This window comes from Virgibacillus oceani (assembly GCF_014638995.1).
In the GTDB taxonomy this organism is placed as follows: Bacteria; Bacillota; Bacilli; order Bacillales; family Amphibacillaceae; genus Virgibacillus_E; species Virgibacillus_E oceani.
Window position 1 is genome coordinate 1 of record NZ_BMFR01000003.1, and the last position, 115343, is coordinate 115343.

119 protein-coding genes (1 of these 119 running past the window's edge) are annotated in these 115343 nt (G+C 37.2%); 2 read left to right on the forward strand and 117 right to left on the reverse strand.

The features are described from left to right. Positions 1 to 382 precede the first annotated feature (382 nt). The 108 genes from spoVS to smc form a co-directional block, all read right to left on the reverse strand. Entirely contained in the window at positions 383 to 643 is a 261-nt protein-coding gene (gene spoVS / locus IEV74_RS05265) for a stage V sporulation protein SpoVS (protein WP_099158171.1), read from the reverse strand. Positions 644 to 817: 174 nt separating this feature from the next. Continuing rightward, positions 818 to 1615 carry a 2',3'-cyclic-nucleotide 2'-phosphodiesterase gene (gene ymdB / locus IEV74_RS05270; protein WP_188454319.1) on the reverse strand — a complete coding sequence of 266 codons (798 nt, stop codon included), beginning with the start codon at positions 1613 to 1615 and terminating at the stop codon, positions 818 to 820. A gap of 102 nt (positions 1616 to 1717) precedes the next feature. Beyond that, positions 1718 to 3277 carry a ribonuclease Y gene (gene rny, locus IEV74_RS05275; RefSeq protein ID WP_188454320.1) on the reverse strand — a complete coding sequence of 520 codons (1560 nt, stop codon included), beginning with the start codon at positions 3275 to 3277 and terminating at the stop codon, positions 1718 to 1720. A 318-nt stretch (positions 3278 to 3595) separates the two neighbouring features. Further along, positions 3596 to 4630, reverse strand: a complete 1035-nt coding sequence (gene recA, locus IEV74_RS05280; RefSeq protein WP_188454321.1) for a recombinase RecA — start codon at positions 4628 to 4630, stop codon at positions 3596 to 3598. Positions 4631 to 4806: 176 nt separating this feature from the next. Continuing rightward, positions 4807 to 6051 carry a competence/damage-inducible protein A gene (locus IEV74_RS05285; RefSeq protein ID WP_188454322.1) on the reverse strand — a complete coding sequence of 415 codons (1245 nt, stop codon included), beginning with the start codon at positions 6049 to 6051 and terminating at the stop codon, positions 4807 to 4809. Beyond that, the gene (pgsA, locus tag IEV74_RS05290; RefSeq protein WP_188454323.1) at positions 6051 to 6629 is read right to left on the reverse strand and encodes a CDP-diacylglycerol--glycerol-3-phosphate 3-phosphatidyltransferase; all 579 of its coding nucleotides are present in this window, start codon (positions 6627 to 6629) and stop codon (positions 6051 to 6053) included. Before pgsA ends, IEV74_RS05285 begins: the two co-directional genes overlap by 1 nt. 75 nt (positions 6630 to 6704) lie before the next feature. Beyond that, positions 6705 to 7625, reverse strand: a complete 921-nt coding sequence (locus IEV74_RS05295; protein WP_188454324.1) for a helix-turn-helix domain-containing protein — start codon at positions 7623 to 7625, stop codon at positions 6705 to 6707. Positions 7626 to 7642: 17 nt separating this feature from the next. Further along, positions 7643 to 8434, reverse strand: coding sequence for a DUF3388 domain-containing protein (locus IEV74_RS05300; RefSeq protein WP_188454325.1), 792 nt, complete (start codon positions 8432 to 8434; stop codon positions 7643 to 7645). 290 nt (positions 8435 to 8724) lie between these two features. Continuing rightward, positions 8725 to 8979 carry a DUF3243 domain-containing protein gene (locus IEV74_RS05305; protein WP_188454326.1) on the reverse strand — a complete coding sequence of 85 codons (255 nt, stop codon included), beginning with the start codon at positions 8977 to 8979 and terminating at the stop codon, positions 8725 to 8727. Positions 8980 to 9054: 75 nt separating this feature from the next. Beyond that, positions 9055 to 9771: an elongation factor P 5-aminopentanone reductase gene (gene ymfI / locus IEV74_RS05310; RefSeq protein WP_188454327.1), complete on the reverse strand. Its 717-nt coding sequence runs from the start codon at positions 9769 to 9771 to the stop codon at positions 9055 to 9057. A 9-nt stretch (positions 9772 to 9780) separates the two neighbouring features. Beyond that, entirely contained in the window at positions 9781 to 11064 is a 1284-nt protein-coding gene (gene yfmH, locus IEV74_RS05315; protein WP_188454328.1) for an EF-P 5-aminopentanol modification-associated protein YfmH, read from the reverse strand. Then, positions 11057 to 12346, reverse strand: a complete 1290-nt coding sequence (gene yfmF / locus IEV74_RS05320) for an EF-P 5-aminopentanol modification-associated protein YfmF (RefSeq protein WP_188454329.1) — start codon at positions 12344 to 12346, stop codon at positions 11057 to 11059. The genes yfmH and yfmF overlap by 8 nt, the downstream gene beginning before the upstream one ends. Positions 12347 to 12496: 150 nt before the next feature. Then, a complete protein-coding gene (locus tag IEV74_RS05325) occupies positions 12497 to 13450 on the reverse strand; it encodes an ABC transporter permease (protein WP_188454330.1) in 954 nt (317 codons plus the stop codon). Then, positions 13451 to 14497, reverse strand: a complete 1047-nt coding sequence (locus tag IEV74_RS05330; RefSeq protein ID WP_188454331.1) for an ABC transporter permease — start codon at positions 14495 to 14497, stop codon at positions 13451 to 13453. It abuts the gene before it with no gap. Further along, positions 14484 to 16025, reverse strand: coding sequence for an ABC transporter ATP-binding protein (nupO, locus tag IEV74_RS05335; protein WP_188454332.1), 1542 nt, complete (start codon positions 16023 to 16025; stop codon positions 14484 to 14486). The genes IEV74_RS05330 and nupO overlap by 14 nt, the downstream gene beginning before the upstream one ends. A gap of 144 nt (positions 16026 to 16169) precedes the next feature. Further along, complete coding sequence (locus IEV74_RS05340; RefSeq protein WP_308418975.1) at positions 16170 to 17282, reverse strand: BMP family lipoprotein; 1113 nt, start codon at positions 17280 to 17282, stop codon at positions 16170 to 16172. 143 nt (positions 17283 to 17425) lie between these two features. Then, positions 17426 to 18151 (reverse strand): GntR family transcriptional regulator, encoded by a 726-nt coding sequence (locus IEV74_RS05345; RefSeq protein WP_188454333.1) that lies wholly within the window; start codon positions 18149 to 18151, stop codon positions 17426 to 17428. Between the two features lie 281 nt (positions 18152 to 18432). Beyond that, on the reverse strand, positions 18433 to 20694 hold the full coding sequence (locus IEV74_RS05350) for an FtsK/SpoIIIE family DNA translocase (protein WP_188454334.1): 2262 nt from the start codon (positions 20692 to 20694) through the stop codon (positions 18433 to 18435). Between the two features lie 164 nt (positions 20695 to 20858). Then, positions 20859 to 21065, reverse strand: a complete 207-nt coding sequence (locus IEV74_RS05355) for a YlzJ-like family protein (protein WP_188454335.1) — start codon at positions 21063 to 21065, stop codon at positions 20859 to 20861. Then, positions 21062 to 21796 carry a ClpP family protease gene (locus IEV74_RS05360; protein WP_188454336.1) on the reverse strand — a complete coding sequence of 245 codons (735 nt, stop codon included), beginning with the start codon at positions 21794 to 21796 and terminating at the stop codon, positions 21062 to 21064. The genes IEV74_RS05355 and IEV74_RS05360 overlap by 4 nt, the downstream gene beginning before the upstream one ends. Before the next feature lie 359 nt (positions 21797 to 22155). Further along, a complete protein-coding gene (dapA, locus tag IEV74_RS05365) occupies positions 22156 to 23022 on the reverse strand; it encodes a 4-hydroxy-tetrahydrodipicolinate synthase (protein ID WP_188454337.1) in 867 nt (288 codons plus the stop codon). Between the two features lie 36 nt (positions 23023 to 23058). Next, entirely contained in the window at positions 23059 to 24282 is a 1224-nt protein-coding gene (gene dapG / locus IEV74_RS05370) for an aspartate kinase (RefSeq protein WP_188454338.1), read from the reverse strand. 36 nt (positions 24283 to 24318) lie between these two features. Next, a complete protein-coding gene (gene asd, locus IEV74_RS05375; RefSeq protein WP_188454339.1) occupies positions 24319 to 25365 on the reverse strand; it encodes an aspartate-semialdehyde dehydrogenase in 1047 nt (348 codons plus the stop codon). Positions 25366 to 25426: 61 nt separating this feature from the next. Next, positions 25427 to 26017 (reverse strand): dipicolinate synthase subunit B, encoded by a 591-nt coding sequence (gene dpaB / locus IEV74_RS05380; RefSeq protein WP_188454340.1) that lies wholly within the window; start codon positions 26015 to 26017, stop codon positions 25427 to 25429. Continuing rightward, positions 26014 to 26901, reverse strand: coding sequence for a dipicolinic acid synthetase subunit A (dpaA, locus tag IEV74_RS05385; RefSeq protein ID WP_188454341.1), 888 nt, complete (start codon positions 26899 to 26901; stop codon positions 26014 to 26016). Before dpaA ends, dpaB begins: the two co-directional genes overlap by 4 nt. A gap of 170 nt (positions 26902 to 27071) precedes the next feature. Next, complete coding sequence (locus IEV74_RS05390; protein ID WP_188454342.1) at positions 27072 to 27305, reverse strand: YlmC/YmxH family sporulation protein; 234 nt, start codon at positions 27303 to 27305, stop codon at positions 27072 to 27074. A gap of 443 nt (positions 27306 to 27748) precedes the next feature. Then, complete coding sequence (locus IEV74_RS05395; protein ID WP_188454343.1) at positions 27749 to 28972, reverse strand: M16 family metallopeptidase; 1224 nt, start codon at positions 28970 to 28972, stop codon at positions 27749 to 27751. 76 nt (positions 28973 to 29048) lie between these two features. Beyond that, positions 29049 to 30002 carry a polysaccharide deacetylase family protein gene (locus IEV74_RS05400; RefSeq protein ID WP_188454344.1) on the reverse strand — a complete coding sequence of 318 codons (954 nt, stop codon included), beginning with the start codon at positions 30000 to 30002 and terminating at the stop codon, positions 29049 to 29051. 181 nt (positions 30003 to 30183) lie between these two features. Further along, the gene (pnp, locus tag IEV74_RS05405; RefSeq protein ID WP_188454345.1) at positions 30184 to 32301 is read right to left on the reverse strand and encodes a polyribonucleotide nucleotidyltransferase; all 2118 of its coding nucleotides are present in this window, start codon (positions 32299 to 32301) and stop codon (positions 30184 to 30186) included. A gap of 263 nt (positions 32302 to 32564) precedes the next feature. Next, entirely contained in the window at positions 32565 to 32834 is a 270-nt protein-coding gene (gene rpsO / locus IEV74_RS05410) for a 30S ribosomal protein S15 (protein ID WP_099158143.1), read from the reverse strand. A gap of 165 nt (positions 32835 to 32999) precedes the next feature. After that, entirely contained in the window at positions 33000 to 33938 is a 939-nt protein-coding gene (gene ribF, locus IEV74_RS05415; protein WP_188454346.1) for a riboflavin biosynthesis protein RibF, read from the reverse strand. Positions 33939 to 33948: 10 nt separating this feature from the next. Continuing rightward, complete coding sequence (truB, locus tag IEV74_RS05420) at positions 33949 to 34854, reverse strand: tRNA pseudouridine(55) synthase TruB (protein WP_188454347.1); 906 nt, start codon at positions 34852 to 34854, stop codon at positions 33949 to 33951. A 214-nt stretch (positions 34855 to 35068) separates the two neighbouring features. Next, the gene (gene rbfA, locus IEV74_RS05425; protein WP_188454348.1) at positions 35069 to 35413 is read right to left on the reverse strand and encodes a 30S ribosome-binding factor RbfA; all 345 of its coding nucleotides are present in this window, start codon (positions 35411 to 35413) and stop codon (positions 35069 to 35071) included. A 138-nt stretch (positions 35414 to 35551) separates the two neighbouring features. Further along, positions 35552 to 35830 carry a DUF503 domain-containing protein gene (locus IEV74_RS05430; protein WP_188454349.1) on the reverse strand — a complete coding sequence of 93 codons (279 nt, stop codon included), beginning with the start codon at positions 35828 to 35830 and terminating at the stop codon, positions 35552 to 35554. After that, a complete protein-coding gene (infB, locus tag IEV74_RS05435) occupies positions 35827 to 37992 on the reverse strand; it encodes a translation initiation factor IF-2 (protein ID WP_188454350.1) in 2166 nt (721 codons plus the stop codon). Before infB ends, IEV74_RS05430 begins: the two co-directional genes overlap by 4 nt. A gap of 20 nt (positions 37993 to 38012) precedes the next feature. Further along, positions 38013 to 38315 (reverse strand): L7Ae/L30e/S12e/Gadd45 family ribosomal protein, encoded by a 303-nt coding sequence (locus IEV74_RS05440; protein WP_188454625.1) that lies wholly within the window; start codon positions 38313 to 38315, stop codon positions 38013 to 38015. 1 nt (position 38316) lies between these two features. Continuing rightward, positions 38317 to 38586, reverse strand: coding sequence for an RNase P modulator RnpM (rnpM, locus tag IEV74_RS05445; protein ID WP_188454351.1), 270 nt, complete (start codon positions 38584 to 38586; stop codon positions 38317 to 38319). A gap of 12 nt (positions 38587 to 38598) precedes the next feature. After that, the gene (gene nusA / locus IEV74_RS05450; protein ID WP_188454352.1) at positions 38599 to 39708 is read right to left on the reverse strand and encodes a transcription termination factor NusA; all 1110 of its coding nucleotides are present in this window, start codon (positions 39706 to 39708) and stop codon (positions 38599 to 38601) included. 15 nt (positions 39709 to 39723) lie between these two features. Next, entirely contained in the window at positions 39724 to 40194 is a 471-nt protein-coding gene (rimP, locus tag IEV74_RS05455; RefSeq protein WP_188454353.1) for a ribosome maturation factor RimP, read from the reverse strand. A 367-nt stretch (positions 40195 to 40561) separates the two neighbouring features. Further along, positions 40562 to 44851 carry a PolC-type DNA polymerase III gene (locus IEV74_RS05460; RefSeq protein ID WP_188454354.1) on the reverse strand — a complete coding sequence of 1430 codons (4290 nt, stop codon included), beginning with the start codon at positions 44849 to 44851 and terminating at the stop codon, positions 40562 to 40564. Between the two features lie 102 nt (positions 44852 to 44953). Next, entirely contained in the window at positions 44954 to 46213 is a 1260-nt protein-coding gene (gene rseP, locus IEV74_RS05465) for an RIP metalloprotease RseP (protein WP_188454355.1), read from the reverse strand. 84 nt (positions 46214 to 46297) lie between these two features. Next, entirely contained in the window at positions 46298 to 47089 is a 792-nt protein-coding gene (locus IEV74_RS05470; protein ID WP_188454356.1) for a phosphatidate cytidylyltransferase, read from the reverse strand. A gap of 15 nt (positions 47090 to 47104) precedes the next feature. Continuing rightward, a complete protein-coding gene (gene uppS, locus IEV74_RS05475; RefSeq protein WP_188454357.1) occupies positions 47105 to 47872 on the reverse strand; it encodes an undecaprenyl pyrophosphate synthase in 768 nt (255 codons plus the stop codon). 289 nt (positions 47873 to 48161) lie between these two features. Beyond that, positions 48162 to 48719 (reverse strand): ribosome recycling factor, encoded by a 558-nt coding sequence (frr, locus tag IEV74_RS05480; protein ID WP_188454358.1) that lies wholly within the window; start codon positions 48717 to 48719, stop codon positions 48162 to 48164. Positions 48720 to 48721: 2 nt separating this feature from the next. Beyond that, on the reverse strand, positions 48722 to 49444 hold the full coding sequence (gene pyrH / locus IEV74_RS05485) for a UMP kinase (RefSeq protein WP_188454359.1): 723 nt from the start codon (positions 49442 to 49444) through the stop codon (positions 48722 to 48724). A gap of 110 nt (positions 49445 to 49554) precedes the next feature. Continuing rightward, positions 49555 to 50439 carry a translation elongation factor Ts gene (gene tsf / locus IEV74_RS05490; RefSeq protein WP_188454360.1) on the reverse strand — a complete coding sequence of 295 codons (885 nt, stop codon included), beginning with the start codon at positions 50437 to 50439 and terminating at the stop codon, positions 49555 to 49557. Positions 50440 to 50534: 95 nt separating this feature from the next. Continuing rightward, entirely contained in the window at positions 50535 to 51284 is a 750-nt protein-coding gene (gene rpsB / locus IEV74_RS05495) for a 30S ribosomal protein S2 (protein WP_188454361.1), read from the reverse strand. A 211-nt stretch (positions 51285 to 51495) separates the two neighbouring features. Beyond that, on the reverse strand, positions 51496 to 51954 hold the full coding sequence (locus IEV74_RS05500; protein WP_188454362.1) for a helix-turn-helix domain-containing protein: 459 nt from the start codon (positions 51952 to 51954) through the stop codon (positions 51496 to 51498). Positions 51955 to 51964: 10 nt separating this feature from the next. After that, complete coding sequence (locus IEV74_RS05505; RefSeq protein WP_188454363.1) at positions 51965 to 52267, reverse strand: hypothetical protein; 303 nt, start codon at positions 52265 to 52267, stop codon at positions 51965 to 51967. Positions 52268 to 52297: 30 nt separating this feature from the next. After that, positions 52298 to 53665, reverse strand: coding sequence for a flagellar assembly protein A (locus IEV74_RS05510; RefSeq protein ID WP_188454364.1), 1368 nt, complete (start codon positions 53663 to 53665; stop codon positions 52298 to 52300). A gap of 32 nt (positions 53666 to 53697) precedes the next feature. Next, the gene (locus IEV74_RS05515) at positions 53698 to 54480 is read right to left on the reverse strand and encodes a FliA/WhiG family RNA polymerase sigma factor (protein ID WP_188454365.1); all 783 of its coding nucleotides are present in this window, start codon (positions 54478 to 54480) and stop codon (positions 53698 to 53700) included. A gap of 116 nt (positions 54481 to 54596) precedes the next feature. Beyond that, positions 54597 to 55091: a chemotaxis protein CheD gene (locus IEV74_RS05520; RefSeq protein ID WP_188454366.1), complete on the reverse strand. Its 495-nt coding sequence runs from the start codon at positions 55089 to 55091 to the stop codon at positions 54597 to 54599. Further along, the gene (locus IEV74_RS05525; protein WP_188454367.1) at positions 55084 to 55722 is read right to left on the reverse strand and encodes a chemotaxis protein CheC; all 639 of its coding nucleotides are present in this window, start codon (positions 55720 to 55722) and stop codon (positions 55084 to 55086) included. Before IEV74_RS05525 ends, IEV74_RS05520 begins: the two co-directional genes overlap by 8 nt. Before the next feature lie 9 nt (positions 55723 to 55731). Next, entirely contained in the window at positions 55732 to 56202 is a 471-nt protein-coding gene (locus IEV74_RS05530; protein ID WP_188454368.1) for a chemotaxis protein CheW, read from the reverse strand. 20 nt (positions 56203 to 56222) lie between these two features. Next, positions 56223 to 58250 (reverse strand): chemotaxis protein CheA, encoded by a 2028-nt coding sequence (locus IEV74_RS05535; RefSeq protein ID WP_188454369.1) that lies wholly within the window; start codon positions 58248 to 58250, stop codon positions 56223 to 56225. 12 nt (positions 58251 to 58262) lie between these two features. Further along, positions 58263 to 59318 (reverse strand): protein-glutamate methylesterase/protein-glutamine glutaminase, encoded by a 1056-nt coding sequence (locus tag IEV74_RS05540; RefSeq protein WP_188454370.1) that lies wholly within the window; start codon positions 59316 to 59318, stop codon positions 58263 to 58265. A 7-nt stretch (positions 59319 to 59325) separates the two neighbouring features. Continuing rightward, positions 59326 to 60192: a MinD/ParA family protein gene (locus IEV74_RS05545; protein ID WP_188454371.1), complete on the reverse strand. Its 867-nt coding sequence runs from the start codon at positions 60190 to 60192 to the stop codon at positions 59326 to 59328. Beyond that, positions 60182 to 61300: a flagellar biosynthesis GTPase FlhF gene (flhF, locus tag IEV74_RS05550; RefSeq protein ID WP_188454372.1), complete on the reverse strand. Its 1119-nt coding sequence runs from the start codon at positions 61298 to 61300 to the stop codon at positions 60182 to 60184. Before flhF ends, IEV74_RS05545 begins: the two co-directional genes overlap by 11 nt. After that, positions 61297 to 63330, reverse strand: coding sequence for a flagellar biosynthesis protein FlhA (flhA, locus tag IEV74_RS05555; RefSeq protein ID WP_188454373.1), 2034 nt, complete (start codon positions 63328 to 63330; stop codon positions 61297 to 61299). Before flhA ends, flhF begins: the two co-directional genes overlap by 4 nt. 19 nt (positions 63331 to 63349) lie before the next feature. Then, entirely contained in the window at positions 63350 to 64429 is a 1080-nt protein-coding gene (gene flhB / locus IEV74_RS05560) for a flagellar biosynthesis protein FlhB (protein WP_188454374.1), read from the reverse strand. 1 nt (position 64430) lies between these two features. Further along, a complete protein-coding gene (fliR, locus tag IEV74_RS05565) occupies positions 64431 to 65210 on the reverse strand; it encodes a flagellar biosynthetic protein FliR (RefSeq protein WP_188454375.1) in 780 nt (259 codons plus the stop codon). Between the two features lie 3 nt (positions 65211 to 65213). After that, a complete protein-coding gene (gene fliQ / locus IEV74_RS05570) occupies positions 65214 to 65483 on the reverse strand; it encodes a flagellar biosynthesis protein FliQ (RefSeq protein WP_188454376.1) in 270 nt (89 codons plus the stop codon). 18 nt (positions 65484 to 65501) lie between these two features. Beyond that, complete coding sequence (gene fliP, locus IEV74_RS05575) at positions 65502 to 66167, reverse strand: flagellar type III secretion system pore protein FliP (protein ID WP_188454377.1); 666 nt, start codon at positions 66165 to 66167, stop codon at positions 65502 to 65504. After that, entirely contained in the window at positions 66160 to 66834 is a 675-nt protein-coding gene (fliO, locus tag IEV74_RS05580; RefSeq protein ID WP_188454378.1) for a flagellar biosynthetic protein FliO, read from the reverse strand. The genes fliP and fliO overlap by 8 nt, the downstream gene beginning before the upstream one ends. 7 nt (positions 66835 to 66841) lie before the next feature. Next, a complete protein-coding gene (locus tag IEV74_RS05585) occupies positions 66842 to 67204 on the reverse strand; it encodes a response regulator (RefSeq protein ID WP_188454379.1) in 363 nt (120 codons plus the stop codon). A 21-nt stretch (positions 67205 to 67225) separates the two neighbouring features. Next, positions 67226 to 68392: a flagellar motor switch phosphatase FliY gene (gene fliY, locus IEV74_RS05590; protein ID WP_188454380.1), complete on the reverse strand. Its 1167-nt coding sequence runs from the start codon at positions 68390 to 68392 to the stop codon at positions 67226 to 67228. Continuing rightward, on the reverse strand, positions 68385 to 69383 hold the full coding sequence (gene fliM / locus IEV74_RS05595; RefSeq protein ID WP_188454381.1) for a flagellar motor switch protein FliM: 999 nt from the start codon (positions 69381 to 69383) through the stop codon (positions 68385 to 68387). Before fliM ends, fliY begins: the two co-directional genes overlap by 8 nt. Before the next feature lie 38 nt (positions 69384 to 69421). Beyond that, positions 69422 to 69844 carry a flagellar basal body-associated protein FliL gene (gene fliL, locus IEV74_RS05600; RefSeq protein WP_188454382.1) on the reverse strand — a complete coding sequence of 141 codons (423 nt, stop codon included), beginning with the start codon at positions 69842 to 69844 and terminating at the stop codon, positions 69422 to 69424. Continuing rightward, positions 69837 to 70055: a flagellar FlbD family protein gene (locus IEV74_RS05605; RefSeq protein WP_188454383.1), complete on the reverse strand. Its 219-nt coding sequence runs from the start codon at positions 70053 to 70055 to the stop codon at positions 69837 to 69839. The genes fliL and IEV74_RS05605 overlap by 8 nt, the downstream gene beginning before the upstream one ends. 46 nt (positions 70056 to 70101) lie before the next feature. After that, on the reverse strand, positions 70102 to 71214 hold the full coding sequence (locus IEV74_RS05610) for a flagellar hook-basal body complex protein (RefSeq protein ID WP_188454384.1): 1113 nt from the start codon (positions 71212 to 71214) through the stop codon (positions 70102 to 70104). Between the two features lie 90 nt (positions 71215 to 71304). Further along, positions 71305 to 71673, reverse strand: a complete 369-nt coding sequence (locus tag IEV74_RS05615) for a TIGR02530 family flagellar biosynthesis protein (protein ID WP_188454385.1) — start codon at positions 71671 to 71673, stop codon at positions 71305 to 71307. 2 nt (positions 71674 to 71675) lie between these two features. Then, positions 71676 to 72152 (reverse strand): flagellar hook assembly protein FlgD, encoded by a 477-nt coding sequence (gene flgD, locus IEV74_RS05620; protein WP_188454626.1) that lies wholly within the window; start codon positions 72150 to 72152, stop codon positions 71676 to 71678. A gap of 9 nt (positions 72153 to 72161) precedes the next feature. After that, positions 72162 to 73445 carry a flagellar hook-length control protein FliK gene (locus IEV74_RS05625; RefSeq protein WP_188454386.1) on the reverse strand — a complete coding sequence of 428 codons (1284 nt, stop codon included), beginning with the start codon at positions 73443 to 73445 and terminating at the stop codon, positions 72162 to 72164. 32 nt (positions 73446 to 73477) lie between these two features. Next, the gene (locus tag IEV74_RS05630; protein WP_188454387.1) at positions 73478 to 74086 is read right to left on the reverse strand and encodes a MotE family protein; all 609 of its coding nucleotides are present in this window, start codon (positions 74084 to 74086) and stop codon (positions 73478 to 73480) included. Between the two features lie 5 nt (positions 74087 to 74091). Further along, positions 74092 to 74538 (reverse strand): flagellar export protein FliJ, encoded by a 447-nt coding sequence (gene fliJ / locus IEV74_RS05635; RefSeq protein ID WP_188454388.1) that lies wholly within the window; start codon positions 74536 to 74538, stop codon positions 74092 to 74094. Then, positions 74538 to 75857, reverse strand: a complete 1320-nt coding sequence (gene fliI, locus IEV74_RS05640; RefSeq protein WP_188454389.1) for a flagellar protein export ATPase FliI — start codon at positions 75855 to 75857, stop codon at positions 74538 to 74540. Before fliI ends, fliJ begins: the two co-directional genes overlap by 1 nt. 3 nt (positions 75858 to 75860) lie before the next feature. Next, on the reverse strand, positions 75861 to 76616 hold the full coding sequence (fliH, locus tag IEV74_RS05645) for a flagellar assembly protein FliH (RefSeq protein ID WP_188454390.1): 756 nt from the start codon (positions 76614 to 76616) through the stop codon (positions 75861 to 75863). Beyond that, positions 76609 to 77619 (reverse strand): flagellar motor switch protein FliG, encoded by a 1011-nt coding sequence (fliG, locus tag IEV74_RS05650; RefSeq protein ID WP_188454391.1) that lies wholly within the window; start codon positions 77617 to 77619, stop codon positions 76609 to 76611. Before fliG ends, fliH begins: the two co-directional genes overlap by 8 nt. A 12-nt stretch (positions 77620 to 77631) precedes the next feature. Beyond that, entirely contained in the window at positions 77632 to 79230 is a 1599-nt protein-coding gene (gene fliF / locus IEV74_RS05655; protein ID WP_188454392.1) for a flagellar basal-body MS-ring/collar protein FliF, read from the reverse strand. A 128-nt stretch (positions 79231 to 79358) separates the two neighbouring features. Beyond that, positions 79359 to 79664, reverse strand: coding sequence for a flagellar hook-basal body complex protein FliE (gene fliE, locus IEV74_RS05660; RefSeq protein WP_188454393.1), 306 nt, complete (start codon positions 79662 to 79664; stop codon positions 79359 to 79361). A 17-nt stretch (positions 79665 to 79681) separates the two neighbouring features. After that, positions 79682 to 80137 (reverse strand): flagellar basal body rod protein FlgC, encoded by a 456-nt coding sequence (gene flgC, locus IEV74_RS05665; protein WP_188454394.1) that lies wholly within the window; start codon positions 80135 to 80137, stop codon positions 79682 to 79684. Between the two features lie 2 nt (positions 80138 to 80139). Next, positions 80140 to 80538 (reverse strand): flagellar basal body rod protein FlgB, encoded by a 399-nt coding sequence (gene flgB / locus IEV74_RS05670; RefSeq protein ID WP_188454395.1) that lies wholly within the window; start codon positions 80536 to 80538, stop codon positions 80140 to 80142. Between the two features lie 311 nt (positions 80539 to 80849). Next, positions 80850 to 81629, reverse strand: coding sequence for a GTP-sensing pleiotropic transcriptional regulator CodY (gene codY, locus IEV74_RS05675; RefSeq protein WP_188454396.1), 780 nt, complete (start codon positions 81627 to 81629; stop codon positions 80850 to 80852). A 28-nt stretch (positions 81630 to 81657) separates the two neighbouring features. Beyond that, positions 81658 to 83052: an ATP-dependent protease ATPase subunit HslU gene (gene hslU, locus IEV74_RS05680; RefSeq protein ID WP_188454397.1), complete on the reverse strand. Its 1395-nt coding sequence runs from the start codon at positions 83050 to 83052 to the stop codon at positions 81658 to 81660. A gap of 18 nt (positions 83053 to 83070) precedes the next feature. Next, positions 83071 to 83616 carry an ATP-dependent protease subunit HslV gene (hslV, locus tag IEV74_RS05685; RefSeq protein ID WP_308418976.1) on the reverse strand — a complete coding sequence of 182 codons (546 nt, stop codon included), beginning with the start codon at positions 83614 to 83616 and terminating at the stop codon, positions 83071 to 83073. Continuing rightward, on the reverse strand, positions 83609 to 84547 hold the full coding sequence (gene xerC, locus IEV74_RS05690; protein WP_188454398.1) for a tyrosine recombinase XerC: 939 nt from the start codon (positions 84545 to 84547) through the stop codon (positions 83609 to 83611). The genes hslV and xerC overlap by 8 nt, the downstream gene beginning before the upstream one ends. 262 nt (positions 84548 to 84809) lie before the next feature. Continuing rightward, positions 84810 to 85121 carry a hypothetical protein gene (locus IEV74_RS05695; RefSeq protein ID WP_188454399.1) on the reverse strand — a complete coding sequence of 104 codons (312 nt, stop codon included), beginning with the start codon at positions 85119 to 85121 and terminating at the stop codon, positions 84810 to 84812. Between the two features lie 141 nt (positions 85122 to 85262). Then, complete coding sequence (topA, locus tag IEV74_RS05700) at positions 85263 to 87341, reverse strand: type I DNA topoisomerase (RefSeq protein WP_188454400.1); 2079 nt, start codon at positions 87339 to 87341, stop codon at positions 85263 to 85265. 138 nt (positions 87342 to 87479) lie between these two features. Continuing rightward, entirely contained in the window at positions 87480 to 88304 is an 825-nt protein-coding gene (gene dprA / locus IEV74_RS05705) for a DNA-processing protein DprA (RefSeq protein ID WP_308418977.1), read from the reverse strand. 162 nt (positions 88305 to 88466) lie between these two features. Next, entirely contained in the window at positions 88467 to 89369 is a 903-nt protein-coding gene (gene sucD / locus IEV74_RS05710; protein WP_188454402.1) for a succinate--CoA ligase subunit alpha, read from the reverse strand. A 65-nt stretch (positions 89370 to 89434) separates the two neighbouring features. Continuing rightward, on the reverse strand, positions 89435 to 90595 hold the full coding sequence (gene sucC, locus IEV74_RS05715; RefSeq protein ID WP_188454403.1) for an ADP-forming succinate--CoA ligase subunit beta: 1161 nt from the start codon (positions 90593 to 90595) through the stop codon (positions 89435 to 89437). A 112-nt stretch (positions 90596 to 90707) separates the two neighbouring features. Further along, positions 90708 to 90974 carry an EscU/YscU/HrcU family type III secretion system export apparatus switch protein gene (locus IEV74_RS05720; protein ID WP_188454404.1) on the reverse strand — a complete coding sequence of 89 codons (267 nt, stop codon included), beginning with the start codon at positions 90972 to 90974 and terminating at the stop codon, positions 90708 to 90710. Next, positions 90971 to 92809 carry a TP0910 N-terminal domain-containing protein gene (locus IEV74_RS05725; protein ID WP_506016881.1) on the reverse strand — a complete coding sequence of 613 codons (1839 nt, stop codon included), beginning with the start codon at positions 92807 to 92809 and terminating at the stop codon, positions 90971 to 90973. The genes IEV74_RS05720 and IEV74_RS05725 overlap by 4 nt, the downstream gene beginning before the upstream one ends. After that, entirely contained in the window at positions 92764 to 93534 is a 771-nt protein-coding gene (rnhB, locus tag IEV74_RS05730) for a ribonuclease HII (protein WP_188454406.1), read from the reverse strand. Before rnhB ends, IEV74_RS05725 begins: the two co-directional genes overlap by 46 nt. A 214-nt stretch (positions 93535 to 93748) precedes the next feature. Beyond that, positions 93749 to 94597, reverse strand: a complete 849-nt coding sequence (gene ylqF / locus IEV74_RS05735) for a ribosome biogenesis GTPase YlqF (RefSeq protein ID WP_188454407.1) — start codon at positions 94595 to 94597, stop codon at positions 93749 to 93751. Between the two features lie 9 nt (positions 94598 to 94606). Beyond that, positions 94607 to 95170: a signal peptidase I gene (lepB, locus tag IEV74_RS05740; protein WP_188454408.1), complete on the reverse strand. Its 564-nt coding sequence runs from the start codon at positions 95168 to 95170 to the stop codon at positions 94607 to 94609. Positions 95171 to 95324: 154 nt separating this feature from the next. Beyond that, positions 95325 to 95672, reverse strand: a complete 348-nt coding sequence (rplS, locus tag IEV74_RS05745; RefSeq protein ID WP_188454409.1) for a 50S ribosomal protein L19 — start codon at positions 95670 to 95672, stop codon at positions 95325 to 95327. 165 nt (positions 95673 to 95837) lie between these two features. After that, on the reverse strand, positions 95838 to 96044 hold the full coding sequence (locus IEV74_RS05750) for a hypothetical protein (RefSeq protein ID WP_188454410.1): 207 nt from the start codon (positions 96042 to 96044) through the stop codon (positions 95838 to 95840). Positions 96045 to 96066: 22 nt separating this feature from the next. Continuing rightward, complete coding sequence (locus tag IEV74_RS05755; protein ID WP_188454411.1) at positions 96067 to 96501, reverse strand: gluzincin family metallopeptidase; 435 nt, start codon at positions 96499 to 96501, stop codon at positions 96067 to 96069. Between the two features lie 141 nt (positions 96502 to 96642). After that, complete coding sequence (gene trmD / locus IEV74_RS05760) at positions 96643 to 97371, reverse strand: tRNA (guanosine(37)-N1)-methyltransferase TrmD (RefSeq protein ID WP_188454412.1); 729 nt, start codon at positions 97369 to 97371, stop codon at positions 96643 to 96645. Next, positions 97371 to 97886, reverse strand: a complete 516-nt coding sequence (gene rimM, locus IEV74_RS05765; protein ID WP_188454413.1) for a ribosome maturation factor RimM — start codon at positions 97884 to 97886, stop codon at positions 97371 to 97373. The genes trmD and rimM overlap by 1 nt, the downstream gene beginning before the upstream one ends. Positions 97887 to 97898: 12 nt before the next feature. Continuing rightward, the gene (locus tag IEV74_RS05770) at positions 97899 to 98288 is read right to left on the reverse strand and encodes a YlqD family protein (RefSeq protein WP_188454414.1); all 390 of its coding nucleotides are present in this window, start codon (positions 98286 to 98288) and stop codon (positions 97899 to 97901) included. 88 nt (positions 98289 to 98376) lie between these two features. Beyond that, on the reverse strand, positions 98377 to 98604 hold the full coding sequence (locus IEV74_RS05775; RefSeq protein WP_188454415.1) for a KH domain-containing protein: 228 nt from the start codon (positions 98602 to 98604) through the stop codon (positions 98377 to 98379). 14 nt (positions 98605 to 98618) lie between these two features. Then, entirely contained in the window at positions 98619 to 98888 is a 270-nt protein-coding gene (rpsP, locus tag IEV74_RS05780; RefSeq protein ID WP_188454416.1) for a 30S ribosomal protein S16, read from the reverse strand. 162 nt (positions 98889 to 99050) lie between these two features. Further along, complete coding sequence (gene ffh, locus IEV74_RS05785) at positions 99051 to 100394, reverse strand: signal recognition particle protein (RefSeq protein WP_188454417.1); 1344 nt, start codon at positions 100392 to 100394, stop codon at positions 99051 to 99053. A 13-nt stretch (positions 100395 to 100407) separates the two neighbouring features. Next, entirely contained in the window at positions 100408 to 100737 is a 330-nt protein-coding gene (locus tag IEV74_RS05790; protein WP_188454418.1) for a putative DNA-binding protein, read from the reverse strand. Positions 100738 to 100793: 56 nt separating this feature from the next. Then, entirely contained in the window at positions 100794 to 101789 is a 996-nt protein-coding gene (ftsY, locus tag IEV74_RS05795; RefSeq protein WP_188454419.1) for a signal recognition particle-docking protein FtsY, read from the reverse strand. An 18-nt stretch (positions 101790 to 101807) separates the two neighbouring features. Beyond that, complete coding sequence (gene smc, locus IEV74_RS05800; RefSeq protein ID WP_188454420.1) at positions 101808 to 105374, reverse strand: chromosome segregation protein SMC; 3567 nt, start codon at positions 105372 to 105374, stop codon at positions 101808 to 101810. A 333-nt stretch (positions 105375 to 105707) separates the two neighbouring features. On the opposite strand from smc, the gene IEV74_RS05805 reads away from it, so the two are divergent. Beyond that, on the forward strand, positions 105708 to 105932 hold the full coding sequence (locus tag IEV74_RS05805) for a DUF1128 domain-containing protein (protein WP_188454421.1): 225 nt from the start codon (positions 105708 to 105710) through the stop codon (positions 105930 to 105932). Positions 105933 to 105994: 62 nt separating this feature from the next. Here the strand turns inward: IEV74_RS05805 and rnc are convergent, their stop codons facing one another. From rnc to sdaAB, 9 genes are all read right to left on the reverse strand, one after another. After that, positions 105995 to 106678, reverse strand: a complete 684-nt coding sequence (gene rnc, locus IEV74_RS05810; protein WP_188454422.1) for a ribonuclease III — start codon at positions 106676 to 106678, stop codon at positions 105995 to 105997. Positions 106679 to 106921: 243 nt separating this feature from the next. Next, the gene (gene acpP / locus IEV74_RS05815) at positions 106922 to 107158 is read right to left on the reverse strand and encodes an acyl carrier protein (protein ID WP_099158063.1); all 237 of its coding nucleotides are present in this window, start codon (positions 107156 to 107158) and stop codon (positions 106922 to 106924) included. 123 nt (positions 107159 to 107281) lie between these two features. After that, positions 107282 to 108022 carry a 3-oxoacyl-[acyl-carrier-protein] reductase gene (fabG, locus tag IEV74_RS05820; protein ID WP_188454423.1) on the reverse strand — a complete coding sequence of 247 codons (741 nt, stop codon included), beginning with the start codon at positions 108020 to 108022 and terminating at the stop codon, positions 107282 to 107284. A gap of 1 nt (position 108023) precedes the next feature. Further along, entirely contained in the window at positions 108024 to 108965 is a 942-nt protein-coding gene (gene fabD / locus IEV74_RS05825; RefSeq protein ID WP_188454424.1) for an ACP S-malonyltransferase, read from the reverse strand. Further along, positions 108962 to 109969 carry a phosphate acyltransferase PlsX gene (plsX, locus tag IEV74_RS05830; protein WP_188454425.1) on the reverse strand — a complete coding sequence of 336 codons (1008 nt, stop codon included), beginning with the start codon at positions 109967 to 109969 and terminating at the stop codon, positions 108962 to 108964. The genes fabD and plsX overlap by 4 nt, the downstream gene beginning before the upstream one ends. After that, positions 109953 to 110546, reverse strand: coding sequence for a transcription factor FapR (gene fapR, locus IEV74_RS05835; RefSeq protein WP_188454426.1), 594 nt, complete (start codon positions 110544 to 110546; stop codon positions 109953 to 109955). Before fapR ends, plsX begins: the two co-directional genes overlap by 17 nt. Positions 110547 to 110725: 179 nt before the next feature. After that, on the reverse strand, positions 110726 to 112759 hold the full coding sequence (gene recG / locus IEV74_RS05840; RefSeq protein WP_188454427.1) for an ATP-dependent DNA helicase RecG: 2034 nt from the start codon (positions 112757 to 112759) through the stop codon (positions 110726 to 110728). 6 nt (positions 112760 to 112765) lie between these two features. Continuing rightward, positions 112766 to 113650 (reverse strand): L-serine ammonia-lyase, iron-sulfur-dependent, subunit alpha, encoded by an 885-nt coding sequence (gene sdaAA, locus IEV74_RS05845; protein WP_188454428.1) that lies wholly within the window; start codon positions 113648 to 113650, stop codon positions 112766 to 112768. Between the two features lie 37 nt (positions 113651 to 113687). Further along, entirely contained in the window at positions 113688 to 114350 is a 663-nt protein-coding gene (gene sdaAB / locus IEV74_RS05850; RefSeq protein ID WP_188454429.1) for an L-serine ammonia-lyase, iron-sulfur-dependent subunit beta, read from the reverse strand. A gap of 138 nt (positions 114351 to 114488) precedes the next feature. On the opposite strand from sdaAB, the gene IEV74_RS05855 reads away from it, so the two are divergent. Continuing rightward, positions 114489 to 115343, forward strand: partial view of an NCS2 family permease gene (locus tag IEV74_RS05855; protein WP_188454430.1) — the 5' portion only. Its footprint extends 432 nt past the window's final position; the window shows 855 of its 1287 coding nt (coding positions 1-855); the start codon lies at positions 114489 to 114491; the stop codon falls past the right edge of the window.

Consider the following 115343-nt stretch of genomic DNA (forward strand, 5'->3'; position numbering starts at 1 on the left):
TAAGCAAATTGTACCTTGATAACTAAATATTTATTTATTTTCTTCTTGACATCTTACAGCAGGTCTTTCTGTAATTAGGAAAGCTTCAAATTAAGCCTTCGTTTTTCCAAAGGTCGGTGGCAAAAAGTCGGAATTAAATTTTTTCAAGAAAAACTGATTGCTGTATTAACTTCTCACCCGCCTTTTATATTTCCAACCTAACTTTATTAAAAACTTTTTATACATAGACGTACATTATATCAGTATAAAGCCTATAAGCAAATTAAACAATACATGGTGGATGTTTACAAATAAAAAAGCTTTTTCAAGAAAGAAAGTTACTTTTAAAGACACAAAAATAGTGTTACGGATTACGTAACACTTATTATCAATTATTTAAATTTTATCTAGGTTCCACTATTAACTTAATCGCAGTACGTTCTTCATTATCGATCATAATATCTGTAAAGGCTGGAATACAAATTAAATCAACTCCACTCGGTGCTACAAATCCTCTGGCAATGGCTACTGCTTTAACGGCCTGGTTTAATGCACCTGCGCCGATTGCTTGAATTTCCGCTGAGCCACGTTCTCGTAAGACGTTCGCAAGTGCGCCTGCTACTGAATTTGGACTTGATTTTGCTGACACTTTTAATATATCCATTACTAGTACCTCCTTCATTTGCTATTGTAGTTCTAATGCTACTATATTCTTGGAGATGATAGCTTATTACCTTATTATGCAGGAATGATTCTAAAAATTCAAATAGTCTATGTGAGAATGGTAATGAACAGAGTATTGCTACACATTGATAAAGCTTTATAATGTTGCAGTCTATTACCCAAAAAACGGATGGTCATCATTTATCAAAATTCGCTCTACTTTTGATGCGGATCCATCTTTTTCATTAATAGTTACTAAGAAGCCATTTAATTGTGTTCTTCCCTTTTTATCAACTTCAAAACGTACTGGCAAATTAGTTAGAAACTTTTTCAATACAGCGTCCTTATCGGTTCCTAAAATTGCATCATAGGGACCTGTCATTCCTGCATCCGTAATATATGCTGTTCCCTTTGGCAAAATTCTTTCATCAGCTGTTTGTGTATGTGTGTGTGTTCCAACTACTGCACTTACCCTTCCATCGACATACCAGCCCATCGCCTGTTTTTCACTGGTTGCCTCAGCATGGAAATCAAGAAAAATCAAATTTGTACGTTGTTTAGCTTTATTAATCATCTCATCTGCTTTACGAAATGGGTCATCAAGAGCAGGCAGGAAAGTTCGCCCTTGCATATTAATAACCGCTACTTCTATTCCATTTAAATTATAGTAAACAATTCCTTTTCCTGGGGTGCCCTCCGGAAAGTTTGCGGGGCGAACCATATATTTGGCGTCGTTAATAAACTCAAATATATCTTTCTTATCCCATGTATGGTTTCCCATTGTAATAACTTGAGCACCCCACTCCAAAAACTGCTTATAAATTTTTTCTGTAATCCCCTTACCTGATGCCGCATTTTCACCGTTTATTATTGTCATATGCGGGCGATATTTTTCTTTCAATTTTGGTAAGTATTCCTTGACCATATCACGTCCTGGTGAACCCACTACATCACCGATAAATAATATTTTCATCTTCAAAATCATCCTATCTATTAAAGTATCATAAGTGTTTCATAATGAAATATGTATTGTCAATTTTATTCCAAAAAATAAAAGCGGCCAACTTGACCGCTTTTATTTAGCATATTCAACTGCTCTTGTTTCTCGAATAACCGTTACTTTTATATGTCCTGGATAATCCAGTTCACCTTCAATTCGTTTGCGTATATCGCGTGCAATTCGAACCGATTCAATGTCGTCGATCTCATCAGGTTTAACTATAATGCGTATTTCACGTCCGGCTTGGATTGCAAACGACTTCTCAACACCAGTAAATGATTCAGATATTTCTTCAAGCTTCTCTAAACGCTTAATATAATTCTCAAGTGTCTCACTTCTAGCCCCAGGTCTAGCGGCAGATAGTGCATCCGCAGCAGCTACAAGGATCGCAATGATTGATGTTGGTTCCTCGTCACCATGGTGGGAAGCAATTGAATTAATAACAACTTCATGTTCCTTATACTTCATTGCAAGTTCTTTGCCAATTTCTACGTGACTGCCTTCTACTTCATGGTCAATAGCTTTTCCAATATCATGCAAAAGACCCGCTCTTCTTGCAAGTGTTACATCTTCACCTAATTCAGCAGCAAGCAGCCCTGATAGGAATGCCACTTCTGTGGAATGCTTTAACACATTTTGACCATAGCTTGTACGATATTTTAGACGACCGAGTATCTTCACAAGGTCTGGATGTAGACCATGTACACCAACTTCAAACGTTGTTTCCTCTCCAACTTCTCGTATATATTCGTCTACTTCACGTCTGGCTTTATCCACCATTTCTTCAATTCTCGCAGGGTGAATTCTGCCATCCTGAACAAGTTTTTCCAATGCCATACGAGCGGTTTCTCTTCTGATCGGATCAAAACCGGATAAAATTACGGCCTCTGGTGTATCATCGATAATCAAATCAATACCAGTCAACGTTTCTAATGTACGTATATTACGACCTTCACGTCCGATGATTCGGCCTTTCATTTCATCATTTGGAAGGTTTACAACAGATACAGTTGTTTCAGCAACGTGGTCCGCAGCACAGCGCTGTAACGCTAGGGAAAGAATGTTTTTCGCTTTTTTATCAGCTTCTTCTTTCGCACGATTCTCAGCTTCTTTGATCATTAACGCTGACTCATGTGTAACCTCTTGTTCGATGCGTTCTAAAATTACCTGTCTTGCTTGGTCAGTAGTATATCCCGAAATGCGTTCAAGCTCCGTTTGCTGCTCTTGGATCATAGCTTCCACTTTGCTTTCCATTTCTTCAATTTGTTGTTGTTTTTCTGTTAGCGATTGTTCCTTTCTTTCTAATAAAAGTTCTCGCTTGTCCAGTGTTTCACTTTTTCTGTCCAGATTCTCTTCTTTTTGCATTAGACGATTTTCTTGTTTTTGCAATTCATTTCGTCTCTCACGCAGATCCTGTTCCATCTGCTGGCGAAGTGTATGATTCTCCTCTTTCGCCTCAAGAAGTGCCTCTTTCTTAGCGGCATCTGCATTCCGATGAGCCTCATCTACTATTTGCTTAGCTAACTTTTCTGCACTGGAAATTTTAGCTTCAGCTATAGATTTACGAATCAGATAACCAACAACAATACCGACGATTAGGGTAAGCAAAATGGAGATGATTAAGGTAATGTCCACGATTTCACCTCCTATTGCTATAAAGTTGTACAATTCATTATTGTCGGCATGTACAAAAATCAAATAGTAATAAATGACAAAAATTGTATAATAAAAATTATAAAATTATACATATTAATTTTAATTGCCATTTTAGCCAATGTCAAGGAAACGTCACAATTTAAAAAGACTATTTCGAATAAATTCCTTTTAAACCGCAGGAACATAATACCAAATTATTAATTAGTATTTGTCTATATCCATTCTATCCAAAAAGTCATGAAAAAGACAAAAAACCTTTGCAAATTTAATTGTCTGCAAAGGTTTTATAAAAATTATTTATACATCCAGTGTTTCCTGTTGTTCTTCACCGACAGCTTCGTCAGTTTCGTCTAAATTATAATGCTTGCGGATAGCATCATGTATTTCCGCCATAATATCTTCATTTTCCTTCAAAAATTGTTTTGCATTTTCCCTGCCTTGACCTAGTCTTTCTTCATTATAAGAATACCAGGCACCACTTTTTAAAACGATATCCAGGTCTGAACCGATATCAAGTATTTCACCTTCTTTTGAAATACCTTCCCCATACATAATATCAACCTCAGCTTGCTTAAATGGAGGAGCAACTTTATTTTTAACTACTTTTATCCTTGCTTTATTCCCTACCATATCATTACCTTGTTTAAGTGTTTCTGCACGACGAACCTCTAGTCTAACAGATGAATAGAATTTAAGTGCACGGCCACCTGGTGTAGTTTCCGGATTACCGAACATAACACCGACTTTTTCACGAATTTGGTTAATAAAAATGGCGGTTGTTTTGGATTTATTAATCGCCCCAGATAGCTTTCTTAATGCCTGTGACATTAAGCGGGCCTGTAACCCCACGTGAGCGTCTCCCATTTCTCCCTCAATTTCCGCTTTCGGAACCAAGGCTGCTACAGAATCTACCACGATAATGTCAACCGCACCACTCCGCACAAGTGCTTCAGCGATTTCCAGTGCCTGTTCACCTGTATCTGGCTGTGATAAGAGCAATTCATCGATATTTACACCCAAAGCACGAGCATAATTAGGGTCCAGTGCATGTTCAGCATCGATAAACGCTGCTTGTCCGCCTTTTCGCTGTGCTTCAGCTATTGCATGTAACGCTACAGTCGTTTTACCCGATGATTCAGGACCATAAATTTCAACTACGCGCCCGCGTGGATAACCACCAATGCCTAATGCAACATCCAATGCTAAAGAACCACTTGGAATCGTTGCAATTTTTTGTCCCTCCTGGTCACCTAACTTCATAATTGAGCCTTTACCAAATTGTTTTTCTATTTGTCTTAATGCCATATCTAAAGCCTGTTTTTTATCACTCAACGAGCTTACCTCCTTTAATTATCTAGTTATATCATACCTTGTTTTTAATTATTTGCCAAGAAAAAATCGAATAAATGTTCTCGTTTTTGTGTAACTTATTTTCTATAAAACTAGAAATTCATTATAAGTTCACAATCCAAAATAGAATTTCCTGCAAAAACTTAATGGGAACAATGCTATTTTACGTATTTTAGCAAAAGTTCATATCCTTTTTGTACCGCCTTATTCCTAATCGTTTGCCTTTCTCCATGAAATATAAACTTCTTAACATAATCACGATTTTGATTAATTGAAACTGCAATATATACTGTTCCAGGAGGTTTTCCTTCTGTTGCATCAGGACCCGCCACACCCGTAAAACTAATTCCAATATCCGATCCTAATAATTTTCGGACATTAACGGCCATTTCTAATGCACATTCCTCACTAACTGTTCCCTGATTCATAATTGTTTCAGAAGCTACTTTTAAGACGTTCTCCTTAACTTTTGAATCATAGCAAACAATTCCACCTGTACAAACAGATGATGCTCCATTATTTGCAATGAGCTTATCTGTAAACATTCCACCTGTAATGCTTTCTGCTGCAGCAATTGTCAGGTTTTTTTCCTTTAATAGTCCGAAAACTTTCCCCTCTAGATTTTGTTCATCAAAACCAAAGAAATAGGTACCCACTTTTTCAAAGATTTGATTTTGTGTACGTTCTATTAAATCTTGCGCTTTTTCCATTGTATCTGCTTTGGCAGTTAGACGAATAGCTACTCCCTGCTCCTGTGCAAGTGGTGCAATAGTTGGATTTGTCTGGTGCTTAATAATCGTGCTTAATTCATGTTCCAGGGTAGCTTCACCGATTCCGATAAATTTAAGCATTGTTGACTTAATAACTTTACTATCCCCAGTCATTTTTCCTAAATAGGGCAGTACACCGTTTGTAACCATTGATTTCATCTCTTTAGGAACGCCAGGAAGAAAAATCCATGTCTTATTATCGAAGGATACAACCATTCCCGGGGCCATTCCAACATTGTTTTCAATCACATGGGCACCAGCAAAAACACGTGCCTGCTTTTTATTGTTCGGTGTCATTCCACGATTTTGTTTTTTGAAATAAGTTTCAATTTTATTCATCGATTCCTTATGTTCAACCATCTCTACGTTAGAAATGTTTTGAAACGCCTCTCTTGTAAGATCATCATCGGTTGGACCAAGTCCGCCTGTTACGATAATAATATCGGATCGTTTAGCGGATTGATTGAACTGATCTTGTACTCGAAGCAAATTATCACCGACAACAGTATGATAATAAACATCAATTCCATGCATAGCTAATTGCTGTGAGATCCATTTTGCATTCGTATTAGCAATTTGACCAAGCAATAATTCTGTTCCTACTGCAATAATTTCTGATTTTAGTTGCGTCATTATTTAGAATCCCTCATTACATTCCAGTTTTTAACAAAATAATCATATCCGGAAAGAATAGTGAAAAATAATGCAATATAAAGCATAATTGCTGCAAATGGAAAATTTACATACGAAAACGGGAAATTATGCAATAGCAATGCAGCAATTGCAACGATTTGTGTAACTGTTTTTAATTTGCCCATTTTGCTTGCAGCGAGCACAATTCCCTCACCAGCTGCCACAAGGCGCAGCCCCGTTACAGCAAATTCCCGGCTGATAATAATTATTACAACCCATGCAGGTGCTAAACCCATCTCAACTAATAAAATTAGCGCAGCTGACACAAGCAGTTTGTCTGCCAGTGGATCAAGAAATTTTCCTAAATTTGTAACCAAATTGTGTTTTCTCGCGTAATAACCATCAATCCAGTCAGTTGCAGATGCGATGATAAATAGCAAAGCAGCTGCAAAATGGGAAATCGGTAATTCGTTCTCACCGATTTGCCAGTCGCCCCAATTGAACGGAACACTTAGCAGCACGATGAAAATTGGAATAAGAAAAATTCGTGATAGTGTAATTCTATTTGGTATGTTCATAACGTTTCCTCCTGTATTTACGATATAAAACCCTTCCACAGTGGATTGAAGGGGAAGGGTTTTAGGTTACTATGACTACTGTTCTGGTGTCTGATTAATATTGATCCAAATATATTGGGAGACTATTTCCGGATTAACAGGATATTCCAGCTCGACACCATTTATTGTGATATCCAATTCAGGTGCTCTCCCAACGTTGAAGCGCACACGCTCCTCATCTGATATATCGATTTCAAGCGGAGAATTTTCAGAAGTAACCATGCCTGAATAGTAGGATTTTCCATCTTCATTTGTAACATCCAACCATGATTCTCCATCAGATTCAAAAGTTACCTTTACTTGCTCACCTGCATTTTCTAAAGAAAGTGTTGATTCAGGACGATTACCCGTACCTTCCTCTACAACAGTTAATTTAGGTTCTGGGTTTTCTGTATCATCCTCGCCCTGTTCGGTTCCATCTGATTGCTCATCATCTGTAGTATCGTCTGTTGCAGATTCTTCATTGTTTGTACTGTCCTTTGATTGTTGATCTTTTTCATCAGGATTATAAATAATTTCATTGTCATCCGGTTGTTCTACAGGTTCTTCACTGCCATTTGATAGTGTTTTTTGATAGAAAAGCCAAGCGGCAAAAATAATACCAATAACCAATAATACAACAATGATGGTTGGGATAATTGAAAAAATCGCAGAACCCTTCGCTGGATTATTTTCTTTTCTTGAACGTTGGATTCGTGTATATTGTTCAGAATCATTTTCTTCCGTTTTTGGAATCTCTTCTTTATATTCTTCGAGAAGATCATTAGGATCCAACCCAACTGCTGTAGCATATTCTTTTATAAATGCCCTTGCATAAAATTTACCGGGCAGAATGTTAAAATTGCCTTCTTCAATTGCAATTAAATACCTTTTTTGTATTTTAGTTGTTTCCTGTAGGCTTTCTAAAGATATATCCTTTGCAACTCTTGCCTCTTTCAGTCTTGCACCTATTTCCATAAATAACACCATCCATTTTAAAAATCAAACGCCGAAAAGCCGCTATCTTGGTTAAATCGCTGTTCTGCAATTGGTTCGTAAGTGATTTCTTCATTTTCATTGCTGCGGAGCTCTATAATATAGTCAAAATCATCTAATTCATACTCGGTCGATTGAACAAACATATCTGGATGTTCGACAACTTTAATTGCTGGCAATTGCATAATTTCCCGAATTAATTGCCAATGTTTTTCATTGGCTCTCTGTGTCGATACAATTCCATCAATTATGTACAGATTATCACTATCGTATTCATCTTGAATTAATTGACTTCGGATGGTTTGCTTTAATAATGTACTTGATACAAACAACCAACGCTTATTAGCACACACGCTTGCTGCAACAATCGATTCTGTCTTACCCACACGCGGCATTCCGCGTATTCCAATTAATTTATGGCCTTCCTTTTTATATAATTCTGCCATAAAGTCTACAAGTAAACCTAGTTCATTACGGACAAAGCGAAACGTTTTTCGATCATCAACATCACTGTTAATGTATCTTCCGTGTCGTACAGCCAATTTATCGCGTAATTTAGGTTTCCTTATTTTCGTAATTTTAATTGTATCCATTGTCTGTAATATAGATTTTAACCTAGTAATTTGTTCATCATGATTGGAAAGAAGCAGCATGCCCCGTCTCGAATTCTCAACTCCATTTATCGAAATGATATTAATGGATAACATGCCTAGTAATGAAGAGATGTCACCCAATAATCCAGGTCGGTTATATTGGATTTCATATTCAAGATACCACTCTGTTTTCTCCATAATACGCTCCTTATAAGTTGCCATAATAATTTTAACTGTCGAATTAATTTTAAACTCTCTCTCTATATAATATATGATTTTCGGTTCAGTGAAAAGGAGATTATTCATATAAATAGTTATTCCAAGAAAAATATGCTAAATTAACTATTCATTACTATTTACACATAATTATATTCATACAATTATTGAAATTACCGCGATTCATATTCGCAACTCGCGCTTTAAATGGTTTTCTGCAGACAAATAAAAATAAAGAAGCTGATAAATATGACAGCTTCTTTACTAAACCGTTAATTTGTTTTTCCTTGCACAAGTTTAACCATAGAATTCGCAATTGCGTGTCTTTCGTCCTCGGAAGCTGCATTCCATAACTCCCTTAATATTGCTTCCTCATTATTTTTTGCATCCGTATGTTTGGAGAGATAATCGCCAACTTCATATGCCATATTTGAAATAGTCTGCTGACTCATACCTTCTTGCTGTGCCTGCTGCAGTCTATTAGCTAAAAAATCTTTCCAAGTATCGAAATTATCCAACACTGACATGATATAGCCTCCTCCTTTATTTTGTCATGTATAGTATTTGATTATCAAACAGGTTTATACATGTAAAAGAAGAATTTACCATCCACCATTTATCCTAATTATCTCTCCTTGTATATAGTTTGACTGATCATCCAATAGAAAACGTACTGTATGCGCAACCTCAGCTGGCAGTCCTGCACGATTCATTGGTATCTCATTTAAAACTGCCTCACGTTCCAAATCCGTTATATTGTCATTCATTTTTGTATCAATAAATCCTGGGCTGACTGCATTAACTGATATACCGCTTGGTGCAACCTCTTTTGCCAAAGCTTTTACAAAACTGTTTTGCGCACCCTTAACAGACGAATAAATAACCTCATGACTTGCCCCTACTTCGCCCCATATAGAGGTTATAAAGATAATATTGCCTGACTTATTTCGGATAAGCTGCGGCAATAAACTTCGGGTAATAACCCATGGTGCTTTTACATGTAATGCAAGCATCTCCTCCATATCCATTATGTTTGTTTGTTGAAATAAACCATATAAGGCATTTCCACCGGCAAAAATAATTGAATCTACAGGCAACACAAGCTTTTCAAGTAGTAAATTCACGCCATGTTCTGTACGCAAATCTGCTTTAAGCTCCATTAAGATACGCTCTTCAGTTAACCTTTCCCTTAAGGTGTCGATTGCCTTTTTATTTGAATGATAATGCAGCAGCAAATGATACCCATCAGCAGCTAATCGCTCAGCAATTGCTGCTCCAATATCTCCGCTTGCTCCAATTATAAGTACGTTTTGCCCCATTTTATCCCCTTATTCTGCTACGATTTTACAAACTGAAAGCCGCTCCTCTTCAATCCAGTTACGGAGAAAAGTATTTGCCTGCTCTAGTGTTAACGATTGTATTGCTGGTATCAGTTCAAATACTTCAATCCCAACAGTTTGATAATGGATAAATTTATTTGAGATAAATTCAAGTGAATTCATTGCCCTCAATAGCTGGCCAATTTTCTTTTTCTTCATACGTTCGAATTCATTGTTAGTAAGTTCCGCACGATTCGTACTAAGGAGCATTTCCATTATTCTGCTTGTGAATTCTTCTGGTTTTGAAGTATTCCCTCCAATTAGTGAGTATCCAAAGTTTTTCTCCAAATTTGTCTCAAAATAAAAACTGGCATCAATAAGCTGTTCGTCATATAATGCTTGATAAAATGATCCACCTTTTGAAAAGTAATGATCCAATACCATATTTTGGAATAGGTCCTTACATAAAAATTCTTCTCCACTCAATTTCTCAGACGACTCCTTAATTCCGATCGTACATTTAGGAATGGATACAGGCATAATAATTTTATTTTCTTTCATTGCCACTTCTTTTGGTTCATCCGGAAATTCACGTTTAATTTCATCCATTTTTGCAAAATTCTTTTTTGCTTGGTTCTCTTTTATTAATTTCATCATGTTGTCTGGATCAAAATTTCCCGCAATAAACAACGTCATATTTTCGGGATGGTAAAAAGTATTATAACAGGTATACAAATCATCTTTTGTAATCGAATGAATTGATTCTACAGTCCCTGCAATGTCAATCATAACCGGGTGTTTTTTAAACATACTTTTAATTGTTCCCATGAATGCCTGCCAATCAGGCTGATCATTATACATCGTAATTTCTTGTGCAATAATGCCTTTTTCCTTCTCTACCGATTGTTCTGAAAAATACGGATCTTGAACAAAATCAATTAACGTTTCAACATTTTTTTCAATATGATTTGTCGCTGTAAATAAATAGGCTGTTTTTGTAAAAGAGGTAAAGGCATTTGCTTGAGCACCTTGTTTTCCAAAATCGGCAAACACATCCCTGTCTTCTTTTTCAAACAACTTATGTTCCAAGAAATGGGCAACACCTTCTGGGACGGTAATTTGTTCATTTTCAGCTATTGGAACAAAAGTTTGATCAATGGATCCATAATTTGTTGAAAAGATACCATACGTTTTGGACATTTCCGGTTTTGGCAGCAAATATACGGTTAATCCGTTATCAAAGCGCTCAGAAAAAACCGTTTCATCAATATCAGCATATGGTTGTTTAATCATTGGAATTACCCCCGTCGTTTGTCAATAGGTATACAGTGTCTTGGTCAATCTTATCGGCAATAGCAATTACGTCCTCTTTTGTTACTTGTTTAATATTCATAATTAGTTGTTCTGGTGAAAGTTTCTTATTACCGACTACCTGCTGATATAACAATTCAATTAATCCTTGCGGGTGGTCCATAGTGTCTAACAATTGATTAACTATTAATTCTTTCGTTTCATTCATCGTATCCTCGGTGAATTCACCATTCTTCATGGAAGCCATTTGAAGCTCGATAATTTCTTTCGCCTTTTCATAATCTTTTGGAGCAATACCACTAAAAACAAGTAATAATCCTTTATGGCTTTCAATTCGTGATGCGGCGTAATATGCCAGACTATTCTTTTCACGAACGTTTATAAATAATTTCGAACTTGGGAACCCGCCAAATATACCATTGAAAACCTGTAATGCAAAGTAACCATCATCCTGATAGGTACAATTTGTACGATATCCTAAATGCAGTTTTGCTTGCTGTATAGATTGTTTTTCCATTATAACTTTAGGTTCATCCTGTTTTTTTGATAAATTATCTTCCTGGATAGAAGAAACGCTAGCTTCATCACGTCGTAAATGATTGATAATTTTCTGTTTCATCGTCTCACTTTCAAAATCGCCCAATACATAAAGGTCCAATTGATCTTCGTTTATTAGAGTTTGATAATAGGTGAATAAATTGTTCGGGGTTATGGAAGAAAGATCCTCTTCATATCCATGAACATGTAAACTATATGCTTCACCTTCGCACATTTCATCAATCAATCGCATATTTGCATAACTCATTTTGTCATCCTGTATTGCACTGATTTTTTGCTTAAGTGTTTCTTTTTCACGACCAACAACAGACTCTGCAAAAGCACCGTTCTTTGTATTTGGCTGAAAAATTATTTCATTTAATAATTCCAGCGCTTCTTCAAATAATGGGGACTGATCAGCTATAAACTTGTGATTTGCTACTTCTAAACGAATCGTAATGATGTGGTTATTTCCTTTTTTGGCACCGCTTATTGATAACACTGCCCCATAAAGTTCATCTAATTTCACTTGTAATTCCGTACTGCTAGGATATGATTTTGTACCTTGTTGCAATATATAAGGAAGCAATGCTCTTTTTGTTATTGTTTCACGTTGTAACGATGCTTTTAATTTAGCTACAATATTAATGGTTTTATATTTTTTTGATGGTACAATATGTATATTAATACCATTACTATTCAAGACCTCTTCCGTAACTTTGTTCATACCGTTTCCTCCATTACTATGTATTTAAATCAAATAACCTTTCCTTACTATTTCAATTTTGATCATATCTATTCCTTTTATTATAAGCTATTTTGGGAGAAATTAAAAAACTGACTTGAAAGTATTAATAATCAAGTCAGTTTACATACATTATCTGCTGCCTTTAATATATGGAACACCATTCGCTTTAGGTGCTTCTGAACGTCCTACAAATCCTGCTAATGCAAGGATAGTCAATACATATGGGGCGATTAGCAAGAATACTTGCGGCACGTCCTCCAAGAATGGAACACCTGCACTAATAACACTTAAGCTCTGTGCAAAACCAAAGAATAATGCTGCCCCCATCGCTCCGAGCGGATGCCATTTACCGAATATTACTGCAGCTAACGACATAAAACCCTGTCCTACGATTGTTGCATGTGAAAAATTAAGTGCGATAGTCAATGCAAATACTGATCCACCTAAGCCGCCCAGCGCACCAGATATGATGACCGCTATATAACGCATTTTGTATACATTAATACCATTCGTATCTGCTGCTGCCGGATGTTCACCAACTGCCCGTAACCGTAATCCGAATGGTGTTTTATAGAGTATATACCATGCAACAAATGCCAATACAATTGCTAAATATGAAGTCAGATAGATATCTTGAAAGAATATATCACCAATTACCGGGACTTTGCTCAATAATGGTATATCTGTAGTATAAAATGGTTTCGTAACCATATCGGTTTGCCCTTTGTCATACCATTGCTTCGTCAGGAAAACACCTAAGCCAAGTGCCAGAAAGTTGATTGCAACACCACTGACAACTTGATCCGCCCTGAAAGATACAGACGCGACTGCATGAATAATTGAAAAAATAGCAGAAACAATCATCGCAACAATTATTGATATCCATGGTGTCCATGCACCAAATACATCAGCAAATGTTAAATTAAATACGATGCCAACAAATGCCCCCATCACCATTAATCCCTCTAAACCAATATTAACAACACCAGACCGTTCACTGAATACCCCGCCTAACGCTGTAAAAATAAGAGGTGCTGAAAAGAAAAGTGCTGGTGGAATGATTGATTGTAATATATCTATCATTTATTTCCCCTCCTTTTTAAAGCGAAGTAAAATCCATCTAATAATATAACTTGATGCAACAAAGAAAATAATTAATGCAATAATAATATCAACAAGTTCAGTTGGTACCTCTGCACCTGTTGGCATATTGATTGCTCCTACTTTTAATACACCAAACAATATAGCTGCCAGCACAACACCAAAGGCAGTATTTGCTCCTAATAATGCTACCGCGATCCCATCAAATCCTAAGTTGGTAAATCCGGACATGACAGAAATTGAACCATACGTTCCCAATCCTTCCATCGCACCAGCTAAACCAGCAAATGCACCAGCAATTGCCATTGATAGAATAATATTTTTACTAACCTTCATTCCTGCATATTTAGAAGCGTGCTGATTGAACCCAACTGCTTTTAGCTCATATCCAATCGTTGTACGCTGCATAATAAACCACATGACCACAGCAGCAAACAATGCTATTAATATTCCATAGTGCATACGAGAAAAATAGGTTAAACCTTGCAGCCATTCTGAAGCTAATGATGCAGAAGGCGGGATAATATCAGTTGAATCCATATTATCTGTCAGTACACTTCGAATGATTTCATTTGTACAATATAATGCAATATAATTCATCATGATTGTTACAATAACTTCATGCACACCTAGCCTAGCCTTTAAAATACCAGGTACAAATCCCCAGATTGCCCCCGCAGCTGCAGCAGCTATAATAGCTAAAGGCAGGTGGATTATCATTGGTGCATCTACAGCAAGACCGACCCATACCGCCGCAAGCCAACCTACTATAACTTGTCCTTCTGCACCAATGTTAAATAAACCAGATCTAAATGCGAATGCCACTGCAAGACCTGTTAAAATGTATGGTGTTATTTGTCTAACGGTTTCTCCCATGAAATATAAATCGCCAAATGCTCCATTCCATAACGCCGTATATCCAGCGATTGGGTTATATCCTGAAACGAGCATAATGATCGCACCAGCAATTAAACCTAGTAAAACAGAAATAATTGGTACAAGTATATTGAACAATTTATTTGATGCCATTCCTATCACCTGCCTCAGTCTTATTACTACCTGCCATGAGAAGTCCCAATTCCTGTTCGTTTGTTTCTTCCGGCTTCACTTTTGCAACAATCTTTCCGTCAAACATAACAGCAATTGTATCACTTACATCGATAATTTCATCTAACTCAAACGAAATTAATAGAACTGCTTTTCCCTTATCGCGTTCTTCAATTAATTTTTTATGAATAAATTCTATCGCTCCAACATCTAATCCTCTAGTTGGTTGTGCAGCAATTAACAGGTCCGGTGAACGATCAACTTCACGGCCAATAATTGCTTTTTGCTGATTACCGCCAGAAAGAGCACGGGCCTTTGTATATTCACTAGGTGTACGAACATCATATTCCTTAATTAATTTATTCGCCTTTTTATAAATTTCCTTATAATTCAAAACTGTTCCCTTTGAAAAAGGCTTTTGATAATATGTCTGCAAAACCATGTTCTCACCTATTGGATAATCCAGAACAAGTCCATATTTATGACGATCCTGCGGTATATGTCCAACACCGCTTTCAGTGACTTTACGCGGTTTCATATTCGTTATATCTTTATTATTAAGCATAATTGTTCCGGATTCAGTTTTGCGAAGGCCAGTAATTGCCTCAATAAGTTCCGTTTGACCATTTCCATCAATACCTGCTATTCCAACAATTTCACCGGCACGCAGTTCAAGATTAAGACCTTTAACTAAATCTACCTTTCTAGTATCTTTAACAAATAAATCATTAATTTTTAATACTGTCTCTTTCGGATTTGCCTCAGTCTTTTCTGTTTTAAAGCTAATCTCACGACCAACCATCAATGAGGCAAGTTCGGTGACATTTGTATTCTTGACATCTAATGTTTTGATTCCTTTACCCTTTCGTATGACGGTACAACGGTCACACACTTCCATAATCTCTTTTAGCTTATGTGTAATTAATATAATGGATTTGCCTTCCTTTATTAATGAACGCATAATCTCTATTAAATCTTTAATTTCTTGTGGAGTAAGCACGGCAGTTGGTTCATCAAAAATCAGCACATCAGCACCGCGATATAGCGTTTTCAAAATTTCAACACGCTGCTGCATGCCTACTGAAATATCACTGATTTTCGCTGTGGGATCTACCTTCAAGCCATAGCGGTCTGAAAGTTCCTGAATTTCTTGTTCCGCTTTTTTAATATCAATTTTTCCGCTTTTCTTTTTCGGTTCATTGCCCAAAATAATGTTTTGTGTAACTGTGAAAGGTTCTACTAGCATAAAATGCTGATGAACCATACCTATTCCCAAATCATTCGCAATGTTTGGATTGGTAATATTTACTTTTTTTCCTTTAACTTTAATTTCACCTTTTTCCGGCTGGTACAAACCAAACAGTACATTCATTAAAGTTGACTTTCCAGCACCATTCTCTCCTAATAATGCATGTATTTCACCTTTTTGCACTTGTACGGTTATATTATCGTTTGCAACTATGCCCGGAAATTCTTTACGTATATTAAGCATTTCAATTACGTAGTCCACTACTGTTCACCCCTCTTAATAAATATTACTGGCACAAAAAAACCACCAAATGAAAAGGCCGGAAATAAGTTATACTTTTCATTTAAAGATTTTCCTGATTAATTAGGTTGAAAAAGGCTGGTTAATCCAGCCCTTTTCAAATAATTACAATGCTTCAATAAATGCTTTTAGTTCATCACGAGTTTTCGGTACTTCAACCTCGCCATTTACTATTTTTTCTTTCCATTCTTCTACGGCTTTAACAATATCATCAGTCATAGCTTCTTCGTTTGTCATCGCTACACTTACAGCATCATCTTCTAATCCGTATTCCAGAACTTCACCGCCAGGAAATTCACCATTCATTGATTTGTTAGCAAGGTCTTGAACTGCGATATCTACACGTTTAACCATTGAAGTTAACGTGACATTGTAATCATCAATCTGTCCCTCTTCATATTGGTCACGGTCAACACCAATTACCCATACATCTTTATCAGGGTTGTTTTGTTTGATGTCTTTAGCTTGTGCGAATACACCATTTCCTGTTGCACCTGAAGCATGATATATTACGTCAATTCCATTGTTATACATGTTTGAAGCAATTAGTTTTCCTTTGTCAGCTGCTCCAAAAGATTCAGCATATTGTACTTCCACTTCAATATCGGGATTTACCGATTTCACACCAGCTCTAAAACCAGCTTCGAATTTATTAATTAATGGCGAATCAACGCCCCCTACAAATCCAACCTTATTAGACTGTGTTTTCTTTGCAGCTGCCACACCAACTAAGAATGACCCTTGGTGTTCTTTAAATGTAATACTTGCAACGTTTGGCTGTTCAACAACATCATCAACAATTGCAAAATGTGTATCTGGATATTGTTTTGCAACTTTTGTAATATCTTCTTTTAGTTTAAAACCAATACCAAAAATCAGATTGTATTTTTGTTTTACAAGACGTGTCAAGTTGGGCATATATTGTGATTTGTCATCAGATTGTGCGTAATCAAAACCATTTCCTTTTGTTAGGCTATGCTCTTCACCCCATGCTTGCAGGCCTTCCCATGCAGATTGGTTAAATGACTTATCATCAACACCACCGACATCAGTAACCATCGCAGCACTAAAGTCTGATGAAGCTTCTTCTCCGCTAGCATCGTCTCCTGAATTTTCTTTCTCATTGCTGCTTTCATCACCTGAATTACCGCAAGCAGCCAATACCATTCCCAGGCTTAATAGTAATGCAAATAGTAATAAAAATTTACGATTCTTCAATCAAAAAACCCCCTATTTTTAAATTGTATAAATTAGAAAAATGACCTTACCCAAGCAGTTCGTTAGTCCATGACCACCTCCCTAAATGTTTCTATAAATCTCTTGAAAATTCATTCACATTGACATGTAAAAATTGAAATCCCTTACATACGTTTGCGTAAAACGTGGAAGCTAAACATATCGGATCTGAAATAATTTGCCGAATATAAGACAGGTTCATCCCCCGAGGTATAATGCATTTGTTTAAGCAATAATAATGATTGCTCGGGTTCGCAGCCTAAAATGTCATAAATTCGGTCATGATAGCTTATTGGTTCAATAAATGTAACAGCATAAGCAATTCGTTTTCCGGTATGATTTTCCATTAACTGAAATAATGAATCTTCCTTATGTACATGTTCTAATGGGATTAATCCTTCTGGAACCTTATCAATGCAAAACACTACCGGCTCATTGTTTGCAGTACGAACACGCTCAATCTTTGCCAGCGTTTTAATTCCTTTTGGCGAAAATCTCTTGCGGTCTTCCTCTGTCGGTTCAATAAATTCTGTTGACAGATATTCAGATCCAGGTGTTTTTCCAGATTGTTTGATCATATTTGTTACACTGTTCAGTTGTTCAATACCTGAAGAAAATATCGGTTTTGGATTAACAAACGTTCCAACACCATGTCGTCTCGTTACAACATTCTCTTCTTCTAGAATTCTTAGTGCTTCCCGTAATGTCGCACGTGATACCCCCAATTGCTTGGACAATTGAAATTCAGAAGGAAGCTTTTGCTTTTCTTTGTAGATACCGCTTTCAATATCACGCTTAATTTCATCAATGACTTGTAAATATAAATGACGTGAATCTAATTTGATCGACATGATGCCCTCCTACAGGTAAAAATAAAATATACTATAAAAGCCTTAGGTTAAGCTAATTTTCTAAATAATCGAGCAAGAGATCTGACATCTGACGTATGACTGTAATGTCCGAAATAAATATATCATTTTTATGAAAGGAAATAAACCGTTATAGGACAAATTTCTCAAAAAAATTATAAATTCTCTTAAATTGTGAGCAAATATATATATAATAACATAGAAAAAGACAGCATCCATCTATAGGAAGACACTGTCTGTGAATTTGCTAGTATTGGAAATAATTAAGAAGTTTTCTCCTCGGATTGGGAAATCAAAACCGTTCTAGGTTTACTTCCCTCATAAGGACCGACTACCCCTCTGTCTTCCATTGCATCGATTAACCTGGCTGCCCGTGTATATCCAATACGGAACCTTCTTTGGAGCATGGATACACTTGCACTCTGCATTTCAGTAATTAGCTGAACTGCATCGTCGTATAATTCATCATCAACTTCTGATACTGCTTCTGCTGTATCCTCGGGGATCATCTCTTCCTGATAGCTTGCTTTTTGCTGGTCAATACAATGATCGACAACTCTTTCCACTTCTTCATCTGATAGAAATGCACCTTGAACCCTTGTTGGTTTTGAAGCACCAACAGGCATAAACAGCATATCGCCTCGTCCAAGTAATTTCTCAGCACCGCCCGAATCCAAAATGGTTCTGGAATCCGTTTGAGATGATACACTAAATGCTATGCGTGATGGAATATTCGCTTTGATCACCCCTGTAATAACATCTACAGATGGACGCTGTGTTGCGATTATCAAATGAATCCCTGCCGCCCTTGCCATTTGAGCAAGTCTTGTTATTGAATCTTCTACATCGTTTGATGCAACCATCATTAAATCAGCTAATTCGTCTACTAAAACAACGACATATGGCAGATTGGGCTGTTGATCTTCAGCAGTAAGATTATATTTTCTTATATATTCATTATAGCCTTCAATATTTCTCGTCCCAGTATCCGAAAAGAGGTCATAGCGCCGCTCCATTTCAGCTACTACTTTTTTCAGTGCTCTTGATGCTTTTTTAGGATCGGTTACAACAGGAGCCAGCAGATGAGGAATGCCGTTATACACATTCAGCTCAACTTTCTTCGGATCAATCATCATCATTTTCACTTCATGTGGCTTAGCACGCATCAATATCGTTGTAATAATACCGTTGACACAGACACTCTTTCCGCTGCCAGTTGCACCAGCGATCAATATATGGGGCATCTTATTTAATTCAGCAACTACGGCATCACCCGAAATATCTCTTCCTAATGCGAATAGTAGTTTAGAAGTTTGTTTCATCGATGTATCAAGCACCTCACGCAGCGATACCATTGCCACTTCCTGATTAGGAACTTCAATTCCAACCGCTGACTTGCCTGGAATTGGTGCTTCGATACGAATATCCTTTGCAGCTAACGCAAGGGCTAAATCATCGTGCAAACTAACTATTTTACTTACCTTAACACCCGCCTCTGGGTATACTTCATATTTCGTTACAGCTGGTCCAACATGAACTTTTGTCACTCTTGCTTTTACACCGAAACTGTTAAATGTCCTTTCCAGCTTACGTACTGTTGCCTGAATATGTGATTTTTCATGCTGCTGTGAATTATATGCTGGCTCAGCTAGTAAACTAGGTGAAGGCAGTTCATATTCATAATTCTCAGTTTCCGTCATTGGCATTGAATTTGCGATGTCCACCTCATCGGTTTCATCATCAACTTGATTCGTATCTTCTGATTTCAGATCATCATGTTTCGGGTTCTCAAACGAATATGCCACATCGGTAAAATCCTGTATAACTGGTTCATCCTGTGCAATCTCATCATCTGCTGATTTTGTTTCTAATGTATCAAGATCATCCGATATAGCTTTCTTTTCACGTAAATTTTTGAATTTGCTTTTATATTTTTTCAGTATTTCTGTTATTTTTTTCGTGATTTTTGAGAAAAAGTCACCAATGGAAAAATCAGTCATAAAAATAATACCTATTAAAATCGAAAATACAGCAACAATCTTTGCACCCACTGCAGAAAACAGGTAGTAACAAAAGGCAAATAAAATGGCACCAATTAGACCACCGCCAGTTTGCATGGCAGTACCCTGACCATTTATATAGGAGAAAAAGTTATCCCAGGTTGCTTTAAGAATCGATGTGTCTTCAGTTAAAAGCAATAGACGTTCAAATGTTTGAATATGTGTTAATAGTAAACTTCCTGATAGAATAATATAGAATCCGATCATTTTTTTGTGTGCAAAGTCCGGATAACGCCTTTTTACCATAAGTATAACCCCGGTTATCAGCAAAAAGATTGATGCAATAAAATACCAGATTCCCAAAAAGAAACGAAAAATATTTTCAAGTCCATTCGGGATTGCTCCTTCACTGATTGCTCCAGCACCACTGCCAAAAATAGCTAGAAAAATAAATAGTAAGCCTAGTAATTCATATTTAACTTGTTTTTTTAGTTGTTTTTTTCTTTTCTTTCTTTTTTTTGCCACACTTTTTCACCTCTATTAAACGAAATAGATGAATTTTGAATTTAGAAACCCCTGCCAATTTACTGGCAAGGGTTACGTCTCTAAACAAAAACTTCCATAATTATTATATCATAGATTAGCTTGTGTTAAAGTGAAACTTAATTATTACCTTTTCATGAAAAAGTTTAACGAATTTTGGTGCCTGGTGTATACTTTTCATCTAAAAAATCCTGTGGATCAGTTGATAATAATTGCAGCAGCGAATAAGTTCCATCCTTTCCTTCCTCTACAAACAACATCTTCCCCTGGTAATTAACACAGTGCCTGTTAGAAAATTCATTCTGGGAGTGTGGAAATATATCTGTTTCAGATAAAGGTGTATAAAGAATCATTGAATCACCTGACCTTCTTTTTCTTTATTTTCATTAATTAATTCATTTATTTTTTTCATAGCGTCCGTAACTCCGCCAACTTCATCAATCAAACCATATTCAACGGCATCAGCACCTACAACATTTGTTCCAATATCCCTTGTCAGGTTTCCCTTTTCAAACATCAATTCTTTAAATTTCTCTTCTTTAATATTGGAATGGTGTGTTACAAAATTAATCACACGGTCCTGCATTTTATCCAGGTATTCAAATGTTTGCGGAACACCAATAACTAAACCGGTTAACCTTATTGGATGGATGGTCATTGTTGCTGTTGGAACAATAAATGAGTAATCGGTTGATACGGCAATTGGAACTCCAATGGAATGTCCCCCGCCTAAAACAATGGAAACTGTCGGTTTTGATATCGAAGCAATCATTTCCGATAAAGCAAGACCAGCCTCGACATCTCCACCAACTGTGTTAAGCAAAATAACAAGACCCTCTATTTTGTTGTTTTGTTCAATTGCGATTAGTTGTGGAAGCAGATGTTCATACTTTGTTGTTTTGTTTTGTGGAGGCAATTGCACATGCCCCTCTACCTGTCCTATTATGGAGAGGACATGAATATTTGAATCTGGTGCCTGGGGAACATTCGATTGGCCCAACTGCTGTATTTTTTGTACCAGTGATGATGGGTTTGACTGTTCATCCTGATTTTGATCCTCTTTTTTTGTTTTATCTTCATTCATTATAGGACACACTCCTTTTTTAATCTCTCTATTTATAGTATGAACGAAAACAATGTGTTGCATGCATGACAATAATGTACGTGCAAAGTCTGGACGTGCAGACTGCCATGATACGAGTGATTTAGTGTGAACCACCAAAAGTGTGTGTAAATCAGTGGTTTTTTACTAAAGGAAACCAAAGGGTCGAGAAGTGATGCAATCGTTCAGGATGAGGAAGGTAGTTCATGGTTTTACTGATAGTGCTGGACAAGGTTACTATTTTTTTAAAATTACACACTGGAAAGAAATATTTTAATTTTTTATGTAAGGCAAGTAATTTATGCGGTTTCAAAAGAAAAGCAGACCGAAAATCACTCGGTCTACCCATCAACTAATTCTTTAATTTCATTTTCTTCATCTTTTGTAAGAGCAACTAATGGTAAACGTAAACCTCCCGTTGCAATTCCTTTTATATGAAGTGCTGCCTTTACGGGTGCCGGTGACGGAAACTTAAATAGTCCCTTCATAACCGGTAAAAGTCTGCGATGAAGGGCAGCAGCTTCTTTTACATCTCCTGCCCAAAATGCTTGAACCATTTCCTGCATTTCCTTTCCAATAATGTGGGATGCTACAGACACGATTCCAGCTGCACCAATTGACAACATTGGAAGTGTCATCCCATCATCACCAGAATATACGGTAAAATTACTAGATGTTTTTTGAATTATTTCTGCAACTTGATCCAAATCCCCGCTAGCTTCTTTTACGGCAACCATATTATGGATCTTGCTTAAATTTATAATTGTTTCAGCACACATTTTTACAGCAGATCTTCCTGGTATATTATACAGCATTATCGGAAGCGTTGTTTCTTTCGCTATTGCCGCAAAATGCTCATATAGTCCGCGTTGGTTTGGTTTATTATAATATGGCGTAACTAGCATTATAGCGTCCACACCACATTTTTCTGCTTCTTTTGTTAATGTGATCGTCGAGACAGTGTTATTAGTACCTGTTCCAGCAATAACAGGTACTCGCTTATTTACCACTTTAACAACGTGTTTAAATAAGGAAATTTTTTCTTCGGTTGTTAATGCAGGTGACTCACCTGTAGTTCCGGCCACTACTAATCCCTCTGTCCCATTGTTAAGCAAGTATTCAATTAAAATTTCAGTTTGTTTATAATCAATATTCCCTTGGTCATCAAACGGTGTAACCATTGCTGTTAGCACATTACCAAAGTTCATGTTGATCCCCTTTCATTCTTAGGTGCAATGAACGTGCTAAATTTTTTCCATTATACTTAAATCGAAAGCATCATGAAGGGCATTTACTGCTTTTTTCAGATCTTTCTCATAGATTAATACCCAAATCGTAGTATGGCTATCGGCGGATTGAAGAATTTGTACTCCACAAGCGGTTAATGATTGAACAATTTTAGATGCGACTCCCGGAATTCCAGTCATCCCCGCTCCAACTGCAGATACTTTTGCACATTTTTCGGTTATCTCCGGATGAAATCCTATATTTTTCAATATGTTGACGGCTTTTTCGGTAAACACATCTGGAACTGTATAGATAACTCCTGTCGGTGAAATATTGATAAAATCAACCGAAATTCCCGCTTCTGCCATGGCTTTGAATACTTCGTGCAGCCTATGTGCCTCCGCCTTTGTGTGAACCCTAATTTGAGTAATAGATGACATATGCGCTATTCCGGTAATCAGTCTATCCGCTACATCCATTCCAACCTCCTGCATTTTGGATGTTGTTACGAGTGTACCTTGATCCTCTGAATAAGTAGATCTGACCCTAATAGGAATTTTTGCCTGCATAGCAATTTCGACTGCCCTCGGGTGAATAACTTTAGCTCCTTGGTAAGCTAAGTTGCATATTTCTGTGTATGTTACTATATCTAAGGGACGAGCAGTTTTTACAACCCGCGGGTCCGCTGTCATAATTCCAGCAACATCAGTGAATATTTCAATTCGTTCTGCATGTAAGGCAGCACCCAAAGCAGAAGCAGTTGTATCACTCCCGCCCCGGCCAATTGTAGTTATCTCGCCAGTTTCTGTTTGACCTTGAAAACCAGCTACAACAACTACATCATGCTCATTAAATTCCTGTTGTATTCTTCTTTGATTGACTACTTTAATTTTGGCTTGATTATAATCCCCGGTTGTAACAATACCAGCATGTGCACCTGTTATTGCTGTTGCAGCAATATGCTGCTTGCGTAACTCATTTGATAATACAACTGATGCTATCGTTTCTCCGCAAGACATCAATAAATCCAGTTCCCGTTTGGAATTGTGGCATTCAGGATAGCCAACCAAATCCAATAATGTATCAGTAGCATATGGATCAGGTTTTCTTCCTAATGCAGATACTACGACAACTAGTTTATAGTTTTTCTGTAAAGCAAGTTTTATATGTTTTATAACATGGTTCCGATTTTCTTCTGATTGTACAGAAGTTCCTCCAAATTTTTGAATTAAAATCTGCATTGTTACACCTCTGCCTTAATATCTGAAACACCTTTTTTAAAGCCAATCGTTTTCAATTAAACGTTCGGCAATCTGTACCGTATTCCACGCAGCTCCCTTCAATAAATTATCGGAAACAATCCACAAATGGAATCCATTTGGGTTGTCAATATCCTTTCGTACCCTGCCGACAAATACTTCTTCTTTATTTGCGGCACTTAAAGGCGTTGGGTATGTTTGGGTGCTTGGATCGTCTTCAAGCACGATACCCTCAGCATTCGTCAATACACCCCATAAATCCTTAACATCAACATTATCCCTCTCTAATTCTACATATACGCTTTCCGCATGTGATGTGAAAAAAGGTAATCTTACACATGTTGCTGCTATTGCTAATTCTTTAGAATGCATAATTTTTTTCGTTTCATTAATCATTTTCATTTCTTCAAACGTATATCCATTATCTTGGAAGACATCAATTTGCGGTAGAGCATTAAATGCAATCGGATAGTGTTTTTTATCCCCTTTAACAGGCAGCAGCTCTGCTGTTAAATCCTGATTATCCAAAAATTGCTTTACTTGGTTTTCCAATTCTTTACATGCCTGATTCCCGGCACCGGAAACAGCCTGATAGGTGGATACAATAATCCGTGATAAACCAAAGGCTTTTTGGAGCGGCTTTAACGCAGCAACCATTTGAATAGTAGAACAATTAGGATTAGCAATAATTCCGTTATGTGCTTTAATGTCTGATTCATTTACCTCAGGGACTACAAGTGGAACATTTTCATCCATACGGTATGCACTGGTGTTATCGATGACTACTGCCCCATGCTCCACTGCCTTTGGAGCTAAAGCTTTGGAAACGGACCCTCCCGCTGAGAATAATGCTATGTCTATCCCAGCAAAACTTTCAGCTGTGGCCTTTTCCACTATAATTTCTTTATTATTGAAAAGGAGTTTTTTACCCGCTGACCGTTCTGAAGATAAAAGCTTCAATGTATTTACCGGAAACTTTTTAGCTTCTAAAATTTGAACGATTTTTTGGCCAACTGCACCTGTTGCACCTACTACTGCTATATTATATGCTGTTTTCTTTGTCATTGATATGACTCCCTTCCCTAGTTTGCAATATTTATAAAATTAATAATTAGTGTATCATATATTAGTCCTTAAACGGAACAATAACTGGTTGAATTTGTTTGTTTTCCAAAGCAGATTCTACCGTATCAAGCAAGTGATCCATTTTTGCAACTAAAGAGTTAGGTTTCTTAAAAGGATCATCCTGTCCGTATGGAATAAAATAAATAAATTTGCTTGCCATTAGCCGCATTAAATTTACACCGTTTAAACCAAGGGCATCATTAGTGGAAATTCCTAAAACTACTGGGCTTTGATTCCGCATTGTCGCTTTTGCGGCCATCAAAACTGGAGAATCCGTTAAAGCGTTAGCAAGTTTACTCATCGAATTCCCTGTTAACGGGGCTATCACCATACAATCTAAAGGATATTTAGGCCCTAATGGTTCTGCTTCCGGCATTGTAGAAATAACACGTTTCCCAGTAATCGTTTCTATTTTTTTGATATGATCCTCTGCCTTGCCAAATTTTGTATCAATATTTTTTACAGTGTACGTAACAATCGGAACTACGTCTGCCTTTGCATCTACCAAGCGCTGAAGCTCTGGAAAAACTTGATCATACGTACAATGTGATCCCGTTAACCCAAATCCAATTCGCTTCCCTTCAAGATTCATTCTGCATTCTCCTTTTCATCTAATAAAAATTGCTTTATAACATCTGCAAGTATTTTTCCAGATGTCTTTGGTGCAACAATTCCGGGCAGACTACGTGCAAGGATTGCTTTTATACCACGTCGGTCCGCATAATCAAAATCAGTTCCTCCAGGTTTTGAAGCTAAATCAATTATCAAAGCATGTGATGGGAGCTGCTGAATAGACTTTTCTGTTATAACACGTGCTGGAATAGTATTAATTAATAAATCACAATTATTTGTATGGTCATGTAAATTATCTAAAGGTATTGCGGTTAAACCCATTTCTGTAATTCTTGCTAAATCCCTTATACTTCTTGCGCAAACAGAAACTTTTGCTCCCAGTGCAGAAAATTTATTCGCCACTGTATTCCCAACCCTGCCGAATCCTGCGACAATTACCCGTGATGAGTGGATGGTATAATCCGTATGTTCAATGGCCATCATAATTGTTCCCTCTGCTGTTGGAATCGAATTATAAATTGCAACATCATCGCGATCAAACAATGGAATTAATGAAAGATTCATTTTACTCGTTACAGAGGTTAAGTAATCACTTGTTATACCAGTAAAAATAAGTGTTGATTTTTTTAATTTGCCAAACCATTCCTTTTCCATTTTAATATGCTGATCTGAAAAAACAGTTTTAACAATACCATTTTGATCAGTTCCTGTTATCGGGAATACTACTGCGTCTAATTTTTCTGGCTCCAACTCATTGAAATCGACTTGTTTTAATCCTGTAAATCCTTGCTCTAATTTATCAAATCCTACTAAAAAAATTGTTGTATTAGGAAGTTCTTTTAGCTGTCTTATTAACTCTAAATATCGTCCATCACCGCCTAATACAGCTATTAATCGACTCATTATAGTAAAACACCCCTCACCAAATTGATACACACTTATGAACATCTGTTTTAAAGTCATTTCTTTATAGCTTATGTGTTAAGTAGGTGTTAGTGATTGGTACTTTTGCTGAAAATGAAAAAAAGCTAGTATCAATGTAATCGATACTAGCTTGTTGTTTATGCGATTTATTAATCAACTTCTATCATAATCATGTCTTCACCTATTTTCTTAATTGCTTTCCAGCGAATTTTTGTTTCATCTCCTTCTTTTTTTAAACCAAACCATTTATAATTTGGAATAATAAAAGATTCAATCTGACCGGTCTTTTCGTTTATTTCTAAATCTGTTTGCCCCAATACCCCTAATCTGGCCCCCTGCGAAACATCAACAATTTCTTTCCCGCTAATATCCTTATAGCGCATAACCTATCCCTCCGTTTCATCACCTTTGTAAATTACATTGCTTTTAGATTTTCGAAGTTTCCGTAAACTGCGACGTAATGAAATGCTTAGACTACCGTTTCGGAAATACACTAATGTGATATTTTATAACTTCATACGTTTATAGGGATGAGGAAATAAAAAAGCATATTCATACCTGCTAGCAGCCCGTATACACGGAGACTCCTGTGGGAGATGAGGCATCGGTGAGACCCCGGAGCGCGTCAGCGTGAGGAGGCTCATCAGCCGCCCACGGAAAGCGTAGTGTATACGGGCTGTGGGGTCAATGAGCAACGTAAAATGCAAAATTTACGTCGCAGTTTACGTCAATTGTGTATCAAAAGTAAATTCTTTTAATACATGTATATGTATAAAAAAATAACCTATGTTGGAAACATAGGTTATTTACAGAATTCGCGAAGTATTTAAGCCTCAGCCTTTGGTGCGATCAATGCTTTAGAAGCAGGCTGTTTAAAAATAGACTGAATAACGGATTTTATTGAATCATGATTTACAGCATCAATTTCCTGAATCATCTCGTCTAATGTACGATGTCGCTTTAGTAATAATTCATTTTTCCCATTACGGCTCATGCGACTGCTCGTACTTTCTAAGCTAAGCATTAGGTTACCTTTAAACTGCTCCTTACTGTTAATGAGTTCCTTATCACTAAGCCCATCTTTAATTAACGTATCTACTGTCTGTTTTATCGTATCCTGTAACAACGGCAATTGATCCTTTCCAGTTCCAGCATAAATCGTTAATAAACCATTATCCAAAAACGAAGAGTGATAAGAAAAAACGGAATAAGCAAGACCCTTGCTCTCTCTTACGTCCTGAAACAATCTTGAACTCATGCTTCCACCTAAAACGTTATTCATAATGACTAAGCTGTATGTGTAATCATCACCAACAGGCAGTCCCTCATACCCTAAACATAAATGAGCTTGTTCTGTATCTTTATTTCTTTCAATATTATTTGCCAAGAAAGCAGGTTTAATAATTTCCGAAAGCTGATTTTTCGATCCATACGTGCCAAAATACGATTCGATCTTATTAATAAATGTATGATCAACATTACCAGCAACCGATACAACAACATTTTCTGGTGTGTAGCGTTCAGAAATATAGTTACGCAGTGTATCTGGCTTAAAGCTTTTTAAGTGTTCCTCGGTACCTAAGATTGGATAGCCTAAAGGGTGTTCACCATATGCAGCCCGTGCTAACAAATCATGAACAATGTCATCAGGTGTATCGTCATACATCTTTATTTCTTCCAATACCACTTTTTTCTCCCGTTCCATTTCCTCTTCATCAAATGATGAATTAAAAAACATGTCTGCCAAAATATCTAAAGCTAAGTCTTTATGAGTGTCAAGCACTTTTGCATAAAAGCAAGTGTATTCTTTAGAGGTAAATGCATTGACTTGACCGCCAATTGCATCAAATGCTTCCGCGATTTCTTTTGCGGAACGTGAATTCGTACCTTTAAAAAACATATGCTCAATAAAATGCGAAATCCCATTATTACGCTCTGTCTCATTACGTGATCCGGTTAAGACCCATATTCCAACTGTAACCGATCTTACTGCTGGTATAGTTTCTAATACAATTCTAAGTCCATTTTTACTTGTATGCTTTTCAATCAATTAGTTGTCCTCCCAAATAACCTTAAATAATTTTAATAAAGAATCTAAATATTTGACTCTTTCTAAAGATCCAATACTATCTTTCCTCATTGAGCAGATTTCCAACCGCCCCTATTCTGTAGCCTTTTTCTTTTATATTTTGAATTAATGGTTTTAATCCTTGAGCAATTGTATCTGTCGGGTGCATTAAAACCATAGCTCCTGGGTGAATTTTTCCCATTACTCGGTTCATCATAACAGAAACAGATGGATTCTTCCAATCAATTGTGTCGACACTCCAGAGAATCGTCTTCATATTCAATTCATCAGCTATTTTAATTACCTGGTCGTTAAAGCCTCCACTTGGCGGAGCAAACCATTTAGGAGTTTCACCGGTAATCGCTTGTAATATTTCATTCGTTTGCGCAATTTGTTCTCTTATTTCCACACTTGATAATCGTTCCATTGCGGGATGATTATATGCATGATTTCCAATAGTATGCCCTTGTTCCTTTATCATTTTAACCAAATCAGCGTTATTTTTAGCCCATTTGCCTTCAATAAAAAACGTTGCTTTTACCTCCTGTTTCTTCAATGTTTCTAAAATACTTGGGATATATTCCGTGCCCCAGGAAACATTGATTAAAAGAGCAACCATTTGTTTTTCCGGGTGTCCGCGATATATCGGTGCAGGTGGCAGCTCCTCCATAGTAATTTCTGGCGGAACCTGGTCATATACTAGTAATGTTTTATCAAATACTCCATTTTCCTTCATTTGTTGATAAGATTTGTCAACATTTACTTTTATTCCATTTCGTCCAGGAGTTTTTTTCCAAACCCTGTCAATTACTGCATTTTGAGGAGCCTCTGCAAACTCAGGACTTTTTTGCTTAATTTGTTTATATAGAGAATCTTCATGTTTACTGACAATTTCAATCTTGTTAGAAAATGTTTCTGCATCGTTTACAACAAATGGATTGTAATCAATATTAAACGATATTGCAACAATAATTATAAACACTATAACATGTACAATACGATAACGGTACATACATATCCCTCCTCATTCACTTATATGAGGATTGAGGACAAGATATGCTAAGAAAAGCTTCGGCTTAACCATGTGTTAATGATTAGAAACTAGTGTCGGGAAAGAAGCTTTAGAATCAGCTATTTTTCCAATAAAAAAAGAAACTGGTTTTCCAGCTTCTTGTTTCTTGTATCCTTTATAATTAAGACCTAGATTTTTCGTTTTTCTCCTTTTGTTCCTTCAATACTGCCTTACGTGAAAGGTTTACCCTGCCCTGATGATCAATTTCTTTTACTTTTACCATTATTTGATCACCGATTGAAACAACATCTTCTACTTTATTTGTTCGTTCCTCGGCCAATTCAGAAATGTGAACCAATCCATCTTTACCTTTAAACAATTCGACGAACGCGCCAAATTTTTCGATTCGCTTAACAGTTCCCAAATACATCTGACCAACTTCAACTTCACGAACAAGGTCTTCAATAATTTGCTTAGCCTTTTCGTTCATTGCAGCGTCCGTTGAAGAAATAAATACACTGCCATCTTGTTCGATGTCAATTTTCACACCGGTTTCGTCAATAATCTGATTAATTTGCTTACCACTTGGTCCAATTACATCGCGGATCTTATCAGGATTAATCTTCATTGTTAAGATTTTTGGTGCATATTGTGATAACTCAGTTTTAGGTTCCTTTATTGTTGCAAGCATTGAATCCAGAATTTGCATACGGCCCTTTTTAGCCTGTGTTAATGCTTCAGACAAGATTTCTCTAGATAAGCCGTTAATTTTAATATCCATTTGCAGTGCGGTAACTCCTTCAGCTGTTCCTGCAACTTTAAAGTCCATATCACCAAGTGCATCTTCCATACCCTGAATATCCGTTAAGATAGTATAATCTTCCCCAGATTTCACAAGCCCCATCGCAATACCGGCTACTGGTGCTTTAATTGGTACACCTGCATCCATCATTGCTAGTGTGCTTGCACAGATACTTGCCTGAGATGTAGAGCCATTTGATTCTAATACTTCTGATACTAAACGAATAGTATACGGGAATACCTTGTCAGATGGTACAACTTTTTCAAGTGCACGTTCTCCCAATGCACCATGACCAATTTCACGGCGCCCGGGTCCACGAATCGGCCCAGTTTCACCTACACTATACTGCGGAAAATTATAATGATGCATAAAACGTTTTGACTCTTCTAAGTCTAATCCGTCCAATATTTGTACATCGCCTAATGCCCCTAATGTACATATGCTTAGTGCTTGCGTTTGTCCTCGTGTAAATAAACCCGATCCATGTGTCCGCGGAAGCACGCCGATACGCGATGATAATGGACGAATCTCATCAATTTTACGGCCGTCTGGGCGTACTTTTTCCTTCGTTATTAAACGGCGAACTTCTTCTTTCACCATTTTATCTAAAATTGATTTGACCTGTTTTATTGCATCATCATCTTCCTGATCCTCATATAAGGCAATTATTTCAGCTTTAACCTCGCTTATAGCATCCTCTCTGGCATGCTTTTCTTTTACCTGAATTGCAGCTAATAATTTTTCCTTTGCTTGTGCCTCAACCTTTGATGATAAATCCTGATCTAACTCAAATAATGTGACTTCTGATTTTGTAACACCAATCGCTGAGACAATTTCCTCTTGAAATGCTACCAAACGTGCAATTTCCTGATGACCAAACATGATCGCTTCCAGCATGACTTCTTCGGGTACTTCCTGTGCTCCAGCTTCTACCATATTGATTGCATCTTTGGTTCCTGCAACAGTTAGATCAATATCACTTTTTTCTTCTTGATCTACTGTTGGATTAATAATGAACTCACCGTCAACTCGTCCAACATGCACCCCGGCAATAGGTTCTTCAAATGGAATATCAGAAACGCTTAATGCGATGGATGAACCAATCATTGCAGCAATTTCTGTAGAACAATCCTGATCAACACTCATAACAGTACTGATTACCTGAACTTCATTGCGGAAGCCATCCGGAAAAAGAGGACGAATCGGTCTATCAATTAAACGGGAAGCAAGAATCGCTTTTTCACTTGGACGTCCTTCTCGTTTAATGAACCCTCCTGGAATCTTTCCAACAGCGTATAATCGTTCTTCATAATTTACGGTTAACGGGAAGAACGGTAAATCCTTTGGTTCCTTTGATGCCGTCGCAACGGACAGTACGGATGTATCTCCATATCGTATCATACAGGCACCATTGGCCTGTTTAGCTAGCTCTCCAATTTCGACAATAAACTTTTTACCGGCGATTTGCGTGGAGAAAATTTGTTTTTCATCTGCCATTAGTAGTAGTACTCCTTTCAATAACATTCTATCTCCCATTTTATAGTTAATAGGCTGAAATGTAAATTTTATGTATTAAAAAACTCAAAAGCAGAGTGTATTGGCATTAGCTGATTATGCCAGCGAGAAATGCAAGCATAATTTAAACCAAAGTTTTTAACTTAGCAATTAGCTTTTTAAAACAGACCACCCGCACAATTAATTGTATTGCATAATTCATTTATACGTATAAAAAAAGCGGGATTACTCCCGCTTTTTCATGGTTATCTACGTAAGCCAAGTTTTTTTATTAGATCACGATAACGTGTAACGTCTTTGTTACGCAAGTAGTTTAGTAAATTACGACGTTTACCAACCATTTTCAAAAGACCTCGACGTGAATGATGGTCCTTTTTATGAACACGTAAATGCTCGTTAAGAGTTGTAATTTCCTCTGTAAGGACAGCGATTTGTACCTCTGGAGAACCAGTGTCGTTATCATGAACTTTATATTCATTAATAAGTTCATTTTTACGTTCTTTTGTGATTGCCATCCTGTTCACCTCCTATTTTTTGTTCATATCCCCATTCCCCTAGCAAACGTCGGAGTTTCGATTTGCCAAGCGAAGGTTTTACGTTGTTAAGAATACAACTTTTCAGCATAAAATGCAAGTATAAATAATAGTAAAAATGTATTTACCGATTATAATTACCCTTCATCAGCTTGAAAAATAACGACGGATTATTTCTTCATCATTACCAATTTCTTCAACGAGTGCTTCCACACTGTTAAATTTCTTTTCATCACGAATGTATTTGTGCCATTCAAGCTTAAGTTCTTCCCCATACAAATCATTATTATAATCAAAAATATTAACTTCTATGGAAGGCTCTGCGACATCAGCTTTAAAAGTAGGATTAACCCCTAAATTGGCCATCCCTTCATATACTTCATTTTTGTAGAAAACCTTGACAGCATAGACACCAATTTTAGGCAATAATGCGTCTGGATCAATACGCAAATTAGCTGTTGGGTATCCTATTGTTCTTCCGCGTTTATCTCCATCAACTACAATACCGTATATAGAAAGCGGTCTATCTAATAAGCTATTTACTGCTTCAATTTCACCTTTTTTAAGCAGCTCTCTAATCTTAGTAGAACTTACTTTTTCATCGTCTAATTCCACCTTGTCGATTACAGAATAAGTAAACGCCCCTTTTGCGTGTTCTTCAATTACTTCCATATTCCCTTTCCCTTTATGACCATACGAATAATCGAACCCTGCTACCAGATGACGAATATTTAATCCAATAATAAAATGGTCAATAAAATCCTGTGGAGATAATTTAGATAATTCCTGATTAAAATTAATAATGTACAAACGGTCAACATGCATTTGCTGCAAAATTTCCTGTTTTTCTCTTAATGGTGTAATGTACTTTACATGCCGAACATCTTTTTTTAAAACAACTGATGGATGCGGATGGAATGTGATTACCGCACTTTCCATATTCTTGTTCACCGCCTCATCAACAGCTGTTTGAATTACCTTTTGATGTCCTTTATGTATACCATCAAAAAAGCCAATAGCTGCAACTGTTTTGGGAAGTTCCTCCAAAACTAAAGTATGGGGGTATGTTAATTCAATCGTTCGCACGTTTAATCACCTACACTTTTTTCTTATCTACTTGAAAAACACGAACAGGCTTAATCTGATCGTCCTTTTCAGGATGTGTTTGATAGATTGCTAATACATGATTATCATACATGACAGCAAACGGGTCTGTTGATAACCTTTTATCGGGTTTAGCCAGCTTTTGCCCATTCAGCACTTTTCGCATAATTTCCTCATTTACTGTTAACTGATCTAGTTGCGTAATCCCTCTTGCAATAGGTAAAAGTATATTATCCTGCTGTTCAGATTCAATAGCCTGTTCAATTTCGTCAAATGTATACGTGTCCTTTTCCGAAAAAGAACCAGTTTCTGTCCTGATTAAATCTGACATATGTGCAGGATATCCTATTCTGGCTCCAATATCAACACACAATGTCCTAATGTATGTACCCTTTGAACATGTAACCTTTAGTTTAAATGAATTATTCGTTTCCCTGCCTATTAATTTTATCTCAAAAATAGTTACTTGTCTTTCCGGACGTTCTACCTTTTGATTTGCTCTAGCATATTCATAAAGCTTTTTCCCATTAACTTTTACTGCAGAATACATTGGCGGAACCTGTGTAATAACTCCCTCAAACGACTTTAATACTTCGATAATCTCCTTTTGATCTGGAGGATTGGACACCGGTTTTTGATCCACAACCTGCCCATATGCATCCTCCGTATCTGTAGCCGTACCTAGTGATACTTCAGCTATATATGTTTTTTTTGTATTTGTTAAGAAAGGAACTATTTTAGTAGCTTGTCCAATACAAATTGGCAAAACCCCTTCCACTTCGGGGTCAAGTGTACCAGTATGACCAACTTTCTTAGTTTTTAATAATTTCCTTATTTTAAAAACACAATCATGCGATGTCATACCTTTTGGCTTCCATAGCGGCAAAATGCCATCCATACTCTTAGCCTCCAATATACGAAAGTATTCGGGCAAGACCTGCAGCGAAACAATAGTCAAGGATCCGAAGAATGATAATACTTAATTATTCTAAGTCAACGTGTCAATTTGTGCTAAGCCAGGTGCTTATGCATTTGATAATTTTAGCACAATATGCAAGGAAAAATCTGACTCAATTAACTTAGAGTCAGATTCCAGAGCATTTACAAGTTGGTTATTTGTTGTTTAAATCGCGTAAAATTGTTTCAATACGGTTGCCATATTCGTACGCATCATCAAATTCAAATGTCAGTTCGGGTGTCTTACGTAAACGAATTCGCTGTCCGACTTCGGAACGAATAAATCCTTTTGCTTTTGCAAGACCAACAAGCGTATCATGTTTTTGCTGTTCATCACCTAACACGGATATAAATATTTTTGCTTGTTGTAAATCCCCTGTCACCTCAACATCCGTAACCGTAACAAACCCAACCCTTGGATCTTTAATTTTTCGTGTGAGAATTTCACCAAGTTCTTTCTTCATTTGTTCTGCTACTCTGTTAGCACGTAAATCGCTCATATCATCACCTCATGTAAGAAAAGCTAAAGAACCAGATCATTTATAAAAAGATTAGATTCCTATGGTCTGTAAGCAAGGAAATCGGCAAGGTGCCAATTTCTCTTTCTCCTACTATTTTTCCACTATTGAATTTTAAAGCTAGAAATACTCCACATCAGTAATAGTACGCTCCAATTCAGGAAATGTATCTACTACCTTTAGAACCTCTTGAATAACTTGTTCTGCATGGCCTTTATCATTTGAAATAGTGACAATCCCTATCTTTGTCCTCTGCCACAAGTCATGATAATCCAATTCCGTTACTGCGACGTTGAAGTCGTTTCGTAATTTTGCCATCAATCGCTTAATGATTGAACGCTTGGCTTTTAATGAATGTCCTTCATAGAGCATACATTCCGCTTCTGCTGTGATAATCATTTACGTTCAATTTCTTCCATAATAAAGGCTTCAATAACATCGCCTTCTTTAATATCATTAAAGTTAGAAATTGTAATACCACATTCGTAACCTTGAGCAACTTCTTTGACATCATCTTTGAAACGTTTTAATGCATCAATTTCACCTTCAAACTGTACAACACCATTACGAATCAAACGTACCCCAGAATCACGTGTAATTTTACCATCTGTAACATAGCTTCCGGCAATTGTCCCAATACGAGATACTTTAAAGGTTTCACGTACTTCTGCTTGCCCAATAACTTTTTCTTCAAATTCTGGATCCAGCATCCCTTTCATGGCTGCTTCTATTTCTTCGATTACCTTATAAATTACACGATGCAGACGAACATCTACCTTTTCTGATTCCGCTGCTTTTTTAGCATTAGCATCTGGCCGTACATTAAACCCAATAACAATCGCATTTGATGCGGATGCTAAAATAATATCAGATTCTGTTATTGCACCAACACCAGTATGGATGATTTTAATTTTTACACCTTCAACCTCGATTTTACGTAATGAAGATGCCATAGCTTCAGCAGATCCTTGAACGTCTGCTTTAATAATAATATTAATTTCTTTCATTTCACCTTGTTTAATTTGCTCAAATAGATCGTCTAGGCTAACCTTCGTTTGTTCACTGCGGTTTTCTTGAATATGTTTTTGCTGGCGTGCTTCACCAATCTGCCGTGCCTTTTTCTCATCAGCGAAAACTAAAAATTGATCACCAGCTTGCGGCACATCGTTTAAGCCAGTAATTTCAACTGGTGTTGATGGGCCTGCTTCCTTCACTCGTTTACCTAATTCATTAACCATTGCACGTACGCGACCGAATGTGTTGCCAACTACAATTGAATTACTTACATGAAGCGTACCATTTTGAACAAGCAATGTCGCAACAGGTCCACGCCCTTTATCCAGCTGAGCATCAATTACAGTTCCAAAAGCTTGAGTGTTTGGATTTGCTTTTAATTCTTCCACTTCAGATACAAGTAAAATCATTTCTAATAAATCATCAATACCCTCACGTTTAACAGCGGATAGCTGTACAAAAATCGTATCGCCGCCCCAATCCTCAGGAACTAGTTCATACTCAGTTAATTCCTGCATAACACGATCAGGATTCGCGCCTTCTTTATCCATCTTATTAACAGCAACAATAATCGGAACTTCAGCAGCTTTTGCATGATTAATTGCCTCGACAGTTTGTGGCATTACACCATCGTCTGCAGCCACAACTAAAATAGCAATATCCGTAACCTGTGCACCTCTTGACCGCATACTAGTAAACGCAGCATGACCAGGTGTATCAAGGAAGGTGACTTTTTTACCATTGCTTTCAACTTGGTAGGCTCCAATATGCTGCGTAATACCACCTGCTTCACCTTCCGTTACTTTCGTGTGACGTATGGAATCTAGAAGTGTTGTTTTACCATGGTCAACGTGCCCCATGATTGTTACAACTGCTGGACGTTCAACCAAATCTTTGTCTTCATCGTCTTGTTTGTATTTATCAAAATCGGTATCTTCGAGTATGATCTCTTTTTCCACCGTAACATTGAATTCATCACAAATCAGCTCAACAGCATCATCATCAAGATCCTGGTTCTTCGTAGCCATAACCCCTAAGAACATAAGCTTTTTGATAATTTCAGATGCCTCTTTATTGAGTTTACCAGCTAATTCACTAACCGTAAGTGTTCCACTGTATTTAATTTCTTTTGGAGTTTCCTTCACAATGGGCTTCTGAGATTGTGCCGGTCTATTGTTGCTGCCTTTTTTATTCCTTTGTTTATTGCTTTGATGATTATTGTTCTTTTGTTTCGGTTTTTGGGATGCATTATTTCCCGATGATCCCTTATTACCTTTTTTATTTGCATGGTTTTTATCGAGTTTTGATTTATCTTTGTGCTGGTTATTTTGAACTTTTGCTGGTTTTTTATTGCCAGCATTTGTATTATTACTATCTTTAGAATTTGATTTTGAATTAAATTTTTGATCTAACTTACCCTTTACGTCCTCTGAAATAGTTGACATATGGTTTGATACTTCTATATTTAATGATTTTAAGTGACCAATCACTTCTTTACTTGACGTATTGTTTTGTTTTGCATATTCATATACACGCATTTTACTCATACGTTCACCCCCGAATTTATTTACCCGAGTAACGATTTAATCTTAGCAGCAAAACCTGCATCTAAAATAGCAATAGCTACTCTTTGTGTTTTTCCAATAGCATTCGATAATACGTTTCTATCATCTTCAACTATCACAAATGGTATTTCGTATGTCTTGCATTTATCCGTTAACTTCTTTTTCGTTTGTGGTCCAATGTCACTTGCCAAAATTACCAATTTCGCTTTGTTTTGTTGAATATCTTTAATGATTGCTTCTTCGCCAAGTGAACACTTTCTTGCCCGAAATGCTAAACCAACCATATTTAAATAATTATTCTTCATATTATTTACCATCAACAATTTGTCTTAGTTTCTGATAAATAGCCGCATCTACTTCTCCGTTTAAATGACGATTTAATATGCCCGTTTTTTCTGCCTTGTCAATAACTGCTATTTCCTTTGACAAATAAGCACCGCGGCCATTTTTTTTACCACTTTCATCGACAAATATTTCGCCTTCTTTGTTGCGGACGATTCGAATTAACTCTTTTTTTGGCCTCATTTCATTTGTTACAACGCATTTCCGCTCAGGAACTTTTCTTTTTTGTACCAATCGATACCCTCCTTATTCAAACAAATCATCAACATTGTCAGAATAAGTGACTTCTTCATCGTCAGAATTACCTGCCAGAAGACCTTCTTCTCTAGCCTCTGATTCACTTTTAATATCAATCTTCCACCCAGTTAACTTAGCAGCAAGTCTTGCATTTTGACCCCGTTTTCCAATTGCTAGGGATAATTGATAATCAGGCACAATAACAGTTGTTGCTTTATTTTCTTCATCGACCAATACATCAACTACTTTCGATGGACTTAACGCATTTGAAACGTATACAACAGGATCCTCGGACCATTGCACGACATCGATTTTCTCACCTTTAAGTTCATTTACAATCGCTTGAACGCGCTGGCCCTTTTGACCTACGCAAGAACCAACTGGATCAATTTCCGGATCATCTGCATAAACAGAGATTTTAGAACGGTCTCCTGCTTCTCTTGCAACTGATTTGATTTCAACAATTCCGTCATAAATTTCAGGAACTTCCATTTCAAACAGTCGTTTTAGAAGACCAGGATGGGATCTTGAAATATAGATTTGTGGACCCTTGCTGGTGTTCTCAACCTTTGTAACAAAAACTTTTATGCGATCATGAACGTAATATTCTTCTGTAGGCATTTGTTCCGCTTCTGGCAGTTTCGCTTCAATTTTACCTAAATTTACATAGACGAAACGCGGGTCCATACGTTGAATTATTCCTGTCATTACATCTTCAGCCCGATCGGCATATTCACTAAATATTACACCACGTTCAGCTTCACGAATTCGCTGTGTAACAACTTGCTTTGCAGCCTGAGCAGCTATTCTGCCAAAATCTTTCGGTGTAACTTCAACTTCAATAACATCTTCCAAATCATAATTCGGATCGATCTTTTTAGCTTCATCAATTGAAAGCTCTTGTTGTGAATCCTCTACTTCTTCTACAATAGTTTTTCTTGCAAATACCCGCATAGTACCTGCACTTTCATCAAGATCCACCCTTACATTGGCTGCTGATTTAAAATTCTTTTTGTATGCCGAAATTAATGCAGCTTCCAAGGCTTCTAAAAGTACATCTTTGTCAATCCCTTTTTCTTTTTCTAAATAATCAATAGCGTCAAACAATTGACTGCTCACTTTTCTTTTCCCCCTTTATAACGTTACGGCTATTCTTGCTTTAGCTATTTTATCAAATGGTATTTCTACTTGCTTTCTCCTGGTTTTCATTTTGTATTCCAATGTAAGGATATTATTAGTGAATTCTTTTAGGATGCCCTCGTATTCCTTTTCACCTTCAATTGGCTCGTATAGTTTCACAAATATATTATTATCCACATTTTTCTCAAAATCTTTCACCGTTTTTAATGGGCGCTCAACACCAGGTGATGAGACCTCTAGGAAATAAGCTTCCTTTATCGGGTCCGCCTCATCCAATTTTTCACTTAATTGTTCAGACACCTGGCCACACTCTGTAATATCAACGCCGCCTGCTTTATCAATGTAAATACGCAGAAACCAATTCTTGCCTTCCTTTACGTATTCAACATCAACTAATTCTAAATTTTTTTCCCGCAAGATGGGCTGCAGTAATTCCTCGGTTGTTTTAATTACCTGTGAACTCAATAGTCATCCTCCTATTCAGTTGTTATTATCTCTTTATGAACTATCATACCCATTTTTATTTATATGCTATCCCTTAACTTGGCCTAAGTTTTCTGCTAATGGTATATCAATATAAAACCCCTGCCGTTAATGTGGCAAGGGAGGAAGTTAAAACAAAGATAGCACTGGAAGTATGAAGAAAGAGTGGGGATCGCCCACTCTTTTAACCGTTCGTATCATTTCTTACCAATAAAACTATATCATATGCATGCTATTGATGCAAGACCAGCAATTAAATAGCAGGTAACGTTTCTTAAAATTACTGCTTTTCACTCATAATTTCCGTAAACTGCGACGTATCGAAGCCCGTTATACTGGAAAACGATATTTAAAATAATGATAATTGATTCTTCTCCGCCATTCCTTCTAAACAACCATGATTATCTAAATACTCCAGTACAGTTTTAGAGATTTTGCTTCGTTCACGTAAGTCTTCTTTTGATAGAAATTCGCCATCTTCACGAACCTTTTCAATATTAATTGCTGCATTTGTTCCTAGTCCATCAACAGCATTAAAAGGTGGAATTAACGTATCACCTTCTACAATAAAATCTGTTGCACTAGACTTATACAGATCTACACGCTGAAACGAAAATCCTCTCTCACACATTTCCAAAGCTACTTCTAAAACTGTTAATAGGTTTTTTTCTTTTGGTGAAGCATCATTTCCTTTAGCAGCAATATTCTCTATCTTTTGCCTTATTGCATCTGATCCCTTAACCATTGTATCCAGGTCAAAATCTCCTGCCCGGACAGAAAAATATGCAGCATAAAAGAATATTGGATGATGGACTTTAAAGTAAGCAATCCGTACTGCCATTAATACATAGGCAGCAGCGTGGGCCTTAGGAAACATATATTTAATTTTTTTACATGATTCAATATACCAATCAGGTACCCCGTGTTTTTTCATTTCATCTATCCATTCATCCTGTAAACCTTTACCTTTACGGACAAATTCCATGATTTTAAAGGCAAGTGATGCTTCCAGGCCTTTATGCATTAGATAAACCATAATATCGTCACGACAACCAATAACATCCGGAAGTTCACAAATACCGTCATTAATTAATTCCTGTGCATTGCCTAACCATACGTCGGTTCCATGTGACAGGCCAGATATTATAACAAGTTCTGCAAATGTTTTCGGTTTGGTATCCTCAAGCATTTGTCTGACAAATTTTGTTCCGAATTCCGGAACGCCTAATGTACCTGTTTTACAATTAATTTGCTCCGGTGTTACACCTAGCGATTCTGTACCGGAAAATATTTTCATTACTTCAGCATCGTCAGTCGGGATTGTTTTCGGATCAATGCCACTTAAATCCTGCAGCATACGAATAACCGTTGGATCATCGTGTCCAAGTATATCAAGCTTTAATAAATTATCATGGATGGAATGAAAATCAAAATGCGTTGTTCGCCACTCGCTTTTACGATCATCTGCCGGGAACTGAATAGGTGTAAAATCAAAAATCTCCTTATCATCCGGAACTACGATAATTCCCCCGGGATGCTGGCCAGTTGTTCTTTTAACTCCCGTACACCCCTGAACTAAACGATCAACTTCAGCATTTTTATATACAAGCTGTTTATCGGAAGCATATCCTTTTACATACCCATACGCAGTTTTTTCAGCGATTGTACCAATAGTACCAGCGCGATAGACATTATCCTCTCCAAATAATACCTTTGTATAGTTATGTGCTTGCGGCTGATACTCCCCAGAGAAGTTTAAATCGATATCCGGAACCTTATCCCCTTTAAATCCAAGGAAAGTCTCGAATGGAATATCCTGTCCATCCTTTGTATATGGTATACCACAATTCGGACAATCTTTATCCTCTAAATCAAATCCGCTTCCCACAGAGCCGTCCGTAATGAATTCATGATGATGACATTCTTTACAGACATAATGCGGAGGCAGTGGATTTACCTCAGTTATTTCCGTCATGGTTGCAACTAGAGATGAACCGACAGACCCCCGTGAACCTACTAAATAGCCATCGTCCAGAGATTTTTTTACTAGTTTATGAGAAATTAAATAAATAACCGCAAAACCATGTCCAATAATACTTGCTAATTCTTTTTCCAATCGATCAACTACAATTTGCGGTACTGGATCACCGTAAATCAGTTTCGCACGTGTATAGCAAAGATCCCGCATCTCTTGATCCGCACCTTCGATGGTTGGTGTAAATAACCCATCTTTAACTGGTGAGATATCTTCAATTGTATTTGCAAGATTTTGTGTATTCGTTACAACAAGTTCCTTTGCTGCCTTATCACCTAAAAAGCTAAAACAATCCAGCATCTCGTTTGTCGTCCGAAACGGGGTATCTGGCAGCGTTTGCCTGTTTAATGGATTCCCCGCTTGTGAAGCAATCAAAATTTGCCGGTACAGTTTATCATGTTCATCGATATAATGTGTATTCCCTGTTGCTACAATTGTTTTGTTCAACCGTTTAGCCATATCTACTAATTTTGTAATAATATCTAGGATTTGAGCTTCATTTTGCACAAGCTCTTTTTCAACCAAATGAATATAGTTAGCCGGGGGCTGTACTTCAATATAATCATAGAATTCAGCAACTTTTTCAGCCTCGTCAGCAGATTTTTGCATCATCGTCTCAAAAACTTCACCTTTATCACATGCAGATCCAATAAGGATGCCTTCGCGAAATTTTTGCAATTTAGAACGCGGAATTCTAGGAACCCGGTAAAAATAATCAATATGTGCATGGGAAACAAGCTTATAAATATTTTTCAGCCCTTCCTGTGTTTTCGCAAGCAACGTACAATGAAATGGACGTGAACGTTGATAAGCATTCCCTTCTCCCATATGATTATTAAGCTGGGAATGATTAATAATCTCTTTTTCTAGCAAACGCTGCACTAATTTCCATAACAGGTATCCTGTTGCTTCTGCATCATAAATCGCCCTGTGATGCTGGGTTAATTCAATATCTAAATGCTTGCATAGTGTATTTAATCGATGGTTTTTCAGCTCGGGAAAGAGAAATCTGGCAAGCTCTAACGTGTCTATTACTGGATTCGCAACTTTATCATAATCAATCCGTTTATAACCCGCATTTAAGAAACCGATGTCAAAACTAGCATTATGTGCAACCAGGACACCATCTTCTGCCCATTTATAGAAATCTTTTAATACTTCATTGATTTCAGGTGCATTCTTAACCATATCATCCGTTATACCTGTTAAATCAATAGTGGTTTGCGATAATGCGTGGTGTGGATTGGCAAACGACTCAAATCGATCAATAATTTCACCTTGATGAATTTTGACCGCCGCTAACTCAATAATTGTATCGTATACCGCTGATAGACCTGTTGTCTCCACATCGAATACAACATATGTACCGTTTTCCAAATCAACACTCTGCTCATTGTATGCGATAGGTACTCCATCATCGACAAGATTAGCTTCGACACCGTACAAAACTTTAATACCGTTTTTCTGACCGGCTGCATGTGCTTCCGGGTATCCCTGAACACCAGCGTGATCCGTTATTGCAATAGCCTTATGTCCCCATTTGGCCGCTTGTTCTACTAAGCGTGATGGGGATACTACTGCATCCATTTGACTCATTGTAGTATGGGCATGCAATTCAACACGTTTTTCTCCATCTGGTGCAGTATCTTTTCGTGATTCAACTGTAACCTCATGCATATCGTTAGCCATCATTGCTAATTCATTTGAGTACATATCAGTTTGAATACTGCCCCTTGCCTTAATCCACATACCCTTTTTCAATTGATCGAATTTATCCGCATCATCTTCACCTTTTGAGAACATTTTAATTTGCAGGGAATCTGTATAATCAGTTGCTTTTGCAATTAATAAGCTTCTTCCTGAACGAAGCTTGCGAACTTCTGCGGAAAAAACATAACCTTGTACCGTAACGCGACGCTCTTCCTCTTGAATTTCTTCCATTTGCATTGATTCATCTTGAATACCATATCCGATCGAAAATGGTTTATTACTCTCCTCATTTGCTTTACTCTGCTCACGCTTTTCTTTTTCTTGCACTGTCTTCATAATCAATTGCTGATCTTCCAGTGCTTTTTGTTCTCTGAATTTTTGCATATCGGCTTCCTCTGTCTTAACATCAATTACTAATGAATACAAAGGAGTGCCAGCTTTTTTACAAAAAATACGAAAGTCATCCTCAAGTCTTCTTTTTAGAGCACTTGCCTCAGCATCATTCCTTGCAGTTAACATAATCTTATTATTGTTAACTTTAGGAGCTTGATTATGAACTAAATCCTTATATGCCGGTGATAAATTTGTGAGATTTTGCACAAAACTTTTCCAATACGCACAAATTGTCTGTTCATCGCAATCCTTATCTTCTGTGTGCAATGTAAGATCAACTTGAGCAATTTGTTTAAATGAGTTATTGAGGTTTGCGGTAAATAGCTGATAAACGCTGATTGGCAATATGCGTTTTACTTGTATATGAAAATGCCATGTTTGGGTCTTTTTAAAGATTTCTAGCTTAATTAATTGACTATCCTGAAAATAATCTAGACTCTCTTTAGGCATATGAAGCTGTGTTAATAATACTTTCATTTTTTCATTTTCTGAAATAGCCATAACATAATCCCCCTGATACTGCCTTTTACTTTATAAATTATGGAAACCCTTGTCTAAAATTACGACAAGGGCTATGTTCAGTGTCAAGCTTAACTCTTTTATCTACAAGAATAATCGCTGTATATCATTCCAAGTGACAACAATCATTAATAACATTAATAAAGCGAACCCGACAAAATGCACAATTCCTTCTTTTTGCGGGTCGATTGGCTTTCCTCGAACAGCTTCAATTCCAACGAATAACAATCGTCCGCCGTCAAGAGCAGGCAGTGGCACTAAATTCACGATCCCTAAGTTTACACTTAAAATCGCAGTCCACATTACAAAATTCATGAACCCTGTTTGTACTACTTGATCAGTTACATCATATATTCCCACAGGTCCTGAAAGCATTTCAATAGAGTATTGCCCAGTCACCAGCATGATTAGATTGGTTAGAATTAATTTCGTTGTATCATATGTTTGAACAAAACCATATTTTAACGTTCCAGTAATTGATTTCTCAAATAAATGAGTTACCCCAATCTGACCGATTGTCACACCTTGTGTTTCCACCTTATCCGGAACAATAGTCAGTTCTTCTGTATTGCCATCACGTTTAACAGTCATAGCAAGTTCTTCATTTGGATTATCCCGAACTATTTTAGTGAATTCTTCCCAAGTAGAAATAGAATTCCCATTGATTTGTACAATTTCGTCTTTATGCTGGAATCCAGCTTCTGCAGCAGGGCTATCCGGCTGTGCTTCATCAATTATAGCCTTTTCAGTTGGAACACCCTGAATTAAGCCAAGAAGAAAAAAGAGAACGATAGCCAATAGAAAATTCATCATTGGACCGGCAAATAACTGCATTGCTCTTTTGCCAACACTTTTTGAAGCGAACTGTCTGTCGTATGGGGCTATTTGCGTTTCTTTTTCATCCATTACATAAAATGCTTGACGGTCTACTTCGAAGCTGAGCTTTTGATCATCTTCATCTATCTCATAGCCCTCAATTACTAATCTATGATCCAAATCCGCATGTTCTATTTCAATAACCCGAGCATTAGGATGCTTCGATTTATTATTAACAATTATTTTGCTGACCTTACCTTGATCATTAAATTCCAGCCCTACATGATGGCCAGGTTTTAATTCAACAATTTCTGGGTCGTCACCCGCAACACGTACATATCCCCCTACTGGAAGCAGGCGAATGGTATAAACTGTCTCATTTTTAGTAAATGCAAATATCTTTGGACCAAAGCCAATTGCAAATTCACGTGCTAGCATCCCAGCTCTCTTTGCAAATATTAAGTGGCCAAGCTCATGAATGAAAACAAGCAGCCCAAACATAACAATAAACGCGATAACTGTTGTCAAAAGAAGCACCTTCCTTTTTGTCTTCTTGTTTGCTTTTCTATTAATACTATTCCTGACATATGATTTTTATCATGCTATATCCCATTAAGATATAAACTGAATAAAATGCAGCAAAGGTAAAACAAACAATAAACTGTCAAAACGGTCTAAAATCCCGCCGTGACCAGGTAATATATTCCCGGAATCCTTAACACCATAATGGCGTTTAAAAGCAGATTCAACTAAATCACCAATTTGTCCAAATACAGATACGAGGATGGTTACCAAGATAACAATTAGCATAGTATAATCAAATGGATAGACAAGCTGAAAAATGACACCGACAATACATGCAAGCACAATTCCCCCAAGTGCCCCTTCAACTGTTTTATTAGGACTGATTTTCGGCCATAATTTGTTTTTTCCAAATGCTCGTCCAAAGAAATACGCACCTGTGTCTGATGCCCATATTACGAGTAGAACATAAAAGATATAATTTAAACCATCATCACGGGTGATAATTAAATAATAAAACCCCATACCAAGATAAATGGTAGATAACAATATAAAACCAGCATCATCAAAATTAAATTTATTCTTTACTAGTACTGTATATGTTAATAAAGCCATAACAAACATCATTGTAATTTCGGATTTTGTAACATTAATATACGGAACAATATCATCCGGTCTAAAATCTCCTAAAATAACCCAAAGCAAGCAAATAGATAAAAGTGATGAGATCGTATATTTACCAATTTTACGCATTCTGATTAGTTCTATTAACCCTATTGTAGCCATTAGATACACCAGGAGCATGAATGGAATTCCGCCATATAATACAAACGGCACAAATACAATTAATGCTATAATGGCGCTAAAAATTCGTTGCTTCATAGTCGTTTCAACACCTTATATACCTCCATAACGTCGTTTGCGCTGCTGATAATCCTGGAGGGCTTTATGGAAAATTTCCTCATTAAAATCCGGCCATAGTACATCCGTGAACCAGAATTCGGAATAAGCAACCTGCCACAAAAGAAAATTACTTAAGCGCTGTTCACCACTAGTACGAATCAGCAAATCCGGATCCGTCAGACCAGTTGTATACAGATATTCAGAAAACGTATCTTCATCAAGCTTATCAATCGATAATGTTGAACCATTTATATCTGTCATAATTTGTTTTATTGCTTGTATAATTTCAAATCTACTACCATAGTTTAAAGCAAAATTTAATAATAATCCATCATTATCTTTCGTTTTCTCTTTTGCATATTGAATTGCTTCCTTTGTGTGTGCAGGCAATGCGTTAAAATCACCAATAGTTTCAATTTTAACATTCTTTTCAATTAGTTCAGGTAAAAATGTATGTAAAAATTCTTTAGGAAGCTTCATTAAAAATTCAACTTCCGATTTCGGTCTTTTCCAATTTTCAGTAGAAAAAGCATATAACGTAAGAATTTCCACGTTGTATTTCGTTGCAGCTCTTACTGTCTCTTTAACAACGTTCATACCTTCCTTATGTCCGGCAATGCGTGGAAGTCCGCGTTTTTTTGCCCATCGCCCATTGCCATCCATGATAATAGCAACATGTTTCGGAACATTTTGCACTTCAATTTCACAATGCCCTTTGGTATCAGTTTGTTTATTTTTGAAAAAAGGAAGTCTTAATGACATAATTTGCCTCCGAATACGATTGATTATCTTTATACTATCCTTTCAACTCTAATCAATATGTAGGAAAAAAGAATTTTATGACAGCAGTCAAAGATGAATACAGCACTATAATTCATTATTTATTATAAAGATTATTCCAAGAAAACAAAAGCCCCCTTAAACAAGAGGGCTGATGCTTCTTATTTTAAACTTAAATGAAAGGATAAAGAATTCAGGTATAAAGTAATGAAAAACGCTTCTATTTCATGTTAAAATCTATAGATTCTGTTCTTCTACCAATGTATTTTGTTTAAACTTCCATAATTTCTTTTTCTTTATTTTTCGCTAACTTATCAATATCAGCAATGTGATTGTCTGTTTCCTTTTGGACGTCATCCTGCAAGTTGCGCAGTTCGTCTTCTGTTAAATCACCATTCTTTTCAGCCTTTTTCAATTGATCATTGCCATCACGGCGAATATTTCTTACCTGAACTCGGGCTTCTTCAGAATATTTACCGACTACTTTAACTAATTCTTTGCGTCGTTCTTCTGTGAGTGCTGGAATATTTATACGAATAACTTGCCCGTCATTAGATGGTGAAAGTCCTAAATCAGCTTTTTGAATTGCTTTTTCAACATCACCTACTGCCGATTTATCAAAAGGTGAAATAACTAGAAGTCTTGCCTCAGGTGCAGAAATTGTGGCCAGCTGATTTAGCGGTGTAGATGCACCATAGTAGTCAACATAAATACTATCAAGCAATGAAGGATTTGCGCGTCCAGCCCGAACGGTAGCCAAACTCTTGGAAAAAGCTTGCACAGCCTGTTTCATTTTATCACGTGTTTGATTCATAATAGCTTCTGACATTATTATTTCCCCCTTATTGTTGTTCCGATTGTTTCACCTTGAACAACCCTTTTAATATTTCCTTCTTCCGTTATCGAAAATACGATTAATGGGATATCATTATCCATGCATAATGAGGATGCGGTTGAATCCATTACCCCTAATCCTTCGTTCAGCATATCCATATAAGAAAGATTTTCATACTTTTGAGCTTCCTTATTTACCTTAGGGTCATCTGTATATACACCGTCAACATTATTCTTGGCCATTAAAATAACCTCTGCTTCAATTTCTGCAGCACGTAACGCGGCGGTTGTATCTGTTGAGAAATATGGATTCCCGGTACCTGCAGCGAAAATGACAACACGCTTTTTCTCTAAATGACGAATTGCTTTTCTCCTTATGTAAGGCTCGGCTACTTGACGCATTTCAATTGAAGTTTGTACTCGTGTTGGGATTCCGATATTCTCTAAGCTGTCCTGGAGTGCTAGAGAATTCATTATAGTTGCTAACATACCCATATAGTCTGCATTTGCACGATCCATACCCATTTCACTGCCAACCTTACCGCGCCAAATATTTCCTCCGCCAACAACAATGGCTACTTCTACACCTAATTCTGCTACTTCTTTAACTTGTGCTGCGATTGATTGGATAACCGTGGGTTCAATTCCATAGCCTTGTTTTCCACTTAGCGCTTCTCCACTTAATTTTAACACAATTCTACGGTAACGAGCTGTTGTCATAATAACCTCCATAGAAATTCATATTGTTTTTCTTGTAAGTATGCTATTTTCACTTATACCATTAGTAGAGAAATAGGGAACAACACATGTGTCCCCTAATTCAGCTTGTACTATTTTTTAATTTGACTCATAACTTCTTCAGCAAAGTTTTCTTCACGTTTTTCCATTCCTTCGCCAACTTCATAACGAACGAACGTTTTAACAGCTGCACCTTTATCAGCTACATATTTTTTCACTTTTTGGTCTGGATCTTTAACAAAGTTCTGTTCTAATAGACAAATCTCTTCGAAAAATTTACCAAGACGCCCCTCAACCATTTTTGCAACGATTTTTTCAGGCTTACCTTCATTTAATGCTTGCGTTGTTAATACTTCACGCTCACGATTCACTTCATCTTCAGCTACTTCATCACGTGATACATAACGAGGGTTAACTGCTGCAGCATGCATTGCAATATCCTTTGCAGCTTCTTCATCAGTAGTACCTTCAAGCAATGTTAGCACACCGATTCTTCCACCCATATGAAGGTATGCACCAAAAGAATCATTATCTGTTTTAGATAATACCGCAAAACGGCGAAGTGAAATTTTTTCACCGATTTTTGCAACGACAGAATTGATGTACGACTCAACTGTATCACCATCTCCATGAAGCTTTTGCTGCAGCATTTCTTCAACAGTTGCAGGTTTCAGATTAACAATATGCTTTCCTAATTCAGACAGTAATTGTTTAAATGTATCATTTTTTGTAACAAAATCAGTCTCACAGTTTACTTCTAAAAGTGCAGCTGTGTTACCTGCAACTTCAATGTAAGTAGAACCTTCTGCCGCAATACGGTCTGCTTTTTTCGCAGCTTTTGCCATTCCTTTTTCACGTAAAAAATCAATTGCTTTATCTAAGTCACCATCAGTTTCTTGGAGTGCTTTTTTGCAGTCCATCATGCCGGCACCTGTTTTCTCACGAAGTTCTTTTACCATTTTAGCTGTAATTGCCATTGTACATCCTCCTTAATAATAGTCATGTATTCATTTGTCTCTTAAAAAAAGGTGATAAAAGGCTTATCCCCTTATCACCTGACCTTTTTTAAAACTTATGCTTGTGTTTCTGCTTCTTCAGCAACTTCTTCTTTCGTTTCTGCTTCAACTTCATCGGTTTCTTCACCTTGTTTTACTTCTAAAATAGCATCTGCCATTTTTGAAGTAAGAAGTTTAACAGCACGAATAGCATCATCGTTTGCCGGGATAACGTAATCAATTTCATCTGGGTCACAGTTAGTATCAACAATACCAATAATTGGTATGTTTAATTTATGTGCCTCAGCAATAGCAATGCGCTCCTTACGAGGATCAATTACAAACAATGCATCCGGAAGTTTGTTCATTTCTTTGATTCCGCCTAAGAATTTCACTAGACGGTCTTTTTCTTTTAGCAATCCAACTACTTCTTTTTTAGGAAGTACTTCAAATGTACCATCCTCTTCCATTCTTTCAATGTCTTTAAGACGATTGATACGTTTACGAATTGTTTGGAAGTTTGTTAAAGTTCCGCCAAGCCAGCGTTGGTTTACATAGTACATGCCAGAGCGTGTTGCTTCATCACGTACTGAATCCTGTGCTTGTTTTTTAGTACCTACGAAAAGAATTGTGCCTCCATCGGCTGCAATATCTCTTACATATTTGTATGCTTCATCAACCTTCTTAACGGTTTTTTGCAGGTCAATGATATAAATACCGTTGCGCTCTGTGAAGATGTATTTCTTCATCTTAGGGTTCCAACGGCGTGTCTGATGTCCAAAATGTACACCAGCTTCTAGTAATTGCTTCATAGAAATTACTGACATAGTAAAACTCCTCCTGTTTGGTTTTTTCCTCCGCCTGGGTCATCTTCGTAAAAAGACCGTATCAAAAGAGTCAAGTAATTTGTTACCCTAGTCTTCTATTCGGCACCGATTGTACGAATCAGCAGGCGTGTGTGATTAAACTCGCTCAAATTATGAACATAGTATTTACACCAAAAATAAATATATCATATGGTTTATCTTCAATCAAGCTTTATTCGTTGTTTTTATTATGTAATTTTATAACAAGCTCCGTTTCCGTTTTACCGCAGCCTAATTTTTTCGCTATCTGTTCATCGGATATGCCTTGTGCATGCAGTTGTAATATTTTCGCTTGTAACGACATTTCAGTTGTGTCATCCGCCGCTATTTCTGGAACAAGATAGTTTTCATTTTTCTCATCTGTGTTCATATACCTATTTTCCTTCACTGTTGCAGCTTGTTCTGACATTTTAGAAGTTCGATTCTTATCCTGCAGGCTATTGTTGATTACACTTTCCTGAAGTATTCTATTTTCTTCTTTTATTTCTTGTAAATAGGTTTCTAAAAGTTCTATCACATTTTCTGAATGGTTATGCTGCTTTAATTGACTTAATTGCTTTAGCAGGAGTGCAATAGCGACAAACGCAATAATATGCAATAAGAAGCTAATAGTAAATAAAAATGCTGTCATATAATCCCTTCTATCCGCTAAAATCTATTTTATTGCCTAAATAAGGGTGTTCTATCATCTGCTCTTCCTGTTCACTTTTCTGTTGATTATCTCTTTGGGGATGATCTGAGTTGCCACGTTCACGCCTGTTGTTTACGTCATTAATCTGTTCAAACTCATTTACACGTTTGCGCTTTTGTTCTTCCTGTTTTAATTGACTCTCCGCAATCGACTCTTGTATATGTTGACCATGCTTCAACATCTGTTCTTGAAGTTTTCCTGCATCTTGCGTTCGCGGAAGTGCAACTTGCATCTCGATTGACTTCCAGCTCATCAAGATCACTTCCTTCAGCATTATTGAAATCTAAAGTGTCTGGATAGTAATTTCATTTTGTACCAAATTCATTTGAACTGATTTATACATCGTATCGATCCTTCGTTTATATTTTCCAAATGCAACCATAACATTAGGATATAGATGGCCATTGGCAATTAATTTTGCTTTCTGCTCGCTTCCTAAATGTGAATTAAGCTGTTCTAGCAATCCTTCAATATTAGCTAATTGGTCAGCTGTTTTTTTGTAAGAATTCCGTTGTCTCAGTAATGTTATTCGTAATTTAGAGTCGGCCTGTTCCGATTCCGCTTCTAATTTTTTACCGATTACGGCTAGTTTCGCTAAGGTATCCTCTAGTTCCTTTTTTTCAGCTGTTAATCGTTTTTCTTTTTTATCAATTATTTTATTAACTCCAAATACGATTTCAGTTTGTGTACTCATACGATTCCCTATATCCTTTGCTTCAATTGAAACTCCAGCGGAAAGAACCCCGCCGATAATATTCCCTTTTTGACAGTACACATTATTCTTTGCTGTGCATTCACTATGCAAAATTGAGCTTTCTACAAATAAGTCATTTCCAGCATAGACAGAGCCTTGATTGATATTACCAATATGAATATTGTCTCCAGCTTTTATATATCCTTTTTGCATACCTGCCAAACCTTCAGAAATAAATATCGAACCTCCAGCAATAATTGTTGCTGCTTCGACCATGCCGAATACTTTAACGTCCCCTTCTGCCTTTACCGTATAGCCTGTTGGAACATCACCATGAATGATGATAGACCCGACGAAATCCAAATTTCCATTCTTCATGGAAAGACTTTCATTTACTTCGAACACCTTATGAATCTCTATGAACCTCTCATTTACACTAACCTGACCTTCTGAGGCGGCATAGAAGGATTGTCCATCTTTATGGTATACAACATTTTTTCCCGCTTTTGTTTGTATTGGCTTACCCGGAAGCGCCTGTACGGTATTTCCGTAAACATCGGTGCCATTTTCCCCGGCACCAGGCATTGTGACAGTAGCTAGTTTTTGTCCCGTACGCACCGTTGGAATACGCATAACATCACGGAAATTCCAATCAGGTGTTTTCGGAATCTCGGGATTAAAATTTAATTCATATGTGATATATCCATCAATTCCGTGTTCCGCATGTATTCCTTGTGCCACGATTAACGGAAAATCACTTTTACTGTCAGCGGCAATAACTTGTTTTATCGATTCCCGATCTATTCCAAACAAAATGTTATTTTCTTTTAAATATTGGATAATTGTTTGTTCATCAATGACCATATCCATTTCTTCGTACTGATCTGAACAATGTATACTTACTGTCATATGATCGTGTGATGTCTGTATATAAAAGTAATCTTGTATACGACCCAAGTTACCTCAACCTCCACCATAAATACCATAATTTAACCTGTACTGTCTTTCATTTTTTTAAGCGTATTACGCAGCTTAAAAATAGCTTTTCTATGAATTTGTGAAATCCTGGACGTAGTTAATCCTAATACTTGTCCGATCTCGGTAAGTGTTAATTCTTTATGGTAAAACAAACTTATTACTAATTGCTCATTTTCTTTTAATGATTTAATTCCTTCCGTAAGCTCCTTGCTTATTTCCAATTTCACCAAATGTTCATCAGGTAAAACAGAGGCATCATCTGGAATCGTGTAACCAATACCTTCCTTATGTTCGCCGGAGTTATCTTTTGGCTTTTCTTCAATTGATAATACATTGGCAAATAACGTATCCCTAATAAGCGTCTCGACTTCTTTAGCGGGTATATCTAATTTTTCTGCAATTTCTTCTGCACTCGGTGCTCGGTGGTTAAGCTGTTCAAGTTCCTGAGATGCCTGTTCAATCTTTTTAGTTTTTTCCCTAATCGAACGCGGCAGCCAATCCTCTTTTCGCAATCCGTCAATAATAGCACCGCGAATGCGGAAAGAAGCGTACGTATCAAATTTCAAGTCCCTGCTAGATTCAAATTTATTTAATGCGTCAAATAACCCCATTAATCCAAAGCTTTTTAAATCGTCTTTATTCACATTACTTGGCAAATGGCTGGCAATTCTCTCTACATGAAAGCTTACCAGGTACATATAATTTTGAACTAGCTGATTAGCCGCTTCATTATCTCTTGTTTGAAGCCAATTATCCCATAATTTTTGTTCAAGAGGAGACTTTTTAGTTGTCATTTAATTTTTACTCCTCCTTTTTAAAATTGTATGTTCAAAAAGCCGCCGAATAATTAAGTCGGGAATAGAAATTTAAAATATACATTTAGTGACTTTTTGAGCTTTCTGCAAAAGTATTAAATAACTGCTTCTCCCTTATTAACCGTCCGTATTTTAAGTTTACCCGTATCAGGATCAAATTCAATCGTTCTTCCACAGCTTCCGCCAACATCCAGCGATACAATTGAAATTTGGTGTTCTGTTAACTTTTGTTGCACAGCCTCAACATTCCGGGGGCCGATTCGCATTGTATCTGACGACAAAAACTGAAACATCTGTGCACCACCGGCTAATTTTGCCTTTAAAGCATGCTGTCTTGCTCCATTATCTAGTAATTGCTCTACCAAACGATCAATAGCTGTATCCGCATATTTGTAAGCATTTATCTGTGTTTGTTTCGCAAAGGTTGAATTTGGCAGCATTATATGGGCAAGACCAGCTATTTTTTTTGGTAAATCATAAATGACTGCTCCTACACACGAACCAAGTCCAGAAGTGCGTATTGTATCAGGTGCAGTTACGATATTTAAATCTGCAATTCCTACTTTAATAACTGTATGTGTATCATTCATGCTCGTTGATTCCTAAATTTGAAAAAATTTTCGAAAATGATTCTGGATCAGGCAATAGTAGAAATTGACCGTGTATGCCACTACTATCTGATTGATCATTTATTTTTGTGTCTATCACAATAGCATAATCAGTTACATGTGATAACTCCAGAAGTCCAACTGTTAGAATCGCCCCAGCCATGTCAACACTTAACGAAGGGACAGATGGCTGCATATTGATCCCCGTAAAGTCAGACAATGCTGATAGATAGGATCCAGCGAGTATATTTCCAATCTCGTGCAGTGCAGAAATTGCAATATCATTTGGCGCTTTATCATCTAACAGCTTAAATTCCGTGTCATCCGTTATTTGCCTTACTAAGAATTCCGCTTCCTCTTTCGTTAGGATAAAATACACGGAACCGGGGGCTTCTCCCTGAATTCGTATGTATAGAGCAACAATTAGCTTATCCGGGCCGCCAATCATCTCCATAACTTCATCAAAAGCAACAACATTAACTGAAGGAACCTGCATATCTATTTTCTTATTTATCAATTTTGACATGGAAGTGGCTGCATTACCGGAACCAATATTACCTATCTCGCGTAATACATCCATTTGCACAATAGAAAAACCGGCGTTGAAATCCATTGTTACAATCTATCCTTCCACCGATTTCAACTCGTTAATTTCTTCATTAGACAATACTCTTTGTAAATTAAGCAAAATTAATAGTCTGCTATCAAGCTTAGCGACCCCTTCTATATAATCTACATCAACGGTGCCGACTACCTCTGGAGCTGGTTCAATTGCACTTTCCGGTATATCAATAACATCATTTGCTGCATCAACAATTAAACCAACTTCCATCTCATCCATATAGACAATGATAATACGTGTCGAATCACTAAATTCGGTTTCCTCCATTCCAAATCGTACTCGTAAATCGATGACTGGAGTAACTACTCCACGCATATTAATAACACCTTTTACAAAATTTGCAGTTTGCGGGACTCGAGTAATAGGCACAATCCTCTCGATTGATCCAACTTGTTGAACTGAAACCGCATACTCTTCATCCTTTAATTGAAATACAATTACCTTTTTATCGATTAATGTCTCGTTTGCCATTATTGTTTTCCCCCTGCTTTTTACGATTTTATTAATGCATTACTGTCAATAATCAGTGCAACTTGTCCATCACCGAGTATGGTCGCACCAGATATCGCAAACACATTTGTTAAATAATTGCCAAGTGTTTTCAGAACTATTTCTTGCTGTCCTATAAATGAATCTACAACAAGTCCTGCCATTTTATCTCCTTTACGAACTATTACAATCGATACAAAGTCAGAATCATCCGTATTATCTTTTGGCACATTGAAAATATCATTTAAAAATGCTAACGGAACTACTTTACCCCTAAAATCTATAACCTTCTTATTATGAGCGTGCATAATTTGATCTTTATGAATAATTGCCGTTTCAATAACAGATGACAATGGAATTGCATACTTTTCCTTATTAAGTTCGACCAGCAGAACAGATATAATAGATAAAGTCAATGGGAGCTGTATAGAGAATATAGATCCTTTTCCTGCTGTTGCATCGATTGAGATATTTCCACCTAATGACTCAATTGTATTTTTAACAACGTCCAGGCCAACCCCGCGGCCGGAAATGTCTGATATTGTATCTGCAGTAGAAAACCCGCTTTCCATGATAAGTTCATATATTTGTTTATCTGTTAATGCTTCAGCTTGATTTCTGCTAATTACGTCGTTGGATATTGCCTTATTTAATACTTTATCTTTATTTATGCCTGCTCCATCATCGGCTATTTCTATAAAAACATGATTTCCGCTATGATAGGCTTCCAGTCTAATAGTACCTTGTTCTGGCTTCCCTTTTTTCAGCCTTTCCTGTGGAGTTTCAATACCATGGTCCATCGCGTTCCTGATTAAATGTACCAATGGGTCGCCAATTTCATCAATAACTGTTCGATCTAACTCTGTTTCGGCACCAACAATATCGATAGCAACATTTTTATCCAAATCACGTGCCAGTTTACGAATCATACGTGGGAACCTGTTAAAGACCTGGTCAATAGGTACCATTCGCATTGTTAAAATAATGTTTTGTAAATCTCCAGATACTCTAGACATCCGTTCAACTGTCTCTTGAAGGTCCTGATGATTTAATTCCCCTGAGATCTGTTCAAGTCTTCCACGATCAATAACCAGTTCCTCGAACAAATTCATTAGAATATCTAAACGTTCAATATTAACTCGAATTGTCTTGCTTGAAGATGATTTACCAGTACTTTTTCCAGCATTTGTTGCAGGTTGTTCCGTTTGATCATTCGTATGTTCTTTAACTTGGTGTTCATCATTTTGTTGATTTGTATTCTTATAATTATATGGATTAGAGAAATGATTGATTTCAACATTCTCAATCTCTGACACCTTTTTAATTTTATTCTTTATCTCTTGTTCCCCTTGTTTAGAAACTAAAATAACCGTGAATGAATTTTCGAATTTTTCTTCTTCCAAATCATTTACGGATGGTTCTGATTTAATTACTTCGCCAAGCTTCTCCAATACTTCAAAGACCATAAAAACACGTGCCCCTTTTAATAGGCAATCTTCACGAAGCATGACAGTAATTTCGTAATTGGAAAATCCCCTTTCAGCTGACTCATTTAAAATCGTCATTTCAAACTCGTCTAAAGCAGTAATGGTTTGAAGAGAATCTTGTTTTGCGGAATTTACTGGTGTCTCACTTGCCTGTTCCAATTGATCTCCTTTTTCGATTTTTTCCAGATAAGTAACAATTTGACTGACATTTCTTTTTCCATCACCGCCGCTTGCAATATCCTCTACCATTGCATTTAAATGGTCTACCGTCTCAAAAAGCACGTCCATCATTTCTGTTTGAACAATAATTCTATCGTAGCGAATACCGTCAAATACATTCTCTAGCTTATGGGTTAAATTTGCTAAATCGTTATACCCCATTGTTGCGGACATTCCTTTTAATGTATGTGCTGCACGAAAAATTTCACCAATTATTGCTTTTTCTGTCGGATTTTTTTCTAATTCCAATAGCTGTTTGTACAATACTTCTAAATGTTCGTTACTTTCATCAATAAATACATCCATATATTGCGTTGTGTCCATCTTGCGTCCCCCTTACTTTTTAATTAAATGCGTAATGGTTTCACCGACCTGATGCAGATGAATAACCTGATTTACGCAATTTGTCTTTAAAGCAGCTTTTGGCATTCCATAAACAACTGATGTTTCCTCTGATTCAGCAATAACATACGCATTTGGGTCTTCTTCTTTTAACTTTTTAATACCCTCTGACCCATCGCTTCCCATTCCAGTTAAAAGAACGGCAATTTTATTTATATTGTTCAACTGTGCAACCGATTTAAACAAAACATCCACTGCTGGTCTATGACCGTTATAAGCAGCATCCTGTGTTAAATCAATTACTAGTGCTGTCCCGAACCTGTGAATTCGCATATGGTAGTTTCCAGGGGCTATATAGGCTGTATTCTGTTGTATGATCTCACCGTGAACGGCTTCTTTAATATGTATTCCTGTTAGCGTGTTCAACCTATCAGCAAGCGACTTTGTAAAACCCGCGGGCATGTGCTGTACAATTACAATGGGAGGCATGAAATCCCCTGGTAAATCCGTTAAAACCCGTTGTAAAGCTCTTGGCCCTCCGGTTGATGTACCAATTGTAACAATAGATTTCGCATGTTTCCGTGAATAAGAAACCGCCTCTAGATTTCCTTTTGCATAATGCGGTTGCTCCTGCTTTTTTTTCGGAAGCTTTGCCTGCGATGCTGCAATAACCTTAGATATGATTTCCTGTTTGATCGTCGTTATATCCAATGATATTGGACCCGAAGGCTTTGAAATGAAATCAACTGCACCATTTGAAATGGCTTGAACGGTCTTTCTTGCTCCTTCTATGGTTACACTTGAAAGCATTACAACTGGAAGTGGATTGGTTTCCATTATTTTTTGTAATGCTGTAATCCCGTCCATTTTAGGCATTTCAACGTCCAATGTAACAACGTCGGGGGATAGTTCATGTATCTTTTTGATCCCATCCTCCCCATTTCTAGCTGTACCGACAATCTCAAGCCGTTTATCACTAGACAATATATCCTGAATCATTTTACGCATAAATGCTGAATCATCAATTACCAAAACACGTATAGGATTCATCTGAAGTTTACCTCTCAATCATTAGTTGTTTTATTTTTTGTACGAAAGAAAAAGGTTCCCTTCTAGCTAAATTAATTGAATCAGATAGATAGACAGAAACGGTATGTTTTAAAGATTTTGAAATAGCTGCTCTATCATTGAGCAATAGATATGGTGTTTGTTTCAAAACTGCAGTTTGTACCGTTTTATCATCAGGAAGGACTCCCAGAAGCTGAACATCAACTTGTAAAAATTGTCTGATAACGCCTTCGAAATTATCTAGGGCTTTTAACCCATATTTTCTCGATGCAGATCGATTCATTACCACATATATCGGCATTTTTTGCGTTTTGTTTACAATATGCTTTATCATTCCATATGCATCTGTAATAGAAGTAGGCTCAGGAGTTGTTATAACAATACATTCATCAGAGGCCATAATAAATGAAAAGCTATCATTTGATGCACCTGCACCCATATCAAAAACGATAAAATCATACATTTGAACTAAATCATTATATTGTTCTAAAAAAAACTCCAATTTTTCTTGATCCATCGAAAAAAAGTCTGTCAAACCGGAACCTGCTGCAATATACGCAAGATCATTCGGTCCTGTTTCAATTATTTCATCCAGATAAAGCTGCTCATTAAACATATCGACAATTGTTTTATCAGCCTTTAGCCCCATTAATATATCGATGTTTCCCATCCCTACATCTAAATCAAATAGCAGTACTTTCTTGTTTTGGTTGACTAATTCTAAAGAAAAATTTAGTGCGAAATTTGATTTTCCGACCCCGCCTTTACCACTTACAATTGAAATTGTTTTTGCTTGTTTAGGACTTTTGGAAATTGACAATTTACGTCGCAAACCTGTTGCCTGATCACGAATCATGATTCTCACCTATGATATAGCTGGTAATCAATTCCGGGGATGGTTGAATCAAATCGTCAGGTACGTCTTGTCCATTAGTTAGAAATGCTATTCCTTTTTTATTGGTTAGCATGACATTGAGCATACTGCCATATTGTCTTGTTTCATCAATTTTTGTAAAGATCAGTTCTTTTATGGGTATATGCTGAAATTGATCATAGATATCTTGAATATCTTTCGGCTTTGCAGTAAGGGAAAGGACAAGATATGTTTCTATATCTGTCTCGAATTGAATGTTGCGTTTTAACTCTGCAACGTATTTTTTTTCACGAAAATTTCTTCCTGCTGTATCGACTAGGATTAAATCATAATTTGCAAACTGTTCTACTGCCGTTTTATAGTCGTTTAAATTATATGCAACTTCAATTGGTACATCTAATATTCGTGCATACGTTTTTAATTGCTCAATTGCAGCAATACGATACGTATCAGCAGTGATAAACGCTACCTTTTTATTTTCATTCAACATGCTTTTCGCAGCTATTTTCGCAATGGTCGTCGTTTTCCCTACACCTGTCGGACCAACGAAATGAATTATTTTCTTATCGTAACGTATACCTTCAAAAGAAAGGAAATGTAATTGATCTGTAATTTGATATTTTACATCCTGAAAAATTTGTTCAAGGGTCGGCTCAATCTTCTTTTCTTCATGTTGTTTTATTACATTTTCAATCAATTCTGATGCTAGATCGGACTCAATTTCCTGGTCAATTAAATGCTGATACACAATTTTATAATCAGGTTGGTAATGATGTCTTGTCTGTAAGGACTGCTGTTCAATGATTTTCTTTAAGTGTTTAATTTCCTGTAATACATCATTGCTTGCATTGCCCTTAAGAGCTTTCGGTTTTTCTGATGTGGTATTGTAACTAGTATTAGATGTTTTGGGAGCGTGGGGCTGTGGATCAATTGCAGCCACCACCTCTATTTTTCGCTTCTTAAAAAACCCTAAAAATCCTCCCTGGTTTACTTCCTTTGAATTTAATATAACAGCATTTGCACCTAGCTCCTTACGTATTTGATTCATTGCTTCCGGCATCGTTGGTGCTACGTATTTTTTCACTTTCATGCAACATTCACCACCCCAACACTTTGAACCTGTACGTTAGGTTCTAGTTCATTATAAGATAACACTACGACCTGTGGTAAGAAACGCTCCAGCAATTGCTTTAGGTACATACGGATTGCTGGAGAGCATAAGACTATTGCTGTCTCTTCCTGCAATGATAATTTTTCAGCCTCTTCATGAATCGTTTTAACAATGGACTGTTGTGAATCTGGATCTAGTGCTAAGTAATTTCCATGCTCTGTTTGCTGAATTCCCTCTGCAATCATCTTCTCGACACTTCCGGAAACTGTAACTACTTTTAAAGATAAGTCATTGTTTACATATTGCTTTGTAATTTGAGCTGACAGTGCTTGTCTTACATATTCACCTAACAGCTCCGTATCATTAGTCATCTTAGAAAAATCAGCTAATGTTTCAAAAATAATCGGCAAATTACGGATTGAAACATTTTCCTTTAACAGCTTTGCAAGTACCTTTTGAATATCACCAATAGGTAACGGTTCTGGTGTAACCTCCTCCACTAGAATTGGATAGTTCTCTTTAAGGTGATCTATTAATTGTTTCGTTTCCTGTCTTCCAAGTAATGTATGGGCATGCTGTTTAATCACTTCCGTAATGTGCGTAGAGACAACAGATGGCGGATCGACAACCGTATAACCAGTTAATTCGGCTTCATCCTTGCTATCTTCTGAAATCCATTTTGCAGGCAGTCCAAAAGCAGGCTCTTTCGTTTCAATTCCCTCTAAACTGTCATCATCAATATCTGGCGTCATTGCTAAATAATGATCCAACAGTAATTCTCCAAAAGCAACTTCATTTCCTTTGATTTTCAAACGATATTCATTAGGGTTAAGCTGAATGTTATCGCGAATTCTTACTACCGGGATAACAACTCCAAGCTCAATTGCCAATTGCCGTCTTATCATGATGACCCGATCCAGTAAATCCCCACCTTGACTAGCATCTACTAATGGTATTAATGCATAGCCAAATTCGAATTCGATTGGATCCATATTTAATAGATTTACAACATTTTCAGGCGATTTCATACTTGAGCTTTCCGTCTCCTCTTCTTCCTCTATGTCAGGCATTTCCTTAACACGTGTCTGCTGAAGTAATATATAACCGCTCAAACCCAATAACCCCGCAATCGTTGTTGTTAAGAAGAAGTTTATCGGTGTAAGACCTAACAGAAAAATCGTACCTGCTGCAATATATAAAAGCTTTGGATATTGTAATAATTGTGCGGTAACATCACTTCCTAAATTGCCTGCTGATGCTGTTCTGGTTACTACAATTCCTGTAGCTGTAGAGATTAATAAGGCAGGTATTTGACTGACCAGGCCATCACCTACTGTTAAGCGCATGTACGTGTTAATAGCTTCAGAAAAGGTGAAATCCATCTGCACCATACCGATGATCAATCCAAATATGATATTGATTAATACGATGATGATACCGGCAATCGCATCACCTTTAACAAATTTACTTGCCCCGTCCATTGCACCATGAAAATCGGCTTCCTGTTCTACCTTTTCGCGTCGTTCCTTTGCTTGTTGTTCAGAGATTAATCCCGCGTTTAAATCAGCATCAATACTCATTTGCTTACCTGGCATTGCGTCCAGAGTAAATCGTGCCGCTACCTCTGATACACGTTCTGACCCTTTGGTGATAACCAGAAATTGAATGATAACTAATATAATGAATACAACAAAACCAACTAACGGATTATCACCAATTACAAACGAGCCGAACGTTGCTACTACGCCACCAGCATCTGCTTCAGACAAGATGGATCGGGTCGTTGATACATTTAACGCTAGACGAAATAAAGTCAATAGCAATAAGAGTGAAGGAAAAATGGAAAACTGTAACGCTTCCTGTGTATTCATCGAAACTAAAATAACGATAAGTGCTAATGATATATTTAATAAAATAAGTACACTTAATAGCCATCCCGGTAATGGAACAACTAACATAACGATAATTAAAATAACTCCTAAAAGTACGGACAAATCGCGTGCTTTCATAGATGACTCCCCTTATTGCTTAAACTTTATTTTCCAGTCGATAGACATAAGCCAATATTTCTGCAACCGCTTGGTAAAACTCTTCCGGAATGATGTCACCAATTTCTATTTTTTCATATAACGCCCTTGCAAGTGGTCTATTCTCAACAGTTATAACGTCATTCGCCTTAGCAATTTCTTTTATACGGAACGCAAGATGGTCTACCCCTTTTGCTACTACATATGGAGCACTTGCTCTTTCCTCATCATAGTTAATAGCAATTGCGAAATGCGTCGGGTTAGTAATAACGACATCTGCATTTGGTACTTCACTCATCATCCGTCTCATTGCCATTTGACGTTGCTTTTCCTTTATTTTAGATTTTATTAATGGATCTCCTTCAATGTTCTTATGTTCATCTTTGACATCCTGTTTTGACATCTTAATACTTTTTTCGAAATCAAACCGCTGATAGGCGTAATCAAACACTGCAATAAATAGTAATGCGATTGTAGCTGAGATCCCCATGATAATTGTAATTTTCCCAAAAAAGCCAATAGCGTTTTCAACGGTTTTAAACGAAAGCATCATCATATCATCTTTATAGAACCATATGATAAAAAAGGTTATCGCACCTATAAAGACAATTTTTAATAACGATTTCAACAGCTCAACAATTGCCCTCATCGAAAAAATCTTCTTTGCACCCTGGATAGGATCTATTTTCTTTAAATCAAGCTTAAGCGGTTCAGAAGTAACTAAAAACCCTATTTGAGCGAAATTTGCTGCCAATCCAGCAACGATTGCAATGACCATTATTGGCGCAATGATTTTTGCCATTTCAATAGTCGATTCCAGAAAAATCTTGTGTACACTGTCTTCAGTTAGATCCCATTGTACATATTCGGTGAATGATGTTTGGAATAAGCCAGTCATCCCCTTTTCCATAAATCCGCCAAAAATATATAAAACCATAAATGTAAAAAACAATAGGAATGCTGTATTGATATCCTGACTTTTGGCAACTTGCCCCTTTTTCCGAGAATCCTGCCGTTTTTTCGGTGTTGCTTTCTCCGTCTTTTCCCCTGCAAAAAATTGCAAATCCAGTTTTACTTGCAAGCTAAGCACCCCCGAACAGCTGCATAAGACCATGTATAGAATCGAACATAGATTCAAACAGTGTTCTAACTAACACAACATACAAGCTAAGAAATAATAAAATGACGATAAAACTAACAAGTATTTTTAATGGCAGCCCAACAACAAAAACATTTAATTGCGGCACTGTACGAGCAATTATTCCCAGAGCAACATCGACTAAAAACAAACAGCCGACAATAGGTATAGACATCTGAAATGCAATGAGAAACATTTGATTAAATGTATCAATCACAAATTCAATAATGGATCCATCCTGAAACGGGATAAATGCATCGATCGGAATTAAATTGTAACTATAAAAAATTCCATCTATTAATAAATGGTGGCCATTAACCGATAATAAAAAAAGTAGTGCAATAATATAAAAATATTGTCCTGTCAAAGGACTTTGTGCACCGGTTTGCGGATCGATGACATTCGCAATGGCAAAACCCATTTGAAAATCAATAAATCCGCCAGCAATTTGTATCGCCGCTAAAATAATATAAGCGATTAAACCAACCATTAGCCCAACAATTGCTTCTTTTATAAGTAACATCAAATACATCTCATCAAGCGGAATATTCGATGCGTCAACGGTATAATACATAATGAATGCCAGAAAAAAGCTAAATCCTATTTTAAATGGTGTCGGTATGGTGCGATACGAAAACAACGGCAATGTTACAAAAAACGCCGCAACACGGACAAAGATCAATAAAAATACTGGTATACTTGCTAAATTAATTATGTCTAACATGCTTTACCCTACAAACTGGTTCAAATTTTGATAAAGATCGACAGTAAACTCAACCATTTTTGTCAGCATCCAAGGACCAAAAAATACTAATCCAACTAATACGGCCACTATTTTAGGAATAAAGGCAAGCGTCTGTTCCTGAATTTGTGTTGTAGCTTGAAAAATACTTACCAGAAGTCCGACTGCTAGTGCCAATATAAGCAGTGGACCAGTTACTAGCAAGATTGTATAGATGCCTTTTTCGGCTAAGGTTAAAACAAATTCGCTATTCAAACAAACAGCCCCCTCTCACTAAAATCCCTCTAATAGGGAATGTGTAATCAAATACCAGCCATCCACTAAAACAAACAATAATATTTTAAATGGCAACGAAATCATAACAGGCGGCAGCATCATCATACCCATAGACATGAGAACACTTGCTACGGCCATATCAATGATTAAAAACGGGACAAAGATCATAAAGCCCATCTGAAAAGCCGTTTTCAATTCACTGATGGCGAACGCAGGTACAAGCGTTGTCATTGGAATATCCTGTACGGTTTCCGGTTTTTCAAGTTCCGCATAATTCATAAATAGAGCTAAATCCTTTTGTCTCGTATGCTTAGCCATAAAATCTTTCATAGGAGCACTTGCTTTATCATAAGCCTCATCCAATGAGATTTCTTCATTAAAAAGCGGCTGTAATGCCTCATCATAAACCTCATTAAAGGTAGGAGCCATAATAAAAAAGGTTAAAAACAATGCTAAACCGATTAAAACCTGGTTTGGCGGCATTTGCTGTGTCGCAAGTGAAGTTCTTACAAATGATAATACGATTATTATTCTTGTAAAGCTCGTCATTAAAATCAGAATACTAGGTGCTAACGATAAGACTGTCAGCAATAATAGTAGTTTTACAGATGTTGCAATGGATGATGGATCCGAACTAGAAAACATATCAACAAATTCATTCATGTTTATCTTCCTTACCACTGAACTGATCGATTATTTTTTTTCTGCTCGTTTTGAGTTTATCAAGTTCTGTTGCAAACATTTTGTTAAAGTCATTATTCTTCTTTTTGGATGCATCATCAGTTTCTGCCTTTTGCTTAAATAAAGATGTAAACAATGTTCCTGCCTGAAATTCGCTTGGTTCATTATTATGTAATAAATCATTGATAACTTCTTGATCTGTCACTTCATGGAGCATTTCAACATTTTCACCCACACCGATTAAATAGAATTTGCCTCCGACCCGTACAATCTGTATCGACTTATTGGGTCCGACAGATATACCGCCTAAATTCTCTAGTGCTTTAACTTTCTGAAATAATTTATTCCGTTTATTTAAAAATTTAAGCAATGCATAGATGAGTCCTAAAACAATTAACAAGGAAAAAAACAATTTTATCAACGTAAATATTGATAGCCCGTTATCCTCATTGACTTTTGTATTAGCTGCTGAATCATCCGGTTCACTTTCGTTTGAAGTTGAATTTTCCAAATCTGGACATTCTGCATTTCCTTCGATACAATCTTTCGCATTAGGTGCTTTTGCAAACGCATGATCATGAATGCCTGTTATGAAAACCAATAACACTGCTGCAACGCTTAAAGCTGCTTTTTTAATCACAGTACTCACTCGTTTCTTAATCAAGAGCCTTTTGGATTGCTTCAATTACACGATCAGCTTGAAACGGTTTAACAATAAAATCCTTCGCGCCAGCTTGAATTGCGTCGATAACCATTGCTTGTTGTCCCATTGCTGAACACATAATAATTTTTGCCTCAGAATTCATTTCCTTAATTTGTTTAAGTGCAGTAATTCCATCCATTTCAGGCATTGTAATGTCCATTGTTACAAGATCCGGCTTTAATTCTTTATATTTTTCAACAGCTTGCGCACCATCCTGTGCCTCACCTACAACATCAAATCCATTTTTGCTTAAAATATCCTTTATCATCATTCGCATAAATGCTGCATCGTCTACAATTAAAATACTTTGTGCCATATTATTTCCCCCTTGAATTCTCTATTTTAGTTTCATTAACCTTGCTGATTGACTGATTACATCTGTTACACGTACACCGAAGTTCTCGTCAATAACAACAACTTCCCCTTGGGCAATTAATTTTTCATTTACAAATATATCAACCGGTTCACCTGCTAGTTTATCTAATTCAATTACTGATCCTGCAGATAAATCCAATATATCCCGGATTGTTCGCTTGGTTCGGCCAAGTTCAACAGTTACTTTTAATGGAATATCTAAAAGCATATCAAGATTCCGCTGTTCATTTTTGTTTAACTCTACTTGATCGAAAGGAGAGAAATCCGCTTGCTCGATTGAAGCGTTTTTATGATTAGCATCACCAAGGTATTGTGGATTGCTAGATTTTGCTGGTTCAATTTGTTCCGTATTTTGTTTTAATTGTTCTGTTTTAGGTTTTTCTAATTGTTCAATTGAAGCTGCCACCTCGTCCAAATCATTCTCCTCAGGAACATTTAACAATTGATCCACTAATTGTTTGGCAAACGAAATAGGGATTAACTGCATAATATTAGAATCAATTAAATTACCAACCTTCAACTGAAACGAAACCTTTACGAAAACTAATTCATCCTTTATCACACTAATATCATCATCACTATCCGTGTTTACCAGATTAATAGATGGAGGTGATATATCAACTCGTTTCCCAAAAACAGTAGACATGCTAGTTGCTGCGGATCCCATCATTTGGTTCATCGCCTCTTGAACAGCGCTCAAATGGATATCATTTAACGCTTCCGCCGGTGCTGTACCATCGCCGCCTAACATAATATCCGATATAACAGCCGCATCTTCAGACTTAATCACGAGTACATTTTGTCCGCTAAATCCTTCCACATAATTTACTTGAATACTTACATGTTCAAATTCAAACTCATTTTCAATATTAGATTTCTTAATTATAGCTACTTTCGGTGTTGTAATATCCACCTTCTGATTTAACAAAGTTGATAATGTTGTAGCAGAGCTCCCAAATGATATATTTCCTATTTCACCTAACGTATCCACTTCAATACTGGATAAATAATCGTGTACATCTTCCTCTGTATCTGTTGAATTTGATGGGTTCTCCGTTTCTTCATCCTCTTCAGCACCTATTTTTAATAGTGCATCTATTTCATCCTGGGAAAGCATACCATCACTCATCACTATCGGTTCCCCCCTTAATTTCCTCAAGCACCTGCACGGACATTCTATTTTTATGCTTGCCTGGTTGAACGTAAAATTTTGGTTCTTTATTAATTGTCAAAGTTAACGCCTGATCAATTGGCTGATTTAGTGCAATAACATCATCTCTGTTTAAATTCAAAAACTGCTGAATATCTATTTTAGTCTCTCCTAATAGTGTTACCGCTTCAACACTAGCCTGCTGTAAATTGGTTGATAACTTTTCATATGCTTCAGGATCCCTTGCTTTAGTTGATGTCTGCATCCAGTAATGCACAGACAGCTTAGGAATGATTGGTTCCAATACTATGTGCGGGATACAAATATTAATCATACCGCTTGCTTCACCAATAGTTGTGTTCAATGAAACAACAACAACCGTTTCATTAGGTGAAACCATTTGCAAGAACTGTGGATTAACCTCAAAGTCTTCTAAAATAGGATCGATTTCAACTAAAGATGACCATGCCTCTTGTAAATTTACAATTGCTTTTTCAAATAGCTGTGACATTAGTATAGTTTCTATTTCTGTCAGGTTATCAACCTTATTAACGCTGCTGCCTTTTCCTCCAAGAATTCGATCCAGCATACCATAAGCGATATTTGGATTTACCTCCATTAATATTCTTCCTTCTAATGGAGCAACACTGTATATATTCAGCACCGTCATTTTGGGTACAGACCGAATAAATTCTTCATAAGGAATTTGGTCAACTGACGCAACAGAGATATTAACATAGGTTCTGAGCTGCGCTGAGAAAAAAGTAGTTAATAATCTAGCATAATTCTCGTGTATTCTCGACAAACTGCGTATTTGATCTTTTGAAAAACGCAATGCCCGTTTAAAATCATAAACTCGCACTTTCTTTTCTTTTTCTTCTTTTTTTAATTCATCTGCATTCATTTCACCTGATGAAATCGCAGATAGTAAAGCATCTATCTCATTTTGCGAAAGTACCTCATCTACCAAAAATCCTCACCTCCATATCGGAGTAATTGCTATTAATTTTATTGTAATATTTTGTTGATTGTATAAACGTCAGTGATCGAGCCTTCTGTCATAACCTCATTGAGTTTTAATTGAACCACATCTTCTAAGTCAGATAGACCAGATTTAAAGTCTTTCTCATTCATTTTAGCTAATTCTTTAATCAAAATATTTTTTAATTGAAATTCACGTTTTTGTACTTCTTCCTTAGCATCTTTACTGTTGGTTATGATTTGAAACTGGATACGAACAAAGCTCCCATCCTGTAAGTCTGTTGTCAGTTCAGAAGTCTGATAGGAATGTTCAACAATTTCATCGATTGTTTGCGCACTTCCTTCATTTTTATCCCCATTTAAATTCAACACGACGACGAGTGCCACAACGCCTGCCACTAACAGTGTTATTAATGCTGTTACCATCGTCTTTACTAGTCCGCTACTCATCTACTTCACCTGCCTCTTGCAACCAGCCTTGTAATCCAATTTTTTGATAATATGCTGTAATCAAATCAGAAACATGTTTTTCCGTTTCTCTTACAACAATTGTTTTCCCATTCATTAATGTAATGGTCGTATCAGGATGGGATTGTAATTTTTCAATCATAAACGCGTTTAAAGTAAATGTCTCGTTATTTAGCTTAGTAAGTTGAATCATCGAATGGCGGGGATGTAATGTTAAGCTACATCCCCTACCTCCTTACCTATCGTTTTAGATTTACAAGCTCTTGAAGGATTTCATCAGATGTTGTAATTATTCTAGTATTCGCCTGGAATCCACGCTGGGCCGTGATCATTTCCGTGAACTCTTCAGCCAGGTCAACGTTTGACATTTCAAGTGCACCGCTAACGATGGAAGCTGTGCCATCAGTTTCAGGCTCTACCAATCCGGTATAACCAGCGTTTTCTGAATTTAAATATAGGTTACTGCCTGCCTTCTGAAGTCCCGCGGGGTTAGAGAAATTTGCAATGGCAATTTTCCCTGCAACACGCACAGTACCAAATTCATCGATGTAGTTTACAATTCCATTTGCCTGTATGCTAAAGCTTTGTGCAGATTCAGGTATTGTTAATGTACTTGCTATATTCGGATTGGTATTATAATCGACAGTTGCTTCGGAAATTAATTCAATCGGTTCATTACTACCATTAACTGCAGTCATTTTACCGTTTGTATCCTGGGTAATTTCTGCAATTATATTACCGCTATCGTCTTCTATAGTAAAAATACCACCATTATATGCAATGTTATCACTAATATCAGCCCCATCTTTATCAGTCGCGGCCAATATATTATTATTGTTGTCTAGCGTAATATTAATTTTCACATCATTTTCATCATCAGTAACTACAATATTTTGTCCAGTTTCAAATGCTGGAAACCCCATTAAATATAACCCTTGAGGATTTACAATGTTACCTGCTTCATCTAAATAAAAGTTACCTGCTCTTGTATAGGCAACATTAGCCCCGCCCAGAGTATTTCCAGGACCAAGCTCACTTGCCACAACAAACATTCCGTCACCTTCTAATGCAAAGTCTAATGGATTGTTAGTTGTTTGACGAAAGCCTTGTGTATGAATATTGTCAATTGATCCTAGCTGTGAACCTAGACCAACCTGCATTGGATTGACACCACCGCGTGAAGCAGTCGCCCCTTGTGCACCTCTTGTCATTTGACTCATCATATCCTGAAATGTAACGCGTCCCTTTTTAAAACCCACCGTATTTACGTTGGCAATATTGTTGCCAATAACATCTAGTTTCGTTTGGAATCCTTTCATACCTGAAATACCAGCATACATGGAACGTAACATAATTAGTTCTCCCCTTTATTGGTTTGTTTGTATAAGCTGCATCAATCAGTCAGCAGCTTGTTGGCCTCCCAATCTGGGTCCAGCCTTTTTTTAAATTAAAATCGTACCATTAATATTAGTAAAAATTTTGCTTGACGCTTCATCTCGATTCATAGCTGTTACGACAGTGTTGTTTGTCGTACTTACAACTAATGCTGCTTTATTTGTAATTACTAGGGAATCCGTGACACCTTTATGTCTTGCCTCTGACATTTTTTCTGAGATTGTTTGCCATTCTTTTTCATTAATTGTAATGTTTCGTTCGTTCAATCGTTCTTCAGCATGTTTGCTAACCTTTAGTGATTGTACCTCTCTTAAAACATCTTTAAAGTTCGCTGAAATATGTTGCTTTACTCCAGGCTTTTTCATTGCAGGAAATTGTAAAGCATGTGATTGTGTCTGATGGATACGGTGGTCCATAATTATTCACTTCCCTCAGAATCAGGTTCCTCATCCGTATCTATGCTAGGGTCTCTTACCTCTATAATTGCATCGGCATATACCTTATCACCATTCTCCAATTCCAATATAGCCCACCCATCCTGTTGGCTCACTGCAACAACTTTACTTGATTCAATATCCAGCTTTTCTCCTGTTTCTTCGTCATATGCCTGGTACGTAACCTCGTTGCCAATCATGTGACTATATTTAATAACAGGTGACACTAACTGACTTTGTACAAGTGTATCTATTGAATTTGTCATGTTCATCATTTGTTCAAGTGATGAAAATGTCGCCATTTGTGAAATAAATTCACGATCATCCATTGGATTAGTTGGGTCCTGGTTTGCCAGCTGAACCATTAAAATCTGTAAAAATTCATCCTTGCCAAGCTCTGGACTTGGAGTTCGTGCCGTATTTTGATTCTGCAAATACAACGATGGATCAATTTTTGGCATCTGTTTCACCTACACTTCCTCATTCATTAATAGATCATGGAATTGCGTCTCAGCATCATCATTTGCCTGATTATTATTGTCATCATTTGTATGCTGGGATTGTCCACCTTCCCCGCGATCATTCCAGCCATCATCCTGTTGTTTGCCTTGAAAACTTTGTGCAGATTGCGAATTAAAATCCTGTTTTTCAACGACTACCTGCTGTGGTGAAAACATATGCTTAAGCTGATGCATATTCGACTCCAGCATTTCTTTAGCTGCATGAGTTGTGACCATAATTTTTACGGTCATTTCCCCATTTATTTGCGTTAATTTAACCATCATCTCACCTAAGTTTTCAGGTCGTAATGCAATTGAAAGCTGTGTTGTTCCATTATTCATTGCTAAAAACTTACTTGACTTCATTACTTTTTGAAACTGTTCCATTACTTGCTGATCTGCTGGTACAGAGTTTTGTGATTGATTTACATATATAACGAATTGCTCTATACGAGACATCGGCAATGACGAAAACGATGTTGCATGCTGTCCTGTTGTCTTGTCAAATTGAGGTTGACGGCTTAATGCGTGTTGAACCCATTTTGCTACATCTGTACTAGTAACCTTGGCATTCGTATTGTATTGTTGGTTTTGAATAAATTGATTTCGCTTTTGAAAGACTTGTACCAATTCACGCCAAATTCCTTGAAGTTTTATTTGTTCTGCACCTTTAGACGATTCAAGGACATGAATGCTTCCGTTTTGATTTGCTTTTTCAAGCGCTGTCCATTGTTCCAATAAAACGACTAATGAAGATAGTGCTTTTGGGACATGCTGCTCATTTGCTAGATGTGTTAATGCTGTCTCTGCTTTTTGGAACAATGCAGCAAACTGTTGCTGAAGTGCTGTATTATCTTTTGGCGCAGCATTTATCAATTCATTCAATTCCATCGGTGCAGATGCCGTTTGAGTCAAAGAACTCCCATCTGCAATCGTAAGTTTTTGCATCACTTCTTCTAAATTCTGAACAATTTCTTCCATGGACGGAGCACTATGAAATAACCCCGCTAACTCCCCTGATTCTTGAAGCTTATCAACTAATTCACTCTTCACTTTTGGAATATTTTTCAATATGCTCATCAATTCATCTTCATTTAAAGGAATTTTATTTGTGCCCATCGCTAAAGGTGCCTGTTGAGCATTCGCTAGTAATCCTTGAAAAATGGCATTGTCACCAGAATTCTGCTTTGAACGCAACGAATTGGGATTAACTGGCTGATTTACTTGTTGAAACATCATTGCAATAGCGTTCACCTATTCTCACCTCCTTTCAAATAAGAATAAAATTAATTTCCACTATTTATAAACATTTGCGTTAACTGTGCAGCCTTCTTCGGATCCATTTCATCAAAAATAGATCCCCTCGTATCATTAGGCAATTCATTTAAAATGGAAATAGCCATTTCTTCATTCAATTCTTCAATGATTTTCGCTGCTTGTTCACTGTCCATTTCCTTATACGAGGATGCAATTGTCTTTACTGGATTTGCGGCAGCATCACCGGTAACTGTTTTCTCATTAGACGATTCTTCAGATATAGTAGGGTCCGAGTTATTCTCCAGCTTAGCAATATCTTGTTCAAGGCGATCAATAGTTGCTTCAAGATCCGTTACATTTTGAGTTAATTGCTCAATTTTTGCATCCTTATTGTCAATTGCTTCTTGCATATTAGCTTCTGAACGTTTCGCATCCTTTTCTTCATCTGTTGTCACAACGGATGAGATAACTGGTATGTTATTTCCTGTTTTCTTAACCCAATCCATTACATTCACACCAGCAACCGAGAAAATGATTACTGTAAGTGTAATTGCTACAACGATTGGTATGACAATTGCAAAAAAGAACCAGAGGATCGGGTTTGCTTTTTCTTTCTTCTGTTTATTTTGTTTTACCATTCGACTCACCTATATCCGTGACTTAAATACTGTTGGATTGACAGTTCATCCATTGTAGCGTTTTCTATTTTTTTTATCTCTTCCTCACGGGACATTCGGCGATGCTCCATGATTTTTTCAAACTTTTTAACTTCCACGTGAGCATGCGTTAACTCTTCTTGCCTTGTTTCCATTTCACTTCTTGCTTTTTGCACAGAGGCCTGAAGTACGTTTATTTGTTTGTTGATCCGCTCTATGTAGGTAGCCTGTTCCTTGATTTTGTCGATCGCGATTGATCGCTGTAAAAAACCTTCATACGATTCTTCAGCTGCTTCTTTTTTTCGGAGCAGGTTATATAGCTGCAGGGCAATTTCCTCAAAGAGTTCCATAGAGTGATGGTATGCCTTCTGTGCATCTAATTTCTCATTCTCACGTACATGTAAAATCTTGGATAACGCTACCGTTCCTGTCATCAATCAGCACCTCCATTAAGCAGCTTTTGCATATGATTAATTGACTCTTCTAATGTGACGTATTCAAAAATATCCTGTTTTAAGAAGTTTTTTATCATTGGATTAAAAGCAATCGCTTTATCTATTTCATGATCTGTTCCGCGCTTATAAGCTCCAATTTGAATCAGTTCGCTATTATCCTCATATTTCGCTAGCAGAGAACGAATTTTTTGGGCAGTGTCCAGATGTGTTTTATCTGCAATCTGATTCATTACCCGACTAATTGATTTTAAAATATTGATAGCCGGAAATTGTCCTTGCTCAGCAAGCCTCCGGTCTAACACAAAATGACCATCAAGAATTCCTCTTACCGTATCGGCAATTGGTTCATTCATATCATCACCATCGACAAGGACAGTATAAAATGCAGTAATTGTTCCATGCTCACTAGTACCTGTTCGTTCCAATAGTTTCGGTAATGTTGCAAAAACAGATGGTGTATATCCCTTAGTCGTAGGTGGCTCTCCTGTTGCTAAACCAACCTCCCGCTGTGCCATTGCTACCCGAGTAACCGAATCCATCATTAGGTTAACCTGATAACCAAGATCACGGAAATATTCACTAATTGCTGTTGCCGTGTATGCGCCTTTAATCCGCATTAAAGCTGGCTGATCAGAGGTTGCAACAACAATTATTGACTTTTTCAGACCTTCTTCACCAAGATCCTTCTCGATGAATTCCTTTACTTCCCTGCCACGTTCTCCAATTAGAGCAATAACGTTAATATCTGCTCCACTATTTCGTGCAATCATACCGAGCAATGTACTTTTACCTACACCACTGCCTGCAAATATTCCGATTCGCTGTCCTTTTCCGACAGTTAAGAGGGAATCAATTGCTTTAACTCCAACCTGAATGGGTTCAGTGATGGTTGGTCTGGATAATGGATTTGGTGGTGACTGCTCTGTTAAATAATTGGCTAATCCCTTTGGCAGCTTAGAATTGTCTAAGGGTTTTCCTAGCGAATCTACAACCTTGCCAATTAAACCTCGTCCAATTTTAACCTGTAAAGCAGTTCCAGCAGATTCAACTAAGCAGCCAGGACCAATTTCAGTAACCTCTGCATATGGCATCAGAATAATTTTTTCATTGTTAAAACCTACCACTTCCGCAAGAACGGGCTTCTTTAATTTATTGGAAGAATGGATATAACAAACCTCACCAATATTGGCATCGGGTCCTTGCGACTCAATCATAAGGCCTACCACTCGCAACACCTTTCCATAACGCATATATGTATCTGCTTGTTCAATGGCAGTAAGATAATGTGTTAGATTCATTGGTTACGATTCACCTGCGATTTCTTGAAGTACTTTACGAATTTGTAATAATTGGGTATCAACACTTGCATCTATTTCCCCAAATGGATGCTCGATCAGACAGCTATTTTCTTCCATTTCTTCCTTTACATATATGGATAGTTTTGTTTCTTTATCGACAAGCTGAACGAGCTCTTCCTTCTGCTTAACGACAAATTCATAATTAGCTGGATGCAGGTAAATAACGATGGTCGATTGATCCTTAATTTCTTTTATCGCGGCTTTTACAATTGGTAAAAACGTTGACGGTTCCTCACTAAATCGCTGTTTCATAATTTTTTCCGACACATGTATGGCAAGATCAACTATTTTCCCATCACTTTGCTCCAGAACAGAATGGTAATCAGCTGTTGCGGCATCAATAATTGCGTTTGCCCTATCTATCAATTGCTGGTAGTTTTCAAGACTTTCCTGTTTTCCTGTTGCAAATCCATCGTTATACCCTTTTTCCTGAGCTTGTTCCGTTAATAATTGTTTTTCGTCCTGCCAATTTTTTTTCTCATCGTTTATTACCGCTTTTGTATCTGCAAGCATTTTTTCTTTTTCCTGCTCAAGTTGCTGTAAATCCTTTTTTGCAAGCTGTAATTTATCGTTAATAGAAGCATATTCCTCTTCTAAACTATCTTCTGTGGCATCTTTTTGTTTTTCCAGCTGGATTGGCCTAATTTTAATTTGTTTTCTTTTTAAGCTACCCGGATTATTCGAAAAAATATCAGACAATTATGTCGTCACCTCCACCACGGGCAATCACAATTTCTCCTATTTCTTCTAATCTGCGAATAACTGAAACAATTCTCGTTTGTGCTTCCTCAACATCACGCAGGCGAACAGGTCCCATAAACTCCATTTCCTCTTTAAACGTTTCAGCCATTCGCTGCGACATGTTTTTAAAGACAATATCCTTTACCTCATCACTAGATACTTTGAGCGATAATCGTAAATCTTCATTTTCCACCTCACGGATAACACGCTGTATTGCCCGATTATCTAAAATAACAATATCTTCAAATACAAACATCCGTTTTTTGATTTCATCTGCAAGTTCGGGGTCTTGAATTTCCAATGCATCCAGAATTGTTCGTTCAGTACTTCTGTCGACCCCATTTAGCACTTCTACAACTGCTTGAATGCCACCGGTTTGTGTGTAATCCTCCGTTAGAGAAGAAGATATATTGCGTTCTAATACCTGCTCTACCTGACTAATAATTTCAGGTGATGTGGAATCCATGATCGCAATTCTTTTTGCGATGTCCGCCTGCATCTCTTGCGGTAATGCAGACAGAATTTGTCCGGCTTGCTCTGGATCCAGATAAGACAACACAAGAGCGATTGTTTGCGGGTGTTCTCCTTGAATAAAATTCAGCACCTGCTGCGGGTCAGCTTTTCTTGCAAAATCAAATGGACGAACCTGTAACGATGACGTTAATCGGTTAATGATATCAGAAGCCTCTTGTTTTCCAAAAGCTTTCTCAAGCACCGTTTTTGCATAACCAATTCCTCCTTGTGAAAGGTAATCTTGCGCCAAAGCAATTTGATGGAATTGTTCCAAAATATCATCTTTCATTTCAGAATCGACTTTTTTAACAGACGATATTTCCAAAGATAATTTTTCTATTTCTTCTTCTGACAGATGCTTATAAACTTGTGCAGACACGTCAGGACCCAAGGAGATTAAAAGGATTGCCGCTTTTTGTTTTCCTGTTAATTTTGTTTTTCTGGCCACTTCAATTCCTCCTTAATCCTCCGAAATCCAGCTTCTTAAAAGCTTTGCGAAATCCTCGGGTTTATCCTTCGCCATTTTTTCCAATTGTTTTCTGCGGGAAATTGCTTCTGAATCTTGATTGTCACCAATTTCCGGTACTTCAATCGGTGATTCGGTTGTAATCGTTTCCTCAACAATATCTTCATCTTCTGCTTTACGATTACGCATTAGCAGAATAACCAAAATAATTATCGCAATTAATAGAATGCCGCCTACAATATACATCCATAATGGTATAACTGGTGCTTTTGTATTTGGAAATTCTGTTTCCCCACTGAATTCCTGGAATACGATCGAGATTTTCTCCTCTGGCTGTACATCACCATATTCTTCATCAATAGATGTACTTATGACAGAATTTAAAATCGAGGAGATTCCTGCTCTTACAGCTTCTTGATCGGCCCCAGACAGGTACTGAATTTCATCCCCATCCTTATCTTTCACATTATCTACTGCAACTTGGATCCCTAAATCACGAACTTTATATGGTGATTCCACAATTTCTTTGCGAATACGGTTATATTCATTATTTATTGTTTCCTTTACTAATTCATATTCACCGTCTTCTCCGGTTTCAGTAGCCTCATAATTTGTTATGTCCCCGTCACCAGTTCCAGGCTCGCCGCCAACTGGAGGGTTCCCTGTATATGTCTCATGTACTGTCTCAATACTGACAGGTACACCTTCCATGTTTTCTAAGTCAACTGGTTCTACAATTTCTTCCGTTCGATTTTCTTTTGTAAAATCAATGTCTGAGGTAACAGAAACGATGACATTCTCTGGTCCGACCATTGCGCCCAGCATTTGCTGTACTCTTCGTTTAATATCTTTTTCAATATCCTTTTTTACAGTCTGCTGATATGTATATGTATCCTGATTGCTGCCTTTCATGCTGTCCGAATTTCGATCGAAATACTCAAAATACTGGTTCATGATAACAATATTTTCAGGTGGTAAATTAGGAACTGCTTTTGATACTAACGTATATAGCGAATCGATTTGATTCCCCTGAAATTCATACCCAGGCTGTGTATTAATCACAATTGACGCACTTGCTGGCTGTTTGGCATCACTTACAAATACAGGATCTTTAGGCATATTAATCATTACCTTTGCATCCTTTATACCCTGTACACCCTTTATCAAATTAGCAAGCTCAGTCTGCATAGCATCCAGCTTGATCATACTGAATTCATTATCAGTAATTCCCCATGAAGCATTTTCACTAAAGAAGGAATAATCAATATTGCCGCTATTGGGAATTCCCTGTCCTGCAAGGTCCACTAATAATGTGTCAACCTGCTCTTCAGGGACTGTTATCGTCGTGCCTCCATCCTCCAGTTCATACGGTATACCCCTTGCATCCAATTCGGTTTTTATCTGACCGACTTCCTGTAAAGATAAATTGTTATACAATGGAACCAAGTTCGACTTCGTTGTAAAAAATGTTATCCCTAAAATCAAAGCTACAACTATACCAATGGATCCCAGGAAAATCCACTTTTGACTCTTCGATCGGTTCGACCAATAAGTTTTAGCAGTATCTTTGAATTGTAAAATTTTTTCTTTCATATATTCCCCCGCCAAATTCCAATATTAACGATAAATCTATTTATAGAGGTTTGATTATCTGTTTATATTAGTATGTTTTAAGACCTGCAATAACACTTTCACATAAATTAATAGATTATCTAACCAGCCTATACTTGCATTCGCATTATTTCGTTGTAGGCATCAATTACTTTACGCTGAATTTGAACAGATGTTTCCAATGTAATGCTAGCCTTTTGTGCAGTTATCATGACATCATGCAGATCATCTATTTGACCTGTTGCAAGCTGCTCTGTTTTTTTATCTGAAGCTGTCTGCGCTTCATTCACTTTCCCAATTGCTGTCTTTAGCATGTTTGCAAAATCTGCATGAGCTTTTCCTGGAGATGTTAGCTGATTATTATTTATCGCGCTGGACAATATGTTATGTGATACACCATTTATATTATTATTCATCATGGACTCTCCTTACATTATTTTCCGATTTCCAATGCCTTCAGCAGCATGTTTTTAGTTGCATTGACAGACGTAATATTTGCTTCATAGGATCTGGTAGCACTCATTAAATCAACCATTTCTTTTAATGGATCTACATTAGGCAGCTGTACATACCCGGCATCATTTGCATCTGGGTGATTTGGGTTATACACAAGTTTAAAAGGTTCATCATCCTCAATTATTTGTGTAACCTTTACTCCCGAACCGGGGTTAGATGATGTATTGGAGGCTTTTTGTAAATATGTACGAAAACTATTATCCTTAGGCTCGACAACAACCATTTTTCGACGATATGGTTCGAATTCCCCATTTTCGTTCCGTGTAGCTCTTGTTGTCTCTGCATTAGCAATATTAGAAGAAATAACATCCATTCTGAGTCTTTGTGCGGTTAATGCACTTGCACTCGTGTTTAATGCGTTAAATATCGACACTTTTATCTTCCCCCTCTAATAACCATCTGCAGACTGCTGAATTTACCATTAATCCGATCAACTAAGCCTTGGTAATATATTTGGTTTTTAGCCAATTCAGACATTTCTTTATCAATATCAACATTGTTGCCATTATGGTTATACATCGTAGTTTTGTTAGTGACTATTTTGTAGGAATGCTGCAATCCTGAATTATCAAATGGAAGATGTCTTGCGTTTGTTCGTTTCGCCTCCAGTGAACTTGTAAGCGCATCATTCAGTACATTTTTAAATACGACATCTTTCGCTTTATAATTCGGGGTGTCGGCATTAGCGATATTATTGGATATCGTTCGATTTTTAGCAGTAGCATAATCAAGTGAACTTTCCAGTGTTTGGAAGGTTCGACCAAATAAATCCATCACATTTCCTCCTTAAAAACTATAAAGTAACGGACATAAATTATATTTCTCATACGAATATTGTAATTTATCATAGAGATAATGTCTATGTTATTTCGACATATTGCGACTTGGGAAACGAAAATAGTTATTATTGTTCAGTCTAAAAGTCCTATTTTATTTACATTTTTTGTAATAAACTGATGTAATTTGTAGAAACAATAGGTATTTAACCATATTTAATGTAATCCTTTTAGATGATTTTCATAAAATATACCAAAATAAAAAGCTAGGCAACTTTGCCTAGCTTTTTTATTTAAAATCACTCTTATTTATCTGGAACGTAATTTTTCTAGTTCAACTAAGAATTTATCGTTAAGAACTTTGATATATGTTCCCTTCATACCTAATGAACGTGATTCAATAACACCAGCACTTTCTAATTTTCTTAGTGCATTTACAATTACAGATCTCGTAATCCCAACTCGGTCAGCAATTTTACTTGCTACCAATAAACCTTCATTACCATTTAATTCTTCAAAGATGTGATCAATAGCTTCAAGTTCACTATATGACAATGAGCTGATAGCCATTTGTACAACAGCCTTGCTTCTTGCTTCCATTTCAATTTCTTCCGTCTTTTCATGCAGGATTTCCATTCCTACAACAGTAGCACCATACTCAGCAAGTAACAAATCATCTTCATTAAAGCTTTCTGTTAATCTACTTAAAATTAATGTACCAAGACGTTCCCCGCCGCCAATAATAGGAACAATTGTTGTAAGACCATTTTGGAAGAGTTCACGATTTTCAACTGGGAATGCTGTAAATGGGCTATCAATATCTAAGTTAGCAGTTGTTTCATGAATCGTAAATAGACCTTGCGTATACTCTTCAGGGAATTGTCTTTCCTCTAGCATTGACTTCATACGTTCGTTTTCAATTTCCTGATTAATAGCAAATCCCAATAACTTTCCTCTTCTGCTTAAAATGAAAATATTACCTTTAATTACATCTCTGAGTGATGCCGACATCTCGTTGAAATTCACCGATTTCCCTGTTGCTTTCTGCAGCATTGCATTAATTTTCCTTGCACGATTTAATAGTTCCATGTTAATTCCTCCATTTCATTATTTAAAACTATAGTATAAATTGGCTTAAATCTTTATTTTTAACAATAGTACTTAACTTTTTATCGACATATTCCGGAGTGATTTCAATCGTCTCCATTGTAATGTCTGGTGCTTCAAACGATAAATCTTCAAGCAGCTTTTCTAAAATTGTGTGCAGTCGGCGGGCTCCAATGTTATCTGTGTCCTGATTAACCTGATAAGCAATTTCTGCCAGCCTAATCTCAGCTTCGTCTGTAAATACGACATTTATACCTTCTGTTTTTAACATTGCTTGATATTGTTTAAGTAATGCATTGGAAGGTTCTTTTAAAATACGTCTGAAATCTTCGACGGACAATTTCTCCAATTCTACACGAATTGGAAATCTCCCTTGAAGCTCTGGTATTAGATCAGATGGTTTTGCCATGTGGAATGCTCCAGCAGCAATGAAAAGCATATGATCTGTCTTTACTGGTCCATGTTTGGTTACAACCGTTGAACCTTCTACAATTGGTAATATATCGCGCTGGACTCCTTCTCTTGAAACATTTGCATTGTTGTCACCTTTTCCAGCAACTTTGTCAATTTCATCGATAAATAAAATACCGGATTGTTCAGCCCTCTGGATAGCCTCTTGCGCAGCCTCTTCCATATCTACGAGTTTTTGAGCTTCTTGCTGTGTTAGCACCTTTCGTGCCTCTGAAACCGGAAGCTTGCGTTTTTTCTTTTTCTTCGGCATGAATTGTCCTAAAGCATCCTGCATATTCATACCCATTTGCTCCATTCCGGAACCTTGCAGCATATCAAACATTGATGGTGGGAGTTCTTCAATTTCCACAGTTACCATATGATCTTCTAACTCACCCAAGTTCAGCTGATGTTCTACACGCTTTCGTTTGTTTTTGATTTCGTCGGAGTTATCCCGATCCCTGTCATCGTCATCGTCATCTTGTCCAGAGAAAAGCATTTCAAATGGGTTCTTCATATTCGCTTGCTTTCGTTTAGCTTGGGGTACCAGCAATTGAACAAGTACTTTATTTGCTTCTTGTTCAGCCTTACCCTTAACCTTAGCCATTTTTTCCTCTTTGACCATTCTTATTGACATCTCAACTAAATCACGAACCATTGACTCAACATCTCTGCCAACGTAACCGACCTCAGTAAATTTTGTTGCCTCCACTTTAACAAACGGGGCGCCAACAAGTTTTGCCAAGCGCCTTGCAATTTCCGTTTTCCCTACACCCGTTGGACCAATCATTAGAATGTTTTTTGGAACAATTTCCTCTTTAATTGAGTCATCTAACTTCATACGTCGATAGCGATTTCTTAATGCAACAGCAACTGACTTTTTTGCCTGGTGCTGACCAATAATATATTGATCCAATTGATCCACAATTTGCTTAGGAGTGTAATCAATTCCCATTAGTTAAATGCCCTCCTTTTAGTCAAGCGCTTCAAGTGTAATATGGTCATTCGTATAAACGCATATTTCGCCAGCTATTTCTAAGGCTGCTTGCGCGATTTCCTTGGCCGTTAAATTTGCGCTATACCGCTTTAAGGCCCGACCTGCACTCAAAGCATAATTCCCGCCGGAACCAATAGCTAAAATGCCATCATCTGGTTCAATTACCTCGCCAGTTCCAGAAACCAAAAACATGCCATGTTTATTCATTACGATTAACATCGCCTCTAATTTTCGAAGTACCTTATCGCTTCTCCATTCCTTAGCTAGCTCAACAGAAGCGCGAGCAAGGTTGCCCTCGAATGACTCAAGCTTAGCTTCGAATTTTTCAAATAAGGTAAAAGCATCTGCAACTGATCCAGCGAATCCAGCTAAAACCTGCCCATTAAATAATCTGCGTACTTTACGTGCCTTATGTTTCATTACGACAGCATTTCCTAAGGTTACTTGACCATCTCCACTCATTGCACATTGGCCATCATGCATAATAGCAAAAATAGTTGTAGCATGCATCTCATTATTCACTATCCTCACCTCTTTGATCAGAATTTTGATCATTTGCTCTTGGGTGGCTGTTCATATACACACTGCGTAATCGATCTTTTGTCACGTGCGTATAAATTTGCGTAGATGATAAATTTTCATGACCTAACAGTTCCTGAACAGTACGTAAATCTGCACCCTCGTTCAACATATGCGTTGCAAATGTATGGCGTAATTTATGCGGGTGGACATGTACTGTTATAGCCGCTTCTTCTACCATTTTATTCAATATCAGCCGAATTCCTCTTACTGTTAATGGACCGCCCCTAGCATTTAAAAAGACAGCATTCGTTTTGGCAGTATTCTTAAATAGCTGTTTTCTGCCTTCGTTTATGTAGGTTTCCAGGGCGATTTCCGCAAAACGGCCAAAAGGAATATAGCGTTCTTTTCTTCCTTTTCCTTTGACAAACATTGTTCCAATTGAAAAATCTATCGAATCAAGTGTTAATCCCTGGCATTCGCTTACCCGCATACCCGTTGCATATAATGTTTCTAATATCGCTTGATTTCGCTGGCCAATTGGATCTGTAGTATCACTAATTTCAAATAGTTTCTCAAGCTCTTCCATATACAAAAATCCTGGAATTGGTTTCTTAGCTTTAGGCAATGTTAAATGAAGAAATGGGTTTATTTGTACAATTTCTTCTCGTTCCATAAATTTATAAAAACTTCTCAAGCTAGAGATTTTTCTAGATACAGATCGTCTACTCAATTTTTTGTCATAAAGAGTGGTTAAAAAAAGACGTACAACTTTCGTGTCAACCTCTTGCAGATTAACAATTCCTTCTTGTTTTAAAAAGGCAAAGAACGTTTCCAGATCATTCAGATAATATTTTACAGTGTACGGGGACGCATTTTTCTCTATTTGTAAATATTCGATAAACGCGTCACCAGTATCAGGAAAACTACTCAATACTTCACCCCGCAAAACAGCGAATAAATCATACCATATAACAAACTGGAAAGCAATAAACTTAACTAAATTGTAATAAAATTCTGAATTGACTTCAATACATTTTCATATTTTACGCCAATTCTTTTTATTTTAGATATAAGTGTCAAGTAAATTAACTTACCAATTCGTAATTATATCTTGTCCAATTTAAATAGTCAATAAACAGCTATTCAACAATTCTAAAAAGTTTTTTATACCTGGACAATTTAACCACCTGATTTTAAAATAACCCTAGATCATTAATTTTCTGTTTTGTTTCTCTCGTTCCTAATTCGTATAAACGACGGTATATGGTAATCAATCGATCATCGTATTTATTTCTTTCATCATCCGCACCCCATTCATCAAATGGCCTTGCTAAATATTTTACTGCGTTTTTAGCATTTGTGTTTTTTTCTCGAAATAATACCTCTATTTCCTTTATCTCTTCCTGTGACGCTTCAATTTCATATTCAATACCATTTTCAGGCATTGATATTTCACGAATTTCTTCCGTATCAACCGTTACAAAAAATGGTTTTCTATTAGGCATTTTTATTACCTCCTTCTTCAAAACTTACCCTTTTTCATCTCGAAGAAAACTTTGCAAGCTATTTCCCGAAAAAAGTTACTAAATTTGTCATAACTAAATGAATACATAAGCAAAACCGCCCATCAAATGAGCGGTTTTGCTTTAACCTTGTGTTGATTCTTTATAGTCGCAATTTGTACATTGAATTTGTGTTTCTTTTTTACTGCGTTTTTCTACAAGTAATGATTCACATTTTGGACACGGTCTTGAGATTGGTTTATCCCATGATACAAAGTCACAATCCGGAAAGCGATCACAGCCATAAAATGTTCGTTTCTTTTTAGACTTTCTTTCAACTACATTGCCTTCCTTGCATTTCGGGCACTTAACACCAATCTCTTTTAAAATTGGTTTTGTATTTCTGCATTCTGGAAAATTGGAGCAGGCTAGAAATTTGCCATATCGGCCCATTTTATATACCATCTCATGTCCACAATTCTCACAATCGATTCCAGCTGGTTCATCCTTAATTTCGATTTTTTCCATTTCTTCCTCAGCAACTTCTAAACGTTTATGAAATCCCTTATAAAAACTATCTAGAATAGCCACCCAATTTGCCTCACCGTCTTCAATAGAGTCTAGGTCACCCTCCATTTTTACGGTGAAATCAACATCAATAATTTCTGGGAAGAATTCTTGCAGCAGCTCCGTAACAATCTGACCTAATTCAGTCGGAATAAATCGTTTATTATCAATACCTACATACCCTCTGCGCTGAATAGTATCCAGCGTAGGTGCATATGTTGATGGTCGTCCAATCCCTTGTTCCTCCATTGCCCGCACAAGTCTTGCCTCGGTATATCTCGGCGGCGGCTGAGTAAAGTGCTGATTTGGTATGATATCTTGGGCTTTTACCGTCATACCTTCTGCAAGATCTGGTAAAAACTTATTTTCTTCTTTTTTATTATCATCATTACCTTCAACATACACTTTCATAAATCCTTTAAATTTCACTTTAGAACCTGATGCACGAAATTCAACACCATTGTTCAACAGGTGAACAGTCATTGTATCCATTACAGCTGGTGCCATTTGACTAGCCAGGAAACGTTCCCAGATTAATTTGTAGAGACGAAGCTGATCACGTGATAAAATCGTCTTCAATGATTTTGGATCTCGCATGACGGATGTAGGTCTAATCGCTTCGTGGGCATCTTGTGCACCCTCTTTATTTTTTGTCTTTTTCCATTGACCTACATAATCTTTGCCATGATTTTCCTCAATATACCCTTTTGCCTCGCCTTTCGCTGTATCGGAAATTCGAGTAGAATCTGTACGCATGTACGTAATTAAACCAGTTATTCCGCCAGCTTTTTTCCCTAGATCGATACCTTCGTACAGCTGCTGTGCAACCATCATGGTTTTCTTGGCACGGAAATTTAATTTCCGTGCGGCCTCCTGCTGCAATGAAGACGTTGTAAAAGGTGCGGCAGGATTTCGTTTACGTTCGCGTTTATTGACTTTATCGATTGTAAATGTTTTTCCCTTTAATTTACTTTGAATTTCTTTTACATCATTTTCAGTTTTTAGCTGTTGTTTTTTATTATCTACCCCATAAAATGATCCTTCGAAGGTTTCTTCTTCTTTCATGAAGTTTGCTTCAATTGACCAGTACTCCTCAGGCTGGAAGTTTTCAATTTCTTTTTCACGATCAATTATCATTTTTACTGCAACCGATTGTACTCTGCCAGCACTGAGACCTTTTTTTACCTTCTTCCATAATAATGGACTAATATTGTAGCCTACCAATCGATCCAGAATTCTGCGTGCTTGCTGTGCGGCAACCAAGTCTTTATTGATTGATCGCGGATGTTTAAATGATTCTTTAATGGCATCCTTTGTAATCTCATTGAATACAACACGGCACTGTGAATCCTCATCAATGTTTAGGCTGTATGCTAAATGCCAAGCAATTGCCTCCCCTTCTCTATCGGGGTCGGCAGCGAGATACACTTTCTTCGCCTTTTTGGCAGCTGATTTAAGTTCTTTAAGTATATCACCCTTACCGCGAATGGTTATATACTTTGGTTTAAAATCGTTTTCAGTATCTACTCCTGTTTGACTTTTCGGTAAATCCCGAACATGCCCCATCGAAGCCTTAACCTTATATTTTTTCCCTAAATATCGTTCAATCGTCTTTGCCTTAGCGGGCGACTCAACGATTACAAGATAATCTGACATATATTCCTTCCTCCCAAAATGAGGTTACCATAATTCCAATTGGAAATCTTCACTAATATTAAATATATCGAATTGATTTGTCAAACATAGTATGTTTAATCCTCTAATTAATCGTAAGCGTTTACTTGATTTTTTATGCTAAGATTTTCCGTAAAATTGCTTAATAGATTCCCAGTCTTCGGCGATATCATTTGTATCGTGCACTAACTTTGCTCCATCCTGTATCATCCGGTGACACCCTTTTGTTTGTGGAAAGAGAGGTGAATCCGGTACTGCATAAACTTCTCTTCCTTGATCTAAAGCTTGGTCAACAGTAATTAAGGTTCCGCTCCGTTCTGTTGCTTCTATGACCAAAGTTCCGAAGCTAAGTCCGCTTATGATTCGATTTCTTTCCGGAAAATGAAATCGTTCGGGGGGTGTACTCGGTGTGTATTCAGATAAAATTAATCCTTTAGATGCAATTTGCTGAAATAACGATGTGTTTTGCCTTGGATAAACATGGTGAAAGCCACTCCCCAAGACAGCTATTGTTTTTCCAGAATAACGTAACGCTAATTGATGTGCATAGCTATCGATACCTTTGGCCATTCCACTGGCTATTATCCAATTATCCTGAATTAACGTTCGTAAAATTTGATCCATTTTTGCAAATGCATGTTTAGTGGGGGATCGTGTACCGATAACACTTAGGACGGGGTTTTGGTGTAATAAACAAGTATCGCCCAATGCATAAAGGACTAATGGGGGGTCTTTTATAGTTTTTAACATAGGAGGATAGTTTTCGTCAACTATTGTTATCACCGTATATTTGGCTAAATCCTGCTTTATTTTGTCATAAAATTGTTGATTATGGAGATCCGCATATAATTGCTGTGCCTTATTTAGCGGAATGGAAAAGCGCCTGCTTAGCTGTGATGAGGATAGATTATGGAGGTTTTTTAATGTGGGGTCAAATTGAAGCATTTTTACAATGGTACTTCTAGTTACTCCCCGGCACCTATGAAGACAAATTAATTTTTTTCGTAACGCTTCCAATGAATCACTGCCTTTCTTTATAGAGGTACTGTTTCTATTTCTACAGGAGTTACAACAGGGGGACAGCCCCCCTGTGCACTCTGCTATAAATTAATGTGTTTTACATTTAGCATCTAAATTATTTTCTTTTAATACGCTAATCATCGTTTCACCCATAACTGCTGGAGTTTCTGCGACTTTAATTCCACACTCATTCATAACGCGGATTTTTTCATCAGCAGTACCTTTACCACCAGAAATGATTGCACCAGCGTGACCCATGCGCTTTCCTGGAGGTGCAGTAGCGCCTCCAATAAAGCCGACAACAGGTTTCTTCATGTTAGCTTTAACCCATTCAGCTGCTTCTTCCTCAGCAGTACCGCCGATTTCACCAATCATGATAACCGCTTCCGTTTCTGGATCATCATTAAATGCAGATAAAACATCGATGAAATTAGTTCCATTAACAGGGTCTCCACCAATACCAACAGCTGTTGTTTGTCCATAACCCGCTTCTGATAATTGATGTACTGCTTCATATGTTAATGTTCCAGAACGAGAAACAACACCTATATGACCTTTTTTATGAATATAACCAGGCATAATGCCAATTTTACATTCGTCAGGCGTAATAACACCCGGGCAGTTTGGTCCTACAAGTCGCGTTTTCTTGCCTTCCATATAACGTTTTACTTTCACCATATCCATAACCGGAATATGCTCTGTAATACAAATAGCAAGGTCTAGCTCTGCATCTACAGCTTCTATAATTGCGTCAGCAGCAAATGGAGCAGGCACATAAATTACTGAAGCAGTTGCACCTGTTTTGTCTACGGCTTCTTTTACCGTATTAAAAACAGGTACACCTTCAACCTCTGTACCGCCTTTTTTCGGTGTAACACCACCAACGATTTTTGTACCATATTCAAGCATTTGTTTTGTATGGAATCTAGCTGTACCGCCAGTTATTCCTTGGACAATTACTTTTGTATCTTTATTAACATATACACTCATTTTCGTCCGTCCTTTCTACGCATTCTTTGTACGTTTTTTCAAAGATCATGGTATAATTTCAGAATTTATTTCACCATAGAAACGATTTTTTCAGCACCATCAGCCATTGAATCTGCAGATGTAATATTTAAACCTGATTCGTTCAATATTTTCTTGCCTAAATCAACATTCGTACCTTCTAGACGTACGACTAATGGCATTTCCAATCCAACTTGTTTTGTTGCTTCTACAACACCTTCAGCGATAACATCACATTTCATGATCCCACCGAAAATATTAACAAAAATACCTTTTACATTTGGATCGGACAAAATGATTTTAAATGCTTCTGTAACTTTCTCAGCTGTAGCACCGCCCCCAACGTCAAGGAAATTAGCCGGTTCACCGCCGGAATGTTTAATAATATCCATTGTAGACATTGCAAGCCCTGCACCGTTAACCATGCAGCCAATATTTCCATCTAAAGCAACATAACTTAAATCGTATTTAGATGCTTCGATTTCTTTTTCGTCCTCTTCAGCTAAATCACGGAATTCAACAACATCTTTTTGACGGAACAATGCGTTATCATCAAAGTTCAGTTTTGCATCAAGAGCTAGTACTTCACCATCACCAGTTGTAACAAGTGGGTTAATTTCTGCAATTGAGCAATCTTTTTCAACAAATGCATTGTACAGACCAGTCATGAATTTAACAGCTTTATTTAAGAGTTCATCCGGAATATTAATATTGAATGCTAGTCTGCGAGCTTGATATCCAGACAAGCCAACAACCGGATCGATAACTTCTTTGAAGATTTTCTCCGGTGTTTCTGCAGCAACTTCTTCAATTTCAGTACCGCCTTCTTCAGATGCCATCATAACAACACGAGAAGTAGCACGATCTAAAACAAGTCCTACATAGTATTCTTTTTTAATATCGCAGCCTTCTTCAATAAGCAAGCGTTTAACTTCCTTACCTTCTGGACCAGTTTGATGCGTAACAAGTGTTTTTCCTAATATTTCCCCAGCATATGTACGCACTTCATCTAAATTTTTAGCAACTTTAACTCCGCCGGCTTTACCTCGTCCTCCAGCATGGATTTGTGCTTTTACTACTGTTACATCTGTACCTAATTTTTTTGCAGCTTCAACAGCTTCATCTACAGTATATGCAACATGGCCATTTGGAACGTTTACACCATATTTACGCAAAATTTCTTTGCCTTGATACTCATGAATGTTCATTCTTCATCCTCCCATCAAAATTCACTGCATTTCTATTGTATTAAAAAACAACAAATTTCACAAGAATAAGCGAACTTTGTTGTAAGAGGTCGTAATTGAATATAATTTCTGATTATTTATCGATAGATTGATCCGTTCGATATACATACGCAAATACTTCAGCAACTGCCTGATACAATTCTTCAGGAATCGTTTCGTTAATGTTCAATTCAGCTAATAATTCCACAAGCGATGAATCCTCTTGAACAGGTACGTTGTTTTCTTTTGCCTTTGCAATTATATTGTCTGCCACTAATCCTTTTCCTGTTGCGGTAACCTTTGGGGCATTGTCCCGCCCTGTATGATAGCGTAATGCTGCTGCTTTTTTTCTGGAATTCATATACGGTAATCCACTCCCTGCAAGGAAATAGTATTATTTTGTCCCGGGATTTCAAGCATTGGTCTCTTACCTTGTTTTAAGGTTTTTACTTGGACGTTAGACAAATGGTAATCTAATGACTCTAGACCTTGTTTTAATAGTGGTTTAAGCTGGTTTGCCTTATCATTAAGACCTTCAAAATCATTATAAATAGTTACAGCAACCGTACGTTTTTGAATATTCATATCAATTACTGTTTCATTCAAATTAGCTAAATTCAAATAAAATAATATTCGACAAAAATCAGGGTTGATTTCGCCAGTTTCTGTTTTCTTACCTTCAAAATCAAGCTGCATATCACCGTTAAGTCCAAGTTTTTCACCTGGAAACTGTAAGCTCGCCTGAATAAAATTGGCCGATTCATTAACGGAATGTATTTGCAGGCCATTTATATAGTGCAATAATTGCTGTGATCGTTCATTTACCATACCATCACTTTGTTGCAGCAATTGCGTTAACATCGATTTAATCGTAGTTGTCTGTTGCTGATTATTCATAAGCTGATTTTCATCCGATAACCCGGTATATTGTAAAACTTGACGTATTTGTGCCAAAAATTGCTCTTTAGGATTTGTGATTAGCAGCGGCATACCTTGCCCTTCTTTCATTATTGACTGCTCGGAATTCACGTTGGCGTAATTATTAGCTAATGCCTGCAATCCTGTTAAAAGTTTACGTAAAGATGCCGGATTGTTTTGTAATAGCTCAACGATTTGCTTTTGCTGTTTCAAAGGAAGTATGGGCAGCAAGGCTTTTTCTATTTGCTGTTTCAATGTATTGAATGTACTGCTCTCTAGTGGTGCAATGTTTTGCAGTGCTTGTACAATTGAATTGGTCCACTGCTGTATAATCGTTTTGGACATTTTCCCGATATTGTTTAACTGTTCAAGATGCTGCATACTCTTTTCCAGATTTAATTGAAACGGCAGCCCTTCAGACGGCATGCGGGATTGATTGGCATGATTCTGATTATAAAAGTCCACCCAGTTTTCCTTCCATGCAGAAAAATTGATTGCAGAACGAATCAAACCGGCATTTTTTAATAAATTAAACAGATGCTGACTATTATCTGCAGCCTCAGATATGATTTGGTTTATAAATGTGTCCTTACTATTTAAAGGACGCCCTAGCATCATGGAAAGTCGGTCGGTTAAATCTTGCTGTAAAGGAACTTGTACCGTATCTCGTTTTAATTGTTTTAACAGTGCATTCATCTGTTCAGATAACCCACTAGTACTCTTTGTGTATAAAGCTTGAAAGATAGAATCTGTAATTGGCAATTTGCTTGTTATCATTTCTTTTATTACTTGCTGCGCTTGACCTTTGTTTTTGGCTCCTTCAACCAGCTGTATGGCCTTCGTTAACTGCTCTTTATCAAAAGGAATTTTTTCGTTCATCAGCAGTTTCATCAAAGCTGCACTGGATTTCGTTGCTTTCAAACCAAGATGCTGCATAAGCTTAAGCACATTTTCCTGCAATTGAGAATTTAATTGTTCACCAAGCACCTTTAAGCGAATAACATCACCTGTGGTCTGCACTTGAAAATGATAGTTTTCGCCCGTAGTCAGAGATACTTCTAATTGGGCAATCATATTCTTTGCCCCAAGTTGGATTTGTGCTTTATTATTCGGAAACAATTTTATGATTTTTCCTTGGATGATTTGTCCCGTCCTAAGTGTTGATTGTGTATGACTGATTTTTGGTCCGCCTTGAGTTGAAATATGCTGAATACTCAGGATGAAACACCTCCCTATTTTGCCGCATTTCTGACAGGTGCAAAAGATCTGCGGTGATATGGCGTGATCCCATGCTGCGAGAGCATATCCATATGGTGCTTAGTACCATATCCCATATTTGAAGAAAAATCGTATGCTGGAAATTTGCTATGTATATCCTTCATTATTCGATCGCGTGTCACCTTTGCCAAAATGCTTGCGGCAGCAATTGAAATACTTTTCTGATCCCCTTTTGTAATTGCTTCATGGGTACAAGATAAACGATCAAGCTGTACCGCGTCGATAAGAACATGGTCTGGTTGAGGATCCAGTTGATTTAAACAATCACGCATTGCTAATTTTGTAGCCTCAAAAATATTTAATGCATCTATTTTTTGATTACTAATAATAGAGATCCCATAACTCACTGCATCCCTTTTAATGATATCGAAAAATTTATTTCTTGTTGCTTCATTTAATTGTTTCGAGTCATCCAGCCCAAGAAGTTTAAAATCTCTAGGTAAAATTACTGCAGCTGCAACAACCGGCCCCGCTAATGGACCTCTGCCTGCTTCATCAATTCCAGCAATATGATTACAGCCGTTTTGATAACCTTTTTGTTCGTAATTACTCATATTGATAAATTTTTTATTCAATTCCAGTTCTTTACGTTTCTTGCTTTCATAACTTTTTATTAGCGCTTGAACACCTTTACGTTCGTCACTTTTTAATTCATTAACATAATTGTCATTTATATCCCCCGAAACAAACAATTGTTTCAGTGCTGCGATTGACTTGTTTTTCATCCTTCCACCTATCTCTCTTTTCTTATATCGGCTATATTCATATTAAAATCAATTTCAGCTGCATTAATATCGTAAAAATTGCAGATAAAGCTAATTTTCGCAGTTAATGACGCTCTTTTGCCCAGCCCGTATACGCGTTGTACAGTTTAACTTTTCTTTATTAATAAGAAAGAAAGCCTGAAAAAAAAGACATTCACCCGAAGATGTATGCCATTTATCCATCTGCTGACTCAAGTGATACTCTTCCAAGTCTACCTGTACGAAGATCGCGTATGACAATGTCAGATACCTTATCAAAGTTTACATTTCCGCCACTTTCCAGACAGCCGCGTTGCTTGCCAATTGCAACAAAAATATCCCACATATCCGTCATATCACGATCAATATTATATCTCTCTTCAATCAGTTGAGGATAATGTTCTTGAAAATAGGTGATAACAAAAGCTACAATATCTTGCAGGGAAAGCAACTGATCCTTTATCGTACCAAGCGCAGCCAGCCGATAACCAACTAATTCATCTTCAAATTTTGGCCAAAGAATCCCCGGTGTATCAAGTAATTCAAAATCCTTTTTCACTTTAATCCACAATTGCTGTTTCGTAACCCCTGGTCTGTCTCCTGTTTTAGCAATATTTTTCTTGGCAAGACGATTAATTAACGTTGATTTTCCCACATTAGGAATCCCCACAATCATTGCTCGTGCCGCTCGCGGCTGGATACCCTTTTTCATTAGTTTGTCCATTTTGTCCTGTCCAAGCTCTTTAGCAATCTGGATTATTTTTTGAATATCTGCTTGTTCATTTACATTAATTGCAATCGCCTTAACATTGTTATCATTAAAATAGCTAATCCACTTTTCTGTTTCATTTTTATCAGCTAAATCTTTTTTCATTAATATAATTAATTTAGGTTTGTTTTGCAAAACTTCCTGCAGCATTGGGTTTTGTGATGATAACGGTGCTCTAGCATCCACCAATTCCATTACAAAATCAACAAGCTTTAATTTTTCCTCGACCTGACGTCTTGCTTTTGCCATATGTCCTGGAAACCATTGTATTGCCATATTTTCACCCTATTCATGTAATGTCTGAAGCCGATCAAATGGCCAGTATATTAAACTCGTTTTGCCTACTATTTGGTCCATTGAAATTAACCCAAGCATCCGACTATCAGTAGAATTATTACGATTATCACCTAGAACGAGTACATGATCCTCTGGAATCGTTTCATATCCTCCAGGTAACTCTTCTAAGGTGAAATCGCCTGTTAATGTTTCATAAGGCTGCAAATGCTGTTTACGCTCCTTTAAAAACGGTTCAGCAACTTTCTCCCCATTAATATATAACACTTCATCTTTAACAGCAATATGCTCACCTGGAAGACCGATAACGCGCTTAATAAAGTCTTTCTTATCCGTTGCATGAAAAACAACTATATCAAAACGATCTGGTTCATCAATTTTATAAATAAATTTGTTAACGATCATTTGATCCCTATCGTGCAGCGTTGGCATCATGGATGGACCATCTACAACAATTGGGGCAAAAAGAAAAATACGAACAATAAATGCTAAACCAAATGCCACAAGCAATGCCTTCACCCAATCGAACCATTCACTCTTCTTTCTCTTGGCCATGAATTTCCCTCCGACAACCGAAATCTGTACACTACTATTATTTTAAGCATGCCCTTCTAGGCTATTCTGCTTTTTTGCTAATGAAAGTAAAAAGGAGCTTGCCAACAATGCCAAGCTCCTTTCCAATAACTTATTTCCGGTCCTGCTACATAGATTAGCGGCGACGTTCTTTAATACGTGCTGCTTTTCCGCGTAGATTACGAAGATAGTATAGTTTCGCGCGACGGACAATACCACGGCGAGATACTTCAATTTTCGCAATTCTAGGAGAATGTACTGGGAATGTACGTTCAACACCTACACCATAAGAAAGCTTTCTTACTGTAAATGTTTCGCTGATTCCACCGTTTTGACGTTTGATAACAACGCCTTCAAATACCTGAATACGCTCACGAGTACCTTCGACAACCTTAACGTGAACCTTTACAGTGTCTCCCGGGCGGAAATCAGGATGATCTGTACGAAGCTGATCTTTAGTGATATCTTCAATTAATTTTTGCATCCTGCTTCACTCCTTCCAAACCAATGCTCATATCTCTCTATGGAACAGCGGAACATCGTTTATACGACTTAAAGTAAATACACTTTAAGCACAACAATTAATATACCATAATAGCAGTCTGAGTTCAACAGTTTTTCGGATGTAATCAGTTACTTTATAGTACTTTTACCTTTTATTCCGTCTTACATTACTATCATGCAATTTATGATGTAAATATTCCGTATTCTTCATCTGAAAAATATTTGCAGCACCAATTGCAACTAATATGAAAATAAATCCAACTGTAAAGCCAAATTTAGAGTACCCTAATATAAAACTTGCTACGATAGTTACCAAAAGAAACAATAAAATATATAATAGAATTTTTTTCAAAAACAATCCTCCTCGCACCTGTTTATTCTTTTTCAAAAATCTCAGGATCAATCGAATCTATTTCAGAATTTATTATATAAAAAGAGTCTAATTCCAGCCTATCATCAGAAGTAAATGTTATATTTTTTTTAATATATTGTATCCATTCATTCTCCAATTCTACAGTTGTCATTCCATAAATTTCTGTTAGCCTATTTTCGGGTTCGCTTTTATTATACAACTGTTCAAATTTATCTAATCCATAAGTATCTATCAAATAGGTAACAAATGAACCAGCATGTATATAACTGATATGTTGAAGCACATAATCCTCTGTTTCAGCAAGGAGTGGTCTGAATAATGAATGATCGTATTTTTTATCAATTAATTTTTGAAGTGGGATATTTTTATTATGATCAATAAAATACCGCATAAATTTATGAACTGGAGTTACCTTTTTTCCGTATTTATTTTCCATATATATATAGCAAAACCTTCTTGAGTTAAATAACCATTGCTAGTATAGATTTAAAACTAAAATGGTTCCACTTTTCCCAATAATATAGTAAAAATAAAATAAGACTATGCTTTTAAGATAAAAACATAGTCTAAATTTCGTTTATTTTTTAATTTGGTTCAATATTTCTTGTTCATCTTCTAATAGGGTTTGCTGGTCCAACAATTCTCTCCGACGCTCATACGTCCGCTTCAACGATTCTCTCTTTCGCCACGCTTCTATCTTTGCATGATCCCCTGACAGTAAAACATCCGGAACTTTCATCCCGCGAAAATCGGCAGGCCTCGTGTAATGCGGATGCTCAAGCAATCCGGATGAAAAGGAATCTTCAGGAGCAGATTCCTTGTTACCGAGCACATCCGGTAATAACCTGACAACACTATCGATCACAACCATCGCACCGAGTTCTCCACCAGTTAAAACATAATCACCAATCGATATTTCATCAGTAACTAGGTTCTCCCTGATTCGCTCGTCATACCCTTCATAGTGACCACAGATAAACATAAGATGTTCCTCTTGTGCTAACTCTTCAGCTTTTTTTTGATTGTATGGTTCTCCCTGGGGACACATAAGAATAATACGAGGTTTTTTTGCTTTATCTTTTGTTACAGCTTCAACAGCATCGAATACCGGCTGTGGTGTTAAAACCATACCTGCCCCGCCACCATATGGATAGTCATCTACCTTTTTATGCTTATTATCCGCGTATTCCCGAAAATTAACAAGATTATAGCTGAACTTGTTTTTATCTTGCGCCTTTTTCAAAATGGAAGAATTGAAAACACCTGAAATCATTTCTGGAAACAGTGTTAAGACATCGATATGCATTAGTCAAGCAGTCCTTCCATTGGATCGATAACTACTTTTTTCTCATCAACAACAATCTCTTTTACGACATCCCTAATATACGGAATCAATAGATCTTTTCCTTGAGGCTGTTTAACTACCCATACATCGTTTGCACCGGGGGATAAAATTTCTTTGATTGTTCCAAGATTATCTCCATTCGCAGTAAATACATCACAGCCAATAATTTCATGATAGTAATATTCATCTTCATCCAAATCAGTTAATTGATTCTCGGAAATCTTTAATTTTGATCCTTTATATTGTTCCACATCATTTATATTGTCGAGCCCTTTAAACGAAATCAGGTCAAATCCTTTATGTATGCGATGAGACTTTATTTCTAATTGAATCGGGTGCTCATTATCCTTTACTAAATACAGTGTCTCCCCTATTTCAAAACGTTCATCAAAGTCACTAATTCGATGCACCTTTACCTCGCCACGAATTCCGTGCGTATTTACAATTTTTCCAACATTAAACATTTTTTCGGTCATATGATCACCTGCTTATTCATCAATCCGGATTACGATGTCGTCTTTAACAACAATTGCTTTTTCACCTATAATATCATTCCAATGCGTTCCAACATCTACCTCAACAAGAGCTTCAACTTCTTTTTCGACAATTTCGCTCCCGATTTCCAGCATATCTAATTGTTCAATTTTAAAATCAATCAGTTTCATTTTCTCTTTGCGATTTTTGATTTCCTGTTGAAAACGGGCAGTAACCTCTTGTTTGGAGATACCTGTTTTATTTTGCAATTTCCGTTGTTCAAACAATAACTGTTGACACTCTTGTTCAAGCCGCATTTTGTGATTATGAAAATTTGTTTGTAATTTTCCTTTGCTTTTCTCTGTGATAATTTGTTTTATAAGAACCTTTTTTATTATATTCATAATCGTTCCTCGCTCTCAGAATACAAATCGAGTAAAGCATTATTATTCTATAATCATGTGTAAAAAGGGAAAGGTATCCCCTCTCCCTTTACATAATATCCAAATAAATTCGTTTGTTAGCATCCGATTTAGCTGCATAGACAACTGTGCGGATTGCTTTAGCGATACGACCATTCTTGCCAATAACCTTACCTACATCATTTTGATTCACAGTAAGATGATAAACGATTTTTGTTTCTTCTTCTGTTTCTGTTACAACAATATCGTCTGGATGATCGACAAGCGGTGTAACAATTGATTCAATAAGGGCTTTCATGATATCACACTACTTTACTGATTTTTTTGGTCGTGGAATTTTTTCATGATGCCTTGTTTAGAGAAAAGGTTGCGAACTGTATCACTAGGTTTCGCACCATTTGTCATCCAGTTAAGCGCCTTTTCTTCATCAATCTTAACTTCAACCGGGTTTACTACCGGGTTATATGTTCCGATTTGTTCGATCTGACGTCCGTCACGCGGTGAACGTGAATCAGCTACAACAATACGATAAAATGGGTTTCTTTTAGATCCCATACGTTTCAAACGGATTTTAACAGCCATGTTTCTTGCACCTCCAATAATAATGTTTATCACAAGTTTAGATTCTAACAGAAACTTGTATGTCTGTAAAGTGTTTTTACATTACAACGAAATTTTAATTTAAAGGCTACCCTAATGTAACTGGCGGAGCAGCTTTAAACACATCCAGTGCCGGCTCCTGATTTACATAAAAGGAAACTTCATCCCTTTACCTTTTTTTCCTTTTTGCATGCTGGTCATTTGTTTCATCATTTTCTTCATTTCGCCAAATTGTTTAAGCAAGCGATTGACCTCTGATACCGAGGTTCCAGAGCCTTTCGCAATGCGCTTTTTACGGCTAGCATTCATAATGTCAGGTTCCTGACGCTCTTTTTTTGTCATGGATTGAATAATTGCCTCGACGTGTGAAAGCTGTTTTTCATCAATCTGGGCATTTTTCAAACCTTTCATTTTTCCTGCACCAGGAATCATGGATAAAATGTCTTCCAATGGACCCATTTTCTTCACTTGACCCATTTGCTCCAGAAAGTCATCAAAGGTGAATGATGCTGTCCGCATTTTTTCCTCCAGCGCCTTCGCTTGCTTTTCATCCACAGTTGTTTGAGCTTTTTCTATTAATGATAATACATCACCCATGCCAAGAATCCGCGATGCCATGCGTTCTGGATGAAATGCCTCCAATTGGTCTAACTTCTCACCCATCCCCGCAAATTTAATCGGTTTGTCGGTTACTGCTTTAATGGATAATGCAGCACCACCACGCGTGTCACCATCAAGTTTAGTCAATACAACACCCGTAATATCAAGCTGTTCGTTAAAGCTTTCTGCAACGTTGACTGCGTCCTGACCAGTCATAGAATCGACTACTAAGAAAATCTCATCAGGTTTTACCGAAGATTTAATGTTTTGCAGCTCGTCCATTAGTTCGTTATCAATGTGTAAACGACCAGCTGTATCAATAATTACATAATCATTGTGTTCCTCTTTAGCCTTCTCAATTGCTTTTGTCGCAATGTCAACCGGATTTGCTTCAGTGCCCATTGAAAACACCGGCATATTTAATTGTGTCCCAAGGGTTTCTAATTGCTGTATTGCAGCGGGACGATAAACATCACATGCTGCAAGTAAAGGTGAACGATTATGTTTTTTTCGCAGTAAATTTGCAAGTTTGCCTGTGGTTGTTGTTTTACCTGCACCTTGTAAACCGACCATCATAATAACAGTCGGGGAACGATCGGCAACCGCAATTTTGCTTTGCTCACCGCCCATAAGTTCGGTTAATTCTTCTTTTACAACTTTAATAACCTGTTGTCCAGGTGTAAGACTTTCCATTACTTCCTGCCCAACAGCACGTTCTTTAATTCGTTTTATTAAATCCTTAACAACCTTAAAGTTTACATCAGCCTCAAGTAAAGCAAGACGAACCTCACGTGTCATTTCTTTAACGTCTTGTTCACTAACTTTACCTTTGCCGGTTATTTTTTTAATCGTACTTTGCAGGCGGTCGGCCAGGCCTTCAAATGCCATAGAAGGTGTCCCCCTAATCTAATTCTTTTAATTGATTTATCATTCTTATTAATTCAATACTAGACTTATCTTCTGCTAATGATTGTTCAATCTTTTCCAGCAGATTTGTTCTTTGCTCGAATTTTTCATATAAGTGCAATTTCTTTTCATAAGAATCAAGCATAGACTCTGTACGTTTAATATTATCATATACAGCTTGTCTCGACACTTGCGATAATTCGGATATCTCACCAAGTGAATAATCCTCTAAATAATACATTTCCATGTAGCTTCGTTGCTTAGGGGTTAATAATGCTTGATAAAAATCGAATAAATAATTGATTCGCGTTGTCTTGTCCAGCAACCCTTCCACCCCTTATTAACGTGTTAAGTGAAATACCTTTACAAATTATAGTATCATTATTCATCACTTTCTTCAAGCAGATCAGCAAACAAACCATATACAAAAGCATGTGCATTAAATTCTTGTAAATCGCCAACTTGTTCGCCAAGTCCTACATATTTCACAGGAATATTTAATTCATTACGAATCGCAAGGACAATACCGCCTTTTGCAGTACCGTCAAGCTTGGTTAATACAATCCCGGAAACATTGGTTGCTTCTGAGAATGTTTTAGCCTGGCTCATCGCATTTTGACCTGTAGTTGCATCTAAAACGAGTAAAACTTCATGTGGTGCCCCGGGAATTTCTTTTTCAATTACCCGTTTAACTTTAGCAAGCTCATTCATTAAGTTTACTTTATTTTGCAGCCTTCCTGCAGTATCACATAAGAGGACATCGGCTCCCCGTGATTTGGCTGCTTTTATGCCATCAAAAATAACGGCGGCGGGATCACTCCCAGCGCTTTGCTTAATTACATCAACCTCAGCACGTTCTCCCCATACTTCAAGCTGTTCAATAGCACCTGCCCGAAACGTATCACCAGCTGCTAGCACTACTTTCTTGCCTTCTTGTTTTAATTTATGTGCTATTTTCCCAATCGAAGTTGTCTTACCAACTCCATTTACTCCGACAACCAAAATAACAGATAAATCGTTATCCTGGATATTTAATTCTTCAATCTCTTCATCATCGTCACCGTAGTATATTTCAACAAGCTTCTCGGAAATAACTTCTTTTACTTCTTTAGTATCCTTAATATTTCTGCGCTTTACTTCCATCTTTAATTCATCAATTAAATCCATCACAGTTGTAACACCGACATCTGCAGAAATTAACACTTCTTCTAACTCTTCAAAGAAATCCTCATCCACTTTTCGGTAGCGGGCAATAAGATCGTTAATTTTTCCGGAAAATGAATTTCTCGTCTTTGCCATACCTTCCTTATATTTTGTTGATACCTCTTCATTGTCATTTTGTTTGAATTTGTTTTTCAATTTATCCATGAAACCCATTACATTCTACCCCTTCACTTATGCTTTAACTAATTCTTTGGTATCTTCCAGGCGAACAGAAACCAGTCGTGAAACACCTGACTCCTGCATTGTTACACCATATAACACATCTGCTTCTTCCATTGTACCTTTTCGGTGCGTAATCACAATGAATTGTGTGTTTTCACTATAGACTTTTACATATTTAGCAAACCGAGCAACGTTCGCCTCGTCGAGTGCTGCTTCTACTTCATCAAGCACGCAGAAAGGTACAGGGCGAACACGTAAAATCGCAAATAACAAAGCTATTGCGGTTAATGCTCGTTCTCCGCCTGACAATAAGCCTAAGTGCTGCAGTTTTTTACCTGGTGGTTCAGCAACAATGTCGACACCTGTTTCCAGCAGATTTTTCGGATCGGTTAACTTCAATTCTGCACGACCGCCGCCAAATAATTCTTTAAACACAATTTCAAATTCAGCCTTAATTGCTGAAAAAGTTGTTTCAAAACGGTTTTCCATTTCAACATCCATTTCAGAGATGACAGTGTGAAGCGTTTGTTTTGCTTGAACTAGATCATCTCTTTGATCAGTCAAAAAGGTGTATCTTTCTGAAACACGCTCATATTCGTCAATTGCTCCAAGATTGACAGTACCCAGACGTTCAATTTTTTGTTTTATCTGTATGACGATGTTTTTCGCCTGTTCGGTATCCCTAGCCTTATCATATGTTTCTTTTGCACGTTCAAACGTCAATGTATACTCTTCTTGTAAGTGTGTAAGACGATTTTCCAGATCGACATCTAAGCGATTGGCCTTTACCTCTTTTGTTTGAATTGCTTGCATATGTGTCTGGTGTTTTTTATTCTCTTCTTTTAATTCACGCTCTTGATCTTTTATTAACTGTGTCCGCCCAGTTCTGTCTGTACGTTTTTGTTGAATTTCGCCTGTAATTTTTTCTTTAGCCGCTTGCTTCGTTTTAATTTGTTCGTTTATTTCCTCTTCCGTTACTTCATTTTGATTAAGATCCATTAATTCCGCAAGTCTTTGTGTAACCTGATTATAATGTTCATTTTGTTCATCTAGCTGCGATTGTAGCCCGTTTGTTTTCTCACGTTGATTTTTTACACGTTCTTCCTGTTCTGCTAATGTAACTTGATATTGATGAAAATCATGCTGCAGTTGCTCCTGATTCTCCTTAAACTGTGTATCCTGCTTACTTAGTTCATCAATTTGTTTTTGAATTGCTGTCAGTTGGCAGTCAATATCGTTTAATTCTTCTGCAAGCTTTGCATCCCGACTTTGCAATTCATTTGTATCTGAATCATATTGCTTTTTTTCCTGATCGTATATTGTGAGATTTTCATTCAATTGCCCTTGTTTCAATTCTATTTCATTAAGTTCTGATTGCAGTTTTTGTAATGACTGCTGTTCATAAGTCAATTCATTTTGCTGTGTTTCTAATTGAGCTTCCTGCTTTTCAATCGTTAGCTTTTGTTCTTTCACTGTATTTTCAAATGCTGCAGCTTTTTTTTGGAATTCGTCTAGCTTTTTTGTAGTGTCCTGTAAATCCTTATCACGCGTAAACAGGGATTGATTTGTTTTCTTCTGGGCTCCTCCAGACATTGATCCGCCAGGGTTTACGACATCTCCCTCTAACGTAACGATACGGTACCTCCGCATGACGATTCCAGCAATTTCATTCGCATCTTTTAATGTTTTAGCAATTACCACGTGCCCCATTAAATGATCAATTGCCTTTTGATATTTTTCATTACATTTGATTAAGTTTGCAGCAATACCTATAAATCCATGATGATTTTCAACCTTCGCCAAAACATCTTTCGTTATATACCTTGGCTGAATCGAACCCAGCGGTAAAAAAGTTGCACGCCCCTTATTATTCTGTTTTAGCCAGGTAATTGCTTTACGTGCCGCCATATCGTCTTGTACTACAATGTGCTGTGCTTGTCCACCTAAAACTGTTTCTATAGCTGTTATGTAATCCTTTGGCACATCAACAAGTTCTATAACAGCACCATGGATAGCGTTAAGTTTTTGCTCTTGCCTAGCTTTTAGCACCTCTTTAACACCATAAAAGAATCCTTGAAAATCCTCTTTCATTTCTTCGAGCATTTCTTTTTTCGATTTTAGCTTCTCTAAATATTGATAACCTTGATATAGCTTTGTTTGTGACTCTTGAAAATGTTTTCTGTTGTGATCTAGATCACCTTTTAACCCCTTAAGAGTTGATTCATTTTCTTGATAAAGCTGCACTTGTTTTACTAGAGATTCATTTGTTTGTACTTGTTTGCTGTCTAATTCTTCCCTAGCAGCTAAAAGACCACTAAATTTTTGTGATTGCCTATCCCTTTTCATTTTAATTTGCTGCAATTGCTGTCCAATTGATTGCTTCTCATTTCGTTTTGCTGCTTGATTGTTTAGATACTCGATATATTCTGCTTTTAATTCCTCAATCTGGTCAGCAATGTTTTCTTTTTCTGTTGTCAGTTTTGCTTCTATATGCTCTACGTTTTGTTTCGTTTCATTTCGTTTTGCTCTACTATCTGCTAACTTCGCTTCTTCTTCTTTTAGATCTGCCTTTAGCCTTTCAATTCTAGCTGAAGCTTCTTCTTTTTGTGCTTCTAATTCTGTTTTATTTTCAGCATAGTGTTTTATTCGTTCATTTAAAACCCGCTTTTTACCTTCATGCTGTTCCAGCTCCTGTGTCAGGGTCAATAATTCTGTTTGTAATGCTTCAATTTGTTCATCAAGGTTCTGAATGTGCTGTCGCTCATTTTCAAGCATTGCTTCTTTTTGCTGTATTGTGGTTTTTAATTCAATTTCAGTCATTTTTTCTTTTTCAATACTTGCTAATAATAACTTCCATTCTTCATGAAGCTGTTCAATTTCAGTAATAAGCAAAGATATTTCCTGATCTTTCAATTGCTCCTTCAGTTCTTGGTATTCCTTCGCCGTTTCAGCCTGCTGCTCCAGTGGATCAATTTGCTGTTCAATTTCATGGATGATATCTTCCACTCTATTTAAATTCTCTTGTGTTTCAGCAAGTTTATACTCTGCCTTTTTTTTACGCTGTTTATATTTTAGTACACCAGCCGCTTCTTCAAATATCGTTCGGCGTTCTTCCGCCTTAGAACTTAATATTTCCTCTACCTTCCCTTGGCTAATAATAGAAAAAGCCTCACGACCTAATCCCGAATCCATAAACAAATCGACTATATCCTTTAACCGGCATGATTGTTTATTAATATAAAATTCACTATCACCGGAACGGTATACACGTCTTGTTACACTAACTTCTTCGTAATCAAGGGGCACAGCATTGTCCGAGTTATCCAAAACAATGGTAACCTCAGCAACATTTAACTGCTTTCTTGAATCACTGCCTTGAAAAATAATATCCTCCATTTTCGACCCGCGCAATGATCTTGCTGATTGTTCGCCGAGCACCCAGCGCAACGCATCAGTAATATTGCTCTTTCCGCTCCCATTTGGACCAACCACTGCAGTAACTCCTGGAACAAAATCCACATTTATACGTTCTGCAAAGGACTTAAAGCCCACACTTTCTAATCGTTTTAAATACATATACATTCTCCTATCATTTGCGCCTAGTGCACCTGACACAAACCGCCGTCCATTTATAAAGCCAAAATAGGTAGAAATCAATGGAGTGTCTCTACCGCCACTGTAATTGCTGTTGAACGATACAGGCGACTATAAGGCAGTAGATACCTATTTTTTCCCTGAATCATTCCTTGAAACGTTACCCAAGGGATCTTACTGGTCGCTATGGCAAGATAAATTTGGCTTTTTACCGCATTTATTTTATCATAAACAATGTATCAAAAGAAGAGCAGGGATTGATTAGGGGTATAATACATAGAATCTTTTCTTGTTTAAAAAAAGAGAGGTGTCCACATGGGATTAGAAAATCCTTCACAAGAAAATTTAAAAATTATTCTCGATGAAATGGCCGAACGATTAGATGTCGTAAACCGAACCATCATGGATCCAGAAGATTATGATCTTGCTAAATATGAAGAGTTGAAATTCATGTATGATATGATTAAGCAAAAGGGTCGCCTAAGTGCTTCAGAGACACAAGCATTTATTGATGAGCTGCGGTCAGTAAGAAAGGCATAATAATTTAGAAAAAGACTGTTTTTGTCACATTGGGAAATACAGTCTTTTTCTATTCTTTAAAATTAATCATTAAATGTATCTAACGCCTGTTTTGCTGCACGCTGTTCTGCTTCTTTCTTTGTACGGCCAATTCCTTTACCAGAGACTTTACCTTTAATTAATACTTGTGAAACAAATTCCCTGTCGTGAGAAGGGCCATTCTCATTTACTATGTTATATTCAATTGTTGCGTTTCGATACTGCTGAACGAATTCCTGCAGCTGCGTTTTATAATCCATCGCATGCGAAAAAGCACCTGTACTGATTTTCGGAAAAACATAATTAGTAAGAAATTGTAATGAAACGTCAAAACCTTGATCCAAATACAACGCCCCAAGAAATGCTTCAAATGCATCTGCAAGTAGAGCTGGTCTCGTTCGTCCACCAGTCTGTTCCTCACCCTTGCCAAGCAAAAGGTAATCACCAAATTGTAAATCACGTGCAAAGTTATTTAGTGATGGCTCACATACAATTGATGCGCGTAATTTGGTCATTTCTCCTTCAGCCATATTTGGATTGTTCCGATACAAGTATTGCGAAACGCCTAATTCCAATACAGCATCACCTAAAAACTCCAATCTTTCATTATCCGAAAATGTTTCTGCCCGATGCTCATTCACATAAGATGAATGTGTGAAAGCCTGCTTAATCAAGTCATGGTTATTAAACTTGATATCCAGTTGTTTTTCTAGTCGTGCAACATCCATATTGTGTCACCTACTCTGTCATTTGAGTTAAGTTCTTTCATACAAAAATATATCGAAAGCCCCGCTTATAGCGAGACTTTCATATTAATATAATTACAATGAGATATTATTGTAGTCACATCTAGCTCCGCGCGGGCTAGCGGCTACAAGCATAGACATGGATACTTCGAGCTCCAAACCCGTACGCTCTACGGTCCCTAGTCAATGCTTTTCGCCGCTAGGCAAGCCCGCTCCGCTTTTGTATTAGGACTGTGTACTGTTTATGTAATTAACAGCATCACCAACTGTATTAATTTTTTCAGCATCTTCGTCAGCAATTTCCATGTCAAATTCGTCTTCAAGCTCCATAACAAGTTCAACAACATCTAATGAATCCGCTTCAAGGTCATCCTTAAAAGATGCTTCCATTGTTACTTTAGATTCTTCGACATCAAGGCGATCAACGATAATATCTTTTACACGATCAAATACGTCTGCCACTATACTTCACCTCCTTTCAAAGTACTGGATGTTTTCAACACCTGCCACCACTTTCTAGCCTGATTCGCTTTTCATTTGGCTAGCTCCAGTGCTCAGGCGACTTGTGTCTTCCGCTTTTCATTTTTACATTACCATTCCACCATCTACATGAATAGTTTGTCCAGTAATATAATTTGAATCATCCGATGCAAGGAATCGAACTACTTTAGCTACATCTTCCGGGTCTCCTAATTTTTCCAGCGGGATCATTGAAAGCATTCCCTCTCGTTGTTCATCAGTTAATTCATCCGTCATGTCCGTCGAGATAAATCCTGGTGCAACAGCATTCACGTATATATTGCGTGTGGCTAATTCTTTAGCGGTGGATTTTGTAAGTCCAATAACCCCTGCTTTTGCGGCGACATAATTTGCTTGCCCAGGATTGCCGCTTACACCAACAATTGACGCAACATTTACGATTTTACCATTTCTTTGTTTCATCATATGTCTCGTTACAGCTTTTGTACAAACGAAAACACCTTTTAAATTCGTGTTAATAACTTGATCGAATTCTTCTTCTTTCATCCGCATTAAAAGGTTGTCCCTAGTAATACCAGCATTATTAACTAAAATATCGAGGCTTCCGAATTCATTGATCACTTGTTTAACCATGTCTTTTACACTGGATTCATTTGCAACATCAGCCTGAACCTTAAAAGCTTTAACACCTAGCTGCTCGATTTCCTCTACTACTGCCTGTGCCTTTGTCTCACTTCCAGCATAATTGACGGCAACATTGGCACCTTGTTTAGCTAATTCTAAAGCAATTGCCCTGCCAATTCCCCGTGAAGCACCTGTAACGATAGCATTTTTACCTTGCAACATTTTAGGATTCCTCCTTAAACCACTTAATAAACGCATCCATCGATTCCTGATCTTGAATTGCAAATGTCTGTGTTCTGCGGCTGATTTTTTTCACTAAGCCACTTAATACTTTTCCATTGCCAACTTCAACAAATGCATCAACACCTTCATCAAGCATGTTTTCAATCGATTCTTCAAAACGGACAGGAGAATACAATTGTTTAATTAATAAGTCCTTTATTTCATCGTTATCCGTAACAGGAGATGCCGTTACATTGGCGTAAACTGGAATACTAGCTTCGTTTACATCAACCTCGTCAAGCTTTCTAGCAAACTTTTCATTTGCAGATTTCATTAAACGCGAGTGGAATGGACCGCTTACGTTTAATGGTAATACACGTTTTGCACCAGCATCTTTTAATACAGGTATTGCTTGTTCAATACCCTCTTTTGTTCCTGAAATGACAATTTGCCCTGGACAATTTAAATTGGCAAGGTCAACAATTTCATCCGATTCCATGCCCTGTAATGCAGTTTCAATTTGTTCTTGTTTCAATCCCAATACTGCAGCCATCGACCCTTTACCAGATGGGAATGCCTCCTCCATTAATTTTCCTCGTGCTGCCACTAATGGTATCGCATCTTCAAATGACAATGCACCTGCTGCTACTAAAGCACTATACTCCCCAAGACTGTGCCCAACTGCCATAACCGGCTGAATTTGTTCTTTTAATAGCAATGTATGTACAGCAATACTTGACAATAATAGTGCCGGTTGTGCGTTTTCGGTTTCCGTCAGCTTTTCCTTTGGACCATCGAACATCAGATTTGTTAATGAAAAATCCAATAGTTTATCAGCTTCCTGATAGAGTTCTTTTACATCCGGGTAATTATCATAAAAAGCTTTTCCCATTCCAACTGCTTGTGATCCCTGTCCAGGGAACATAAATGCTACACGTTTCATTGTTCTTCCCTCTCTTCCGTTTCGATTGATTCTACAGTAGTTTTAATCGTATCTGTTACATTATGTTCAATCATGTGACATGCCTGTTTGATAGCATTATATATTGCTCGCCGGTTTGATGACCCATGAGCTTTTATAACTGGTGCAGCAAGTCCAAACAAACCAGCTCCGCCATATTCAGAATAATCCAGTTTACCCTGGAGCCCCTTTAGATCACTTTTTACGATACCCGCAGCAATTTTAGTCTTAATGGACGACATGAAAGTTTGCTTTAGCATGGAAAACATAGTCATCGCCGTACCTTCAATTGTTTTTAAAGCTACATTCCCGCTAAATCCATCTGTGACAACAACATCCGCTGCGCCATCCAGTAAATCTCGGGCTTCAACATTGCCGATAAAATTTATCGGTGCTTCCTTTAACTTTGTAAATGCTTTTTTTGTAAGATCGTTCCCTTTACCGTCCTCTGTTCCAACATTTAATAGTCCAACTGTTGGATTTTTAATTGAACGTACTTTTTCAGTATAAATAGATCCCATAATTGCATATTGAACAAGATGATGTGCTTTTGCGTCCACATTTGCTCCAACATCTAACAATAAAAACCCTTTTTCATCGATCGTTGGCAATGTTGGGCTAAGTGCGGGCCTATCTATTCCTGGAATCCTTCCGACAACAAATAAACCTGCACTCATGAGAGCACCAGTATTCCCTGCAGAAATACAGGCATCTGCCTTGCCTTTCTTCACTTCATTTGCCATTAAAACAAGGGAGGAATTTTTCTTGCGGCGCACGGCTCTAACTGGTTCATCTTCTCCAGTAATCATCTCGTCTGTATGAATAATATCGATATTTTTAGAATTCGTTAATAGAGGTTTAATTTTCGCTTCATCACCAATTAATGTTAACTGCAAATTGCCAATTCTCTCAATCGCATCCATTGCACCAAACACAATTTCCTTTGGAGCATGGTCACCTCCCATGGCATCAATTGCTATTCTCATGCTGACTGCCCCCTCTTAGTTCATTTGAACGAAACATATGAAACATTCCGGTAAAGACTATTTCATTATTAACCAAACTGTCGACACGGACAGTTGTCAAACCGTTATCGTTTACTTCTTCAACAAATGCCTTTGCTACAACACGTTCTCCTTGTTTAACCTGTCTTGTAAATTTCAACTCTGATTTAGCTGTTAATGCTAGTTCATCATCAATTACTGCAACAGCAAGTGAGTTCGCCTGGGCAAATATATGATGTCCCCTGGCAATATTATTTCTTGAAAAAACATGCTCTTTTTTAATAACTAAAATGGAAATTGCTCTTTGATCTAATTCCAGATCGATGATTTCACCAATGACCTCATCTAATGGCAATGCCTTAACCGTTTCATTCCACTGAAAGGTTGCAACAGACTTAATCCGTTCCCGGAGCTCTGGAATTGCAAGCTCCATCCGATCAAGACGAATGGTTTGTATACTAACTGAAAAAATTTTTGCTAATTCCTCATCCGTTATAAATGGTGTATGTTCAATAGTTTCTTTTAATAAACGCTGACGCTCAACTTTAGTTATTTTCATTATGGCACCGTCCACTGGATCCAAATGTAATGGGTGGTTTCAAATATAGAATACAGCTAACTCACCGATTTCTGCCACCCTGACTTCTTGCTTCCTGCACCTAAGAAACGCAAATGTAATTCTTATGACTTGGTACTAATAGTAATATATAATAGCACTCCTGAATATGCAAGAATCTTTTAATCAAGTTTTTCTTTAAAGAAGGAGTCATTCTCAAGTAGAACACGCAAATTATGAAATTCTTCATTCTCCTCAAGCATGTTTGTTTCAATAATTTCTTGTGCATCATTCCGTGCCGTTTCTAACGCACGATAATCATGAATCATATCAGCTACTTTGAATTCCGGAATTCCGCTTTGTTTCTTTCCAAAAAAATCTCCTGGACCACGCAGTTTTAAATCCTGTTCCGATAATTCAAAACCGTTATTTGTTTCTGTCATGATCCTCATTCTTTCCTTACCAACTTCACCTTTTGGATCAGCAATTAATATACAATAGCTTTGCTTATCACCTCGTCCAACCCTTCCCCTTAATTGATGCAATTGGGATAGGCCGAATCTTTCTGCATCGTAAATGACCATTATGGTTGCATTCGGTACATTTACACCAACCTCAACAACAGTAGTAGAAACAAGCACTTGTATCTCGTTTGCCGCAAACTGCTTCATCACACCCTCTTTTTCATCTGCAGAAAGTCTTCCGTGCATTAAACCAACATTCACTGTCGGGGGATAAAATTCTTCGAGCTGGTGGAACAAATCAATCGCATTTTGAATATCCAATTTGTCGGATTCCTCAATGAGCGGACAAATGACATATGCCTGTTCGCCAGCAGAAACTTGTTTTTCGATAAAATGCAATACACGGTCAAGCGTATTTTCTTTCGTCCAATATGTTTCAATTTCTTTTCTGCCAGATGGCATTTCGTCAATAACGGATACATCCATATCCCCAAACGCTGTAATGGCTAATGTTCGCGGGATAGGTGTTGCTGTCATGAACAAAACATCCGGATTAAGACCTTTGTCACGCAATATTCGACGTTGTTCAACACCAAAACGATGCTGCTCATCAACGATTGAAAAACCTAAATCACAGAAATTAACATCATCTTGAATTAATGCATGTGTTCCAACAACAATATCTGCCTCTTGTGCTTCAACCGCAGTTAAAATTTCCCGTCGTTTTTTTCCTTTTACAGAACCTGTTAACAGAACGATTTTTGCCCTATCACCGAATAACGCCTTTAATGATTGATAATGCTGTTCCGCTAATATTTCTGTTGGAACCATCAAGGCACCTTGTTTTCCAGCGGTAATGGATGCATATAAAGCAATTGCTGCTACTGCTGTTTTCCCTGATCCAACATCCCCCTGCAATAGCCTGTTCATTCTGTATGGCGATTTCATATCAGACAAAATCTGACCCAATGAACGATTTTGAGCATTTGTTAATGGGAATGGAAAAGTTTGAATAAAATTTTGTACCATGGCTGGATCATAGGATTGTGCGTTACCTTGTGTAGACTCTCTTTTAAGCTTGCGCAACAATTGCATTTTAAGCTGAAATAACAGAAATTCTTCATATGTAAATCTTCTACGTGCATGTTTAAGTAATAAACGATTTTTTGGAAAATGCATTGTTGCTAAAGCATCCCGGCGAGTGGGTAATTTGTAAGCAGTTAAATAGCTCAATGGCAAAATTTCCTGTATTTGATTTCCATAATCTTTTAATGCACTTGTAATTGATTTTTTTAATTTGATATTCGTGATATTGCCTTTTAGGGAATACATCGGTTGTATTGCATCGTGATTTTCTGCCGGTCCTTTTTTATAATTACTGACCGTGATTTGCAAACGATGCGCATCCCATTTACCCGTTAATGTGACAACATCATGCATGTTTAGCTGTTTTTTAGCAAAAGCGCGGTTGAACATCACTGCTTTAATCGCAACATTTTCCACCTCGACTGTAAAGGTAAGACGAGATTTTTTCTTTCCATAAAAAGTAAGGGAAGGCATGTTCACTAACCTTCCCTCAATGGTAACTTTATCATCATGAATTAACTCACTAAGTGGCTTAATTTCATAAACATCATATCGGTAGGGAAAATAAAACAGTAAATCGTGGACAGTATAGATGTTAATATCCTCTAGCTCCAGAGCAAATTTTTCGCCAACACCTTTGACATTTTCAATTGAATCACTAAGCATTTTGAATCACTCTTTCGATACTGACATTCCAAATATTTTTTCTTTTAACGCTTGACCGGTTGGTGTGGCGGCAAGTCCTCCTTCACCAGTTTCCCTCAAAACGGATGGCATTTGTTTTCCAATACGATACATTGCGCCAATCACTTCATCACATGGAATTCTGCTTGTCACTCCCGCTAGAGCCATGTCAGCAGATACAATAGCAAGTGAAGATCCCGCCGCATTGCGTTTTACACATGGTACCTCTACTAATCCCGCTACAGGATCACAAACTAATCCCAGCATGTTTTTTAATGTGATTGCAAATGCATCCGCGCATTGCTGTGGTGTCCCGCCTGCCATTTCAACAATCGCTGCAGAAGCCATTGCTCCAGCTGAACCAACCTCTGCTTGACAGCCGCCAGCTGCACCAGAAATGAATGCGTTGTTCGCAACAACAAAGCCGAATGCACCTGAAGTGAATAAATATCGAATCATTTGGTCGCGCGTTGGATTTAATTGATTTTTCACTGCGAACAATGTCCCTGGCACACATCCCGCACTTCCTGCTGTAGGAGTTGCACAAATCGTTCCCATTGCAGCATTTACTTCATTTGTTCCCATTGCCTTGCTCACAGCATCCATCATCAAATTACCAGATAATGGTGTTTTTTCTTTCATGTAGTTCTGGATTAATACGGCATCCCCGCCAGTTAATCCGGTTACAGACTTTACACCTTTAAGTCCATCCTCTACAGCCTTCTCCATTACATTTAAATTTTTTTCCATTTGCGCGTAAACTTCCTCACGCGATAGGTTTTTGACATCCATTTCCTGACGTATCATTACCTCAGATATTAATATATTTTCAGATTCCGCAATTTCTACCAATTCTTTTACAGTACGAAACATATGAAAACTCCTTTCTAGGTGCTTGCTAATCTAGTAACTAACTTACAATTTTTGCAATTTGAATTATATGATCGGCACTCTCTAACTCTTTTAAAACTGTATCATCTACATTTTGGTCAACCTCAATAACCATTAACGCTTCTTTCCCAACATCTTTACGATTGACTTCCATATGACCAATATTAATTTCGTATTTTGCTAGTATTTTTGTAACGGAAGCAATTGCACCAAAGCGATCGTTATGCATTATCAGGATCGCTGGATGATTACCTGATAAGCGCAGTTCAAATCCGTTTAACTCCGTAATTTCAACTTTTCCACCACCAATAGATATGCCAACCAACTCAATTTCATCCGTATCATTACCAATAATTAACCGGGCAGTATTGGGGTGATTCGTCCCTGCTGATTCTTCGATAAATTCAACATCCATATTTTTATTCTTTGCTATATCCAGTGCCTTGCTCATACGAGGGTCATCCGTATCAAACCCTAGCAGTCCGCCTACTAAAGCAAAATCTGTACCGTGTCCTTTATATGTTTTAGCAAATGATTCATATAAATAAATCCTTGCCCATTTTGGCTCTTCTCCAAATAAATTGCGTGCTGCTTTTCCAATTCTTGCAGCACCTGCAGTATGTGAACTAGAAGGTCCTATCATTACTGGACCAATAATATCAAATACAGAATTATATTTCATATGAACACCTTCTTTTTTTGTAATCGTTTACTCTTATATTGCTCTATTGTCAATTATAACAAAAACCTCTATAATAATCATTTGTGGATTATTTATAATCGGGTGGGAGAGGGATAGAAAGAATTATGAGGAGATAATATGCCTTATAACGGTAATAATGCGATACCAGATGTTGAAAAAGGTAAATGGCGTACGGAAATTATTGCTGGATTGGTTGGTTACCTTACAACGGTATACATTGTTGTTGTAAATGGATCGATTCTTAACGAGGCGGGGGTTTCACTTGAAAGTGGAATGATCGCTACTATTCTAGCAAGCTTTGTCGGCACAATTCTTATGGGACTGTTTGCTAAGCTGCCATTAATTTTAATTCCAGGAATGGGAATCAACGCGCTTTTTGCCTATTCAATCGTTGAAGGAACAGGGCTGACCTTTCAAGAGGGATTGGCAGTTGTATTAATCGCTTCTGTCATCTTTCTAATTACAGCATTCACTAAGTTAGGAATTCTGTTAAAGGAAGCAATCCCTGGTTCCTTAAAGCATGCAATTACAGTAGGCTTAGGTTTTTTCTTAATTTTAATCGGTTTAGAGAAAAGCGGGCTCGTTGTAAGTGGAGAGCACACCATTATTGCAATTGGTGATTTCACTTCCCCAACGTTTATCGTTAGTTTGCTGACATTATTTTTGGCGATATTTTTATTTATTAAAAATGTCCCTGCAAACTTTTTGATTACAATGATTGGCGGAACAGTGCTTGCGTATATTTTTGGCGTTCTTGATTATGGAAATGGCAATCTGACTGTTCATCTGAATGAGTTTATGTGGATTCCATCGTTTACAGCACTAGATGATTTGTCGTTTTGGCTCGCGATATTCCCTTTAGCAATGATCCTTATTTTTGAAAATATGGGATTATTAAATGGACAGCTTCAAATGCTTAAGCGGGATAACAGTTATAGCAAATCATATCAAGTTACCGCCTTTTCATCGCTG

Bases quoted from the DNA above. Each gene is read 5' to 3' on its own strand.
- dapA (WP_188454337.1), bottom strand. From the start codon at position 23,022: ATGAACTTTGGTAATGTGCTAACAGCAATGGTTACACCGTTTGATGAC.
- rnc (WP_188454422.1), bottom strand. From the start codon at position 106,678: ATGGATGTTGCACGACTAGAAAAACAACTGGATATCAAGTTTAATAAC.
- ymfI (WP_188454327.1), bottom strand. From the start codon at position 9,771: ATGGGGCAAAACGTACTTATAATTGGAGCAAGCGGAGATATTGGAGCA.
- IEV74_RS05285 (WP_188454322.1), bottom strand. From the start codon at position 6,051: ATGACGCAACTAAAATCAGAAATTATTGCAGTAGGAACAGAATTATTG.
- rnhB (WP_188454406.1), bottom strand. From the start codon at position 93,534: ATGAAAAACAAGTCAATCGCAGCACTGAAACAATTGTTTGTTTCGGGG.
- fliL (WP_188454382.1), bottom strand. From the start codon at position 69,844: ATGAGTAGCGGACTAGTAAAGACGATGGTAACAGCATTAATAACACTG.
- IEV74_RS05470 (WP_188454356.1), bottom strand. From the start codon at position 47,089: ATGAAGCAACGAATTTTTAGCGCCATTATAGCATTAATTGTATTTGTG.
- plsX (WP_188454425.1), bottom strand. From the start codon at position 109,969: ATGAGAATAGCAATTGATGCCATGGGAGGTGACCATGCTCCAAAGGAA.
- IEV74_RS05390 (WP_188454342.1), bottom strand. From the start codon at position 27,305: ATGCGCTATAAGGATATTAGCGGGAAAGAAATTGTTGATGTTTCGCAG.
- IEV74_RS05325 (WP_188454330.1), bottom strand. From the start codon at position 13,450: ATGATAGATATATTACAATCAATCATTCCACCAGCACTTTTCTTTTCA.
- dpaA (WP_188454341.1), bottom strand. From the start codon at position 26,901: ATGAGTCGATTAATAGCTGTATTAGGCGGTGATGGACGATATTTAGAG.
- pgsA (WP_188454323.1), bottom strand. From the start codon at position 6,629: ATGAACATACCAAATAGAATTACACTATCACGAATTTTTCTTATTCCA.
- fapR (WP_188454426.1), bottom strand. From the start codon at position 110,546: ATGAAAATAACTAAAGTTGAGCGTCAGCGTTTATTAAAAGAAACTATT.
- IEV74_RS05540 (WP_188454370.1), bottom strand. From the start codon at position 59,318: ATGAATCCTATACGTGTTTTGGTAATTGATGATTCAGCATTTATGCGT.
- fliY (WP_188454380.1), bottom strand. From the start codon at position 68,392: ATGAGTGATGGTATGCTTTCCCAGGATGAAATAGATGCACTATTAAAA.
- fabG (WP_188454423.1), bottom strand. From the start codon at position 108,022: ATGTTGCAAGGTAAAAATGCTATCGTTACAGGTGCTTCACGGGGAATT.
- dapG (WP_188454338.1), bottom strand. From the start codon at position 24,282: ATGCAGATTTTAATTCAAAAATTTGGAGGAACTTCTGTACAATCAGAA.
- IEV74_RS05755 (WP_188454411.1), bottom strand. From the start codon at position 96,501: ATGGAAAATAAATACGGAAAAAAGGTAACTCCAGTTCATAAATTTATG.
- spoVS (WP_099158171.1), bottom strand. From the start codon at position 643: ATGGATATATTAAAAGTGTCAGCAAAATCAAGTCCAAATTCAGTAGCA.
- IEV74_RS05805 (WP_188454421.1), top strand. From the start codon at position 105,708: ATGGGATTAGAAAATCCTTCACAAGAAAATTTAAAAATTATTCTCGAT.
- flgB (WP_188454395.1), bottom strand. From the start codon at position 80,538: ATGGATTTATTTGGTCGAACCTTCCAAACACTGGAAAGTTCACTTGAT.
- tsf (WP_188454360.1), bottom strand. From the start codon at position 50,439: ATGGCAATTACAGCTAAAATGGTAAAAGAACTTCGTGAGAAAACAGGT.
- IEV74_RS05610 (WP_188454384.1), bottom strand. From the start codon at position 71,214: ATGTTACGTTCCATGTATGCTGGTATTTCAGGTATGAAAGGATTCCAA.
- asd (WP_188454339.1), bottom strand. From the start codon at position 25,365: ATGACAAAGAAAACAGCATATAATATAGCAGTAGTAGGTGCAACAGGT.
- fliR (WP_188454375.1), bottom strand. From the start codon at position 65,210: ATGTTAGACATAATTAATTTAGCAAGTATACCAGTATTTTTATTGATC.
- rpsB (WP_188454361.1), bottom strand. From the start codon at position 51,284: ATGTCAGTAATTTCTATGAAGCAATTACTAGAAGCTGGTGTACATTTT.
- IEV74_RS05360 (WP_188454336.1), bottom strand. From the start codon at position 21,796: ATGAATGAAGATAAAACAAAAAAAGAGGATCAAAATCAGGATGAACAG.
- IEV74_RS05400 (WP_188454344.1), bottom strand. From the start codon at position 30,002: ATGTACCGTTATCGTATTGTACATGTTATAGTGTTTATAATTATTGTT.
- sucD (WP_188454402.1), bottom strand. From the start codon at position 89,369: ATGAGTGTATATGTTAATAAAGATACAAAAGTAATTGTCCAAGGAATA.
- trmD (WP_188454412.1), bottom strand. From the start codon at position 97,371: ATGCATATCGATGTCTTAACACTGTTTCCAGAAATGATTTCAGGTGTT.
- IEV74_RS05355 (WP_188454335.1), bottom strand. From the start codon at position 21,065: ATGATTCTTTATACACCTTTATCTGAAACAGATATATTTCCACACTCC.
- flhA (WP_188454373.1), bottom strand. From the start codon at position 63,330: ATGAAAGCACGCGATTTGTCCGTACTTTTAGGAGTTATTTTAATTATC.
- IEV74_RS05695 (WP_188454399.1), bottom strand. From the start codon at position 85,121: ATGCCTAATAGAAAACCATTTTTTGTAACGGTTGATACGGAAGAAATT.
- yfmF (WP_188454329.1), bottom strand. From the start codon at position 12,346: ATGAACAAAGTTACGGAAGAGGTCTTGAATAGTAATGGTATTAATATA.
- ffh (WP_188454417.1), bottom strand. From the start codon at position 100,394: ATGGCATTTGAAGGCCTGGCCGACCGCCTGCAAAGTACGATTAAAAAA.
- yfmH (WP_188454328.1), bottom strand. From the start codon at position 11,064: ATGATTAAACAACCATATGCTGATATTGATGAAACGGTTTTTTCTGAG.
- fliJ (WP_188454388.1), bottom strand. From the start codon at position 74,538: ATGACAGGAACGGTAGCGTTATCCAAGATTTTACATGTACGTGAGAAT.
- flhF (WP_188454372.1), bottom strand. From the start codon at position 61,300: ATGAAAGTGAAAAAATACGTAGCACCAACGATGCCGGAAGCAATGAAT.
- fliF (WP_188454392.1), bottom strand. From the start codon at position 79,230: ATGAAAGAAAAAATTTTACAATTCAAAGATACTGCTAAAACTTATTGG.
- IEV74_RS05615 (WP_188454385.1), bottom strand. From the start codon at position 71,673: ATGGACCACCGTATCCATCAGACACAATCACATGCTTTACAATTTCCT.
- ftsY (WP_188454419.1), bottom strand. From the start codon at position 101,789: ATGGGTTTCATGGATAAATTGAAAAACAAATTCAAACAAAATGACAAT.
- IEV74_RS05605 (WP_188454383.1), bottom strand. From the start codon at position 70,055: ATGATTCAACTTACTAAGCTAAATAACGAGACATTTACTTTAAACGCG.
- smc (WP_188454420.1), bottom strand. From the start codon at position 105,374: ATGTATTTAAAACGATTAGAAAGTGTGGGCTTTAAGTCCTTTGCAGAA.
- rplS (WP_188454409.1), bottom strand. From the start codon at position 95,672: ATGCAAAAATTAATTGAAGATATCACTAAAGATCAGCTTCGTACAGAT.
- IEV74_RS05520 (WP_188454366.1), bottom strand. From the start codon at position 55,091: ATGAATGATACACATACAGTTATTAAAGTAGGAATTGCAGATTTAAAT.
- IEV74_RS05545 (WP_188454371.1), bottom strand. From the start codon at position 60,192: ATGATTCGTGATCAGGCAACAGGTTTGCGACGTAAATTGTCAATTTCC.
- IEV74_RS05720 (WP_188454404.1), bottom strand. From the start codon at position 90,974: ATGAATTCCAGAAAAAAAGCAGCAGCATTACGCTATCATACAGGGCGG.
- sdaAA (WP_188454428.1), bottom strand. From the start codon at position 113,650: ATGTTTCGTACTGTAAAAGAATTGGTAGAAATTGCGGAATCTGAAAAT.
- IEV74_RS05345 (WP_188454333.1), bottom strand. From the start codon at position 18,151: ATGTCGATCAAATTAGATTCACGTCATTTATATTTACAAGTCATTGAT.
- IEV74_RS05295 (WP_188454324.1), bottom strand. From the start codon at position 7,625: ATGGAAATAGGTGCAAGACTGAAAGAGGCAAGAGTTGCAAAGGATATA.
- lepB (WP_188454408.1), bottom strand. From the start codon at position 95,170: ATGGCCAAGAGAAAGAAGAGTGAATGGTTCGATTGGGTGAAGGCATTG.
- IEV74_RS05775 (WP_188454415.1), bottom strand. From the start codon at position 98,604: ATGAAAGCCCTTATTGAATCAATTGTTACACCGCTTGTCGATCATCCA.
- sucC (WP_188454403.1), bottom strand. From the start codon at position 90,595: ATGAACATTCATGAGTATCAAGGCAAAGAAATTTTGCGTAAATATGGT.
- codY (WP_188454396.1), bottom strand. From the start codon at position 81,629: ATGGAACTATTAAATCGTGCAAGGAAAATTAATGCAATGCTGCAGAAA.
- fabD (WP_188454424.1), bottom strand. From the start codon at position 108,965: ATGAAACGTGTAGCATTTATGTTCCCTGGACAGGGATCACAAGCAGTT.
- fliP (WP_188454377.1), bottom strand. From the start codon at position 66,167: ATGAATGAATTTGTTGATATGTTTTCTAGTTCGGATCCATCATCCATT.
- pnp (WP_188454345.1), bottom strand. From the start codon at position 32,301: ATGGCAGATGAAAAACAAATTTTCTCCACGCAAATCGCCGGTAAAAAG.
- fliI (WP_188454389.1), bottom strand. From the start codon at position 75,857: ATGAATCTAACACATTATCTTACTGCCATTGAACAAGCAGATACATAT.
- IEV74_RS05525 (WP_188454367.1), bottom strand. From the start codon at position 55,722: ATGGATTTCAACGCCGGTTTTTCTATTGTGCAAATGGATGTATTACGC.
- IEV74_RS05330 (WP_188454331.1), bottom strand. From the start codon at position 14,497: ATGGCATCAAATAAATTGTTCAATATACTTGTACCAATTATTTCTGTT.
- IEV74_RS05770 (WP_188454414.1), bottom strand. From the start codon at position 98,288: ATGAATATAATAAAAAAGGTTCTTATAAAACAAATTATCACAGAGAAA.
- rbfA (WP_188454348.1), bottom strand. From the start codon at position 35,413: ATGAGCGATTTACGTGCTAACAGAGTAGCAGAACAAATGAAGAAAGAA.
- IEV74_RS05440 (WP_188454625.1), bottom strand. From the start codon at position 38,315: ATGAAGAATAATTATTTAAATATGGTTGGTTTAGCATTTCGGGCAAGA.
- IEV74_RS05300 (WP_188454325.1), bottom strand. From the start codon at position 8,434: ATGGAGAAAACAGAGTGGTATCTTGAATATGAAATCCAATATAACCGA.
- rpsP (WP_188454416.1), bottom strand. From the start codon at position 98,888: ATGGCTGTTAAAATCCGTTTGAAACGTATGGGATCTAAAAGAAACCCA.
- topA (WP_188454400.1), bottom strand. From the start codon at position 87,341: ATGTCAGATTATCTTGTAATCGTTGAGTCGCCCGCTAAGGCAAAGACG.
- IEV74_RS05515 (WP_188454365.1), bottom strand. From the start codon at position 54,480: ATGACAACTAAAAAGTCTCCTCTTGAACAAAAATTATGGGATAATTGG.
- recG (WP_188454427.1), bottom strand. From the start codon at position 112,759: ATGCTTAGTGATTCAATTGAAAATGTCAAAGGTGTTGGCGAAAAATTT.
- fliE (WP_188454393.1), bottom strand. From the start codon at position 79,664: ATGAATAATAATATAAATGGTGTATCACATAACATATTGTCCAGCGCG.
- IEV74_RS05535 (WP_188454369.1), bottom strand. From the start codon at position 58,250: ATGGACACAACGCAATATATGGATGTATTTATTGATGAAAGTAACGAA.
- IEV74_RS05585 (WP_188454379.1), bottom strand. From the start codon at position 67,204: ATGGCACAAAGTATTTTAATTGTAGACGATGCAGCATTTATGCGAATG.
- dprA (WP_308418977.1), bottom strand. From the start codon at position 88,304: ATGCTTCAATTTGACCCCACATTAAAAAACCTCCATAATCTATCCTCA.
- IEV74_RS05530 (WP_188454368.1), bottom strand. From the start codon at position 56,202: ATGGCAAACGAGACATTAATCGATAAAAAGGTAATTGTATTTCAATTA.
- infB (WP_188454350.1), bottom strand. From the start codon at position 37,992: ATGAGTAAAATGCGTGTATATGAATATGCAAAACAAAACAATACGTCA.
- IEV74_RS05505 (WP_188454363.1), bottom strand. From the start codon at position 52,267: ATGAGCTGGAAGTCAATCGAGATGCAAGTTGCACTTCCGCGAACGCAA.
- ymdB (WP_188454319.1), bottom strand. From the start codon at position 1,615: ATGAAAATATTATTTATCGGTGATGTAGTGGGTTCACCAGGACGTGAT.
- ylqF (WP_188454407.1), bottom strand. From the start codon at position 94,597: ATGGCAATACAATGGTTTCCAGGACATATGGCAAAAGCAAGACGTCAG.
- IEV74_RS05500 (WP_188454362.1), bottom strand. From the start codon at position 51,954: ATGACAGCATTTTTATTTACTATTAGCTTCTTATTGCATATTATTGCG.
- frr (WP_188454358.1), bottom strand. From the start codon at position 48,719: ATGTCAGAAGCTATTATGAATCAAACACGTGATAAAATGAAACAGGCT.
- truB (WP_188454347.1), bottom strand. From the start codon at position 34,854: ATGGATGGCATTTTGCCGCTATGGAAGCCAAAAGGTATGACATCGCAT.
- IEV74_RS05305 (WP_188454326.1), bottom strand. From the start codon at position 8,979: ATGTCAGTGTTGGATAATTTCGATACTTGGAAAGATTTTTTAGCTAAT.
- pyrH (WP_188454359.1), bottom strand. From the start codon at position 49,444: ATGACAACAGCTCGTTACCGTAGAATTGTGTTAAAATTAAGTGGAGAA.
- flgD (WP_188454626.1), bottom strand. From the start codon at position 72,152: ATGCCAAAAATTGATCCATCGTTGTATTTGCAGAATCAAAATACGGCA.
- IEV74_RS05430 (WP_188454349.1), bottom strand. From the start codon at position 35,830: ATGATTATCACAGCAGAAGCGGAATGTATGCTCTATGAAGGACATTCA.
- rimM (WP_188454413.1), bottom strand. From the start codon at position 97,886: ATGACCGAAAAAATGTTTAATGTTGGAAAAATTGTAAATACGCACGGA.
- sdaAB (WP_188454429.1), bottom strand. From the start codon at position 114,350: ATGAAATATAATTCTGTATTTGATATTATTGGTCCAGTAATGATAGGA.
- IEV74_RS05460 (WP_188454354.1), bottom strand. From the start codon at position 44,851: ATGGCTATTTCAGAAAATGAAAAAATGAAAGTATTATTAACACAGCTT.
- rpsO (WP_099158143.1), bottom strand. From the start codon at position 32,834: ATGGCAATCACAAAAGAACGTAAAAATGAACTTATTAATGAATATAAA.
- dpaB (WP_188454340.1), bottom strand. From the start codon at position 26,017: ATGAATCTTGAAGGGAAGCGAATTGGATTTGGGTTAACGGGATCACAT.
- IEV74_RS05630 (WP_188454387.1), bottom strand. From the start codon at position 74,086: ATGGTAAAACAAAATAAACAGAAGAAAGAAAAAGCAAACCCGATCCTC.
- hslU (WP_188454397.1), bottom strand. From the start codon at position 83,052: ATGGGAATTGATTACACTCCTAAGCAAATTGTGGATCAATTGGATCAA.
- uppS (WP_188454357.1), bottom strand. From the start codon at position 47,872: ATGTCATTAAGACTTCCTTTTTTCAAAAATAAACAAACTGATACCAAA.